The sequence below is a fragment of the Pseudoalteromonas sp. 2CM41L genome (assembly GCF_023161905.1).
In the GTDB taxonomy this organism is placed as follows: domain Bacteria; phylum Pseudomonadota; class Gammaproteobacteria; order Enterobacterales; family Alteromonadaceae; genus Pseudoalteromonas; species Pseudoalteromonas atlantica.
On sequence record NZ_JALNTN010000012.1, the window covers coordinates 1 to 115,343 of the forward strand.

At 41.1% G+C, this 115,343-nt stretch carries 103 protein-coding genes and 2 tRNA genes (1 of these 105 running past the window's edge); 52 read left to right on the forward strand and 53 right to left on the reverse strand.

Translation table 11 applies throughout. From position 1 onward, the window contains the following. Nucleotides 1-185: 185 nt before the first annotated feature. The 4 genes from MTF64_RS13725 to yacG all read left to right on the forward strand — a co-directional run bounded on the left by MTF64_RS13725 (nucleotide 186) and on the right by yacG (nucleotide 3,811). Nucleotides 186-1,088: an A24 family peptidase gene (locus tag MTF64_RS13725; protein ID WP_282447026.1), complete on the forward strand. Its 903-nt coding sequence runs from the start codon at nucleotides 186-188 to the stop codon at nucleotides 1,086-1,088. A gap of 1 nt (nucleotide 1,089) precedes the next feature. After that, the gene (gene coaE, locus MTF64_RS13730) at nucleotides 1,090-1,710 is read left to right on the forward strand and encodes a dephospho-CoA kinase (protein WP_004588604.1); all 621 of its coding nucleotides are present in this window, start codon (nucleotides 1,090-1,092) and stop codon (nucleotides 1,708-1,710) included. A gap of 146 nt (nucleotides 1,711-1,856) precedes the next feature. Then, nucleotides 1,857-3,533 carry a type IV-A pilus assembly ATPase PilB gene (gene pilB / locus MTF64_RS13735; protein WP_248451736.1) on the forward strand — a complete coding sequence of 559 codons (1,677 nt, stop codon included), beginning with the start codon at nucleotides 1,857-1,859 and terminating at the stop codon, nucleotides 3,531-3,533. 47 nt (nucleotides 3,534-3,580) lie between these two features. Beyond that, the gene (gene yacG / locus MTF64_RS13740) at nucleotides 3,581-3,811 is read left to right on the forward strand and encodes a DNA gyrase inhibitor YacG (protein WP_024031401.1); all 231 of its coding nucleotides are present in this window, start codon (nucleotides 3,581-3,583) and stop codon (nucleotides 3,809-3,811) included. A gap of 67 nt (nucleotides 3,812-3,878) precedes the next feature. On the opposite strand, the gene MTF64_RS13745 is transcribed toward yacG, so the two are convergent. Further along, nucleotides 3,879-4,370, reverse strand: a complete 492-nt coding sequence (locus tag MTF64_RS13745; RefSeq protein ID WP_248451737.1) for a Spy/CpxP family protein refolding chaperone — start codon at nucleotides 4,368-4,370, stop codon at nucleotides 3,879-3,881. A 175-nt stretch (nucleotides 4,371-4,545) separates the two neighbouring features. Between MTF64_RS13745 and MTF64_RS13750 the strand changes: the two genes are divergently transcribed. Genes MTF64_RS13750 through MTF64_RS13760 form a run of 3 tightly spaced genes read left to right on the forward strand, consistent with a single transcriptional unit; the run spans nucleotide 4,546 to nucleotide 7,578 of the window. After that, nucleotides 4,546-5,235 carry a response regulator gene (locus tag MTF64_RS13750; protein ID WP_004588608.1) on the forward strand — a complete coding sequence of 230 codons (690 nt, stop codon included), beginning with the start codon at nucleotides 4,546-4,548 and terminating at the stop codon, nucleotides 5,233-5,235. Further along, entirely contained in the window at nucleotides 5,213-6,628 is a 1,416-nt protein-coding gene (locus tag MTF64_RS13755; RefSeq protein WP_248451738.1) for an ATP-binding protein, read from the forward strand. Before MTF64_RS13750 ends, MTF64_RS13755 begins: the two co-directional genes overlap by 23 nt. 2 nt (nucleotides 6,629-6,630) lie before the next feature. Next, complete coding sequence (locus tag MTF64_RS13760; RefSeq protein WP_096740204.1) at nucleotides 6,631-7,578, forward strand: alpha/beta fold hydrolase; 948 nt, start codon at nucleotides 6,631-6,633, stop codon at nucleotides 7,576-7,578. Here MTF64_RS13760 and MTF64_RS13765 read toward each other — a convergent pair. Next, nucleotides 7,538-8,455: a cation diffusion facilitator family transporter gene (locus MTF64_RS13765; protein WP_029773365.1), complete on the reverse strand. Its 918-nt coding sequence runs from the start codon at nucleotides 8,453-8,455 to the stop codon at nucleotides 7,538-7,540. The two genes, MTF64_RS13760 and MTF64_RS13765, sit on opposite strands and share 41 nt — an antisense overlap. A 108-nt stretch (nucleotides 8,456-8,563) precedes the next feature. On the opposite strand from MTF64_RS13765, the gene trmL reads away from it, so the two are divergent. Next, the gene (gene trmL / locus MTF64_RS13770; protein ID WP_004588612.1) at nucleotides 8,564-9,028 is read left to right on the forward strand and encodes a tRNA (uridine(34)/cytosine(34)/5-carboxymethylaminomethyluridine(34)-2'-O)-methyltransferase TrmL; all 465 of its coding nucleotides are present in this window, start codon (nucleotides 8,564-8,566) and stop codon (nucleotides 9,026-9,028) included. Nucleotides 9,029-9,124: 96 nt separating this feature from the next. Here the strand turns inward: trmL and gpsA are convergent, their stop codons facing one another. Genes gpsA through MTF64_RS13790 form a run of 4 tightly spaced genes read right to left on the reverse strand, consistent with a single transcriptional unit; the run spans nucleotide 9,125 to nucleotide 11,376 of the window. Then, nucleotides 9,125-10,132, reverse strand: a complete 1,008-nt coding sequence (gpsA, locus tag MTF64_RS13775; protein WP_024031407.1) for an NAD(P)H-dependent glycerol-3-phosphate dehydrogenase — start codon at nucleotides 10,130-10,132, stop codon at nucleotides 9,125-9,127. Nucleotides 10,133-10,135: 3 nt separating this feature from the next. Then, nucleotides 10,136-10,621 carry a protein-export chaperone SecB gene (secB, locus tag MTF64_RS13780; RefSeq protein ID WP_004588614.1) on the reverse strand — a complete coding sequence of 162 codons (486 nt, stop codon included), beginning with the start codon at nucleotides 10,619-10,621 and terminating at the stop codon, nucleotides 10,136-10,138. Between the two features lie 34 nt (nucleotides 10,622-10,655). Further along, nucleotides 10,656-10,913, reverse strand: coding sequence for a glutaredoxin 3 (gene grxC, locus MTF64_RS13785; RefSeq protein ID WP_004588615.1), 258 nt, complete (start codon nucleotides 10,911-10,913; stop codon nucleotides 10,656-10,658). Between the two features lie 31 nt (nucleotides 10,914-10,944). After that, nucleotides 10,945-11,376 (reverse strand): rhodanese-like domain-containing protein, encoded by a 432-nt coding sequence (locus MTF64_RS13790; protein ID WP_004588616.1) that lies wholly within the window; start codon nucleotides 11,374-11,376, stop codon nucleotides 10,945-10,947. Nucleotides 11,377-11,954: 578 nt separating this feature from the next. Between MTF64_RS13790 and gpmM the strand changes: the two genes are divergently transcribed. From gpmM to MTF64_RS13810, 4 genes are all read left to right on the forward strand, one after another. Continuing rightward, nucleotides 11,955-13,499, forward strand: a complete 1,545-nt coding sequence (gene gpmM / locus MTF64_RS13795; protein ID WP_248451740.1) for a 2,3-bisphosphoglycerate-independent phosphoglycerate mutase — start codon at nucleotides 11,955-11,957, stop codon at nucleotides 13,497-13,499. A gap of 3 nt (nucleotides 13,500-13,502) precedes the next feature. Beyond that, entirely contained in the window at nucleotides 13,503-14,642 is a 1,140-nt protein-coding gene (locus MTF64_RS13800; protein ID WP_248451742.1) for a peptidoglycan DD-metalloendopeptidase family protein, read from the forward strand. Between the two features lie 36 nt (nucleotides 14,643-14,678). Continuing rightward, the gene (locus MTF64_RS13805; protein ID WP_248451743.1) at nucleotides 14,679-15,944 is read left to right on the forward strand and encodes a S41 family peptidase; all 1,266 of its coding nucleotides are present in this window, start codon (nucleotides 14,679-14,681) and stop codon (nucleotides 15,942-15,944) included. Nucleotides 15,945-16,144: 200 nt separating this feature from the next. Continuing rightward, on the forward strand, nucleotides 16,145-16,900 hold the full coding sequence (locus MTF64_RS13810; protein WP_248451744.1) for a divergent polysaccharide deacetylase family protein: 756 nt from the start codon (nucleotides 16,145-16,147) through the stop codon (nucleotides 16,898-16,900). Nucleotides 16,901-16,958: 58 nt separating this feature from the next. Here MTF64_RS13810 and MTF64_RS13815 read toward each other — a convergent pair whose 3' ends face one another. From MTF64_RS13815 to ftsY, 5 genes are all read right to left on the reverse strand, one after another. Continuing rightward, a complete protein-coding gene (locus MTF64_RS13815; RefSeq protein WP_096042353.1) occupies nucleotides 16,959-18,830 on the reverse strand; it encodes a methyl-accepting chemotaxis protein in 1,872 nt (623 codons plus the stop codon). A 341-nt stretch (nucleotides 18,831-19,171) separates the two neighbouring features. After that, nucleotides 19,172-20,035 carry an RNA polymerase sigma factor RpoH gene (gene rpoH, locus MTF64_RS13820; protein ID WP_004588621.1) on the reverse strand — a complete coding sequence of 288 codons (864 nt, stop codon included), beginning with the start codon at nucleotides 20,033-20,035 and terminating at the stop codon, nucleotides 19,172-19,174. A 260-nt stretch (nucleotides 20,036-20,295) separates the two neighbouring features. After that, nucleotides 20,296-21,282: a permease-like cell division protein FtsX gene (gene ftsX, locus MTF64_RS13825; protein WP_248451745.1), complete on the reverse strand. Its 987-nt coding sequence runs from the start codon at nucleotides 21,280-21,282 to the stop codon at nucleotides 20,296-20,298. Beyond that, nucleotides 21,279-21,956, reverse strand: a complete 678-nt coding sequence (ftsE, locus tag MTF64_RS13830; protein WP_004588623.1) for a cell division ATP-binding protein FtsE — start codon at nucleotides 21,954-21,956, stop codon at nucleotides 21,279-21,281. Before ftsE ends, ftsX begins: the two co-directional genes overlap by 4 nt. A 231-nt stretch (nucleotides 21,957-22,187) precedes the next feature. Continuing rightward, on the reverse strand, nucleotides 22,188-24,167 hold the full coding sequence (gene ftsY / locus MTF64_RS13835) for a signal recognition particle-docking protein FtsY (RefSeq protein ID WP_248451746.1): 1,980 nt from the start codon (nucleotides 24,165-24,167) through the stop codon (nucleotides 22,188-22,190). Nucleotides 24,168-24,374: 207 nt separating this feature from the next. On the opposite strand from ftsY, the gene rsmD reads away from it, so the two are divergent. From rsmD to MTF64_RS13905, 14 genes are all read left to right on the forward strand, one after another. Next, a complete protein-coding gene (rsmD, locus tag MTF64_RS13840; protein ID WP_004588625.1) occupies nucleotides 24,375-24,980 on the forward strand; it encodes a 16S rRNA (guanine(966)-N(2))-methyltransferase RsmD in 606 nt (201 codons plus the stop codon). A gap of 145 nt (nucleotides 24,981-25,125) precedes the next feature. Then, entirely contained in the window at nucleotides 25,126-25,341 is a 216-nt protein-coding gene (rpsU, locus tag MTF64_RS13845; RefSeq protein ID WP_002957797.1) for a 30S ribosomal protein S21, read from the forward strand. Between the two features lie 20 nt (nucleotides 25,342-25,361). After that, a complete protein-coding gene (locus MTF64_RS13850) occupies nucleotides 25,362-25,808 on the forward strand; it encodes a GatB/YqeY domain-containing protein (protein WP_004588626.1) in 447 nt (148 codons plus the stop codon). Nucleotides 25,809-26,168: 360 nt separating this feature from the next. Then, entirely contained in the window at nucleotides 26,169-27,920 is a 1,752-nt protein-coding gene (dnaG, locus tag MTF64_RS13855; protein WP_024031414.1) for a DNA primase, read from the forward strand. A 124-nt stretch (nucleotides 27,921-28,044) separates the two neighbouring features. Further along, nucleotides 28,045-29,892 carry an RNA polymerase sigma factor RpoD gene (gene rpoD, locus MTF64_RS13860; protein ID WP_054983281.1) on the forward strand — a complete coding sequence of 616 codons (1,848 nt, stop codon included), beginning with the start codon at nucleotides 28,045-28,047 and terminating at the stop codon, nucleotides 29,890-29,892. Nucleotides 29,893-29,959: 67 nt separating this feature from the next. Further along, on the forward strand, nucleotides 29,960-30,841 hold the full coding sequence (prmA, locus tag MTF64_RS13865; protein WP_248451747.1) for a 50S ribosomal protein L11 methyltransferase: 882 nt from the start codon (nucleotides 29,960-29,962) through the stop codon (nucleotides 30,839-30,841). A 282-nt stretch (nucleotides 30,842-31,123) separates the two neighbouring features. Beyond that, nucleotides 31,124-32,095, forward strand: a complete 972-nt coding sequence (gene dusB / locus MTF64_RS13870; RefSeq protein WP_004588630.1) for a tRNA dihydrouridine synthase DusB — start codon at nucleotides 31,124-31,126, stop codon at nucleotides 32,093-32,095. Between the two features lie 19 nt (nucleotides 32,096-32,114). After that, nucleotides 32,115-32,405: a DNA-binding transcriptional regulator Fis gene (fis, locus tag MTF64_RS13875; RefSeq protein ID WP_002957804.1), complete on the forward strand. Its 291-nt coding sequence runs from the start codon at nucleotides 32,115-32,117 to the stop codon at nucleotides 32,403-32,405. A gap of 325 nt (nucleotides 32,406-32,730) precedes the next feature. After that, nucleotides 32,731-34,317 (forward strand): bifunctional phosphoribosylaminoimidazolecarboxamide formyltransferase/IMP cyclohydrolase, encoded by a 1,587-nt coding sequence (gene purH / locus MTF64_RS13880; protein WP_248451748.1) that lies wholly within the window; start codon nucleotides 32,731-32,733, stop codon nucleotides 34,315-34,317. Between the two features lie 97 nt (nucleotides 34,318-34,414). Then, nucleotides 34,415-35,236, forward strand: coding sequence for a methyltransferase (locus tag MTF64_RS13885; protein WP_248451749.1), 822 nt, complete (start codon nucleotides 34,415-34,417; stop codon nucleotides 35,234-35,236). A gap of 16 nt (nucleotides 35,237-35,252) precedes the next feature. Further along, nucleotides 35,253-36,536: a phosphoribosylamine--glycine ligase gene (gene purD / locus MTF64_RS13890; protein ID WP_248451750.1), complete on the forward strand. Its 1,284-nt coding sequence runs from the start codon at nucleotides 35,253-35,255 to the stop codon at nucleotides 36,534-36,536. Nucleotides 36,537-36,910: 374 nt separating this feature from the next. Continuing rightward, on the forward strand, nucleotides 36,911-39,451 hold the full coding sequence (locus MTF64_RS13895; RefSeq protein ID WP_054983280.1) for an EAL domain-containing protein: 2,541 nt from the start codon (nucleotides 36,911-36,913) through the stop codon (nucleotides 39,449-39,451). A gap of 28 nt (nucleotides 39,452-39,479) precedes the next feature. Then, a complete protein-coding gene (locus tag MTF64_RS13900; RefSeq protein ID WP_055252638.1) occupies nucleotides 39,480-40,289 on the forward strand; it encodes a DUF2797 domain-containing protein in 810 nt (269 codons plus the stop codon). A 2-nt stretch (nucleotides 40,290-40,291) separates the two neighbouring features. Then, on the forward strand, nucleotides 40,292-40,585 hold the full coding sequence (locus MTF64_RS13905; RefSeq protein ID WP_004588636.1) for a hypothetical protein: 294 nt from the start codon (nucleotides 40,292-40,294) through the stop codon (nucleotides 40,583-40,585). Between the two features lie 49 nt (nucleotides 40,586-40,634). Here MTF64_RS13905 and MTF64_RS13910 read toward each other — a convergent pair whose 3' ends face one another. The 6 genes from MTF64_RS13910 to MTF64_RS13935 all read right to left on the reverse strand — a co-directional run bounded on the left by MTF64_RS13910 (nucleotide 40,635) and on the right by MTF64_RS13935 (nucleotide 45,596). Further along, on the reverse strand, nucleotides 40,635-41,552 hold the full coding sequence (locus MTF64_RS13910) for a histone deacetylase family protein (RefSeq protein WP_248451752.1): 918 nt from the start codon (nucleotides 41,550-41,552) through the stop codon (nucleotides 40,635-40,637). A gap of 77 nt (nucleotides 41,553-41,629) precedes the next feature. Further along, nucleotides 41,630-43,171: a serine hydrolase gene (locus MTF64_RS13915; protein ID WP_248451753.1), complete on the reverse strand. Its 1,542-nt coding sequence runs from the start codon at nucleotides 43,169-43,171 to the stop codon at nucleotides 41,630-41,632. A gap of 11 nt (nucleotides 43,172-43,182) precedes the next feature. Next, on the reverse strand, nucleotides 43,183-43,677 hold the full coding sequence (locus MTF64_RS13920; protein ID WP_029772759.1) for a gamma-glutamylcyclotransferase family protein: 495 nt from the start codon (nucleotides 43,675-43,677) through the stop codon (nucleotides 43,183-43,185). A gap of 15 nt (nucleotides 43,678-43,692) precedes the next feature. Then, on the reverse strand, nucleotides 43,693-44,319 hold the full coding sequence (locus MTF64_RS13925) for a LysE family transporter (RefSeq protein ID WP_054983275.1): 627 nt from the start codon (nucleotides 44,317-44,319) through the stop codon (nucleotides 43,693-43,695). An 11-nt stretch (nucleotides 44,320-44,330) separates the two neighbouring features. Then, on the reverse strand, nucleotides 44,331-45,104 hold the full coding sequence (locus MTF64_RS13930) for a hypothetical protein (protein WP_248451754.1): 774 nt from the start codon (nucleotides 45,102-45,104) through the stop codon (nucleotides 44,331-44,333). Nucleotides 45,105-45,113: 9 nt separating this feature from the next. Beyond that, a complete protein-coding gene (locus MTF64_RS13935) occupies nucleotides 45,114-45,596 on the reverse strand; it encodes a CreA family protein (protein WP_004588642.1) in 483 nt (160 codons plus the stop codon). A 168-nt stretch (nucleotides 45,597-45,764) separates the two neighbouring features. On the opposite strand from MTF64_RS13935, the gene MTF64_RS13940 reads away from it, so the two are divergent. Further along, the gene (locus MTF64_RS13940; protein ID WP_004588643.1) at nucleotides 45,765-46,094 is read left to right on the forward strand and encodes a 5-carboxymethyl-2-hydroxymuconate Delta-isomerase; all 330 of its coding nucleotides are present in this window, start codon (nucleotides 45,765-45,767) and stop codon (nucleotides 46,092-46,094) included. Nucleotides 46,095-46,206: 112 nt separating this feature from the next. On the opposite strand, the gene MTF64_RS13945 is transcribed toward MTF64_RS13940, so the two are convergent. After that, nucleotides 46,207-48,087 carry a methyl-accepting chemotaxis protein gene (locus MTF64_RS13945; RefSeq protein WP_055252630.1) on the reverse strand — a complete coding sequence of 627 codons (1,881 nt, stop codon included), beginning with the start codon at nucleotides 48,085-48,087 and terminating at the stop codon, nucleotides 46,207-46,209. Between the two features lie 195 nt (nucleotides 48,088-48,282). Further along, nucleotides 48,283-49,236: a LysR family transcriptional regulator gene (locus MTF64_RS13950; protein WP_064387367.1), complete on the reverse strand. Its 954-nt coding sequence runs from the start codon at nucleotides 49,234-49,236 to the stop codon at nucleotides 48,283-48,285. Nucleotides 49,237-49,380: 144 nt separating this feature from the next. Between MTF64_RS13950 and MTF64_RS13955 the strand changes: the two genes are divergently transcribed. Then, complete coding sequence (locus tag MTF64_RS13955; RefSeq protein ID WP_248451755.1) at nucleotides 49,381-50,202, forward strand: DUF4437 domain-containing protein; 822 nt, start codon at nucleotides 49,381-49,383, stop codon at nucleotides 50,200-50,202. Nucleotides 50,203-50,548: 346 nt separating this feature from the next. Continuing rightward, nucleotides 50,549-50,896, forward strand: a complete 348-nt coding sequence (locus tag MTF64_RS13960) for a hypothetical protein (protein WP_248451756.1) — start codon at nucleotides 50,549-50,551, stop codon at nucleotides 50,894-50,896. Nucleotides 50,897-50,923: 27 nt separating this feature from the next. Here MTF64_RS13960 and MTF64_RS13965 read toward each other — a convergent pair whose 3' ends face one another. The 4 genes from MTF64_RS13965 to MTF64_RS13980 form a co-directional block, all read right to left on the reverse strand. Then, nucleotides 50,924-53,494, reverse strand: coding sequence for an NACHT domain-containing protein (locus tag MTF64_RS13965; protein WP_248451757.1), 2,571 nt, complete (start codon nucleotides 53,492-53,494; stop codon nucleotides 50,924-50,926). 167 nt (nucleotides 53,495-53,661) lie between these two features. Further along, nucleotides 53,662-53,738 (reverse strand) — tRNA-Ile (locus tag MTF64_RS13970). 268 nt (nucleotides 53,739-54,006) lie between these two features. Continuing rightward, a complete protein-coding gene (locus MTF64_RS13975) occupies nucleotides 54,007-54,165 on the reverse strand; it encodes a YqaE/Pmp3 family membrane protein (RefSeq protein WP_004587604.1) in 159 nt (52 codons plus the stop codon). 65 nt (nucleotides 54,166-54,230) lie between these two features. Next, on the reverse strand, nucleotides 54,231-54,797 hold the full coding sequence (locus tag MTF64_RS13980; protein ID WP_004587605.1) for a BON domain-containing protein: 567 nt from the start codon (nucleotides 54,795-54,797) through the stop codon (nucleotides 54,231-54,233). A gap of 317 nt (nucleotides 54,798-55,114) precedes the next feature. Here MTF64_RS13980 and MTF64_RS13985 point away from each other — a divergent pair, with 317 nt between their 5' ends. Continuing rightward, on the forward strand, nucleotides 55,115-55,771 hold the full coding sequence (locus MTF64_RS13985; RefSeq protein WP_248451758.1) for a LiaF domain-containing protein: 657 nt from the start codon (nucleotides 55,115-55,117) through the stop codon (nucleotides 55,769-55,771). A 69-nt stretch (nucleotides 55,772-55,840) separates the two neighbouring features. On the opposite strand, the gene MTF64_RS13990 is transcribed toward MTF64_RS13985, so the two are convergent. Continuing rightward, a complete protein-coding gene (locus MTF64_RS13990) occupies nucleotides 55,841-56,257 on the reverse strand; it encodes a VOC family protein (RefSeq protein ID WP_248451759.1) in 417 nt (138 codons plus the stop codon). Between the two features lie 417 nt (nucleotides 56,258-56,674). On the opposite strand from MTF64_RS13990, the gene suhB reads away from it, so the two are divergent. Continuing rightward, a complete protein-coding gene (gene suhB, locus MTF64_RS13995; RefSeq protein ID WP_024031435.1) occupies nucleotides 56,675-57,478 on the forward strand; it encodes an inositol-1-monophosphatase in 804 nt (267 codons plus the stop codon). Nucleotides 57,479-57,531: 53 nt separating this feature from the next. Here suhB and MTF64_RS14000 read toward each other — a convergent pair whose 3' ends face one another. The 7 genes from MTF64_RS14000 to queA form a co-directional block, all read right to left on the reverse strand. After that, nucleotides 57,532-58,341, reverse strand: a complete 810-nt coding sequence (locus tag MTF64_RS14000; protein WP_248451760.1) for a transporter substrate-binding domain-containing protein — start codon at nucleotides 58,339-58,341, stop codon at nucleotides 57,532-57,534. A 16-nt stretch (nucleotides 58,342-58,357) separates the two neighbouring features. Continuing rightward, complete coding sequence (locus MTF64_RS14005; RefSeq protein WP_054983266.1) at nucleotides 58,358-60,148, reverse strand: bifunctional diguanylate cyclase/phosphodiesterase; 1,791 nt, start codon at nucleotides 60,146-60,148, stop codon at nucleotides 58,358-58,360. A 317-nt stretch (nucleotides 60,149-60,465) separates the two neighbouring features. Then, entirely contained in the window at nucleotides 60,466-61,413 is a 948-nt protein-coding gene (gene secF, locus MTF64_RS14010; RefSeq protein ID WP_004587611.1) for a protein translocase subunit SecF, read from the reverse strand. A 9-nt stretch (nucleotides 61,414-61,422) separates the two neighbouring features. Further along, nucleotides 61,423-63,282, reverse strand: a complete 1,860-nt coding sequence (gene secD / locus MTF64_RS14015; protein WP_004587612.1) for a protein translocase subunit SecD — start codon at nucleotides 63,280-63,282, stop codon at nucleotides 61,423-61,425. Nucleotides 63,283-63,301: 19 nt separating this feature from the next. Further along, nucleotides 63,302-63,637: a preprotein translocase subunit YajC gene (yajC, locus tag MTF64_RS14020; protein ID WP_004587613.1), complete on the reverse strand. Its 336-nt coding sequence runs from the start codon at nucleotides 63,635-63,637 to the stop codon at nucleotides 63,302-63,304. 25 nt (nucleotides 63,638-63,662) lie between these two features. Next, entirely contained in the window at nucleotides 63,663-64,787 is a 1,125-nt protein-coding gene (gene tgt, locus MTF64_RS14025) for a tRNA guanosine(34) transglycosylase Tgt (RefSeq protein ID WP_004587614.1), read from the reverse strand. A 176-nt stretch (nucleotides 64,788-64,963) separates the two neighbouring features. Beyond that, on the reverse strand, nucleotides 64,964-65,995 hold the full coding sequence (gene queA / locus MTF64_RS14030) for a tRNA preQ1(34) S-adenosylmethionine ribosyltransferase-isomerase QueA (protein ID WP_138579513.1): 1,032 nt from the start codon (nucleotides 65,993-65,995) through the stop codon (nucleotides 64,964-64,966). Between the two features lie 201 nt (nucleotides 65,996-66,196). Between queA and MTF64_RS14035 the strand changes: the two genes are divergently transcribed. Next, nucleotides 66,197-68,728 (forward strand): EAL domain-containing protein, encoded by a 2,532-nt coding sequence (locus MTF64_RS14035; protein WP_248451761.1) that lies wholly within the window; start codon nucleotides 66,197-66,199, stop codon nucleotides 68,726-68,728. Nucleotides 68,729-68,915: 187 nt separating this feature from the next. After that, nucleotides 68,916-69,128, forward strand: a complete 213-nt coding sequence (locus MTF64_RS14040) for a hypothetical protein (protein WP_024031438.1) — start codon at nucleotides 68,916-68,918, stop codon at nucleotides 69,126-69,128. A gap of 120 nt (nucleotides 69,129-69,248) precedes the next feature. Here the strand turns inward: MTF64_RS14040 and MTF64_RS14045 are convergent, their stop codons facing one another. The 7 genes from MTF64_RS14045 to MTF64_RS14075 all read right to left on the reverse strand — a co-directional run bounded on the left by MTF64_RS14045 (nucleotide 69,249) and on the right by MTF64_RS14075 (nucleotide 77,889). Further along, nucleotides 69,249-70,169: a hydrogen peroxide-inducible genes activator gene (locus MTF64_RS14045; protein WP_004587618.1), complete on the reverse strand. Its 921-nt coding sequence runs from the start codon at nucleotides 70,167-70,169 to the stop codon at nucleotides 69,249-69,251. Between the two features lie 82 nt (nucleotides 70,170-70,251). Further along, nucleotides 70,252-71,520, reverse strand: a complete 1,269-nt coding sequence (locus tag MTF64_RS14050; RefSeq protein ID WP_024031439.1) for an inorganic phosphate transporter — start codon at nucleotides 71,518-71,520, stop codon at nucleotides 70,252-70,254. A gap of 40 nt (nucleotides 71,521-71,560) precedes the next feature. Next, the gene (locus MTF64_RS14055; protein WP_004587620.1) at nucleotides 71,561-72,238 is read right to left on the reverse strand and encodes a TIGR00153 family protein; all 678 of its coding nucleotides are present in this window, start codon (nucleotides 72,236-72,238) and stop codon (nucleotides 71,561-71,563) included. Nucleotides 72,239-72,388: 150 nt separating this feature from the next. After that, nucleotides 72,389-73,090, reverse strand: a complete 702-nt coding sequence (gene phoU, locus MTF64_RS14060; RefSeq protein WP_004587621.1) for a phosphate signaling complex protein PhoU — start codon at nucleotides 73,088-73,090, stop codon at nucleotides 72,389-72,391. Nucleotides 73,091-73,135: 45 nt separating this feature from the next. Further along, a complete protein-coding gene (gene pstB / locus MTF64_RS14065; RefSeq protein ID WP_004587622.1) occupies nucleotides 73,136-73,963 on the reverse strand; it encodes a phosphate ABC transporter ATP-binding protein PstB in 828 nt (275 codons plus the stop codon). A gap of 26 nt (nucleotides 73,964-73,989) precedes the next feature. Continuing rightward, nucleotides 73,990-75,639 (reverse strand): phosphate ABC transporter permease PstA, encoded by a 1,650-nt coding sequence (gene pstA / locus MTF64_RS14070; RefSeq protein ID WP_004587623.1) that lies wholly within the window; start codon nucleotides 75,637-75,639, stop codon nucleotides 73,990-73,992. A 15-nt stretch (nucleotides 75,640-75,654) separates the two neighbouring features. After that, nucleotides 75,655-77,889, reverse strand: coding sequence for an ABC transporter permease subunit (locus MTF64_RS14075; protein ID WP_248451762.1), 2,235 nt, complete (start codon nucleotides 77,887-77,889; stop codon nucleotides 75,655-75,657). Nucleotides 77,890-78,505: 616 nt separating this feature from the next. Here MTF64_RS14075 and MTF64_RS14080 point away from each other — a divergent pair. From MTF64_RS14080 to ppx, 3 genes are all read left to right on the forward strand, one after another. Then, nucleotides 78,506-79,012 carry an ACT domain-containing protein gene (locus MTF64_RS14080; RefSeq protein ID WP_024031441.1) on the forward strand — a complete coding sequence of 169 codons (507 nt, stop codon included), beginning with the start codon at nucleotides 78,506-78,508 and terminating at the stop codon, nucleotides 79,010-79,012. Between the two features lie 178 nt (nucleotides 79,013-79,190). Next, complete coding sequence (ppk1, locus tag MTF64_RS14085) at nucleotides 79,191-81,278, forward strand: polyphosphate kinase 1 (protein ID WP_248451763.1); 2,088 nt, start codon at nucleotides 79,191-79,193, stop codon at nucleotides 81,276-81,278. Further along, nucleotides 81,271-82,758 carry an exopolyphosphatase gene (gene ppx, locus MTF64_RS14090; RefSeq protein WP_054983259.1) on the forward strand — a complete coding sequence of 496 codons (1,488 nt, stop codon included), beginning with the start codon at nucleotides 81,271-81,273 and terminating at the stop codon, nucleotides 82,756-82,758. Before ppk1 ends, ppx begins: the two co-directional genes overlap by 8 nt. A 190-nt stretch (nucleotides 82,759-82,948) precedes the next feature. On the opposite strand, the gene MTF64_RS14095 is transcribed toward ppx, so the two are convergent. The 7 genes from MTF64_RS14095 to MTF64_RS14125 form a co-directional block, all read right to left on the reverse strand. After that, complete coding sequence (locus MTF64_RS14095; RefSeq protein ID WP_004587628.1) at nucleotides 82,949-83,404, reverse strand: hypothetical protein; 456 nt, start codon at nucleotides 83,402-83,404, stop codon at nucleotides 82,949-82,951. 293 nt (nucleotides 83,405-83,697) lie between these two features. Beyond that, nucleotides 83,698-86,820 carry an efflux RND transporter permease subunit gene (locus MTF64_RS14100; RefSeq protein ID WP_248451764.1) on the reverse strand — a complete coding sequence of 1,041 codons (3,123 nt, stop codon included), beginning with the start codon at nucleotides 86,818-86,820 and terminating at the stop codon, nucleotides 83,698-83,700. Continuing rightward, a complete protein-coding gene (locus MTF64_RS14105) occupies nucleotides 86,817-88,352 on the reverse strand; it encodes an efflux RND transporter periplasmic adaptor subunit (protein WP_248451765.1) in 1,536 nt (511 codons plus the stop codon). The genes MTF64_RS14100 and MTF64_RS14105 overlap by 4 nt, the downstream gene beginning before the upstream one ends. A 4-nt stretch (nucleotides 88,353-88,356) precedes the next feature. Beyond that, nucleotides 88,357-89,679 (reverse strand): TolC family protein, encoded by a 1,323-nt coding sequence (locus MTF64_RS14110; RefSeq protein ID WP_248451766.1) that lies wholly within the window; start codon nucleotides 89,677-89,679, stop codon nucleotides 88,357-88,359. A 262-nt stretch (nucleotides 89,680-89,941) separates the two neighbouring features. After that, nucleotides 89,942-90,307 (reverse strand): hypothetical protein, encoded by a 366-nt coding sequence (locus tag MTF64_RS14115; protein WP_024031447.1) that lies wholly within the window; start codon nucleotides 90,305-90,307, stop codon nucleotides 89,942-89,944. 63 nt (nucleotides 90,308-90,370) lie between these two features. Continuing rightward, complete coding sequence (locus tag MTF64_RS14120; protein WP_064386994.1) at nucleotides 90,371-90,979, reverse strand: paraquat-inducible protein A; 609 nt, start codon at nucleotides 90,977-90,979, stop codon at nucleotides 90,371-90,373. 2 nt (nucleotides 90,980-90,981) lie between these two features. Beyond that, complete coding sequence (locus MTF64_RS14125) at nucleotides 90,982-92,253, reverse strand: EAL domain-containing protein (protein WP_248451767.1); 1,272 nt, start codon at nucleotides 92,251-92,253, stop codon at nucleotides 90,982-90,984. 145 nt (nucleotides 92,254-92,398) lie between these two features. Between MTF64_RS14125 and MTF64_RS14130 the strand changes: the two genes are divergently transcribed. The 3 genes from MTF64_RS14130 (at nucleotide 92,399) to MTF64_RS14140 (ending at nucleotide 94,726) form a co-directional block, all read left to right on the forward strand. Further along, a complete protein-coding gene (locus tag MTF64_RS14130) occupies nucleotides 92,399-93,157 on the forward strand; it encodes a transporter substrate-binding domain-containing protein (RefSeq protein WP_248451768.1) in 759 nt (252 codons plus the stop codon). Between the two features lie 69 nt (nucleotides 93,158-93,226). Then, nucleotides 93,227-93,793, forward strand: a complete 567-nt coding sequence (locus tag MTF64_RS14135; RefSeq protein WP_004587636.1) for an alkylphosphonate utilization protein — start codon at nucleotides 93,227-93,229, stop codon at nucleotides 93,791-93,793. A 117-nt stretch (nucleotides 93,794-93,910) separates the two neighbouring features. Further along, a complete protein-coding gene (locus MTF64_RS14140) occupies nucleotides 93,911-94,726 on the forward strand; it encodes an META domain-containing protein (protein WP_248451769.1) in 816 nt (271 codons plus the stop codon). 43 nt (nucleotides 94,727-94,769) lie between these two features. Here the strand turns inward: MTF64_RS14140 and rlmJ are convergent, their stop codons facing one another. Beyond that, nucleotides 94,770-95,609, reverse strand: a complete 840-nt coding sequence (gene rlmJ / locus MTF64_RS14145) for a 23S rRNA (adenine(2030)-N(6))-methyltransferase RlmJ (protein WP_064386993.1) — start codon at nucleotides 95,607-95,609, stop codon at nucleotides 94,770-94,772. Between the two features lie 238 nt (nucleotides 95,610-95,847). Between rlmJ and zapB the strand changes: the two genes are divergently transcribed. The 8 genes from zapB (at nucleotide 95,848) to MTF64_RS14185 (ending at nucleotide 101,562) form a co-directional block, all read left to right on the forward strand. Continuing rightward, nucleotides 95,848-96,078: a cell division protein ZapB gene (gene zapB, locus MTF64_RS14150; RefSeq protein WP_024031454.1), complete on the forward strand. Its 231-nt coding sequence runs from the start codon at nucleotides 95,848-95,850 to the stop codon at nucleotides 96,076-96,078. After that, entirely contained in the window at nucleotides 96,078-96,380 is a 303-nt protein-coding gene (locus tag MTF64_RS14155) for a cell division protein ZapA (RefSeq protein WP_004587640.1), read from the forward strand. Before zapB ends, MTF64_RS14155 begins: the two co-directional genes overlap by 1 nt. 62 nt (nucleotides 96,381-96,442) lie before the next feature. Next, nucleotides 96,443-97,465 carry an MBL fold metallo-hydrolase gene (locus MTF64_RS14160; RefSeq protein WP_248451770.1) on the forward strand — a complete coding sequence of 341 codons (1,023 nt, stop codon included), beginning with the start codon at nucleotides 96,443-96,445 and terminating at the stop codon, nucleotides 97,463-97,465. A gap of 36 nt (nucleotides 97,466-97,501) precedes the next feature. After that, nucleotides 97,502-98,980, forward strand: coding sequence for a LysM peptidoglycan-binding domain-containing protein (locus tag MTF64_RS14165; RefSeq protein WP_248451771.1), 1,479 nt, complete (start codon nucleotides 97,502-97,504; stop codon nucleotides 98,978-98,980). A 67-nt stretch (nucleotides 98,981-99,047) separates the two neighbouring features. Continuing rightward, nucleotides 99,048-99,536, forward strand: a complete 489-nt coding sequence (locus MTF64_RS14170; protein WP_024031457.1) for a peptidylprolyl isomerase — start codon at nucleotides 99,048-99,050, stop codon at nucleotides 99,534-99,536. 26 nt (nucleotides 99,537-99,562) lie between these two features. Further along, complete coding sequence (locus MTF64_RS14175; RefSeq protein WP_029772595.1) at nucleotides 99,563-100,291, forward strand: SDR family oxidoreductase; 729 nt, start codon at nucleotides 99,563-99,565, stop codon at nucleotides 100,289-100,291. A 10-nt stretch (nucleotides 100,292-100,301) separates the two neighbouring features. Beyond that, nucleotides 100,302-101,144 carry an amidohydrolase family protein gene (locus tag MTF64_RS14180; RefSeq protein ID WP_248451772.1) on the forward strand — a complete coding sequence of 281 codons (843 nt, stop codon included), beginning with the start codon at nucleotides 100,302-100,304 and terminating at the stop codon, nucleotides 101,142-101,144. 46 nt (nucleotides 101,145-101,190) lie between these two features. Then, the gene (locus tag MTF64_RS14185; RefSeq protein WP_248451773.1) at nucleotides 101,191-101,562 is read left to right on the forward strand and encodes a hypothetical protein; all 372 of its coding nucleotides are present in this window, start codon (nucleotides 101,191-101,193) and stop codon (nucleotides 101,560-101,562) included. Between the two features lie 124 nt (nucleotides 101,563-101,686). Here MTF64_RS14185 and MTF64_RS14190 read toward each other — a convergent pair whose 3' ends face one another. The 4 genes from MTF64_RS14190 to MTF64_RS14205 all read right to left on the reverse strand — a co-directional run bounded on the left by MTF64_RS14190 (nucleotide 101,687) and on the right by MTF64_RS14205 (nucleotide 104,845). Next, nucleotides 101,687-102,862 (reverse strand): mandelate racemase/muconate lactonizing enzyme family protein, encoded by a 1,176-nt coding sequence (locus MTF64_RS14190; RefSeq protein WP_248451775.1) that lies wholly within the window; start codon nucleotides 102,860-102,862, stop codon nucleotides 101,687-101,689. Nucleotides 102,863-102,887: 25 nt separating this feature from the next. After that, entirely contained in the window at nucleotides 102,888-103,655 is a 768-nt protein-coding gene (locus MTF64_RS14195; RefSeq protein WP_024031462.1) for a class II aldolase/adducin family protein, read from the reverse strand. A gap of 166 nt (nucleotides 103,656-103,821) precedes the next feature. After that, nucleotides 103,822-104,145: a c-type cytochrome gene (locus tag MTF64_RS14200; RefSeq protein WP_004587649.1), complete on the reverse strand. Its 324-nt coding sequence runs from the start codon at nucleotides 104,143-104,145 to the stop codon at nucleotides 103,822-103,824. Nucleotides 104,146-104,305: 160 nt separating this feature from the next. Further along, nucleotides 104,306-104,845, reverse strand: coding sequence for a DUF2058 domain-containing protein (locus tag MTF64_RS14205; RefSeq protein WP_004587650.1), 540 nt, complete (start codon nucleotides 104,843-104,845; stop codon nucleotides 104,306-104,308). A gap of 199 nt (nucleotides 104,846-105,044) precedes the next feature. Here MTF64_RS14205 and MTF64_RS14210 point away from each other — a divergent pair, with 199 nt between their 5' ends. Then, nucleotides 105,045-106,190, forward strand: a complete 1,146-nt coding sequence (locus MTF64_RS14210; protein WP_248451776.1) for an MFS transporter — start codon at nucleotides 105,045-105,047, stop codon at nucleotides 106,188-106,190. On the opposite strand, the gene MTF64_RS14215 is transcribed toward MTF64_RS14210, so the two are convergent. Continuing rightward, a complete protein-coding gene (locus tag MTF64_RS14215; protein WP_248451777.1) occupies nucleotides 106,157-106,657 on the reverse strand; it encodes a prolyl-tRNA synthetase associated domain-containing protein in 501 nt (166 codons plus the stop codon). The two genes, MTF64_RS14210 and MTF64_RS14215, sit on opposite strands and share 34 nt — an antisense overlap. 1 nt (nucleotide 106,658) lies before the next feature. After that, nucleotides 106,659-107,060, reverse strand: coding sequence for a hypothetical protein (locus tag MTF64_RS14220; protein WP_138611310.1), 402 nt, complete (start codon nucleotides 107,058-107,060; stop codon nucleotides 106,659-106,661). A 164-nt stretch (nucleotides 107,061-107,224) separates the two neighbouring features. Here MTF64_RS14220 and MTF64_RS14225 point away from each other — a divergent pair. The 4 genes from MTF64_RS14225 to MTF64_RS14240 all read left to right on the forward strand — a co-directional run bounded on the left by MTF64_RS14225 (nucleotide 107,225) and on the right by MTF64_RS14240 (nucleotide 114,218). After that, nucleotides 107,225-107,300: transfer RNA gene (locus MTF64_RS14225), tRNA-Ala, on the forward strand. 154 nt (nucleotides 107,301-107,454) lie between these two features. Continuing rightward, on the forward strand, nucleotides 107,455-108,717 hold the full coding sequence (locus tag MTF64_RS14230; RefSeq protein WP_248451778.1) for an extracellular solute-binding protein: 1,263 nt from the start codon (nucleotides 107,455-107,457) through the stop codon (nucleotides 108,715-108,717). Continuing rightward, nucleotides 108,717-111,935, forward strand: a complete 3,219-nt coding sequence (locus tag MTF64_RS14235) for an ATP-binding protein (RefSeq protein WP_248451779.1) — start codon at nucleotides 108,717-108,719, stop codon at nucleotides 111,933-111,935. The genes MTF64_RS14230 and MTF64_RS14235 overlap by 1 nt, the downstream gene beginning before the upstream one ends. Nucleotides 111,936-111,992: 57 nt before the next feature. Further along, nucleotides 111,993-114,218: an EAL domain-containing protein gene (locus tag MTF64_RS14240; RefSeq protein WP_248451781.1), complete on the forward strand. Its 2,226-nt coding sequence runs from the start codon at nucleotides 111,993-111,995 to the stop codon at nucleotides 114,216-114,218. Between the two features lie 45 nt (nucleotides 114,219-114,263). Here the strand turns inward: MTF64_RS14240 and MTF64_RS14245 are convergent, their stop codons facing one another. Continuing rightward, nucleotides 114,264-115,343: the 3' portion of a glutamate-5-semialdehyde dehydrogenase gene (locus MTF64_RS14245; protein WP_064386646.1), read on the reverse strand. It continues 168 nt past the right edge of the window; the window shows 1,080 of its 1,248 coding nt (coding positions 169-1,248); the start codon falls outside the window, past its right edge; its stop codon occupies nucleotides 114,264-114,266.

Genomic DNA, 115,343 nt, shown 5'->3' on the forward strand with positions numbered 1-115,343 from the left:
TGTAAGCTGTAAGCTGTAAGCTGTAAGCTGTAAGCTGTAAGCTGTAAGCTGTAAGCTGTAAGCTGTAAGCTGTAAGCAAAATTTCAAACGCTAATTAATAGCTTGCAAGATAAAATGAATAGTAAAAGCTATTCAACTCAGCGAAATAAAATTGGCCTATAAATGGCCTGAAGTTAGGTATTTTAATGGAAAATCTTTTTCTTGATATAACCACTGCGATGCAAAGTCAGCAGTGGTTTTATTTAACCACGGTTGGCTTAATTAGTTTATGTGTCGGTAGTTTTTTAAATGTAGTTATTTATCGACTTCCGTTAATGATGCAGCGAGAATGGCAAAGTGAATGTAGATTATTATTAGAAGATGAACTAACAAACAAACCTACACAAACCAACACCAATGAGTCATTTAATTTAGTAAAACCTAATTCTACCTGCCCTAAATGCAAAACCGCGATTAAGCCTTGGCAGAATATCCCTATTATTAGTTGGATTATGCTTAAAGGTAAATGCGCTAATTGCAGTAACCCAATATCAGCGCGTTACCCGATAGTTGAAGCCATTACCGCACTATTAAGTTTAGTTATTGCCTACAACTTTGGCGCTACTGAGCACGCCCTTTTATATATTTTTGTAACCTGGATTTTAGTCGCGCTCACCTTTATTGATATTGACCATATGCTACTGCCCGATCAGCTCACTTTGCCTTTAGTATGGCTTGCACTTATAGCCGCTGTAATGGGTTTAACAATAAGCCCAAGCGATGCGATAGTGGGGGCAGCCTGCGGCTATTTAAGCCTGTGGAGTGTATTTTGGTTATTTAAGCTATTAACCGGCAAGGAAGGCATGGGCTATGGCGATTTTAAGTTACTGGCCGTGTTTGGCGCACTGCTTGGCTGGCAGTCACTATTAACCATTATTTTGCTTTCAAGTGTGGTGGGCGCCATTATTGGTATTGCCCTTTTAAGTATCCAAGGTAAAGACAAAGCAACCCCTATCCCATTTGGCCCCTACTTAGCTATCGCGGGTTGGATAACGCTGCTGTGGGGCGCTCAAATTCAAGCTGCATATTTTAATTTAATTGGTTATTAGTATGAATAAGCCAGCAACTAAAATAAACAATTGGGTATTGGGTTTAACAGGCGGTATTGGCTGCGGTAAAACGGCTGTTAGTAATATGTTTGAAGAACTAGGTATTTGCGTTGTTGATGCGGACATTATTGCTCGCCAAGTGGTAGCGCCTAATAGCACAGGGCTAAATGCAATTATTGAACACTTTGGCGAGGGTATTTTACTACCCGATGGCACATTAAACAGAGCAGCGCTGCGCACTAAAATATTTACCAACAATGATGATAAAGAGTGGCTTAACGCACTATTGCACCCGCTTATTCGGGAAAAAATACTCACCGATTTAAATAATGCAAGCAGTGCTTATGTTGTATTGGTTGCACCATTATTGTTTGAAAATAAACTTAACAAATACTGCAACCGTACTTTATTAATTGATGTACCACAGCCTGTGCAGATTGAACGTACTATAAAACGCGACAATATTAGCCTTGAGCAGGTAAATAGCATTATAGCGTCACAAATGCCACGGGAAGAAAAACAACAAAAAGCCGATGATATTCTAAATAATGACCGCGATTTATCACTTGTTCATGCAGAACTTGTTGTTCTTCATAAAAATTACCTACAATATGCAGTATAAAATACAACTAATGCCCCTTAATGCGGTCATAACAACATAAACTCGTAATTTGGTTAGCAAAAAAGGTGTTGATAAGCACAGCGAATTTAATCACCTGCTTTTTTCTGATAAATTGTTAACTATTGAAGGACTAAAATAGGTGCGCAATGAATATTAACTCACCGTTATTGAGAAAATTTATAACGCTTGGCCGCATTGATGCCGATACCGTAAAAGCAAAACAGCAAGAGTTTGCCTCAACCGCTGAGCTTATATCTAAATGTGGAAAAATTGACAGCAACGACTTAGCTGAACAATGTATAGACTTATTTCGCGTACCGTATTTTGATTTAAAAGACTTCGACCCTGCACAAATCCCCGAAGACTTAGTTAAAGAAAAGCTAATACGTAAACACCACATTTTACCGCTGGTTCAAAAAGGCAGAAAAGTATACATTGCCGCCTCAGATCCAACTGACTACGGTGCCTTTGAAAACTTTGAATTTAGCACCGGCTTATCGTGCGAAATAGTCGTGGTTGACTATATTCAGCTAGATAACAAAATTGAGCAACTACTTGATGCTGCAGGCAGCTTAGATTTAAGCGCCGATGAATTTAAAGAGTTTGTCGACCTAGATAGTGAAGGCCCTAAAGAAACCACACCTAAAGATGATGATAAAGACGATGCGCCAATCATTGTTTATATCAATAAAATATTAATGGATGCCATTAAAAAAGGCGCTTCTGATTTACACTTTGAACCTTACGAGCACAAATACCGTATTCGCTTTCGTATTGATGGTATTTTGCATGAAGTTGCCAACCCACCCAATACCTTAGCAAGTAAACTGTCGGCGCGTATCAAAGTAATGTCGAGGCTCGATATTGCTGAAAAACGTAAACCACAAGATGGCCGTATTAAATTAAAAATTACAGAGCGTAAAAGCATCGATTTTCGTGTAAGTACTATGCCTACATTATGGGGCGAAAAAATAGTAATGCGTATTCTTGATTCATCAAGCGCCATGCTAGGTATTGACGTATTAGGTTACGAAGAGGATCAAAAAAAGCTCTACATGGATGCGCTTGGGCAACCGCAAGGCATGATACTAGTTACCGGCCCTACCGGGTCGGGTAAAACCGTATCGCTTTATACCGGTTTAAATATACTTAACCAGCCAGAGCGTAACATTAGTACCGCCGAGGATCCGGTTGAGATAAACCTTGAAGGGGTTAACCAAGTACAAATTAACCCTAAAGCCGAAATGACCTTTGCTAACGCCCTGCGTGCATTTTTACGTCAAGATCCAGATGTAGTGATGGTAGGTGAAATACGTGACCTAGAAACCGCAGAAATTTCAATTAAAGCGGCGCAAACAGGTCACTTAGTGTTATCTACACTACATACCAACTCAGCGCCCGAAACCATAACGCGTTTATTAAATATGGGCGTGCCTGCGTATAACGTGGCAAGCTCTATAAGTTTGATTATTGCCCAGCGCTTAGCTAGGCGTTTATGCCCTAAGTGTAAAACCCCTGAAACACTGCCAGCAGAAGAGTTGGCTCGTCAAGGATTTAGCACAACACAAATTGAAGATATGACACTATACGCACCCAAAGGCTGCGAAAATTGCACCGATGGTTACAAAGGCCGAGTGGGTATTTACGAAGTCATGCAAATTACTCCTGAAATTGCACAAATTATTATGCGCGGTGGCAACTCGCTCGAAATAGCAGAGGTATCGCTACAAGCTGGGTTTAATAACTTGCGATTATCGGGTTTACGAAAAGCCGCCGATGGTTTAACGTCTCTGGCTGAAATTAATCGCGTAACCAATATGTAAAAGTGATAGCCCTAATTAGGGCTAAAACACATTGTAGAGAGTAAAGTATGCCAACAATTGTTAACTGTCCAACCTGTAAAAACAAAGTTGAATGGTCACAGCAAAGCCCACACCGTCCTTTTTGTTCTAAGCGCTGTCAGCTTATTGATTTAGGTGAATGGTCTTTTGAGAACAATAAAATATCAACGCCTATTACCTCGGCTAACCAAATTAGCCAAGATATGATTGAAGATATTGAAGAGATGATGGCTAAAAACGATGACGACTTTTTTAAATAAGCGTTTTTCACCCTCTTAAACGACAAAAGCCAGCATTAAGCTGGCTTTTTAGTGTGTAATCTATAAATTAGTCTCTTTGCTTACGGTGTTTTTTACCCATACGCTTTTGCATTTTTGCAAACTTTTCTTGCTGCTCTGCGTTAAGTACCTGCATTACTTGATGCTGTGTTTTTAGCTTAATTAAGCCAAACTCAGTGCCTTTTTCGTGGCGTGCAGCTAATAGCTCTTTTGCAGCGTTTTCGTCAAATGTTGGTGCGCTAAGTAAAGCATCCATTTTCTCTTTTTGAGCCTTACGCTGTGCTGTACGGGCTTCTTTATCATCGCCGCGCAGTGCTTTCATCTGTGTTTTTTGCGCTTCAAAAATAGCTTCAAGCTTAGTTTGCTGTTCTTGCGTTAAATCAAGCTTGTCGGCACCGCGCTCAGATAATAAAAAACGCGCTTGAGAATGGCCTTGCTTATCGTGCATGCCGCCTTTTGCTAATACGCTACCGGCGCCAAGTGTAGCCGTTGCTAGACCACAAATAAGTACTAATTTTGAAAGTGTATTTACTTTAGTCATAATCATCACCTTAATATTGGATGGATTGAATTTGGTTGTGACTGCTAAGCCAGTAAGTTAACTATACATAACTCAACGCAAAGTAACGCAAAGCAGTGTAAAGGTTGTGTAAAGATTCACTTTTGCACAATTTAAGAAGTAAAATAACCATATAGAAATTGCCTAAGGGTTTGAAATGAAGCTATTAATGATTGATGACGACACAGGTTTGTGCGAACTACTCACTGAATATTTAGCCGCGCAAGGTTTTGACGTACAAAGCGTTCACGATGGCGAGCAAGGTTTAAAGCTTGCTCTATCAAATGACTACGCGCTGATATTGCTTGATGTCATGCTCCCCACCCTTGATGGCTTTGAAGTACTTAAACAACTTAGGCAAACAAAGTTAACACCGGTTATTATGCTTACTGCAAAAGGCGAAGACTTTGATCGCATTTTTGGCTTAGAACTTGGCGCAGACGACTACATACCCAAGCCATTTAATCACCGCGAGTTACTTGCCCGTGTAAAAGCCATTACCCGCCGTATAGAGCACATAAATAGCCTAAACGTTGCAACGCCTAGCAAAATGAATATAAATGGCATTACGGTTAATCTGGCAGCCCGAGAGGCCGCTATTAACGAGCACACCCTCACGCTTACTGGCACAGAGTACGAAGTACTGGTGTTACTAATTAAAAACGCCGGCGAAGTTGTCAGTAAAGAGCAAATAAGTGAAGAAGTATTAGGCAGGCGCTTAGCTTCGTTCGACCGCTCAATTGATATGCACGTTAGCAATATTCGTAAAAAAATAGCTGAGCATATTCAAGGCGAGCGAATAAAAACAATGCGAGGAACAGGTTATGTCTTCATCCAAGGTGAGTAATAAACATTACTTTGCATGGCTAAAGCACCCTCGGCATTATTTATTTTTTAAAATATTTATTTGGTTTTGGCTAACAATAACAGGCACGGTGGCTGCGCTTATATTCTTAAGCAACATTACGGCAATTAATGCAGTAAGCACCGAGCCTTTGCGTGGGCCAATGAAAAAAAACCTAATTTATACTGCCAAAAGTATTGAGCGAAGCGCCACTAAGCACAAGCGCACCCTTGCTGATGTTTTATCGCACCCTAGGCTTTCAAAACGAAAGATTTTATTTTTAGGCGCAGCACAACCCGAAGACGCATTAAGCAATAAAGAGATCCCCGCTGAAATAGATTTAAACTTACTTAGCTTTAGTCAAAACTTGGCGCCACAGGTCATTTTTACCGAAAAATACCAAGCTTTCGGCCCTGTTAATATTAACGTGCCAGAGGGGCAGTTTTACCTCTACGAAATAGACATTAACCACCAACCTCCTTTGCTCATGCGCTTTAAGTTAATGCCAAATTGGATGAAAGTACTCGTAGCTATTTTTGCCTCTTTAATCCTGAGTTTTATTTTTAGCCGCAATTTAATCGCCCCAATTAACAGCCTTAAAAAAGCAGCTATAAAGCTTTCATCTGGCGATTTATCAGCGCGAGTTGCCATACCTGCAAGCAGAAAAGACGAGTTAGGAGTACTTGGGCGCGACTTTAACAGCATGGCTAATCAGCTTGAGCAACTTATTAGTGCCCAAAAGCGCTTACTGGCTGATATATCTCACGAGTTACGCTCCCCGCTTACGCGTTTAAAAATGGCAACGGGGCTTGCACAAATGCAAGCCAACGAGGCAAGCCAGTCGTATTTATTACGTATAGAAAAAGAAGCAAACCAGCTTGATAAAATGATTGCCGATGTGCTGCAAGTGTCGCGTTTAGAAGCGCAAAGCCAAACTCTGTCACTGCAAAAGCAATCGTTAAAAGATATAGTAGAGCACGTATTAAACGATGCGCAGTTTGAAGCCAAGCAAAATACTAAAACACTTACTTTTAGTGGCAATGCCGATGTAATGCTAAGCTGCGATGAATCATTAGTTGCCAGCGCACTCGAAAACCTATTACGTAACGCAATAAAATACGCGCACAGCAACATTAGCTTTAACGTACACTACAACAGCCAAATCTATATAGAGATTTGCGACGATGGCCCTGGCGTTCCAAATGAGCAACTTAGCAAGCTTTGTGAGCCCTTCTTTAGGCAATCTGATGCTCGCGACAGAGTAAGTGGCGGCACAGGGCTTGGCTTAGCTATCGCTAAAAATGCTATTATTGCCCACGGCGGTAGTTTAGCGCTATCTAATAAAGAAAAAGGCGGGCTTTGTGCCAATATCACCCTGCCACTAATTAAAGAGTAAGCATGTTTTACAGTACCGAATCAGCGCTTGAAAGTAACCAAGCACGCATTAATCACTTTTACGAAAATGTACTTAATAAAAACTATTTTAATGCATCTGAAGGTAAACTGTTTTTTGCTTACGCAGTGCCAGAAACAGCTAACACTGCCATAGTAATTAGCTCTGGGCGCATAGAAGGGCTTGAAAAATACAAAGAGCTACTGTGGGAGCTTTATACTAATAACTATGCGGTATTTATAGCCGACCACCAAGGGCAAGGCCGCTCGTATCGACCGTTAAAAAATAAGCACAAGGGGTATGTAAAACGCTTTAGTGATTACAGTGCCGACTTAGATTTATTTAACCAACATATTGTAAATAAGCACTGGCAAGGCAAAAAAATATTATTAGCCCACTCTATGGGCGGCGCTATAGCGTACGATTATTTTGCAAATTACTCGCATACTTTCAGCGGTGCGTTTTTATCTGCGCCCATGTTTGATATTTACACTAAAGGTATTCCTAAACCAGTAGCTAAATTTATAGCCAGCGCCGCCACAAAGCTCGGTTTTGGCTACAGTTATGCGCTAGGGCAAAACGATTACAACCCAGAAGAATTTGCGCTTAATACTTTAACCAGCAGCCAAGTGCGGTACAACCTCTTTAGGCTCACTTATCAACAACAGCCACTTTTACAGTTAGGCGGCGTTACATATGGTTGGTTAAATGCAAGCTTTGCTTTTATGTCTGCCGTGGATACCCACACAATCAACCTCCCTATTTTTATTGCCAGCGCACAAAACGATGAAGTGGTTGATAACAACGCGCAACAAAAGCTCGTAAATAGGCTCCCTAATGCCGAGCTGAAAAGCTTTGCAGGGGCTAAGCACGAGTTATTGTTTGAACGCGACGAAATTAGAAAACCTGTGCTTATGCGCTTGTATCAGTTTTGTTCTTCGTTTGATACTTAGGTACCACCGAAAGCGGATCTAGATGAATTAAAATATCAACCTCAGAGTCAAAGCGCTCGGCAAGCGCCTTTTCTACATCGTCAGCCACATTGTGGGCACGTATTAAACTTAAATGATCATCAAGCTCTAAGTGCATTTGCATAAACTTAATTTTACCGCCTTGGCGAGTGCGGATATCATGTACACCGTGTACATCTTTATGTGCGTTAGCAATATCTAAAATACTTTGTTTTTCATCATCTGGGAGTTCTTTATCCATTAGATGATCGGCACTCTCACACGCAATATCCCAACTGTTATAAAGTAAGTAACCGGCAACGCCTATGGCAAACAGCGGATCTGCGTATAACACCCCATAGTACGAGAGCAAAATAGCAAGTAATACCGCGGCATTTAAAATTAAATCCCCTTTGTAATGCACCGAGTCTGCTTTAATAGCGATGGATTCGGTATGCTTAACCACTTTGATCTGAAAAAACACAATCACTAACGTACAAGCAATAGCAAATATACTCACCCACACACCCAACAGTGAATGACTAAGCACAATTGGGTTAAATAATCGCTCAATACCGTGAAACGCCAATAAGCACCCCGACCCTGCTATAAACGCAGCCTGACCAAGTCCGGCTAGGGCTTCTGCTTTGCCATGGCCAAAACGGTGATCGTCATCTGCTGGGCGCAGTGCATACCCTAGCACTAAAAAGCTCATGGCCGTGGCGGTAATATCCATTAATGAGTCGGTTAATGAGCCAAGCATAGAAGCTGAACCCGATGCCAACCACGCCCAGGTTTTAGCGGCTATCATTAAGCTAACCATAACCATGGTAACTATGCTTGATGTTTTAACCCAAAATTCGTAACTACGGTGATGCACGTTAATATTCACTACTTGCGGTATTCAATGGCGCGAGTATATCATTTTTTTTACCGGTTTCGTGTATACTGCCACTCGTCAAATTATAGATTAATAGAAAGGCGCATTATGCTGGATATCGTTTTATATCAACCTGAAATTCCACCAAATACAGGAAATATCATACGCTTGTGTGCAAACACAGGTTACTCATTGCATTTAATTGAGCCATTAGGTTTTGAGTGGGACGATAAGCGAGTAAAACGTGCCGGGCTAGATTACCACGAGTTTAGTAACGTACAGCGCCATGCCTCGTTTGAAGCCTACCTTGAAAAGTGCCAACCTAAAAAAGTGTATGCATGCACCACTAAAGGCAGCCAGTTTCATCACGAAGCCAGTTATCAAGCAGGTGATTGCTTGGTGTTTGGGCCAGAAACTCGCGGCCTCCCCGATGAGATGATTCAAGCGCTACCTAACGATCAGCGTGTGCGCATTCCTATGCAGCCCAATAGCCGTAGTATGAACCTATCTAACGCAGTGGCGGTATTCGTTTATGAATCTTGGCGCCAGCTAGGCTTTCCTAACGCGCAATAAGCACCTTGTACCAAACAATAAAAAACCGACATAGCGTCGGTTTTTTTATAGCAAAGCAAGTTCATGCTTTTAATAAAGTGAGTATTATATGCTCATTTATTCGGCGCGCTGCTCTCGGCCTAATAATGCCATGGCGGCTTCTTTCATATCTTTATTTTCATAAAGTACTTTATAAATTTGCTCAGTAATAGGCATTTCTACACCGGCGCGTTGTGCTAATAAATACACTTCTTTTGTGTTTCTAAAGCCTTCAACAACTTGCCCGATGGACTCAATAGCAGCATCAACCCCTTCACCTTTACCTAATGCCAAACCAAAGCGACGGTTGCGCGATTGATTGTCGGTACATGTTAAGATTAAATCGCCAAGTCCGGCCATACCCATAAAGGTTTCTTGCTTTGCACCTAAGGCACACCCTAAGCGCGTTAGCTCAGCTAAGCCGCGAGTGATCAGTGCCGTACGTGCATTAGCACCAAAGCCCACCCCATCAGACATACCTGCACCAATGGCTATTACGTTTTTAACCGCGCCACCTAACTGAATGCCAATAAAGTCATCGTTGTTATACACGCGGAACGAGCGCCCACAATGGAGAAGATCTGCAAGTTGTTGCGCAAACTCCGTTGAGGTAGACGACACCGATATAGCAGTAGGTAGCCCCATTGCCATTTCTTTTGCAAAGGTTGGCCCTGATAAAACCGCAAGCGGCATCTCATCACCTAGTTCCTGCAGGGCAACCTCTTGTAACAAGCGACCAGTATTTGGCTCAAGCCCTTTTGTTGCCCACGCAACTTGCGCACCTTCAACCAGCGCAGGTTTAATTTGCTGCAATGTATCTGCAAAGGCATGGCTTGGCACAACCACAAGTACAATGGCACTGCTGGCTACGGCTTGTTGTAAATCGGCTTGTAATAAAAGAGTGTCGGGGAATGGTACATCAGGAAGGTAACGTTGATTTTTCCGCTCAGCTGCAAGCGTGGCAACGTCGTCGCTATTGCGACCCCAAAGTGTCACTTGGTGACCATTTCGGGCTAAGCAAATAGCAAGAGCGGTGCCGTAAGACCCCGCTCCTAATACGGTAACAGCTGAAGTTGCTGTACTCATAAATTATGCGTCTGCTGAAACCTGCTCAGCTTGCGCAGTACGTTGTTGCATGTATTGTGCAAATAACGCATCAAAGTTCACTGGCGCAAGGTTAAGCTGTGGGAAAGTACCACGGTTAACAAGATTAGATACGGCTTCACGCGCGTATGGGAATAACACGTTAGGGCAGTATGCACCTAGCATATGTGCTAGTTGTACTTCTTCAAGCTCACCAACTGTAAAAATACCGGCTTGCTGAATTTCACATAAAAACGCAGTTTCTTCACCAATAGAAGCAGTAACCGTTAGTGCTAAAACCACTTCAAACACACCTTCGTCTAGCTTATTAGAGCGCGTGTCTAGGTCTAGCTTAACTTCTGGCGTCCATTCTTTTTGAAAAATCGCAGGCGAGTTAGGCGTTTCAAACGATACATCTTTAGTGTAAATACGTTGAATAGTAAATTGTGCGCCACCTTCTTGTGCTGCTGCGTTTTGATTTTCTTCGTTCATTGTGCTTCCTACGTGTTAGTTTTTATAATTAAAATTAAGCATTTAGCTTAGCGTCAAGTTTACCTTGCGCTTCAATAGCCATCATGTCGTCGCAGCCACCGATATGTTCATCATTAATAAAAATTTGCGGTACTGTGCTTGCGCCACCTGCTTTAGCAATCATTTCATCGCGAAGCTCTGGTTGAACACCAATATCAATATTTGTGTACTCAACGCCTTTACTGTTTAAAAGTGCAAGAGCACGTTGGCAAAATGGACAGTACGCTTTGGTGTATAAAACAACATTACTCATAATAAATCCTCTATCGGTACTACTAAACTGATTAGCGACCTGTTGTAGTTGGAAGGCTGGCAGATTGCCACGACCCCATACCACCTGATAATACATAAACCGATTCAAAGCCTGCTTTATGCATTGCATTAGCAATACCTTGAGCAGTCATGCCTGTGGCACATACTAGTATAATGGGTTTGCTCTTGTGCTTTTCAAGGCTTGAAAAGTCAGATTGTTTTGCTTTTTCAGGGCTTAAGTGTTCAGCACCCGCAATACGACCTGCGTTAAATTCTTTTTGAGCACGAATATCAACTACTTTGCCATCTTCACGATTAATAAGAAGTGTTAATTGCTGTGGGTTTATTTCTCTAACTGCTGAAAACTTGCTCTTTATCCAGCCGCTTACAATAAGGAATACAAGACCAACCCAAGCTAGGCTTAAAATAGGATGATTTGTAATAAATTCAATATATTGATCCATTCTACTTCCACTATGAAATTATGTTCTAAATCTAGGGCGTGTTGGCCTTTGTGGATTGAAATTTGTTCAATCTAGAGGCGATTAAATCGCGGCGCGAGATTTGTAACCTAGTGGGCTAAGTAAAAACCGAGCAAAGCTTCCGCATCCTGCTCACGCCCCTTACCTACATCCATGTAGGCAACAAAAAGGTAATAGTCCCTAGAAAGAACCCAACGGGCAGCGCATGTTTGGTATTTATGCTACGTTATCGCCTATTTATGGGGAATACCACACTTCATAGACTCTGCCTTACCTAAAAACCAAACATACTGCTGCAAATTCAGCCACCAAAGTGCAACACGCCCTAATATTCTAGGTATTTTGTACTTTAGCCACGCAAGTATACCCAAACCAAGTTAAAATGCGAGTTTGCTGCGCTTTAAAAACACATAAAGCACCCCATATATGAAAGTAAGTAAAAAATTTAATATCTTGTTCTCAGTGCTGATTCTGGCGCTAAAACACGGTATGCTAAAACTAACCAGATAACCTTTCGGCGCACAGTACCCATCAACAGGTGCTAATTTTCAGGAGCTATTATGACAGAGCATAAAAAACCACTGGTATTAATGATTTTAGACGGTTGGGGATACCGCGAAGATGAGCAAAGCAATGCGATTCTTGCAGCCAACACCCCCGTTTTAGACAACCTATGGGCAACCCGTCCACGCACATTAATTTCAGGCTCAGGTTTAGATGTAGGCTTACCTGAAGGGCAAATGGGTAACTCAGAAGTAGGCCATGTAAATTTAGGTGCTGGTCGTGTTGTTTATCAAGATTTTACTCGCATTACCAAAGCAATCAACGATGGCGAATTTGACTCAACTCCTGCACTTGTTGAAAACATCGATAAAGCAGTCGCTGCAGGCAAAGCCGTGCATATTATGGGTTTATTAAGCCCAGGTGGTGTTCACAGCCACGAAGATCATATTGTCGCAAGTATTCAATTAGCCGCTAAACGCGGTGCAAAAGAAGTATATTTTCATGGCTTTTTAGATGGCCGTGATACACCACCACGCAGTGCTAAAGCATCAATAGAGCGTATAGAAGCCTTATTTGCCGAGCTAAATTGTGGCCGCTTAGCGTCTCTTGTGGGCCGTTATTACGCCATGGACAGAGACAACCGTTGGAACCGTGTAGAAAAAGCCTACAATGTAATGACATTAGGTGAAGGCGAATTTAATTATGCTGATGGTGTATCGGCATTAGAAGCCGCCTATGAGCGCGACGAAAACGATGAATTTGTAGCTCCAACCACCATCGCGCCACAAGGCACTGAAGCAGCACAAATTAATGATGGCGACACCATCATCTTTGCTAATTTTAGAGCCGACCGCGCCCGTGAAATCACCCGTGCCTTTGTAGAGCCAGACTTTGACGGATTCGAAAAGAAAAAATCACCACAGTTAAGCGCATTTGTAATGATGACAGAATACTCAGCCGATATTGATGCCCCTGTCGCATTTGGCCCTACGCCACTGGTAAACGTATTAGGTGAATGGCTTGAAAAAAATGGCAAAACGCAGCTACGTATTTCTGAAACAGAAAAATACGCTCATGTTACGTTTTTCTTTAGTGGCGGACGCGAAGATGAATTTGAAGGCGAATCACGCGAATTAATTCCTTCTCCACAGGTTGCCACTTATGACCTTCAGCCAGAAATGAATTCTGAAATGCTAACCGACAAACTTATTGAAGCCATTAAAAGCGGTAAGTTTGATGCTATTATTTGTAATTACCCGAATGGCGATATGGTGGGTCACTCTGGTGTGTTTGAAGCCGCGGTTAAAGCCTGTGAAGCTGTTGATGCATGTATAGGCCGCGTGGTAGAAGCGCTAGATGAGTTTGGTGGTGAAGCGCTTATCACAGCCGATCACGGTAATGCAGAGCAAATGGCAAATACTGCCACGGGCCAAGCTCATACCGCTCACACTAGCGAGCCAGTGCCATTTATTTATGTAGGACGCGATGCAACGCCAAGTGAAGGCAAAGCATTAAGTGATGTAGCACCTACTATGCTACACCTCATGGGCATGGAGCAACCAAGCGAAATGACCGGCACGCCAATCATGACGTTGAAATAACACATGACCAAACCAGTAAATTGGTTTAGTGTTTATACATTTGTATTGGTTTCGTTAGTGGTTGCCCCTGCAACCGCTAACGAAAACCGCACTAAAAAAGACCTATCTGAAGTGCAATCTGCATTAGAGCAAAGCCAAGCAGAGTACAACGCACAGCGAAAAAAAATTGCTGCACTGCAAAAAAACTTAAAAAAACACGAGTTAGAAATAGCTAAAAATGCCAAAGCCCTCAATATGGCTGAGCAATCAGTAAAAGAAGCCGAGCAAAAACAACAAGCACAGCAACAAAAAGCACAGCAATTAAAAGCGCAACACGCGCAATTTCAAGCCATTTTAGCCGCCCAGCTAAAAAGTGCTTACATGGCTGGGGGCGACGACTACCCCAAAATGCTTTTAAACCAACAAGACACAGCTAAATTTGAGCGTACCTTAAGCTATTACAACTATTTAAATAAAGCGCGCATAGAGCAGATTGAAGAGCTTAAAGTACTACAACAACAAATTGCAGAAAACCAAGCTGCACTTGCCAAAACCAAACAAAAATTAGCCGCCTTATTTGAAGAACAAAAAAGACGCCAAAGCGCGCTAGTAAATGCCCAAAGCGAGCGCCAAACTAACCTTAAAAACTTACAAGCACAGCTCAATAGCACTAAAAGCTCGATTAATTACTTAAAAGACAACGAGCAAACATTAATCACCACCATTGAAGAACTTGAGCAAGAGAAGACTCAAAAAATTGAATTGCTCGGCCTTAATAAAAGCAAAGGCAAGCTTAATTGGCCCAGCAAAGGAAAGCTAAAACACACATTTGGTCAGCGCAAACATGGCGGCATAGACTGGAAAGGCGTGTTAATTGGTGCAAAAGAAGGCACTAATGTAAACAGTATTAATAATGGCCAAGTTGTTTTTGCTGATTGGCTTAAAGGCTTTGGCTGGGTTATTGTGGTTGATCATGGTGAGGGCTTTATGAGCCTATACGGCCATGCGCAAACATTATTAAAAGATGTGGGCGACATGGTTCGAGAAGGCGAAACGCTGGCATTAGTAGGTCAAAGCGGCGGACAGTCGAGTTCTGGTCTATACTTTGAAATACGCCACAAAGGACGCGCAGTAAATCCTGTTAAATGGTGCAGACGTATTTAAGTGAATAAAACAGCTGCACCGCATTAGGAGCAGCTGATGACTCAAAAAATACCACAAACACGCTCATTTCCCTCTTCCCGTACGCGCTATTCGTTTTTGTTGTGCGCATTGACCTGTATTGCTATTTTTTGTTTTAGCAATTCATTACTTGCCAGCTCAGTTAAAGATCTTAAAAGTCAGCAAATTTCTGAAATACTCTTCAACATTAAAGCCTATTATGTTGATGACTTATCACTGACAAAAGGTGCACAGGGTGCCTTTAATAATCAGCAAGTAGAAATTTTACTCGACCAGCTAGACCCTTATTCTAAATACCTCAATGAAAATGACTTAGACGCTTTGTTTAATAATACAAATGGCCATTACACTGGCGTGGGCATTGAAGTGAAAGACATTGACAGTGATATTACAATTGTTGGCGTTGTTAAAAACTCCCCAGCCAAAAAGGCCGGTATTTTAGCGGGCGATATTATAGTTAGTGTTAATGATACAAACACGCAAACACGTAGCTTAGAGCAAGTAGCCGCGTTGATAAAAGATACCCGCTTTAACGCGGTTAAACTAACAATAAAACGCGCAGGGCAGCAGCAACCAATTAGCTTTGCGGTAAATCGCAAAGAAATAAACTTAGAAAGCGCCACTAGCCAATTACTCGACTCAGGCACTGGGTATTTAGCCATAAATAATTTTTCTAATCACACCTTACATGAAGTGGCGCTGCAGGTAGCTGCACTTAAAAATGATTATCGCACGCCCCTTAAAGGGTTAGTTATTGATTTACGTGACAACCCAGGTGGTACTTTACAAAGCGCAGTGGCGGTAGCGGATCTATTTTTACAAAGCGGCACTATAGTCACCACTAAAGGGCGCTATTACGACGCTAACCAAGCCTACTACGCTAAACGAGGCGACATACTTAAAGGCTTGCCTATTGTGGTGCTTATTAATGAAAATTCGGCCTCTGCGGCAGAAATACTCGCAGCCGCTTTAAAAGACAATCAGCGCGCTACAGTGGTTGGTAATCAGTCTTATGGCAAAGGATCGGTGCAATCTTTGATCCCACTTGGTGATGGTAATACAGCGCTAAAATTAACAACTGCTAAGTACTTTACACCTGCGGGCGTATCGATTGAAGGCGTAGGCGTTACCCCCGATGTAGCAATTGCGCAAGCAACCCTTCCACAATCAAATAAAGCCGTTATAATAAAAAATGAGCAGAACAAAAATGCACCACAATTTGAACATGAAATACTGGGCGACTTGCAGTTAGTAAAAGCTAAGCAATTACTTAGCATGCAATAGTAAATAATCTGAACCCTAGCTAAGCGATTTAATAACAGAATAAATATTAACACTATTAGATTGTGCTGTTCTTTAGCTATAAGTTTTAAGTAAATTCAAGGCAGTTAGCGCTAAAAATGTCTGCTGAGATAGCTTTATTACCCGGCGCTGAGATTAAAAAATATCCTTAATAAATTAAAAAGATAATAAAAACTATAAACGTGAAAATAATAAAATGGCTGTTGTTGGCTATCTGCTTTGTATCTAGCACTGCTTGGGCAAAGCAAATAGCCATCGTAATTGATGATATTGGCTATCATCAGCGAGATTTAGAGTTTCTTAGCTTACCAGGGCAATTGTCGTATTCAATTTTGCCCCACACACCCTACTCTCAAATTTTTGCCACGCTTGCCAGCCAAGCAAATAAAGAGCTTTTATTGCATGTACCTATGCAAGCCTTAAACGGTAAAGCACTCGGGCCTGGCGGGCTCACCGTAAATATGGATAAAGAACAGCTACAAAAAACTTTAGGCACCGCGTTGGCAAGCTTACCGCAAGTAAAAGGGGTTAATAACCATATGGGGTCGGCACTCACTCAACAAAGCCAAGCCATGAAGTGGACTATGGAAGTACTTAAAAAACGTAATTTATTCTTTTTAGATAGCCGTACTACCGACTTAAGCCAAGCGCAAAATGCGGCAAATTTTATCGGGGTTGAAAATATTGGCCGCCATGTGTTTTTAGACAATATAACCACGCATGAGCAACTGCAGCAAAGGCTGGATGAGCTAAAATATAAAGCGACTAAACATCACTTTGCCATAGCGATTGCCCACCCCTACCCAGAAACCATCGACTTTTTACGCCAAGCGCTACCTGAGCTCACTGAGCAAGGCTTTGAACTGGTACCAATCTCACAGCTGGTAGAACGTAAGTATGTACAAATAGCCCAACAACAAGCCATTTCATTAAACTGATGGAGTAAGCGAGCACCTTACTCCATCAGTTAATTTAACTCAATTATAAGTATGGTATTTATAAAACAAATGTCGCTACCTTGGCATTTAGATCTGTAGCTCTGTCTTTTAATACTTCGGCTTGGCTTAAATGCGCGGTAGCTGAGGTAGTTATTTCATCGGTTACATCTTTAATGGCAACCGTATTTCTAGTAATTTCATTGGTCACTTGCGTTTGCTCTTCTGCTGCAACCGCTATTTGACCCGCCATATCAGAAATCTCATTTACCGCCAAAGTAATTTCTTCTAGTGCGTGTGCGGCAGCATTTACATCATCCACACTATTGTTGGCATAGCCCTTACTGCTGTCCATCAAGCTCACTGCTTTTTTAGTGGTGTTTTGTAAGGTTTCTATAGTGGTATAAATTTCGGCTGTAGAGTTTTGTGTTCTTCTTGATAACACGCGCACTTCATCGGCAACCACTGCAAAACCACGCCCCTGCGATCCCGCACGGGCGGCCTCTATTGCAGCATTAAGTGCTAAGAGATTTGTTTGCTCTGCAATTTCTTGAATGGTAGTTAAAATGCTCGATATAGCCTGAGCATGCAAACTTAATTCACCAATAACTGTGGTAGTTTGGTCTATTTCGCCCGCGAGTGAATTAATCGTGTTTCTGGTTTTATCAACTAACAGCTTACCTTCACGGCTACTTTGTGCCGATTGTTGCGATGCGGTTGCGGTGTTTTCTGCATTAGCGGCAATTTCATGGGTTGCACTCGCCATTTCTGTGACCGCGGTAGCAACCATAGCCACTTCTTGTTGCTGGCGCTGCAACTCACTGACACTGCTTTGGTTGGTGATCAAGCTTTTCTCTGCATCAAAGTCTAAGTCAGTAGCTAATTGACGAATATGACTGATCAGTTCATGTTGGCTGCTAACAAAACGATTAAAACTACCAGCCAGAACCCCAACTTCATCTTGCGTATCAACAGTTATACGCTGGGTTAAATCACCGTTACCATCTGCAATTGTTGATAAAGCTTGCGACACTCGGCTCAAAGGGGCGAGCAATACACCCAATAACCATGAAATAGCCAACACACTCAGTAAAAGTGCTACTGCAACCAGCACTAATTGGGTCAGCAATAAACTAATAAGCGGAGCCTCTAAAGTTTGTTTATCCAATACAAACAGCAACTGCCAATCTGTATTGTTAATGTTTTCACCCCAAACTAGCTTCTCTCGGTCTTCACTCTCAAAGTAAACAGGAGTAAATTCACCGTTTTGACTGTTAGATAAAATTAATTGATGATTTATTTTCGAGTCAATACGCGTAATATCTGCCATTACTTTTCTAGCGTCTTTGTAGGCAACCACAGTGCCATCTTTATGCATCATAATGGCGTACCCATCCGCAGGCAAAGACATTGTATTGACGCTATCGGCCAAGGCCTCAATCGATAAATCCCCCGCAACCACACCGCTTTGCGTGGTTTTAGCAATAGAAACAACCAACAGATTATACGCGGTATCTAAATAAGGTTTGGTAATTACGGTGCTACTTTGAAGCAGTGCTTGTTTATACCATGGACGAGTGCGCGGATCGTAGCCGGTGCGATCAATACTGGGATCAGAGTCAGTCATTTTTCCGCTACTATCTCCAAAGTAAGTTAACTGAAAGCCACCTGAAAATGCTGCTTGCTGTAGTGCGCTGAGCGTGTTGTCCTCAACCTTATTCGCAACCGATTTAATTATCTGCTGACGACTAGCTAGCCAATTTTCAATACTCGTAGCCTGTTGCTTACCAGATTGGCTTACGTTATCAATACTGCTTTTTAGCAGTAACGCTTTTTGAGAGGTATAGCTATTCCAGGACAGCAATACAATAATAACGGCTAGGGCAAGAACGACCGATAGCAAGATTTTTTTCTTTAGTGAATATGAGTTCATATTGAGTGTAAATACTCGCGTTAAATGAAATTGAAAGGCAACAAACCAGCAATTAAATGACTTAATTAAGCTACGATTTGAGCGATAAGTCGCTCAGGTACGCGAATATTTTCATATACCCAAATTAAAAACAAACTAAAATCATCTATTTAAATTAAAACCAAACTTATTCATTAATTTTAAATAGCGTACATTTAATTAAAAGATACATAGATGTGACTAGAGGTAAGCAGAACAAGACAAACGATACTTTCTATTAACCTTTTTAGTTAGCTTTTTTAGTTAAAAAAAAGCCCCGCATATTAATGCAGGGCTTTTTAAGTTTTACATTTTTTGCGCTATTAGCTCATAGCACTTTGCAGCTTTTTCATCGCTGTTTTTTCTAGCTGGCGAACACGCTCAGCAGATACACTGTATTTTTCAGCAAGCTCTTGTAGTGTTGCTTTGTCATCAGACAACCAGCGTGCACTTACAATGTCTTGTGAGCGTTCGTCTAGCGTTTTAAGCGCGCTAAATAAACGAGTATGTGACTGCTCTTGCCATTGTTGCTGCTCAATATCGTCAGCTAAATCAGCTGAGCCGTCTGTTAAATATTGTACTGGTGAATATGTACTTGTGGGTGCGTCGTCGTTATCGTCGCCCGTTAAGTCAAAGCCCATGTCTTGGCCGCTCATGCGCGATTCCATTTCACGAACTTCTTTTTCACTCACACCTAGCTCATTAGCTACAGTGCTTACTTCAGCTTGGTTAAACCAACCTAAACGTTTTTTGTTTTTACGAAGATTAAAAAACAATTTACGTTGCGCTTTAGTGGTCGCAACTTTTACGATGCGCCAGTTTTTAAGCACAAACTCATGAATTTCTGCTTTAATCCAATGAACAGCGAAAGACACTAAACGTACACCCACACTCGGGTCGAAACGCTTAACCGCTTTCATCAGGCCTATATTGCCCTCTTGGATTAAGTCGGCTTGCGGTAAACCATAACCCGAGTAGCTTTTAGCAATATGTGCTACAAAGCGTAAATGCGACATAATGAGTTGCTTTGCAGCACTAAGATCGCCTTCTTCTTGAAGTCGTGTTGCTAGCTCTTTCTCTTGCTCAGCTTTAAGCATAGGAATTGTGCTAACCGCTTGAAGGTAGCCGTCCATACTTGCGCTTTGTTGCCCAACTGTAAGTGCCATTGCGTATAAATCTTTACTCATTTTTCACCTCGGTGATAAACATTTGAAACCATCTTAGCACTCTTTCTCTAAGAGTGCTAACCCCAATTTAAAACTTTTTTTAAGCGTAAATCAAGCGGTTTTTTAGTGTATGTTAAGTCTACTACATGCGACTGAATAAGTGATGAACTAAGGGATTGCAAGAGATTAGCGCAAGCGTAACAGCGCATTTACAACTAATCTCATTTGAGGATAATAATATACAAACATGACATTTTTGAGTCAGCCATTAGCAGCCGTACTTATACTTTATCAGGCTCAATTTCTTTAATATATCGGTTTACCGATAAGTAAGAACCAATAAAGCCTAAGCTGGTTGCTAGTAATACTAATGCGCCAAACTCATTAAGCGTTAAACCAATTAACGAAAAGCTTGTTTGATACACGCCTGCAACGCTGCTTACTGCGCTAGTTAACCACCACATCATTAAGGCAATACAAATAAATGCAAACAAGCCCCCTATAACGCCATACCAAATGCCGGTCCACAAAAACGGAGCGTGTATAAACGTATTGGTAGCACCTACTAACTTCATTACTTGTATTTCTTCTTTTTTATCCATAATCGATAAACGAATCGTATTACCAATAATAAGCGTGACAGAGGTAAGAAGTAATAAAGCAATTGTGATAACGCTTTCTTTTAATAAGTCTAATAATGCATTTAGGCGCTCAAGCCAAGCAATATCAAGCTTACCAAAATCTACTTCGCGCTCGTTCTCAAGCTTTGTAAGCAGCGCTTTAGCCGCATTAGGCTGGCGATGCCGCTTAGTAGGTATCACTAATACAACATCGGGTAGTGGGTTGCTATCTAGGTATTCTAAAGCTTGCCCAAACCCCGACACATCTTTAAATTCTGTTAGTGCTTGCTGCTTAGAAATAAATTCAACACTTTCTACCTCGGCGTAAAGTGCTAAACGCTTTACTAAGGTTTGTGTTTCTTGCTCGCTCATACTTTCTTTTACAAAAAGCGATATTTCACTGGCTTCTTCAAACCCGCTACTGACTTGCTGTACATTTTTTACGACTAAATAAAGCGTTGCAGGCAATGTTAAACTTAGCCCAAGTACAGCAATTGTCATTAATGATGCAAGTGGCGTACGCCACATTTCACCTAAACTGTGCACCCCTTGGCGAAAAATATTAATAATAAAAAAATAACCGCCAGCTATGGCTGATTTTTTTTGTTTATCGTTTGAGTTTTGGCGTCCTTTAAATAACAAGCTCACAGCGTGCCCTCCGCAAGTGGGTCTTCAAGCATACGGCCATCTTTTAAAGTCAGGCTACGGTATTTTAAACGCGACACCAGGCCAAGGTCGTGTGTTGCTATAAGTACTGTCGTACCGTGTTTATTAAAATCTTCAAATAGCCTTAATATTTCCATAGAGAGCTCGGGGTCAAGGTTACCCGTTGGTTCATCAGCTAATAAAATAGGCGGAGAATTTACAATCGCTCTGGCAATACCTACGCGTTGCTGCTCACCACCAGAGAGTGTAGAAGGATGGCATTTAACTTTATCTAACAGCCCTACTTTATCTAGCGCACCATGAACTCGTTTAGCGATTTGTTTATGATGAGTGCCTTCAATAATCAACGGCAGTGCAACGTTATCAAACACAGTGTAACGCTCTAACAATCGATGATTTTGAAAAATAATACCAATATCGCGGCGCGCATAAGGAATTTGCCGAGAATTAACTTTATTTAAATCAACACCATTAATTAGCACGTTGCCTGCAGAGGGGCGCTCCATTAAGCTAATGAGCTTTAATAAGGTACTTTTACCCGCACCACTGTGGCCTGTTAAAAAAGCCAGTTCGCCAGGCTTAATATGAAATGTAACTTTTTCGAGAGCGCGATGCCCACCCGGATAGGTTTTACTTACTTGCTGAAAATTTATCATTTTTTATTATGCCAGTCCCAAATTAGTAAAATGGAATTCCTTAGCTAGGGCCTGTTGACCTTTGAGGATTGAAATTTGCTTTGCCTAGAGCCTATTTAATCGCGGCGCAAGGTTTATAGCCCAGAGGACTAAGTAAAACCTAGCAAAAAAAAGAAATAGCCCAAAGGACAGCGCATGTTTAATCTCAAAAGATAAACAGACCAAAAAAGGGAGCAAGCTCCCTTTTATGTATTAAGCGTCATCCTCATCTTGGCTAAATAAAGCATCAATAAAGTCATCGCTTTTAAATGCGCGTAAATCATCAATACCTTCGCCAACACCAATGTAACGAATAGGAATATTAAACTTATCTGCAACCGCAAATATAACCCCACCTTTAGCAGTACCATCAAGTTTTGAAAGGGTAATACCGGTTAACCCAACACATTGATTAAATAAGTTTACTTGGCTAATTGCATTTTGACCTGTACCCGCATCAATGGTTAGCATAACTTCATGCGGTGCATCAGGGTCAATTTTCTTCATTACGCGGGCTATTTTTTCAAGCTCTTGCATTAAGTTATCTTTATTTTGCAAGCGCCCTGCTGTATCGGCAATTAATACATCTACATTACGCGCTTTAGCGGCTTGAAATGCATCAAACACCACCGAGGCACTATCTGCACCAGTGTGCTGGGCAATAACAGGAATGCTGTTACGCTCGCCCCACACTTGCAGCTGCTCTACGGCTGCTGCACGAAAGGTATCACCTGCGGCCAACATAACCGACTTACCTTCATTTTGAAATTGCTTAGCTAACTTACCAATGGTTGTCGTTTTACCTACGCCGTTTACACCGACCATTAATATAACAAATGGTTTTTTATCAGCATGTATCTCAAGCGGTTGCTCAGCTGTTTTAAGCATTGCGGCCATTTCTTGCTTCATTAAGTCATAAAGCGCATCGCCATCTTTAAGCTGCTTGCGATCAGCTGCATCAGTAAGGCTATCAATCAGCTTCATGGTGGTATCAACACCTAAATCGGCGGTAAGAAGCTGTGTTTCTAAATCTTCAAATAAATCATCGTCTATTTTTTTACCACTAAAAATAGATGCAAAGCCAGAGCCTATATTTACACGGGTTTTTAATAACCCTTTTTTAAGACGTGAAAAAAAGCCTTCTTTTTTAGGCTTTTCGGCAAGTTTAGCTTCTTCTTTTGCAAGCTCTGCCGTAATGCGCTCTTGCTCTAAACGATCAGCTTCGGCCTCTGCTGCAATACGTTCTTGCTCTGCACGTTCAGCTTCTGCCTGTTCTTGTGCAATACGCTCTTGTTCTAAGCGCTCAGCTTCTGCTTGCTCTGCGGCAATTCGCTGTTGCTCTAAACGCTCAGCTTCTGCTTGTTCTGCAGCAATTCGCTGTTGCTCTAAACGCTCAGCTTCTGCTTCTGCAGCAATACGTTCTTGCTCTGCGCGTTCAGCTTCTGCCTGTTCTTGTGCAATACGCTCTTGTTCTAAGCGTTCAGCCTCTGCCTGTTCTGCTGCAATACGCTCTTGCTCTACACGTTCAGCTTCTGCCTGTTCTGCTGCAATACGCTCTTGCTCTACACGTTCAGCTTCTGCCTGTTCTGCGGCAATTCGCTGTTGCTCTGCACGTTCAGCTTCTGCTTGTTCTGTGGCAATTCGCTGTTGCTCTACACGTTCAGCTTCTGCTTTTTCTGCTGCAACACGCTCTTGCTCTAAACGCATTTGCGCTTCTTGCTCTGCTAAACGAGCGGCTTGTGCTTGTTGTTGCGCCTGTGCTTCAGCTTGCTCTTTCGCAAGCAACTCAGCGTTGGCTTTTTCAATTGCTAATTTTTCATCTTGCTCAGCTTGCTCGCGCTCTGTGTCTAAACGTTGTTGCTCAGCTCGCTGTGCAGCCATGCGCTCTTGCTCTAAACGCATTTGCGCTTCTTGCTCAGCTAGACGAGCAGCTTGTGCTTGTTGTTGCGCCTGTGCTTCGGCTTGCTCTTTTGCAAGCAACTCTGCATTAGCCTTTTCAATTGCTAAACGCTCTGCTTGTGCTTTTTCAGCAGCAATACGCGCTTGTTCTTCACGCTCTGCTTCGGCCTTTTCTGCCGCTAAGCGCTCAGCTTCTTGTTGCTGAGCTAATGCCTGTTGTTTATCAGCTTCTGCTTGTTTTTTATCTGACTTACCAAAACCGAGCCAAGACATGAATTTACTTTTTTTTGCCATACTTGCTAATAACCACTTATAAAAATCTGATAAACTAAAATTTGAAATAGCTTGGTGTGGCTCAGCAAAGCGTGCCGGCCAAACAACCGTTCAAAACGTAAGTGCTAAATAGTAACACTTTTAATGCGGTTGAAAAATGAAGCTAAACGTAAACTACGCACAATATTATCTGAGCTAGATCCCTTATACCATTTTTTAGTGACCTAAATGAGAAAAAAAACAACGAAAAATAAAGCAATTAGCAAATCTACTGACGGCTTTATTAGAGTAATCAGCGGGCAATTTCGTGGCCGTAAACTGCCGGTAAAAAATGTAGAAGGGCTACGCCCAACAACAGACCGCATTAAAGAAACCGTGTTTAATTGGTTAATGCAAGATACGCGCGATGCAACAGTACTCGATTGCTTTGCAGGCTCTGGCGGGCTTGGCTTTGAAGCGCTTTCTCGGTTTGCTAAAAGCACCACTTTTATCGAACTAGATGCCTCGGCTGCTAAGCAAATTGAGCAAAATATTAGTACCTTAAAGCTTGAAAATGCACAGGTAAAACACACTAATTCACTCTCATATTTAGAGCAAAAGAATACAAATTCACCATTTAATTTAGTTTTTGTTGACCCACCATTTCGTAAAAACTTAGCGCAAAGTAGCTGTGATTTATTAGAAAATAACCAATGGCTTAGCGAAGACGCGCTCATTTATGTTGAGGTAGAAACCGAGCTAAGCAGCTTTTCACAACCAGATAACTGGCTGTTAATTAAAGAAAAAAAAGCAGGGCAAGTATTCTGTAGGCTATACCAACGCCAGCCAAATTAACACTATTTAAGCCGCTGCATTTCTGTTAATATTATCCTTTACATGTGGTGTTGCTTCGGATTACAATACCGCACCATTTTTGAACCACTTGATCAATGTTTGATCAACTTGAGCAACGCTCATAATTTAGGTAGGTGAATTTTTAATGCCAGTAATTAAAGTAAGAGAGAACGAACCGTTTGACGTAGCACTTCGTCGCTTCAAGCGTTCATGTGAAAAAGCAGGTATCCTTTCAGAAGTTCGTCGTCGCGAGCACTATGAAAAGCCAACAGCTGAGCGTAAGCGTAAAAAAGCTGCAGCGGTTAAGCGTCACATGAAGAAGCTTTCTCGCGATAACGCACGTCGCGTTAAATTATACTAATAGTATTAGGTCTTGTATAAATGAGCCTTTTAATAACGCTAAAAGATGCGCAAAAAGATGCGATGAGAGCGAAAGACAAACAACGTCTTAACCCTATTCGCATGGTGCTTGCCGCAATCAAGCAACGTGAGATTGACGAGCAAATAACACTAGACGACGCAGGTATTACCTCCGTTATAGTGAAGCTTGTTAAACAACGTCGTGATTCTTACACTCAGTACAAAGATGCTGGGCGTGAAGATTTAGCCGAAATTGAAGCCAATGAGATCGCAGCACTAGAAACTTTTTTACCTCAACAATTGAGTGAAGAAGAAATAGTTGCCCTTATTGATGCGGCTATTGCTGATACTAATGCAGCAGGTATGCAAGACATGGGTAAAGTAATGGGCATAATCAAAAGCAAAGCCGAAGGACGTGCCGATATGGGCAAGCTTTCTGGTTTAATTAAGCAACGATTAACAGCCTAATACTCCCACATACACAAAGTATGATTAAAGCAAACCGAGCCTAGTGCTCGGTTTCTTCGTTTAAGTAGACAAACAAAACGCTTTTAAGTAATGCTCGTGCATGTAATTAAGTGATTTATTGTGTAACTACAAAAGCACATCGAGGGCTAGGTAAAATGGGTTATTTAGGGCTATCACTTACTGCGCCTGCACTGCTCTACCTTCAACATTCTAGCTTTGTACGCTGTTAGCGCCAGGTTTAGCACCTAAGAATGATTAAATGGATATAATGTAGCTTTTTAGCTTACCAATACCCCTTTTATAAATGCGCGCATTGTGTTGAAATTACACCTCACCAATTGTTAGGACTACTTATAAAACATGGCTGGAAAGATCCCACGAAATTTTATTGACGATTTACTCGCCAGAACAGATATTGTAGAGCTAATAGACTCTAAAGTTGGTCTTAAAAAAGCAGGTAAAGACTACCAAGCTTGCTGCCCTTTCCATAACGAAAAATCTCCCTCGTTTACTGTTTCTCAAGATAAACAGTTTTACCACTGCTTTGGCTGTGGTGCTAATGGCAACGCTATTTCGTTTGTTATGGAATACGACAAGCTTGAATTTGTTGATGCCATAGAAGAGCTCGCAAGCCTTTTAAATTTAGACGTACCTCGCGAGAAAGGCAGTAGCTCAGCACCTGAGCGCACGGCAGCGCAAAAGCGCTCAGATTACGATTTAATGTTACACACAGCACGCTTTTACCAGCATCAATTAAAGCACCACAGTAACTCTGCTGCGGTGATTGACTATGTAAAAGGGCGTGGTTTAAGTGGCGAAACCGTTAAAAAGTTTATGATTGGTTATGCGCCGAGCGAATGGGAAGCGCTGTGCCAACAACTTGGCCGAACAAAAGAGCAAAAAGAACAGCTGGTCGAGCTTAAGCTCGCCTCCGAAAAAACACCAGGTAGGCAGTTTGATTTTTTCCGCGATCGGTTAATGTTCCCTATTCGTGATAAACGTGGCCGTGTTATTGCCTTTGGCGGGCGTGTAATGCAAGCCGACCAAGGGCCTAAATACCTCAACTCACCAGAGACCCGCATTTTTCATAAAGGCTTTGAGCTATATGGTCTTTATGAGGCAAAACAAGCACATAAAAAGCTTGAGCATGTACTTATTGTAGAAGGTTACATGGATGTAGTTGCACTTGCAGAGCAAGGTATTGAATATGCCGTAGCTGCGCTTGGTACCGCAACAACAAGCGAGCATATGCATACGCTATTTAGAACCACCGACAAAGTTATTTGTTGTTACGATGGCGACAGAGCGGGCCGCGACGCGGCATGGCGAGCACTAGAAAATGCCCTGCCCTACTTAAACGATGGCAAAGCATTACACTTTGTATTTTTGCCTGACGGCGAAGACCCCGATTCACTGGTTCAGCAAGAAGGTAAAACACAGTTTGAGCAACGTTTAAGCCAAGCAGATGATTTTACAAAAGTTTTATTTAATAAGCTTAGCCAAGAAGTAGACCTAACACTCGACTCAGGCAAAGCTAAGCTGTTGAGTGCCGCTTTGCCGTTGATTGAAAAAATTCCGAGTGAATTTTACCAAGAAAATATTTTAGAGCAGTTAGGGCGATTAATTGGCCGTACGCGTGAGCAACTAAATAGCCGCTTAAAAACACCAAAGCAACAACACGCTGTTGAACGAAAATTTAAAATTACCCCAATGCGCCAAGCTATTGGTATTTTAATTCAGCACCCACAGTTAGCTAAAAGTGTGCCCCATTTGCCAGAATTGGCGCAAATGAACATAGCGGGTATTGGTTTGCTACTGCGCTTACAAGAGCGCGCACTGCAAAAAGACAATGCGAACACAGCAGTTTTACTCGAATCATTTAGAGATTCCGAGGATTACGAACCGCTAGTAAAGCTTGCCACATGGCAGCACCAAATTAGTGATGAGCGTTTAGAGACTGTTTTTCAAAATACTTTTAAATTTATTGAAGATCAGTGTTTAAATTATCGACTAGAGACCCTATTAATAAAGGACAAGACACAGGGCTTATCAAGTGATGAAAAACTAGAATGTCATTTACTTATGACAGCGCTAAAAGCGAGTAACAGCTAGTCAGACTTGATTTAAACTGTTATACTGTGCTATTCACTGCGTCACATTATTAAAGTTAGTTAAAAGGCTAACTCTATGATGACGCCTGTTGTATCAACTTATCAGAGTGGAAGAAACAATCTCTATGGATCCAACTCCTCAGTCACAATTAAAACTTCTGATTCAAAAAGGTAAAGAGCAAGGCTACTTAACTTTTGCTGAAGTAAATGATCACCTTCCACAAGACATAATCGACTCAGATCAAGTAGAAGATATCATTAGCATGATTAATGACATGGGTATCAAGGTTAGCGAAAACGCGCCTGATGCTGATGAATTAATGATGCAAGAAACCACGACAGACGAAGACGCAGCAGAAGCTGCTGCTGCAGCCCTTGCAACTGTAGAAAAAGAAATTGGCCGTACAACTGACCCAGTGCGCATGTATATGCGTGAAATGGGTACTGTTGAACTTCTTACACGTGAAGGCGAAATTGTAATCGCTAAGCGTATTGAAGAAGGTATCAACCAGGTACAAATTTCTGTTGCCGAATACCCTGAAGCGATTACTTACCTACTTGAACAGTGGGATAAGTTTGAAGCAGAAGAAATGCGCTTAAGCGACATTATTTCAGGCTTTTTCGACCCTAACGAAGACGAAGCGCAAATCTCAGCAACTCACATTGGCTCTGAATTAAGTGAAGAACAACTTGATGAAGACGATGATGAAGATGACAAAGACAGCGATGACGATGAAGACGAAGAAGAAGTAGATACAGGCCCAGATCCAGAAGAAGCCCGTATTCACTTTGAAAACTTACGTGATTTATACGTTAAAGCTCGCGCTACCTTTGATGAAAAAGGGCGTTCGCACCCAGATTCTCAAGCCGCTATTTTTGAAATTGGCGAGCTTTTCAGAACTTTTAAATTAGTACCAAAACAGTTTGATCGCATGGTTAACAACATGCGTGAAATGATGGATAGAGTGCGTATTCAAGAACGCCTTATCATGAAACAAGCGGTACAAATTGCTAAGCTCCCTAAGAAAACGTTTATTAAGCACTTTGCTAATAACGAAACTGACTCAGCGTGGCTAGACCTAGAAATAAATGCTAACGAAAAACATTCAGCTAAACTTGAAGAAGTGAAGCCTGAAATTATTCGTTGCATCCAAAAGCTATGTGTAATTGAAGAAAGCACAGGCTTAAGCATTGAGCGTATTAAAGACATTAACCGTCGTATGAGCATTGGTGAAGCAAAAGCGCGCCGTGCGAAAAAAGAAATGGTTGAAGCTAACTTACGTCTTGTAATCTCAATTGCTAAAAAATACACAAACCGTGGTTTACAGTTCTTAGATTTAATCCAAGAAGGTAACATTGGCTTGATGAAAGCGGTAGATAAGTTTGAATACCGCCGTGGTTATAAGTTCTCGACTTATGCTACGTGGTGGATTCGCCAAGCGATTACCCGCTCAATTGCTGACCAAGCAAGAACAATCCGTATTCCAGTACATATGATAGAAACGATTAATAAACTTAACCGTATCTCTCGTCAAATGTTACAAGAAATGGGTCGTGAGCCAAATCCTGAAGAATTAGCAGAACGCATGATGATGCCTGAGGATAAAATCCGTAAGGTACTTAAAATTGCTAAAGAGCCAATTTCGATGGAAACACCAATCGGTGATGATGAAGATTCGCACTTAGGTGACTTTATCGAAGATACCACTATTGATTCGCCAATCGACTCGGCAACAATGGAATCTCTTCGTGGCGCAACAAACGACGTGCTAGCAGGCCTTACAGCCCGTGAAGCTAAAGTACTTCGTATGCGCTTTGGTATTGATATGAATACCGACCACACCTTAGAAGAAGTAGGTAAACAGTTTGACGTAACACGTGAGCGTATTCGTCAAATAGAAGCGAAAGCACTGCGTAAATTACGCCACCCTTCTCGCTCTGATTTACTAAAAAGCTTTTTAGACGCTAAATAATTTAGCGCTTCATATAAACTAAAAAGGCCGCTGTAGCGGCCTTTTTTCTATTTAAAGGAAACCAACCATGGCTTGGATCCAAATCCGTATCAATGCCAATGCTGCTACCGCAGATGCAGTGAGTGACTTATTAATGGAAGCAGGCAGCGCCTCTGTTACTTTTATTGACGCTAAAGACACGCCTATTTATGAGCCTAAAATTGGCACCGTTGAGTTTTGGGCCGATACCACTGTAATTGGTCTATTTGAAGCCAATCATGATATGAACGCGGTAATTGCTTTACTTAAGCGTCATGATGAAATTAAAGACACACTGGTATACAAAATTGAGCAACTAGAAGATAAAGACTGGGAACGTGAGTGGATGGATAACTTTCACCCAATCCAGTTCGGCGAAAAACTGTGGATATGCCCAAGCTGGCGCGACATTCCAGACCCAGATGCAGTCAATGTATTGCTCGACCCAGGCCTTGCGTTTGGTACGGGTACACATGCAACAACGGCACTGTGCCTTAAATGGCTAGAAAGCCAAGATTTAAGTGGTAAAACAGTGGTTGATTTTGGTTGTGGCTCGGGAATTTTAGGCATTGCAGCCATTAAACTTGGTGCAGAGCGCATGATTGGTATTGATATTGACCCGCAAGCACTAGAAGCAAGCTTAGATAACGCACAACGTAATGGCGTAGCCGATAAGCTTGAGGTATACCTACCAGAAAACCAACCTGAGTTTCGTGCTGATATTGTAGTAGCTAATATTTTAGCGCAGCCGCTGCGTGAGCTTCACAGTGTAATTTTGGGATTACTTAAACCGGGCGGCAAAATTGCTATGTCGGGTATATTAGAAGAGCAAGCCCAATCGGTTGCCGATATTTACGCACCGTTTATTGAGCTTGACGATATTGCACAAGAGGGTGATTGGACCCGTGTAAGCGGTACAAAAAATAGCTAACCGCATACATTTATAAATTTAGAGTTTTAACTCAAAACTTGCATGTAAAGCCTGTATTTAACAGGCTTTACTATTTTTTTACAGTTAGAAAATTAGCTCGCATAATTTAACAAAATTATTTTTTGTTTAAATTTCAAACAAATCGACCCACTTGTCATGCGGTTATCAAAAGTCAATACGAAAAGGGCAAAAAAAAGTCACTTTTGTTCAATTTATAGCCTTTGATTTTTCCTAAAAAAACCGTAAACTTAGCGCCCCTTGAAAAGAGGCCTATTGAATACAGTGCGTATCGGTTCATACCAACTTGAGAATAATGTAATAGTCGCGCCAATGGCAGGTATTACAGACAGACCATTTAGACAGCTTTGCCGCCGCTTAGGCGCAGGCTTGGCCGTGTCTGAAATGTTATCGTCAAACCCGAAGGTTTGGAAAACTGAAAAATCGATGAACCGTATGGATCACAGCGGTGAGTCGGGTATACGCGCGGTGCAAATTGCAGGAGCTGATCCTGAGCTTATGGCGCAGGCCGCACAATTCAATGTTGCTAACGGTGCACAGATCATAGATATCAATATGGGGTGCCCAGCAAAAAAAGTGAACAAGAAACTCGCAGGCTCTGCATTATTACAGTTTCCTGAACTTGTGGAAGAGATAGTTGATGCAGTGGTTAACGCTGTTGATATCCCTGTCACACTTAAAATCCGTACAGGATGGGATCAGGACAACCGTAATGGTGTAGAGATTGCGAGAATAGCTGAGCGTTATGGCATTGCGTCACTTGCCGTACATGGGCGTACACGCGCATGTATGTACAAAGGTGAAGCAGAATATGCCACGATTAGGGATATAAAACGCTCAGTGTCGATACCTGTGGTTGCTAATGGTGATATTACATCTCCAGAAAAAGCAAAGCAGGTTTTGGACTATACGGGTGCAGATGCCATCATGATTGGCCGAGCCGCCCAAGGTCGCCCTTGGATATTTAGGGAGATAGACCACTATTTGCGAACTGGAGAACACTTACCACCACCTGCTATTTCAGAGGTGCGAAGTATTTTAATGGAGCATTTAGATAACCTCCATGCGTTTTACGGCGAGCCAATGGGAGCGCGAATCGCTCGCAAACATGTATCTTGGTATTTGCAAACCCATGACAGTGACGGTCAGTTTAGGCGAGTATTTAATGCGCTCGACAACCCACAAGCACAGGTTGACGCATTAACGCAATACTTTAAAACACTAGCAGCTAACTAAGAAAGAAAGAGATTAAATAATGTTCGAACAAAACGTGACTTCTCCATTTATCACAAACCCTCATGTTCAGTCACACGAGAAACCGCAGCCATTGCGTGATGCAGTAAAAAAAGCTGTTCACCACTATTTAAAGCAGCTTAACGGTCAAGATGTGCAAGACGTTTACGACCTTGTTCTTTCAGAGCTAGAAGCGCCATTACTTGAAGAAGTAATGACATACACACGTGGTAACCAAACTCGTGCGGCAATTTTACTGGGTATCAACCGTGGTACTTTACGTAAAAAGCTTAAAAAATACGGCATGAACTAATACCAATTATATTGAAAGCGTAAGCATGCTAACGAGCTAAACAAGCCCATAACGGCGTTAAAAATTTCTTATGTAGAATAACTACACTGTAAAATTTTTGCCTTGTTATAGACTTGTTTTTCTATCGTTATAACTGCTTACTAATCCAATACAATTGGTATCATGCAAAAAAAGCACCTTCGGGTGCTTTTTTTATGCGTACAATTTAGTAGAGATGTTGCAAAATGCTCACGCTTATTGGCGCTTTATAAGTCGTTTTTTGAGTAGTAATCAGTTAAAATGCCCGCTTCTAAGCTAGCTCATTAACTGAGGAAATTAAACTACAATGGATACTCATCGTCCTATTCGTCGCGCACTATTAAGTGTGTCTGATAAAACCGGTATTGTTGAATTTGCCCGCGCACTAGAAGCGCAAGGTGTAGATATTTTATCAACTGGCGGTACCTGCAAACTCCTTGCTGATAACGGCATAAAAGTGACTGAAGTATCAGATCACACAGGTCATCCTGAAATCATGGATGGTCGCGTAAAAACCCTTCATCCTAAAATTCACGGCGGTATTTTAGCGCGCCGCGGACAAGATGAAAGCGTAATGGCAGATAATAACATCTCTGCTATCGATATTGTTGTAGTTAACTTATACCCCTTTGCGAATACTGTCGCTCAAGAAAACTGCAGCCTTGAAGATGCTATTGAAAACATTGATATTGGCGGACCTACCATGGTTCGTGCAGCCGCTAAAAACCACAAAGACGTCACCATCGTGGTAAACGCAAACGATTACGAGCGCGTTATTAGCGAAATGCAAAGCAACAATGGCTCAACAACGTACAAAACACGTTTTGATTTAGCCATTGCCGCGTATGAGCACACAGCTCAGTACGATGGCATGATTGCTAACTACTTTGGTAAAATGGTACCTGATTACACTGAAGAAGCCGCTGAAGAGACTAAATTCCCACGCACTATCAATATGCAATTCACTAAAAAGCAAGATATGCGTTACGGTGAAAACTCGCATCAAGATGCTGCTTTTTATGTTGAAAACAACGTAAGCGAAGCGTCTGTTGCAACAGCTACTCAGCTACAAGGTAAAGCCCTGTCGTTTAATAACATTGCAGATACCGACGCCGCACTTGAGTGTGTTAAAGAATTTGATGTACCTGCATGTGTTATTGTTAAACACGCAAACCCATGTGGCGTTTCAATTGGCGAAGATATTCTTAGTGCTTACGACCGCGCCTTTAAAACAGATCCAACCTCAGCGTTTGGTGGCATTATTGCCTTTAACCGCGAGCTTGACGCTGCAACAGCACAAGCCATTGTTGAGCGTCAATTTGTTGAAGTAATTATTGCTCCTAGCGTTTCAAGCGAAGCAGCAAAAATTGTTGAAGCTAAAAAGAACGTACGCTTATTAGCGTGTGGTCAATGGAGTGGCAAAGCAACTGGCCACGATATTAAACGCGTTAACGGCGGTGTTTTAGTACAAGAGCGCGACCTAGGCATGGTTACCCAAGGCGATTTAAAAGTCGTATCTAAGCGCCAACCTTCTGAGCAAGAACTTAAAGATTTACTATTTTGCTGGAAAGTGGCTAAGTTTGTTAAATCAAACGCGATTGTATATGCCCGCGACGGTATGACCATTGGCGTAGGCGCAGGCCAAATGAGCCGTGTTTACTCAGCTAAAATAGCGGGTATTAAAGCCGCTGATGAAAATCTAGAAGTACCTGGCTCTGTAATGGCATCAGATGCGTTTTTCCCATTCCGTGATGGTATAGACGCAGCCGCAGCCGCTGGTATTACTGCGGTTATTCAACCGGGTGGTTCAATGCGCGATGAAGAAGTTATCGCCGCCGCTGACGAAGCTGGCATGGCGATGGTATTTACCGGCATGCGCCACTTCCGCCACTAATCACACAAAGGGTTAAACACAACGTTTAGCCCTTTTTGTTTGCAATCAATTCACGTATTCTGGTTCAACACCTATTTAAAATGTTAAGGAACAAACGATGAAATTTGCACTAAAGTCACTACTTGTTGCCTCGCTTACGCTGACCTCAACAATGGCACTTAGCCATAACCATGAGTCAAGCCTTAGCCATGCTATTCAATCAAGCGAGCGTAGCGCTAAAAATAGCGCCCGCGATGAATACCGTCACCCTGAGCAAACACTGGCATTTTTTGGTTTTAAACCAACAATGACGGTGGTTGAAATTGCCCCTGGTGGTGGTTGGTACAGCGAAATTTTAGCCCCTGCACTTAAAGAGCAAGGCTTATATTACGCAGCGCATTTTCCGAGTGATTCTTCGGTAGGTTACTACCAGCGCTCTTTAGCCGGCTTTAAGAAAAAAATGGCCGAAGATGAGCGTTTTAGCAAAGTAAAAATTTCTGAGTTTGCCCCATTAACGCACACTGATATTGCCCCTGCCGGCACTGCCGACATGGTATTAACCTTTCGCAATGTACATAACTGGTACATGGGTAAAGACACTAAAGGCGCACTCAGTGCATTTAAGTCTTTTTATAAAGCGTTAAAACCAGGTGGCGTATTAGGTGTAGTTGAACACCGCTTAGATGAAAGCCGACCTGATGGGGATCAAAAATCAACCGGCTACATGAAGCAAAGTTACGTGGTCGATTTAGCTAAAAAAGCTGGATTTGAATTAGTTGCAAGCAGTGAGATTAACGCCAATCCAAAAGATACAGCCGATCACCCTAAAGGGGTGTGGACGCTACCACCTAGCTTACGCCTTGGCGAACAAGACGCTGATAAATACAAAGCTATTGGTGAAAGCGACCGTATGACGCTGAAATTTAAAAAACCGCTTTAAATAGGAATATTTCGCCATGAATGTATTAGTCATTGGCAGCGGCGGCCGCGAACACGCACTTGCGTTTAAGGCCGCTCAAAACACGAAAGTAAACACTGTATTTGTAGCACCGGGTAATGCCGGTACTGCACTTGAGCCAAAACTAGAAAACGTTGCAATTAACGTTGAAGACCTAGATGGCCTATTAAGCTTTGCACAACAAAACAATGTAGAACTTACTATTGTTGGCCCTGAAGTACCGCTTGTATTAGGCGTAGTAGATAAGTTCCGTGAACACGGTCTCGCTATTTTTGGTCCAACAGCCGGTGCAGCGCAGCTAGAAGGCTCTAAGTCGTTTACTAAAGACTTTTTAGCTCGCCATGCCATCCCAACCGCTGATTACCAAACGTTTGAACAAATTGACCCTGCCCTTGCTTATTTAAAAGAAAAAGGCGCGCCAATTGTAATAAAAGCAGATGGCCTAGCAGCTGGTAAAGGCGTTATTGTGGCAATGGATGAACGCGAAGCTGAAGATGCTATTCGCGATATGCTTGCCGGTAATGCTTTTGGCGAGGCTGGCAGCCGCGTCGTGATCGAAGAGTTTTTAGAAGGCGAAGAAGCCTCTTTTATTGTTATGGTTGATGGTAAAAACATTTTGCCATTTGCAACAAGCCAAGATCATAAGCGTGCATACAATGACGATGAAGGTCCAAATACTGGCGGCATGGGCGCATACTCTCCGGCACCTGTAGTAACCGACGAAATCCACCAGCGCATTATGAACGAAGTAATCGTTCCTACCGTTGAGGGTATGGCAAGCGAAGGTCATCCTTACACTGGCTTTTTATACGCAGGCTTAATGATAGATGCCCAGGGCACGCCCAAAGTAATTGAGTACAACTGTCGTTTTGGTGACCCTGAAACGCAACCAATGATGCTTCGTCTTAAATCAGACTTAGTTGAACTAGTTGAGGCGGCTAACCGCGAAGAACTTGATAAAACAACCATTGAGTTTGACCCGCGCGCAGCCGTAGGTGTTGTACTTGCCGCTAAAGGCTACCCAGGTGATTACCCTAAAGGTGATGCAATATCAGGCCTTAAAGTTAACTACCCTGCTGATGAAAAAGTATTTCATGCGGGTACTAAGCAAGATGGCGAAAACGTTGTCACCGCAGGTGGACGTGTATTATGTGCAACGGCACTCGGCAATACCGTTACCGAGGCACAGCAACGTGCATACGAGCTTGTAAAACAAATTAGCTGGGAAGGTATGGAGTACCGCACCGATATTGCTTACAGAGCGATTGCCCGAGAGCTGTAGCCTGTAACTAAATTATTGGTTTAACTTAGGGCCTGTTTATCTTTCGAGATTAAATTTGCAGCAGTGTGTTTGGTATTTAGGCAAGGCAGAGCCTATGTAGTGTGGTTATTCCCCATAAATAGGCGATAACGCAGTATAAATACCAAACACGCGCTGCACGAAGGTTCGTCCTAGGGACGATTAACTCTTTGTTGCTCGGTTTTTACTTAGCCCACTAGGTTGCAAACCTCGCGCCACGATTAAATCGTCCCTAGTTAGAACAAATTTTAATCCTGAAGGATAAGCAGGCCCTAAAAATTTAACTAAAAAAGCGCAGTTTATATGCGCTTTTTTAGTGCTACACTAATTAAAAGAGTTATTACAAGTATACAACGTTGGAAACGAAAACTTTACGTTATCATGCCGCGGCCATAGCCATACTGATTTTCATATTTTATATTATTAGCACACTCGCTTCTAACCTGGTTGTGCCGACTCGCTATACCATCGATAAAACCACGCCTGTATATTTAGACTTTGCCTACTACATAGATGAAAGTAAATCTCACACACTCAACGATATTATTTTAAATCCCGAGCTAATCACCCACCAGCCGTTAACCGATATTCAGTGGAGCTTTAAGCAGCAAAACTATTGGCTATTTATAGACCTTGAAAATAAAAGTTTGGATGCTCAAGACATTGTTGCCCATTTCGATAACCCGATGGTTGATCACCTTAGCGTGTATCGGTTAAACAAAAGAAATGAGCTTATAGAAAGCTATAAATTAGGTGATAAAGTAAAGTCCCTCACGCTTTTTCAATATAGCGTACCGCATATACGTTTTGCACTTGAGAGTAAAACAACAGAGCGCTTAGCCATAAAAATAGATACAACGGGGATCAGCAAAACCCCAGTTAATTTGTATCGCCATAAAGAATTTGTTGATTTAGTTCGCTCGCAAACCGGCATTTGGGGCATATTTGCCGGCGTGTTATTAATGGCTGCTCTGTATAATTTAGTGCTTTATTTTGGGATTAAAGACCGCGTTTATTTAGTTTATATAGGCTATATAATTAGTGCGCTGTGTTTAATGGGCATTGTAATGGGCTTTGGCTTTTACTTGTGGCCCCTAGAGTGGCAATTGTACTTACACGAAAAAGTGATTTTTTCAAACTACGCAATGGCCTTTTTTACGCTCGCCTTTTGCACCATGTTTTTGCGCTACCACAAGGACAAATGCTGGCGCTATAAAATGAGTAAAGCGCTACTTATTTTAATATCTTTATTATCAATCACCACTTTATTTATACCCGAGTACATTGCAGCACCCATCTTTTTTTGTGTATTAAGCTTGTTATATATTACGTGTGTTATTTTAATTTATAACAAACTACGCACGGGCTTTAGGTGGGCGAAGTTTTACGTTTTTTCGTGGGTTCCCCTCATTGTTGGCGCGGCAATACAGCCGTTAGAATTAACGGGCTATTTGGATTATAGCTTTGCGATTCGTCACGCGTTTTTAGTGGCTATATTGTGTGAAGTTATTTTAATGGCTATGGCACTTGCCGATAGAGTGCGCTACCAGCGCGAGCGTGCGCTTTATCATGCTACACATACTCAGCAAACTAAATTACTTAACAGTGCCAAATTAAAACAAGCGTTTATGAGCTTACAAGCACAGGGGCGTAATACCACCTTGTGTTTAATTAAAATTCGCCATTTTAACTCGCTCAATACCATTATTACCCCATCGCAGGGCTACACTTTAATAAAGCACGTGGCTAAACAAATAGAGTTAGAGCTTAGCCATGAGCGCGAATTTACCAACCTAGATACAGATTTTAATAACAGCCCCCGCTTAGCCGACTTAGGCAGTGGGGTATTTGCCTGCATATCTACTAAAAACCAAAACCAGGAGTCACTTGAAGGGGCCTTAATTAAAGTTATAAATAGCCTACCCAAACAATACGAAATTCAAGGCTTAAACTTACAACTTACCTATAACATAGGGATTAGTAGCGCAGCCCACAGTGACGACTTTGAATACTGGACGAAACGGGGTTACTTGGCACTTAAAAAAGCTAAAAGTAATAACGATTTAGTAGTAAGCGCTTCTAACGGCAGTAATATATTAATGGATGTGGCATTGGCCGCTAAATTACAAAAAGCAATTAAAAACAACCAACTAGCGTTGTATTATCAGCCTCAAATAGGGCTGAACTTTAATCAAGTATGTGGCGCCGAAGCGCTGCTACGTTGGCCCGATCCGGCTTTTAAAGGCGTATCGATAGAAGAGCTGATCACCCTTGCTGAGCACACAGGTATTATTAACGAGCTTACCTTATGGGTTATTGAGCAAGCCTGTAAAGATATCGTCAAACTAACCGAGCAAGGCTATAACGATCACCCAATTAGCGTAAATTTAAGTGCTAAAAATCTGTCGATTAAAAACCTAGCCGAAAAAGTCGAAAACATTCTTATAAAATACCAAGTTCCGGCGCAGCTTCTTAAGTTTGAATTAACGGAGTCAGCATTAGTTGAAAGCCACGAAGCGCTTATTTCATTGGTTAATGAGCTTTCTGATTTAGGGGTGCGCGTGGTCCTTGATGACTTTGGCACTGGCTATTCATCGCTAAGTTATTTGGTTAATTATCGCTTTACGGAGCTCAAAGTAGATAAATCGTTTGTATTTGACTTAACAAATAACACCGCCAATAAAGTGATTGTGCAAACCGCTATAGATATGGCACATAACCTAGGGCTATCTATAACCATGGAAGGCATAGAGACCCAAGATGTGCACCACTTATTGAAAGAAATGGGCGCCGATAGAGCGCAAGGTTACCTATACGCTAAGCCACTTCCCCTAGATGACTATTTGTATTTCTTAAAAAGCCAATACAGTTTAAAGATGTTAAACTCCACGTTTTAATATCAACATCTTTAGGGGCCAAGTAAAGATGCAAGGCACTTTGCGTAAATTAAAATCGAGCTTAACAGAGCCGGTTCAATATCATCTTCCTGTGGGCGACAACCTAGTCGATCTAAACGCACTCATTGGTAAAGAGTTAACGCTGACGTTTAGCGGTACCATTTTATGCTCAAACTGTGGCAAAAAAACCAAAAAGAGTTACTCGCAAGGCCACTGTTTTGTGTGTATGCGCAAGCTTGCTAGCTGCGATATGTGCATTATGAAACCAGAAACTTGCCATTACGATAAAGGCACTTGCCGCGAGCCGCAATGGGGCGAAGAAAACTGCATGATCCCGCATTATGTGTATTTAGCCAATACCTCAGGGCTTAAAGTAGGTATTACTCGTCATACGCAAATACCGACACGTTGGGTTGATCAAGGCGCCACTCAAGCACTGCCTATTTTTAAAGTGCAAACACGTTTGCAATCAGGCTTAGTTGAGGTGGCATTGGCCGAGTTTATTGCCGATAAAACCAATTGGCGTAACATGCTAAAAGGTCAAAACGAAGCCATTGACCTTAAAGCCGCCGCGGCAGAGCTGATCCCGCAAATTAGCGATAAATTAAACGAGCTAAGCGAGTTATTTGGTGCCACAGCCATAGAGCAACTTGATGAAGACGTGGTTGATTTAAACTTCCCGGTGACAGAGTACCCCACTAAAATTAGCTCGTTTAATTTTGATAAAAACCCAGTAGTAAGCGGCGTGCTGCAAGGTATAAAAGGTCAGTACTTAATTTTTGATACTGGCGTTATTAATGTGCGTAAATTTACCTCATACGAGGTAACCGTAGGGTAAGTATGCTAAACAGCTTTCCACAGTTATTAATTGTTTATAATGAGCTTGAAATAGCGCACGATAAACAAGAACAAGAAGCGTGTTTGCACAGCGTTACGCAAAGTGAGCTTAGTAATGTGCGCGTGTTGAACAAGCAAGGTGAGTACGTTGACCTGCAAGGCGCTGCATGCGCCCCTCTTTCACAGGAGCAGCTAGCGCAACTGGTCACCACTTATTTATTAAATGAAGGGCAATGCTGCCTTGGCAAAATTAAAACCCTTAATACCAAGCAGGCGTTTGATTTACTAGGTTTATAACCCTTTAGTTATACCAATTCGCTTAATTAAGTATTATTGCGGATTGGTATTAGTACTCACTAAGCACTTTTATATGCGCTACAGCACTTCTTCCTAATGCTGATAGCGCATAGCCCCCTTCAAGGTAAGATATAACACCCTTGCAACCACTCTCTTTTGCAACGTCGCATAATTGCTCTGTAAGCCAGCTGTAGTCATCTTCTACAAACTTTAAACTTGCCATGTCATCTTCTAGGTGGGCATCAAACCCTGCACTAATAAATAGCAGCTCTGGTTTAAAGGCTTTTAATTTTGGCAACCATTGGGTATTAAACACTTCTTTTAAATCATCGCCACTACTGGCAATTGGCAAAGGGGAATTAACTATGTGGCTGTTATTTTTTACGGCCGTGTTTGGATAAAATGGGTATTGAAATAACGAACAAAGTAATATGTTTTCATCGTTTATAAATATGTCTTGGGTGCCATTACCATGGTGTACGTCAAAATCAGCAATTGCTATACGTTTAATGCCTTTACTTTGGGCATACTTAACCGCTATAGCTAAATTATTAAATACACAAAACCCAGATGAAGCGTGTGCATTGGCATGATGCCCTGGCGGGCGTACAGCGCAAAACGCCGCATCGAGTTTATCTGCGAGTATTTCATCTACAGCCAACAACCCTGCTCCTACGGCGCGCTCTATCGCTTTAAAGGAATCAGGGCAAAGCCAGGTGTCGCCATCAAGGTTATGTAGCCCCTGCTCAGGGACTAAGCGCTCCACAAGGTTAACTAATGTCTCATCATGGGCTAATAAGTAATGCTCACGCTGCGCTTTAGGCGCTTGTAGATGCGTTAAGCCAATATCTACACCACTTGCCAAAAGTCTATCAGCAATAGCGTCTAGGCGCTCTGGGCACTCAGGATGATCGTCAATCATTTTATGTTTACGGCAATGAGGGTGTGAAATAACTGCAGTACGCATAAACGCTCCTTTAATGTGAGTGCTTAATATAACAAAGCCACCTTACGGTGGCTTTGCGACTTTGGTGTATAGCATCACTACTTAGCTTTTAAATTAAGGTTTCTAAAATCAAAACTAAAGTCTGTTACCGCTGTTGATACCGCACGCATTTTTGCGCTATTTACACGGTTGTTTGCGCCCATATCAAAACGAATAAACGCATCGGCCTCGAGTAGCTTTTCATCCCACTTAACAATAAACGTATTACCCGTGTAATGCTCAAGCGTGCCTTTTAAGCGTTTGGTATGGGTAAAATCAATACGTAGTTTGCCATCGAGTTGCTCAATAATTACATCGCCGTACCAATCGTCATGTAACGTGCCGGTGTAATTTATATTAGGTAACTGTGGCTGGTAATCTGCTGGGGTGTCGGGTTTTGCATTAGCGTAGGCTTTTTGTTTACTCGCAAAATGTTTTTTAGCCAACTCTTCAACCCAGTCTTTATCTTCAAGCTCAAGGGCATCTTCTAGCACTTCGTGGGTTACTGCCGAAAGTGCACTAAATGCTTGCTGATTAGATAAAATAACAATGCCGAGCTTTTTCTCAGGCAATAATGTAACTTGCGACACCATACCTAAAATGCCCCCGCCATGGCCTAGCTTTTTAAAGCCGTGGTAATCTTCAATGCTCCAACCTAGCCCATAGCCTCTAAATTGCTGATGATAGGCCTCATACGCACTTTTAGAAGCCATAGAGGTAATATGCGGGTGCCACATTTGCGCTTGCTGTTTTTCACTAAATAGTTGCTCGCCGCTTGGCATTTTTCCGCCAGCTAACTGCGTTAGTAACCATTGGCTCATATCGTTTACGCTTGATGCAATAGCCCCTGCGCCTCTAAAGTCTTCTAGGTAGTTAACAAAAAAAGGATTGAGCTTGCCATCCATTGGTATGTGGCCAATTGCCCAGTTTTTATTGCTTTTTGGAATACGCGAAAAGCCCGCGCGCGAGTTTTCCATGTGCAAAGGCTGTAATATATTTTTTTCGATGTAATCATTCCAGCTCATACCTGATACACGTGCCACCACTTCGCCTGCGGTTACAAACATTAAGTTGTTATAGGCATACTGGCTGCGAAAGCTGCTGGCTGGTTTTAAATACTGTAGGCCGGCTAAAATATCCTTTATAGATTTATCAGTACTTGGCCAAATCATTAAATCGCCCTGCCCAAGCCCTAAGCCACTGCGATGGCTTAATAAATCACGAACACGCATTTCGCGGGTGACGTAGGAGTCGTACAACCTAAACTCAGGTAAGTGGTCAATTACCCTGTCATCCCAGCTTAACTTACCTTCATCAACCAACTTAGCCAGCGCTGCACTGGTAAACGCTTTTGTGTTTGAGGCAATACCAAAAAGTGTGTCTTTGTTCACTTTTGCATTTGTATTGAGGTTGCTTGTCCCAAACCCTTTAGCAAATACAACTTTATCGTCTTGCACAACCGCTACCGCCATACCCGGCACGTCAAAGCGTGCCATTGAGGTGTTAATAACCTCTTCTAAGTCCGTGGTATTAATTTGTGCCCAACTATTAAAAGTGGCACTGGCAAGCAACGCTAAACTGGCTAATTTGGTGAGTTTCATGATTATCCTTATTATTTTTGGTGCACTGCAAATTCAATATCAGCACGCTCTTTATTTGTATCGGGCTTATGCGGCCGATTAAGTATTGCATCACTGTATTCTTTTGGTACGCCCGCCTCAAGCGCGCCGCGATGAACGTGCTGAATATACCAGTCGTATGGCAGTACATCGTTATCGTGGGTGTTAGCAATATAGCAATGGGCCTCTATTTGCTCACCATCTAACAAAGTGGGCTTAATAGCCACGCAATCGTAGCCTGGGCCCTCTATGGTATCTAAAATTGCTTTTTCGGCTTCATCAAGTTCATACACTACGCCATATACCAAGGCGTTTTTGTCATCACTTTTTTGAATACTGCACTTTCCCGAGCCATCTTTAAATAACATATTAAACGTAAGCTCGTAGCCTTTTAGTACAGCCGTGCCAACTCGCTTTGCTTTTGGTAAACGCGCAAGCAAGCGGTTAGAGGACATATTCGATCCAAACGAAAAATTATAAATAGGCATGACTTCTCCCTAGGGTTAAATTACTACACGAATGGCTAAAGCAATTAAAATAACACCTATACCCCGGTCAAACCAATAGCCGCTTTTTTGAAAAAACGCCCGTACACTGGGTTTTGACAACACTAAAGAAAGCATAGAAAACCACACCCACGTTGCCAGAGCCATATAAACCCCATACACAATTTGCACGCTAGTTGGTGTAGTTACACTAATAACTAAGGTAAATAACGACATAAAAAAGAGAGTGGCTTTAGGATTAAGCGCGTTGGTTAAAAAGCCGCGCCTAAATGCATGCCATACGCTTTCTTGTGGGGTGGTTTTGTTTTCTATGTTGTCTGTTTTATTTACCGGTGGTTTGGCAGCCCTTAATGCTTGTACGCCTAAATAGGCTAAATACGCCCCCGCAACGTACTTTAATGCCATAAATAAATTAGGCGATTGCGTTAAAATTAGCGCAACCCCTAATACGCAATATCCTACGTGTAATAAAATAGCAGCGCCCACACCAGCGCTTGTCCATAAGGCGTTACGCCTGCCCTGCTGTATACTTTGTTTGAGCACCACGGCAAAGTCGGGGCCTGGGCTGGCTACTGCAAAAAAGTGGGCGATGGCAATCAGTAAAAATTCGTCTAAGTAGTTCACAAGTATCCGGTTTAAGTTGGTGCATAGGCAAGCAATAGCGGATTAGCAGAATTATCAACTAATGCTTTGATCTCTTTTTGGGCTTTTTTAAATTGGCTGCGCAAATGTGGCTTTAAATGTTTTTTAGAGTCACGATCGTTTTTAAAATAACTGATCAGCGCGTGCATAAATACAGTATGAGTTTCACTGAGCTTCGCTTCACGATTAGCATAAGGGTTATAGCACGAGCCACACCCGCCTTTAAATTGATACACAGTGTTGCTCATCATTACCCCAAACCCTAAAAAACAGGCCAGCGCATCTGCCGCTTGTGGCAAGTAGTCTTTACCGCCTGGCGGTAACACCCCAACATGATGAATTAATACAGTAGCCAGCGTGCCGGCAAAGCTGGCTACTAAATCTTGCGGCTGATTAATTTGATTAGGGTTAAATGAGACATTAATCGTATGGCTTGGCGGTACAATAAGTTGGCTTTGCTCTCCGCGTAAGTGCTCAGCAAATTCAAAATGCGGAAATACTTGCGGCTGTAACTGTTGTGGCGCAACTAATCGTATTGGCCACGCACTCATACCTGCGTAATCACGTACTCGTACAAATACCTTAGTGGCCATTTCCTCAATACTCGATACCGAATCAGGAAAGTGCGCCACCGTTGGCAATATTATTTGCGTATGCTTGGTAAAAAATGCGGCATCAAAGTGCTCTACCGCCCAAATAAAGGTATCAATTAGCCACTGCTGCTCGGCTTGTTCTAGCAGCGGCTTTGATTTAAATAACGCTAACATAGTGTGCTCTTATTTTTGTTCAAGTGCCCAGTTCCAAGCTTGTGTATTGTATAAAGGCACAGTTGAAAGTGCGTGGTGGTGGCTGCCGCTCGACTCTTTAGTCGAGTACGATAAGTACAGTAATGTGCGGTTTTGTGCATCGTAAATACGGCGCACTTTTAGCGATTTAAATAAAATACTTTTTGATGACTTAAACACCACTTCGCCCGACTTACTGCGATCTATTGCTTGTAACATATCGGCTGTAATTGGCCCAGTTTGACGACACGCAATAGACATATCAGAGGGATCTGAAAAATCTAAGTCGGCCTCAATATGGCTAATATGGCACGTAACCCCTTTTACTAGTGGGTCTTGCTGGGAATTTACCACTACATCTTTAGTAGTAAACAGCCCTAAGCTCACCGATGCAACATCATCTGAGCAGGCACTTAAGGTAACCACTGCACTTAATAGCACAGCTAAACGTTTAAAGCGGTGTGGTAATTTCATATTAATCCTTAATTTTGCTTTATAAGCGAAGGTTCACGTGACTGTTTTTATACTACCATCAAAAATTAATACAACTAAATTTAGGCCATTGAGGGGTTAGCGCACAGTTGAGGCTTTGGTACAATTATACGTACGCCCACGTAGTAACTCATAATAGGAAACGCGTAAATGCCGCACATTATTATTGAACACTCTGAAGATCTTCCTGTATTACCGCAAGTACTTGTTGAAAAAGTGCATAACGCGACTTTTCAAAGTGGTTTGTTTGACTTAGAAACCATTAAAACCCGCGCTATTGCTTATCAGCAATACCAGCTAGGTGAAGGAAAAGAAGGGTTTATTCATATTGCGGCGCATATCATGGCCGGGCGCTCTATTGAACAAAAACAAATGTTAAGCGAGAGCTTGCTTGAGTGCTTAAAAACTTATTGCCGAGATTCTGACAGCTTAAGCGTTAATATTTACGACATTCAACACGAAATTTACCGTAAAAATTAACCCTTTTAAAAACGCGTTGTTATTAACCTAAACTTTGGATAATAAACCTCTTAACCAAAGCTTAGATTAACTAAGTTACAACGCGTTTTTTAGCTTAATGTTGTCACTTTTTTTAAAGCGTAAACTTACCCAGTAAGTCTTTTAATATATTCGACTCTTCATTTAGCCCATTGCATAGCTGCTCTGAGGTTTTCATATTTTGTTTTGTTTGCTCAGCAGAATCAGAAATCATCACCACATTTTGACTAATTTCTGAGGTAGCCAACGTTTGCTCGCGGGTGGCTGTAGCCACGGAGCTATTTAGCTCACTTAGCGTAACAATTTCTTGAGATATACCCGTTAAGGTACTCCCTGTTACTTTTAAACGTTCGGCGTTTTCTAGGGTATTTTTACTGCCAAGCTCTATAGCCGACACCGTACTTGAAGCCTTAGAATTTAACGTGTCTATCATTTCGTTAATTTGCTCGGTCGACTCTGCAGTACGCATAGCAAGGGTTCTTACTTCATCGGCTACAACGGCAAAACCACGACCGTGTTCGCCTGCCCGCGCGGCTTCTATGGCAGCATTGAGCGCCAGTAAGTTAGTTTGCTCCGATATTGCTTTAATAACATCAAGCACCTGCGTAATTGACTTTATCTCTCCTGAAAGCTCAGTTACCGAGGCAACCGAGGTAGCCATGGCGTTTTCTAGCTGCTCCATTTGCTTTATCGTGCTATTTACAAACTCTACTCCTTTATGAGTCGCTTCTTCTGTTGAAGTCGCAATGTCAGAGGCATTACTGGCACTGTTTGAAATGTCTTGTACGGTTACTTCCATTTCGTTAACGGCTGCCGCCACCGTTTGCGTGCTAGATGATTGTACCTCGGCCAAGTTGGCCGCGCCCTGTACTTGTACTAACACATTTTCTGAAATGCTTTTAACATGGTTTGCTGAGTCCGACACTTGCTTAAACATGCCATGTAACTGCTCTAAAAATAAATTAAAGTTAGCGGCAAGTTCTGATATTTCGTTGTTATCGTTAGTAGGCAGCCTTACGGTTAAATCGCCATCTTTTTTAGTTAACGCGCTCACTGCAGCGGTTATGTTTTCAATAGGTTTAAATATTTGCGACACTAAAACTCTGGCCAGAGCAAAGCCAATAATGGCAATGATCACACCAAATAATAAATTGCTATTAATGGCACTATTTATTGGCCCGTATAACTGCTGCTCGGGCACTTCTGCCACTAAATGCCAACCTAATGACTCAATAGGCGTACTCGACACAACATAATCTTCGCCTGCCATTGTTTTACTAATAATGGCGCCATTTTTAATATCGTTAATATTAATTTTTTGACCCATTTTACTTCTGTCACTGTGAAGCATTACCTCACCTTCATCAGAGACCAAATACACCACACCGGCTTCGCCAATACGGTATTCGTTAATTAAGTTGATCATAGAATCGAGCGAGCGCCCTACGCCTGTAATGGCGGTACGCTCACCGTTAATTTGCAGTGCATAGTTAATAAAAACCACCATGCTATTTGTGGTTTTATCTATATCCAATGCTATTTCAAAGGGTCTGTTAGAGGATAAAAACTGATCAAACCATACATCTTCGCTTCTATCTATCTGTCTAGATATGCCAATATCGGTGTAATAGTTGTTGGTATTTTTGGAAATTATATAAGCAATAACTGCGTTGTTATCTTTTTTAATACTGGCTAAATAATTAATATAATCGGCTCTTGCTTGCTCACTCTCACCGTTACTTAGCCACTGTTTAACAAAGCTGTTTTGCGCAATTTCTTTGGCAACAATTATAGGAGTGGCAAGTTCGAGTTCAATTTTGCTTTTTACTTCACTCAGTGCGGTGGGTAAATCAACCTTTGCGAGCTTTTCATCGGTATGATTTTGAATACTATTTGAAAATAAAAATGTAGAAACCGCTAACGGCACAACAATAGCCAAAATAAGACTAATATAAACTTTTTGTTTAAGTAACATACGATACCTGTAAATGGATAAAGGACTTAACTAACACTTGCTTAGAATAAATATAGGATCGGCTGAGCAATAAGCCCAATAATTAGAAAAAATAGAACATAAAAGAAGAGCGTGTATTTTAATTTAATCCACCACAGGAAAGCGAATTAAATTTAAAGGCGCAAGGCTAGCAACACTAACCTCGCGTAAGGTGCACTAGGGTGAATCGGGCCACTCTTGCTCGTTAATTATCCCTTGCGCAATCAGGTTTTTTCTTAATTGGCTAATCGTGTGTTTTAACTCATCACGAATAAGCCTAATGGCAGGCGTTATAAGCTGGCGGCTAGGCAGTACTAACCACATTTCAGTGAGGGGGATTTTGTAATCGGGCATTAACCTTTTTAGCCTGCCAGCTAATAAATCTTCAGCTACATCAATGGCCGATTTTTTGGCAATCCCGGTGCCATCAACACACCAACGCCTAACTATATCACCATCGTTAACGGCGCGGTCGCTGCTCATTTTAACCTTGTATTTTTGGTTATCGTTATACAGCTCCCACCCATCATGCACTACCTCGTAGAGCTTATATAAAAGGGCATTATGATTCAGTAGGTCATCTGGCGTTAACGGCTCACCGTGCTTTTTAATGTACTCAGGCGAGGCGCATAGCACGTGTGCAATGTTACAAATTTTAAAGCCGTATAAATTTAGCTCCTGTGCGGCCTCTTTAGTTAAGGCACGCAGCGCAACATCAATTCCATCACGGTAAAAATCAGCGCGACTGTCGCTTGCTTGTAAGCGCAGCGTCACTTCGCTGTGTTTATCCATAATATTATTTAGCAATACCCGCATAAGGTTGCGCCCCATTTCCGATGACACTGCTATTCGCACTTCACCACTAATAGATTGCTGCTCCTCATGAATAAGCACTTGCCCTTGTTGCAATAAATCGAGAGCCTGCTGACACAGGGGTAAATAGCGTTCCCCTTCGGGCGTGAGGCGAATTTGCCTTGTTGTGCGTACAAATATTTGTGCCCCAAGCGCCTGCTCTATTCGCTTTAACGAGACACTTGCAGCCGATGAGCTCATATCTAATTGATTTGCAGCAGCTGTAATTGATTGCAGCTCAGCCACTTTGAGTAATACTTGTAAATCAGCTATTTTCATCAAACCCTCTTATTGCATAAACCAGCATGCGTAACTATAGCGTTATTATCCACGTTTTTGCGAAAGTGTATTTAACTTATGCCCATTTATTGACTGAATTTTAAGCCGTACTATAGCGCTATACCAACTTAACGGAGCTTTTAAATGAAATTTTTACTAAACGCATCAACTCTTGCACTGGTTGCAACACTTATATCAACGCCAGCCTCTGCAGAGCAAAGCACATCACAAGTTGTTGCTGCAAGCAATATTGACTGGGGTTACTTAAACCCGCTACGTGGTGATAAAAGCCCTGGCGCTGCAGATTTATGGGGAAACCGCACAACCGACACTGCAACAGGCATGTTAGTACGCTTTAAAAAAGGCTTTGAATCTCCGCCGCACATTCACAACATTACCTACCGCGGTATCGTTATTGAAGGGCAAATGCATAATGACGACCCAACAGCCGAAAAAATGTGGATGCCAGCGGGTTCGTTTTGGACACAACCTGCAGGTGAAAACCACACCACTGCAGCCAATGCTGAAACAAACTTAATTTACTTAGAAATCGACTCAGGGCCGTACTTAGTTAAACCAACTAATGCCCAGTTTGATAATGGTGAGCGCCCGTTAAACCTACATGCAGACAACATAGTATGGTTAAACAGCAGCGATTTAAACGACATTAACGCCCAAGGCGTGCAAACCGCCTACCTTTGGGGAAGTACAGCCGATATGAACGGCTCAATGATTAAACTTCCTGCCGGCTTTAAAGGTGAAATAAAAACAGATGCAAGCGAATTTCGTGCTGTTGTTATAGCCGGCGCCATAGAGTACAACTCAAGCGAGCAAGATAAAGCGCAAAACCTAAGCGCAGGCAGCTATGTAGAATCAACCGGTAACTTTACCCACACGATTGAGAACACTAGCGACAAAACAGCCACTATTTACATTCGTACTAACAGTAAGTACCAAGTAAATTAATTGGTTAAAGCCTCTAGCAAGCCATTGCTAGAGGCTACTTATTCACCTATTTAAATCTTTATATGCAAATCCAGCCATCGCCTTTCGATATTAAAATACAAGCATAAAAGAAACACTGGATGTTAAAAAATACGAAAAAGAGATAATCGAAAAGTCTCGCGCCTACACTTCAGCCCAAGCTCACGCAATCAGTGAACATCAAACTAGAAAATATAATTTATCTACACAAATAGCCTATGCCGTAGGATTAAGAGCCCATGAGCTTTTAACAATTGCCAGAGGTAAAGCAGACAAGCGCCCAGCCCTAAACAGCAAATGGCTTGGTCGAGAAGGTTGTATTTATACAGTGAAAGGCAAAGGTGGCCTAATCCGTGATGTATTAATACCTAACGCACTGGCTACACAACTAGAACAAAGGCGCTTAGCACAGCCTATTACCGTTCGTGATAGGGAAATTAACTATTTGCAACGCTACGATCTTGGCGGTGGTCATAAATGGTCATGCTCATTCTCAAAAGCATCTAGCCGCACACTCTTTTTTTCTAATGGCGGTCATGGCCTCAGGCATAGCTACGCACAAGAGAGAATGGCTGAGCTAAGGAGTTTCGGTTTAAGTAGAGCAATAGCTCTCGAAACAGTATCGCAAGAGCTAGGCCATTTCAGGGCTGAAATTACTGAAGTTTATTTAAAGTAATAATTCAACCTACAGAGTAAATTTAACCTAAAGATTTAAACCTAGTTCAAAGCTAATATCGTCATAATTATCGTCTTCAAAATAATTTGGGGCAGATTTAACCTCTTCGTTCAAAGCAATATTCAACTTCCGCATAAGTTTACTTTTTTGACTTTCCTTACCAAATTGGATTATCGTTTTGAGTAACTCCGGCGATTTAGCTGTATATTCATTTTGAATTGCATCTTCAATAATCCAGTCTATACTCTTCGAGTCTTGGCAATAGAGAACAATAACATCGTACCACCAATTAGAAGTGACATATTTGTGCAACACTAAGCCCCTTCTATGGCCAAACTCCTTTGATGATAAAAACTCTTGGAATCGCAAGTGCCCAAAACTAAAATTTCCATCGTTGGTAGGCTGGATAATCTCACAAGGAGAAATCAGTTCATTAACAACTGCTTCGCTTGGCGATAAGTCAAAATTATCTTCATAGCCTTTGCAAATCTTTATTGCTTGTTCACGAGAAAACTTTCGCTCTCCTTTTTTATGTATTTCAAAGGCCAAGTATTGAGCTGTTCTAATTAAATTTTCTGGTTGTATTGTTGAGCGATTAACACCTTTGAATCTATCAAACATACCACTAAGCAATTCAAATCGTTTTTGATAGAGCGAAGCCTCTGTTGTAGGTAGTGGTATATTATTCTCTTTTAGTGTTGCTAAAATCGTCGCCGATAGTGGATTAGTCACCACATCGCCTAGCTTAGGGTTGTTAATTAGATGCTCAATAATTTGAACAGCATCATCGGCTTGGGAAAACCATTTGTTAAAGAACTGCTCTTTTTGATTATTGTTAAACGGACATAAAGATAGAGATAAAAAGCCTAACTCACTAATTTCCTCTACAGTATAACGTGAAGAGGTAATTATTTTTCCTTTTGTAATCCCTTTTGCAAGTGCTGATAACGCCTCTATCACCCAAAAATAGGTAGCAATGGCCTCATCGATGCTATCTAAGATAATAACACATTTGTTATTTTTCAAAGACTCGATGATTTCCTGTGTACTTTTTTGAATACCTACGCTGTGCATATAACGAGCTATTAATTCAAATAAGCAGGGGTCCTCTTCCACTTTTTTATGTTGACATAATTCATTCAAAGATGAATAGAAAACGATGCCGTCGTATCCATTTTCGTAGAGAGTACCGGCATGTACCTGCAAGTTCGTTGTTTTACCTGAACCAGCATCTCCAAGTAACAATACGTTATATTTGGACTCAAGAGCATCAGAAAGCGTAATTTTAGTATTATTAATATATTCAAGCTGTTCAATTTCAAACTCATTAATATACGGTCTTAGGTTTGCTATAAACTCATTGAGACAATTTATTGAGTAAAGATACTCACCTGTTGAGAATCGCTTAGAGTATGCTTCACGCACTTTTGTCGCTACAATGTTAAATGATTTAGCAACTAATCCTAAATCTACTTCGATTGAAATATCTAAATCATCTATTAATTCTCTTATTTGCTTTATTTTTAAATTCAACACATCAATATTGCTGCAGGCTCTTCTAATCTTTAACATCAAAGCCTTATACAACAATTCATCTTCTTGTTCTTTAAAAGCATGCTCCTCAAGAAGAGCTGGATCGCTCTTAATCAGAGTTAGAATAGCGCTCACATCTATCTTTAATGAATTATATTTTGTAAATATTTCGTCAGAACTTAACTCTTTGATCTCTCTTTTATAAGTGCTTATATTTTTACGATGAGCCTTATCTTCACTTTCTAAAGATATCGCTTTTTCAAACTTTTTCTTAGCAAGATTGATTTCATTACAATCTAAAATTGTAATGCCTGATGCTACTTCCATTGACTTAAAGCGTGCACAAAACTTAGAAAAGTACTTGGAAGATACTCTTTCTATCTTTACAGCTTTTTTAGGTTCAATTTTCTTATGTTGATCTAATGCACTACGATTATTTCCAAAGGTAAAGTCTATATCGCAGTAAATATCGCAAACCTTTTTGCCTGTACCCATGTTCAAGGCTTTCATAAGCAAATCATTTGTCAACTTAGGGCTAACATAGCTTTTTAAGATCTGTTTATTTTCAAGTAACGAGTTAAGCAAAAATGGAGCTTTTGCTTTCAACAGCCCTATTAACTTAAACCCATCAATGATCGTTATACCTTCTAATTTAGCTTTTTTAAAAGCTCCTTTATGGGTATCTATGACTTTTTGCTCTAGAAGAAAAGGTGTGACAAATATCACTTTTTTTACATCAACTTCAAGAGATGTCTCAGGGTCAATAATAGGTTCGTCTTTAGCTTGTGAGAGTTGATTAAGCAACTGCTGAAATGATCTAGTTTGGGAATTTGCAGAGGGAGATATTTTTTTTACTTGTACAGCGATAGGCTCTAATTCACCAAGTTCATCCTTCTTATAGATGATTATATCTCTTCCTTTTTCATAGACTCCCCCAGTAAACTCGACACGAGTAGAGTAGACTTCCTTCAATAACGGAACTAGTACTGATTGACTTAATTCATTTTCTTTTAGAGAAGTTAATTTTTTTTCTATGTCTTTATCATTAATATCAAATTGGTTCATACGACACATCCATGTTAGTAACTTTATCGCAGTCTAGCATCTACTTATCTATCGATATACAAAACAACTTAGAAAAAGTATTTATATATTACTATAATGAAAAGTAGCACAGAGGTAGCACAGGGTAATTTCTGTTAGTAGTTATTTACTTGGGAAGCTTTGAAAAGTGGTGGCCCCTCCCAGACTCGAACTGGGGACCTAACGATTATGAGTCGTGTGCTCTAACCAACTGAGCTAAGGGGCCAACTTTGTATAACTACGAGGTAGTTAATTTTTGAAGCGTTTAGCCACTGAGCGACTAAAGCGGGTTGCAGTATAAAAAGTTTTTTAAGGCTTGTCACTAGCAAAAACCTTTATTTTAACAATCAGTAAGCTGACTGCTTAAATAGTAATCTTTTTGCATGCAAATAGGCAGGAAATAACAGAAAATAAACGCAGAAGTATGTAAGCCGCTTTTTTACAATTTTAATAACTATAAAAAAGTGGCCGGCTCACATTGAACACACCACACATTATTTTTTAGCAATAATGTAGATAGCGTGAATTAAACCAGGGAAGTAACCTAGTAAAGTTAGTAAAATATTTAGCCAAAAGTGCATACCTAAACCAACTTGTAAAAATACACCCAGTGGCGGTAATAAAATCGACAGTATTATACGAATGATATCCATGATATAGCTCCTTTAAAAATGACAAGCAAAAAGCCCAGCTAAGCTGGGCTTTTTAGTATAGTGTATTATTCAGCAACAATAGTTAGTTCATCTACTACGTCACGAACATCTTCAGCATTTTTAGCAATTTTTACTGCTAACTGCTTTTCAGCTTCTGTTTCAACAGAACCTTTAAGTTTTACTATACCGTTGTCGGTATCAACGTCGATATCTGTACCGTCAACTTCTGAGTCAAATAAGAAACGTGTAGTAATTACTGTGGTGATTTTAGCGTCAGTTAAGTCGTTATCATCATCATCCATAGTGTCACGATCTTTGTCGTCCATATCCATGTTTTTCACAACAGTTAGGTTGTTTTCTACATCAGATACGCCATCTAGGCTAATTACAAGTTCTTCAGCTAGCTCTTTATCAAGGTCGCTGTTTACTTTACCTGTAAGTACTACCTTGCCATTTTTTACATCAGTGTTAATGTCAAAGTTGTTTAGATTAGTGTTCATAAGAAGCACTGTTTCTGCCTTACCATCAATCCAAGCATCTTTACTTTCATTTTCCCAAGTGCCCGCTTGAGCACCCATAGCTGTAGTACCTAGAACTAAAGCCGCAATCATAGATTTGTTGAATGTTTTCATAATCTTTCTCCTTTTGATTAAAGACACTTTTATGTATGCGAGCTTTAGGCCAACTTTATTAACACTTTAAATTCATGGAGTTAGCTATTTCATTGGGTATAAATAAAAATACCTCCGAGTAAACATTTACAGGCTATTAGGTAAAACTTTCTTAAGTGGTGAAAATAACGATTATATTGCTGTTTTGGTTAATCTATCGTTAATATAATAAATTAAGCGGCGCTATAAAAATAATAAGCCATTGATATATAGGTAGTTAAATTTTGGTACAGCACTTGCTATGTAAAGTGGTAACTCATATAAAAAGGATTATTCCCATGTCTGTAAAAATTGAAGACCGCCCAATAGAGCAAGTTCGCGAACAAGTGATAGACCAACTTATTTATAACTACAGCCATGGCGTTATTTCAGCTGAAGCCTTTGAAAGGCGCTTAGACAGTGCAATGGAAGCAATCGAAAATACTGCGTTACTTAATTTAGTAGAGGATTTAACCCTTACTACAGATACCCAGTACAGTGCTCAAAAGCAAACGCAATTTGCCCCTAACTACAGCGCCCAACAAGCGGATGAAGAAAACTTAACACTGCGAAGCATTTTAGGCTCAAGCGAGCGTAGCGGCCAATGGGTGGTGCCTAAAGATATTTACATTCAAAACTATATGGGGTCGATTGTTTTAGATTTTACTGATGCTATTTTTGCCCACCAACATGTTACCGTGCATGTAAATTGTATTTTTGGCAGCGAAGAAATTTACGTACCAGAGCACGTTAATGTAGTTTCTAAAATGTTTTGTATATTAGGTAGTTTTGAAAACAAAACGGTGTCGCTTAATAAGCGTCAAGGCCCCACAATTAACCTAGAAGGTAAAACAGTTTTAGGTTCGGTGGAGGTAAAAGTTAAACGCACCATTAAAGAAAAATTTGTGAGTTTTGCTAATGATTTAAAGGCCCAGCTTGGGGTGAGTAATAAATAATACGGGTAAAAACACAATGGGTAGAAAAGCCATAGTATGCGCTTTTCTACACCGTTATTTATGCCTATTTTATAAGTCGTTATTACGCTCGCTTGGAATGTCACTCATATACTGCACAAACTCAACCTCGAATCCTGCAGGGTCTAAGTAATATGCGTTTTTTCTAAATGGGTTTTCTGCACCCTCTTTATCAATGCTAAATCCGGCGTGTTTTAAGCGCTGTATAACAGCGTCTAGGTTGTTTGTAACGTAGGCAAAGTGAGCCAGCCCGACTTGGTGCCCTGTCAAATCTCTGTTTTTATGCTCGCCATTATCGCTTATAGCAATGTAATGGTTATCGTCGCCAAAATGTACCCAGCGCTTAGGTTTGCCATACCAGGTGTTATGCCCTTCACTTCTAATTGACCAATAAGGAAAGGCTGCTTGGTAAAATTTAAGCATGGCATTTATATCGTTTACTACTAAATGTACGTGTTCTAATTTCATTATTATTTACCCTAGTTGATTGCTTAAACACAAGATAAAACCTCAAGCTAACTTTAGGTAAAGCACTTTTTTTACTTTTTAGTATTATTGGCGTGTATTGCCCTTGTAAGATTAATTTTTACAACAGTATGTTTGCTAGCAGGACACGGAAGCTTTGCCTACATGGATGTAGGTAAGGGGCGTGAGCAGGACGCGGAAGCTTTGCATCATGGCTGTGATTAAGTTGCCCTTTGGTTGAACAAATTTCAATCCATACACGCCAACATGCCTTAGATGCGAATAAATTTACATGCATTTCAAGGCCGTACAAAAAACGCACAAAAGTATTTAGGGTTTATTGTTTACTTTATGGCAAAAGTCGCTAAAATACGCCGGCTTAAATATATAAACGTTCTTTTACAACCCAAAGGTAATACCATGCATCCAATGTTAAACATTGCGGTTCGCGCTGCGCGCAACGCAGGCAAAATTTTACTTCGCGCAAGTGAAGATTTATCAAAAGTTGAAATTCAACAAAAAGGCACTAACGACTTAGTGACTAACATTGATAAAGAAGCCGAAGCCGTAATTCGTGATACAATTTTAAAATCTTACCCTGATCACTGCATTGTTGGTGAAGAACTAGGTGAGCACAAAGGCAAAGATGCAGATTACCAATGGATTGTTGACCCGCTTGATGGCACAACTAACTTCATCAAGGGTATCCCTCATTTCGCGGTTTCTATCGCACTTAAAGTAAAAGGTCGTTTAGACCAAGCTGTAATTTACGATCCAGTTCGTGGCGAGCTTTTCACTGCATCTCGTGGTCAAGGCGCACAGCTAAACAGCAAGCGTTTACGCGTTACTAAAACCGTAGAATTAGCTGGTTCAATTTTAGCAACAGGCTTCCCTTTCAAACAAAAACACCACTTAGATGCATACACAGACGCGTTTAAAGCATTGTTTACACAAACTGCTGATATTCGTCGTGCAGGTTCTGCAGCGCTAGATATGGCATATGTAGCGGCGGGCCGTGTTGATGGCTTTTTTGAAATTGGTTTAAAACCGTGGGACACAGCAGCAGGCGAGTTACTTGTAAAAGAAGCTGGCGGCATGGTTGTTGATTTTGCAGGTGGCGTTAACTACAACAATAGCGGTAACATTATTTGTGGTGCACCTAAGCTTACTCAAGCAATTATCCGTGAAATTCGCCCAGTATTACCTGAAGCGTTACTTCGCTAATAAAGCGCATGTAACCCTACTATAAAAAAGGAGCCTATGGCTCCTTTTTTGTTTTAAAAGTAAGGGTTATCGAGCTTTAGCTCCGTGGTATAACCTTTTGTAAAAGGGAGAGAGTTTATGTCTTTTGCAAAATACTCATCAAATAACGCATCAAACTCTCCGCTGTTTTGCATGTTTTGCAACCCAAGCTCTATAGCTTGCGCTAAAGCTGGCTTACTACTTACAACAAAATAATAAATACCGGTGGGATAACTAATAAATAAATTAGGCACAATAACTAAGTTACTCTGCGCATTGGCAACAAGCTCAGAATTAACTTCGATAAATGAGCGAGGAAAGTAATCAATTCTGCCACGGCTAGTAAGCGTAAACATAGCTTGATAGTTACTCAGCGGCCTTACATGTAAGCCGTTATAGGCCATTATTTTTGTATCTGGCCAATCATGCCCTTGCACTGCCGAGAGCTCACTTAATTGCGCCAAAGTGGTAATGCCTTTAAATTTCTCGACATTTTTTTTACTGGTTAATAAAACGCGCTTGCCTATAAAGCCTTTAAATAGCGGGACTTTAACGGCTATTGCCCGTGCCTCTCGTTCTGGGCTGCTCATGCTCCAATAAACATCTAACTCTGTTTTATCTAGCTCAATCAGGTCACGCTGTTGCTGTAAGCTCACTGGCTGCATTTTTATGTCTACAGGATAATTAGCCCGCTCTAGGGCTCGTGTTAATAGCTCACTTAGGTATTCTTCACGGGCATTTTGCACACTTTGCTTTTGAGCAACATTAACAATCTCTACCCCTTGCACAAAAAAACTAACCGCAAATAAAGCAAACCCACCAACAACTACTTTAAATGGCAACATAATAATTACCTATTTTTTATACCACCTGTTTATTCTCTGGTGCTAAGCGCACTACGGCAGGCGCAGGCTTTCTGCGCTTACAAATAAACAAATAACTATGGCGATACCGCTTAGCCTCTTTTTTAGCATCTGTTGCAAGTGCTGCAACTTGATGGCTGTTTTTACATTCTTGTAAGTCGGGCTCCACAAGGCCAATTGATAACGTAAGTAAAGGTACAAATTGCTTTTCTCCCTCACGATTTGTAGCCCAGTAGCCTTTGCTCTTAATGTGCTCAGGCGTAAAAAAAGTGCGTGATTGAAGTTCAAACTGCTCAATTATGGTATTACAAATATACACAGCATCTGATTGGTCAAACACAACCATAAAGTCATCACCACCTATATGTCCTACAAAGTTAGCACTGTTTTCGCATGCTTGCACGGTTACATCTGCCAATAATTTAATCACACTATCGCCACTGGCATAGCCGTATAAATCATTAAACTGCTTAAAGTGATTAAGATCTATATAGGCAAGCGAAAACGCACTTTGTGAGCGTAACCTTTGCTCTATTGCCTCATTAATCGCTACATTACCAGGGAGCATGGTGAGTGGGTTAGCATGCTGGGCGTGACGAATTTTTTCTTCTGTTATGTGCTTTAAAATATCACGCAATGGGGCAAGCCCTAGGTAACGTTTATTTCGGGTGATCACAATATGGCGGCGAATATCAAAGTCTTGCTCTGTAATTTGCTGACTCACGGTATCAAGAAGTTGGTTTTCATCCACCACTAAAGGTTGTTTATCCATAAAGTCAGTTACGGGGCACTTGTCGTAAAGTGCATGGCCATAGGGCGCTGCAAACACCTCAGTGAGCTGATCTTTATGTAGTAAGCCAACCGGTTGGCCGGCTTTATTTAAAACCGCTAGGCTCATCACGGCTTTGTCTTTTTCGAATAGCTTGTGGGCGTCTTTACAACGGGTTTCGCTGTCTATTGCTTCTTGTGTAACAGCAAGCCAGCCAATCGCCATTGATTGATCAAACGTATTGCTTGGCTGTTTAAAGTTTAATGCTTGTAATTGCTCTGAGCTGTAATCAAGGCTTGGATTTGAGTTTGGTTTTTCCAGTAAAAAACCTTGTACGTTTGCTATGCCTAAGCTTTCAACATAGGCAAGCTCTTCTACTCTTTCTATGCCTTCGGCTATTACGGCGGTGTTTGTTGCTTTTGCTAGTACCGTAATCGATTTCAAAAACTCTTTTTTAACTTCGCTTTCATCGCAATGATCAATAAAGTAACGGTCGATTTTTACAAAATCGGGGCATAGTTCAGACCACTGTTTTAAGCCCGAGTAACCAGCACCTAAGTCGTCAATGGCAATGGTAAAACCCAGCTCGCGGTAGTGTGCAATTGTTTTTAATAATAAAAAACCATCGTCGACCTTTTCTTGCTCTGTTACCTCAATTACCACTCGGTTTGCTGCTAAACCAAACTGCTCTATTAAGTGCAAGGTTTCACCTTTTGGGTGGCAAGGGTCAAGCAAGGTTTTAGGGCTTACATTTAAAAATAACTTACCGTTTAGATTAAGCTTTACAAAGTTTTCAATTGCTTTTGAGCGGCATAATAGCTCAAGCTCTGAAATTAAAGCGTGCTCACTGGCCGCTTCAAACAGTCGGTTAGGCATTTCCAAAGGGCTGTTTTTAGGCCCTCGACTTAGCGCTTCGTAACCTATAATTGTTTGATTAGCTATATCAAAAATAGGCTGAAATAACGTGGTTATTTCACCGTTACTTAAAATGTACTCTAGTACTTTGCGCTGCATCGTCACTGCAAAACCTGATTGTCGTTTAATAGGGGCATTAAAGTAGCAAGCCTGTATGACAATTTTATGGCATTAGCTGCTATTGACCATTCAGGATTAAATTTGCTCAATTTAGGGGCGGTACAATATAAGCGCTAAGTTTATAGCCTAATATACTGTTAACTATTCATACGTTATTGTAATGCCTTAATTATATAACCGGCTCAAGGCTTTAAGTTCAGCCTAAAAAGCGTGTACGTTTAATCTTAAAGCAACCAAGCTCTATAAAACCGCGCGCAATAAAAAACCGCTCAATTGAGCGGTTTTATTTAGCGTTAACTCTATTACGGCAATGCGTCTAGGTCTGCGCCTTCTTTTTCAATTACCTCTGGTATTAAATCTTCTTTACTTACGCCCATGGTAATAGCTACCGAGCTTGCAACGTAAACTGAAGAATAAGTACCAATGAACACACCAAATAACAGGGCTGTAGCAAAGCCATGAATGGTTTGTCCGCCCCACACAAATAGCGCAATCAATACCAAAATAGTGGTGATTGACGTTACAAGTGTACGGTTAAGTGTTTGCGTTAACGACATGTCGATAATTTCGATAGTGTCGTCGATGCGTACTTTACGGAAGTTTTCACGAATACGGTCAGATACAACAATAGTATCGTTAAGTGAGTAACCAATTACCGCCAATATTGCCGCTAAAATAGTTAAGTCAAACTCTAACCCTAATACAGAAAACAAACCCACTGTTATAATTACATCGTGTAGTAGTGCACCTACCGCGCCCACAGCAAAACGCCACTCAAAGCGAAATGCCACGTAAATCAAAATACAAATAAGCGCAGTTAACATGGCAAGGCCACCCTGCTCTTTTAAGTCTTCCCCTACGCTTGGGCCTACAAACTCAATGCGGCGCATTACTACACTCTCATCAGCTTGCTTTAAGGCAGTAATAACTTGGTTACCAATAACTTCGGCTTTTACTTCACTGCCACGCGGCGCTAAACGAACCAAAATATCTTGGCTAGAACCAAACAGCTGCACTGAAGCATCGGCAAACCCGTTTTCAGCTAATACTGAGCGTACTTTTTTCAAATCTGCAGGTTGCGAAAAACCAACCTCTACAGCGGTACCGCCAGTAAAATCTAAACCAAAGTTTAAACCTTTGATAAAAATTGAGGCAAACGACGCTAAAATTAATAGCGTAGAAAAACCCATAGCCACTTTACGAAGTGACATGAAACGTAGGGTTTTACCACCCAAACTTAAAATTTGCATGTCCGCTCCTTAAATTGAAAGTTTATCAATGCGCTTACCACCAATAAATAAGTTAATTACCGCACGGGTACCAACTATGGCTGTAAACATTGAAGTTAAAATACCAATTGCGAGTGTTACGGCAAAACCTGCAATAGGGCCAGTGCCCACTGCAAATAAAATAACCGCAGCAATTAAAGTGGTAATATTGGCATCAAAAATAGTACTAAAGGCGCTATCGTAACCAAAATGAACGGCTTGTTGAGGGCTGCGGCCATCGGCCAGCTCTTCACGAATACGCTCAAAAATAAGTACGTTAGCATCAACCGCCATACCCACTGTTAATACAATACCGGCAATACCTGGCAGCGTTAATGTGGCTCCTGGAATTAACGACATTACACCTACAATAAGCACTAAGTTAGCTGCTAGTGCAATGTTGGCAACTAAACCAAACCCTTTGTAGTAAATAAGCATAAAGGCAAGTACAAACGCAAAGCCAAGGGCTACAGCTGTCATGCCGGCTTCAATGTTTTCTTGACCTAAGCTTGGGCCTACTGTGCGCTCTTCAACAATTTGAATTGGCGCTACTAATGCACCGGCGCGTAATAGTAAGCTTAAGTTGTGGGCTTCGGCTGGGTTATCAATACCTGTAATACGGAATGAGCGGTCAAGACGAGCTTGAATAGTCGCAACGTTAATAACCTCCTCTACCTTAATAGGTGGAAGTGCTTTACCGTCAGCATCTTTTTTACCCGATGGCTTGTATTCAATAAATACCGTTGCCATGCGCTTACCAATTGCACGCTTGGTAAAGGCATTCATTTTTGCCCCGCCTTTGCTATCTAAGGTAATGCTTACTTGTGGACGCTGGTATTCGTCGTTTCCTGATTGTGCACCAGTGATATGGCTACCTTCAAGAATGACACGTTTTTTAAGTACCACAGGGTAGCCATCACGGCTCATGATCATTTCTGTGCCCGCAGGAATACGTCCTTGAGCAGCAGCACTTGGGTCTGCGTTTTCGTCTACTTCACGAAATTCAAGCGTGGCCGTTGCACCTAAAATTTCTTTAGCGCGTGCTGTATCTTGTACACCTGGTAGTTGCACAATAATACGCTCAGCACCTTGGCGCTGTACGTTAGGCTCTGCAACACCAATTTGGTTAATACGATTACGAATAATGGTTTCGTTTTGCTTAATAGCGTAGTCACGTATTTCTTTAAGCTTTTGCTCACTCATAGTGGCAAAAAATGCGCGATCGTTACTGCTATCATCAATGTATACGTTTAGTGGGTAGCGCGATGCTAAGAAGCGTTCAGCCGCCTCTTTATCTTCTTCGGTACGCATTTCTACACGCATACGTTCAGAGCCCGCTACGCGGCGAACACTACGGTAACGAAGTTTTTCTTCGCGTAGGTCGCTACGAAAATCTTGTTCCATTTGCTCTAGCTGATTATCTACCGCGGTTGCCATGTCGATTTCCATGGTGAAGTGAACACCACCACTTAAATCAAGACCTAGCTTCATAGGGTTACCACCCAATGATTTTAACCATGCAGGTTGCGCAGGTGCCATATTAATAGCAGAGATATAATCGTCGCTAAGAGAATTACGCAGTAAGTCTTGCGCTTTTAGCTGTTCTTCAACATTTTTAAAACGTACTAATACTTGGCCGCCTTCAAGCACGGTAGACTTAGCTGTTACATTATGTTGTTTGAGGGTTGCGTTTACTTTGTCTACTACACTGAGATCGACATCTGCGCCTTTTGCCCCCGAAACCTGAATGGCCGGATCGCGGCCATACAAGTTTGGAGAAGCATATAAAAGGCCAATGGCTACCACAGCTAAAACAAGTAAATACTTCCAAATTGGAAACTTGTTTAACACAGGCATGTCCTTTTTATTTTTATAGTGACTTCATTGTGCCTTTAGGCAATACAGCAGATACTGCCGATTTTTGTACTGTTACTTCAGCTTGCTCATTTAAAGAAATCACAATGAAATCTTTATCTTCAGTAATTTTAACAATTTTACCTACTAAACCGCCTTGGGTAAGTACTTCATCACCTTTAGCCATCGCGCTCATAAGGCTTTTGTGCTCTTTAACACGCTTAGCTTGTGGGCGGTAAATTAAAAAGTAAAAAACTAAACCGAAAATAGCTAACATAATTAGCATTTCCCAGCCACCACTTGCAGCAGGTTGACCAGCAGCGGCGTGTGCGTTTGAAATAAATAAACTCATAATACTTCCTCTATATTTTTAAATTTTAATTTATATCTGCAAGCTCTGGCACGTCTTGGCCACGGCGAGCATAAAAATCACTAACAAATTCTTCTAGTTTACCTTCGCTAATTGCATTGCGTAGGCCTTCCATAACACGCTGATAGTAACGTAAGTTATGGATTGTGTTTAGTCGTGCGCCTAAAATTTCGTTACATTTATCAAGGTGATGCAAATAAGCACGCGAATAATTTTTACAGGTATGGCAATCACACTCAGGATCAAGTGGGCCAGTGTCTGTTTTATGTACTGCGTTGCGAATTTTAATTGTACCTGTGGTAATAAATAAATGACCATTACGTGCATTACGGGTAGGCATTACACAGTCAAACATATCAATACCACGGCGTACAGACTCAACTAAGTCTTCAGGTTTACCTACACCCATTAAGTAGCGCGGTTTGTCTTCTGGCATTTTGTACGCACAATGATCAAGAATATTCATCATTTCGTTTTTAGGCTCACCAACCGATAGGCCGCCTAATGCGTAACCATCAAAGCCAATTTCTTCTAGGCCTTTTTGTGATTGTGCACGTAACTCTGGGTACATACCACCTTGGATAATACCAAATAAGGCTGATGGGTTATCGCCGTGGCCTTCTTTAGAGCGCTTAGCCCAGCGAAGCGATAGCTCCATTGAGTCTTTTGCTTCTTTTTCGGTGGCAGGGTATGGCGTACATTCGTCAAAAATCATGACGATATCTGAGCCTAAATCACGCTGTACTTCCATTGATTTTTCAGGCGACATCATAATTTGGTCACCATTTACCGGCGATTGGAACAACACGCCTTCTTCGGTAATTTTACGCATAGCACCAAGGCTAAATACTTGGAAACCACCAGAGTCGGTTAAAATTGGAAAGTCCCAATTCATAAAGTCGTGTAAATCACCGTGTTGCTTAATGATTTCAGTACCTGGGCGTAGCATTAAATGAAAGGTGTTACCCAAACAAATTTGTGCCCCTGTGGCTTTAACTTCATCTGGGGTCATGCCCTTAACAGTACCGTAAGTACCTACTGGCATAAATGCAGGCGTTTCTATTACACCACGGTCAAAAATCAAGCGGCCGCGGCGCGCTTTCCCGTCGGTGCGGTCTAATTCAAATTTCATATCATCCTCAATGTCGGAAAAACAGTCCAACAAGCTATAATTTAACCGCTCGATTCTACCCTTTTTGCCCCGTTATTACTACTTAGCTGCGCTAAATTCACTGCGTATTAGCGCAGGCAAATAAAAACCCAGCGTGCGAGCTGGGCTTTTAAAAACGGTACCGGATAAAAACGTGCTTATTTACGTGTTAAAAACATCGCATCGCCGTAGCTAAAAAAGCGGTACTTTTGTTCTATAGCCGTGTTGTACGCGCCCATAATGTTATCTTGGCCGCTAAAGGCACTTACTAGCATTATGAGGGTTGATTCTGGCAAGTGAAAGTTAGTCACCATGGCATCAACTACATTAAACTGATAACCCGGAAAAATAAAAATATCGGTATCGCCAAAATAGCTCTCTAATTTACCGCCGTGTACTTTTGCTGCCGACTCCAGCGAGCGTACAGAGGTAGTTCCCACAGCTATAACACGCCCACCGTTAGCTTTTGTATTAGCAACAGCGTGAACCACCTCATCAGGTACTTCAATGTATTCAGAGTGCATTACATGCTCATCTACGCTTTCTACACGCACCGGCTGAAACGTACCTGCGCCAACATGTAGCGTAACAAACGCCATGTTTACGCCTTTTTGTTTTAATGCCGCCATTAGCTTATCGTCAAAATGCAGCCCTGCCGTAGGCGCTGCTACTGCACCGGGCTTTTCGCCATAAACGGTTTGATAACGCTCGCGGTCAGCTTCGGTGTCTGGGCGGTCAATGTAAGGAGGTAAAGGCATGTGGCCAATGTCGTTTAGAATATCTAGTACATTTTGGGTGCGATCAAATTCAAGCTCAAATAACGTATCGTGACGCGCAATCATTGTCGCTTTTGCTTTGCCTTCTAAAATAACTTCGTTACCAGGCTTTAACGACTTACTTGCTCTTACATGGGCAAGTACGCGGTGTTCATCAACTACACGCTCTACAAGTACTTCGACTTTACCGCCAGAGGCTTTTTGGCCAAACATACGAGCAGGAATAACGCGGGTATTATTAAATACTAATAAGTCACCTTCGTTTACTAAATCAAGTAGGTCGCTAAACACTTTGTGTTCAACGTTGCCAGTTGGGCCATCTAGGGTTAGTAAACGGCTGCTGGTTCTGTCTTGTTTAGGAAAACGAGCAATTAATTCATCAGGTAAGTCAAAGCTAAAGTCAGCCACGCGCATAGTCGGTATTCCACATCATTAAAATCGCGCCAAGTGTATATCTATCCTCGGCTAAGCTCAAGATATCTACCACAGTTGAGAGGATTCGCCCTATTTTAGATACATTTGAGTAACTACTTTAAATAATCTTGTTCTTATTGGTAAATATCATTATTCTTACTCACCTTAAATAATGATGTTTCTAATTTCGGGGTTAAAAAAGTGGCAGGTAAGCTGAAGTTGCTCATTCTAAACGCAAGTAGTGAAGAACGCCGCACTATTCGCGCCACTTTAGGACATTTAAAGGTATTTGAATTCATAGAAGTAGCAGATAGCCAAGATGCGCTCACTCTGTTAAAAAAGCAGCCAGTAAACATGATTATTACGGGCTTGAGCGTGGGGAAAATAGATGGCTGGCGTTTTTCTCGCATGATCCGCTCAGGCTTACTTAACACCCCAAAAAACACCCCAATTTTACTTATTCCGCCTATTTACTGTGAGCGTATAGCTGAAACCACCGCTCGTAGTTATGGCATAGATGCCGTACTGCCCTTTGAGCACCAAGATATGCTGCCGCAGGTGCTGGCCAATGTTCTGTCTACGCATTTAGAAAAAAGCAGCCGCCTTAATTTACTCTTGCTTGAACCAATAGCGCAAAAAGCCGATGAAATAGCAGAGCAACTTAAGCTCAATTTTGCCATTACCCATGTCACCTCAAGCCAAAGTGCTTTAAACGCTTTCAACCAACAACAGTTTGCCATTGTACTACTTGATGCAACCGCTTCACATGCGGGCACATCCGATAAGTTAGTCGAAGAAATACTGCAACATAACCCTAAACAAGCCATTGTAACTATTATTGATAATAACGATGCCGACTATGCAGAGCAGCTGCTGCTGTCCGGTGTTACCGACTTTATAAGAGCGCCATACGACCCGTCGTTTTTAAATAAAGTATGTGACCATGCTGCGCGCCGTGAAGACTTTATGGTTAGTTATGCTGAGTTTGCCCAAAAGGTTGAACAGTTAAGTATTAGCGAAGTACGCTACAAAGAGCTTTTTTCGGCGCACCAACGTATTTTGCTGCATTTAAATACGGTGGTTTTAGAGCTCGACCAACAAGGTAAAATTCGCTTTATCAATCCTGCTTGGGAAACACTAAGTGGCTTTGGGGTTAAATCGTCTTTGCAAAAATCATTAATCGATTATTGCTCTGATGAATGCCAAGTAAAACTAAATACGACCATTAACGATATTCTTAATGGCGGCATGCACCAGCAGCAAGTCGAGATTCAACTTAATCATAAAAATGGCAATCAGATTTGGGTGGAATGCCGCTTACAGCTAATAAAAAATAGCCGTAATAATGCCACCATTACTGCCACAATCGACAACATACACGAGCGTAAACAAGCTGAATTAAAGCTGCGCCACTTAGCCCTGCACGATACGCTAACAGGTTTACATAATCGTTATTATTTTGATCAACAACTCAATAAAATATGCCAAACCAAGCACACCTATGGTGGTGTAGAGCACGCACTTATTTACATCGATTTAGATCATTTTAAAATAATTAACGACAGCAAAGGCCACCAACAAGGCGACATTGTACTAAAAGATGTAGCTCAATTATTTGAAGCAAACATTAGCGCTAAACATTTAGTGTGTAGAATAGGCGGTGACGAATTTGCTGTTATTTTAAAAAATACGCAGCTGCTTGACGCTCACCTAATTGCAGAGAGTATTTGTAGCGCGATTGAACAGCACGAGTTTAAATCTGAAGACCAAGTGTATTCAATTAGCTGCTCTATTGGCTTAACGCAAATAACGGCTAAAAATTGCGACCCGAGTGAGTGCCTCAAGCAAGCCGATATTGCCTTATATATTGCTAAAAGTTTAGGCCGTAACCTAGTGCACTGCTACTCAAAAGAAGATGCGCAAAATAACACCTTGCAAACCGGGCTTGAGTGGGGGCATGAGATTCGACAAGCACTTCAGCAAGATAACGTAGAGCTGCACTATCAGCCAATATGGGACTTTAAAGCCAATAAAGTGGCTTATTTTGAAGCGTTACTGCGTTTAAAAGTAGACGATAAACTTATTTTCCCTAATCAATTTATTCCCTCTCTTGAGCTGCTAAACGACACCTTTTTAATGGACCAATGTGTTATTCGCAATGCCATTGCTAGCGTGGCTGAACACCCAGATTTAAGTCAAGTGGCTATTAACCTCTCTGCTCAATCGTTTTTAGATGAGCGCTTATTGCCACATATAGAATCGAGCCTAGAAAAATACCACGTACCGCCTTCGCGTATTATTTTTGAAATCACCGAGTCGGCCTCAGTTAACAATTTAAAAGCTACCCGCAAAATGATAGAAAAGCTAAATAGTTTAGGCTGCCATTTTTCTATTGATGACTTTGGGACAGGCTTTAGCACATTTAACTATTTAAAACAGTTACCTGCACAGCATGTAAAAATAGATGGCTCGTTTGTACGCGACATGATTAACGACCCCATTGACTTAGCACTGGTTAAGGCCATTAACGATATAAGCCGCTCCCTTGATAAGCGCTCTGTGGCAGAATACGTAGAAAGCGAAGAGATATTTTTTGCACTAAAAGAGATTGGTGTTGACTACGGACAAGGCTATTTTATTGCCCGTCCTGTGCCTGTAGAAAAAGTACAATCGACGCTTAAAATTATTTACCAGAAGAAACCTTTTATCCAACAACACACTAGCGCCAGCTAAACATTTTTAAACAGTTTTAAGCATTTTATTACTATCATTATTGCACTTATTGCCTATACTTTACGTACCACTTAGTAAATGTCTTGTTATTTTGATGATTTAACAATAAAAACATGACATTACCTATAAGCATACATGACTAGCAATTACATAGAGGTTAAAGCTTGTCAGGTTTAAGGAGGAAGGTATGGCGCAGTTGATTATTTTACTTCTCGTAATACATTGTGTAATTGCGTATCAGTGCTATCGGTACGCGCAGCTAAAGGGCTACCCAGTAGGCGTATTCGCTACTTTAGGCCTACTCCCGTATTTTAATGTAGTGGTTTGGATTTACTTGCTTTTTCTACCCGAGCTAGAACCCTTTGAAAGCCAAACACATAGCAAACAGCAGCCCTTGTAGGCTGCTGTTTTGTTTAATGCTACGCGAGTGCTTAATAGTGGCCAATAACCACACTGCACAAACCCTGTTTACCTAAAACAACATATTACTGCTGCACTTTAACCTTAAAGGTAAATAAGCTTAACTCTCAAAGTCTAAGCTACATTGGCGAGCCAAAAACACTTCTAGCTGTTGGCTGAATAACTTAAAGTCGCGAATTCTTCCTGTGGTTTTACGCCACAGTATGCCTATATCTCTGTAGGCATCGCCTTGCGATGGGGTTGCTATCATGTTTTTATCTTTAAGAATACCCGCATTAATCGCCATCTGCGGTAAAAATGTAACCCCTAACTGATGCTCTACCATGCTTAATAAGGTATGTAAGCTTGCAGCTTCAAAAGGGTTAATACAGCTTGAGCGGTTTAGATGACACGCACTTAATGCATGCCCCGTCATACAATGCTCTCGCTCTAATAAAAACACACTAGCATCGGGTAGCAAGTTGAAGTCTTCAACGCCTTTAGCAGGGCTGTAATCTTTATGGTGCACTAAACTAAAGTGATCTTTAGCCAATACTTGAGTATGAAACTTCTCCGTTTGGTACGGTAAGGCTAATAAGGCTAAATCAATATGGCCGTGTTCAAGCTTATCTAATAACTTGTCGCTGGTATCTTCAACGAGTACCAACTCTAAATCACAAAAGGTTTGCTTACAAAAGTGATACAAAGGCGCCGCTATGAAGCTGGCGATAGTGGGTATAACCCCTACCACTAACTTACCACTGAGTGGCGTTAAAAAGCTTTTGGTTAGCTCTTTTAAACTAATTGTATCGTTAATAATTTTACGAGAGCGCTCCACGACCTCTTCACCAATACTGGTAAACATAAGGCTGCGATTTTCTCGCTCAATTAGCTGACAACCGAGTGTTTCTTCAAGGTTTTGAATTGCACTGCTTAAAGTAGATTGCCCAATAAAGCACGCACTTGCTGCACGGCCAAAATGCTGGTGCTGATGTACAGCTAATAAATACTGTAGCTGTTTAATACTTGGTAGGTTGGTCATTTTTTCTTTCCACAAATAAAAAGACCCCAACACCTAGGGCGTTGAGATCTTTTCAAGCTAAAAGTCTTTGAGTACTTTTTTGTTAAACCCCAAACGCGGTTCTTAGTACGTAGAAAATAACAATAGCAAGGGCAGCGCCAACTGGCAATGTAATTACCCAAGAAACTACAATGTTTCTGATAACACCCATGTTAAGTGCAGCAATACCACGTGCCATACCTACACCTAATACCGCACCAACTAAGGTTTGTGTAGTAGAAATTGGCATACCTGTACCTGATGCAATAACAACGGTAGACGCAGCAGCTAATTCGGCAGCAAAACCACGGCTAGGCGTTAAGTGAGTAATACCTTCACCTATCGTTTTAATTACCTTTTTACCTAAAATAGCAAGACCGGCAACAATACCAAAACCACCTAGTGGTAAAATCCACCAAGCAATAGCCGCTTTTTTAGCAATTTCACCGTTGCTTTCAACAATGTTCACAACCGCAGCAAGTGGACCAATTGCATTCGCTACATCGTTTGAGCCATGCGCAAACGCCATACAACACGCTGTTAATACCATTAATACCGCAAATACTTTTTCTACGTTATTAAATTGCATTTGTTTATCGGCTTTAGGGTCGATATTTAAACGTGAAATCGCAATTTTACCAATAATAGCCACAATCACTGCAATCGCGATCGCAATTAAATAGCCTTCAGTAGCGCCCAGGTTAATACCTATATGCTTTAAGCCTTTTTTGATTGTTACTAGCGCCATAATAAAGCCCGCTAAACCCATGTACAAAGGTACAAAGCGTTTTGCGTTTTTAAGCGGTGCATCAGTATCAAAAATCAGCTTTTGCGCACTCATAAAGATTAAGTAAGCAATAAAGCCCGAAATAGCAGGTGTAATAATCCAGCTGCCTACAATACCACCTACTTTATTCCATTGAATAGCCTCTGTACCCACTGCAACTAATGCAAAACCAATGATTGCACCAATAATTGAGTGAGTTGTTGAAACAGGCCAACCTAAAAATGAGGCAATTAATAGCCAAGTACCTGCTGCAAAAAGTGCAGAGATCATACCTAAAACCATTAAATCAGGGAGAGCAGCAAAAGGCGCAGCATCAATAATACCTTTACGGATTGTTGATGTAACCTCACCACCTGCTAAGTAAGCACCAGCAAATTCAAAAATCATAGCAATAATAATTGCTTGTTTAATTGTTAACGCTTTTGAACCTACCGAAGTACCCATCGCATTAGCAACGTCGTTCGCGCCAATACCATAAGCCATAAAAAAGCCGACTGCTGCGGCAATTAAAACTAATACCGTGCCGTAAGATGCAATGATATCCATTGTGTAACCTTAATCTTTCGTTTGAACTGATTTTTATAAATTAACGAGCTAGCATCAGCTCAAGACGTGATCCTACGCGCTCTGCAATATCTGCAAGTTCGCCAACCCATTCAATTATTTTGTATAAAAACATAACATCAATTGGGTTTAGCTCGCTTTCTACATCGCGTAGTTGGCGGCGTACTTTAATTTGCATTTCATCCGTGTCTTGTTCTATGGCATCCAATTCTACGAGCATTTTTTCTACTAAAGTCACCTCGCGACCTTTAAAGCCCGTTTCTAACAATTCTTCTAACTCATTAATTGCTTTTGATGCTTGTTTAGTCGCATCAACACAACGTGTTAGATAAGCTAAAAAGTCTGCTTGCATAGCACTAGGAATTGTCATTTCACGGCCAATTACGCGCCCTGCAATGTCTTTAGCCTTATTTGCTATTTTATCTTGTTGAGTTACGAGTTCGAGCAGATCTGTACGCTCTACCGGCATGAATAAACCACGCGGTAATTGTAAGCGTATATCTCTTTTCATATCATCAGCTTCACGCTCTAAATTACGAATAGTTAAGCGAAGCTCTTCTGCTTGCTGCCACTCTTCTTTAAATACGTGATTAAAAAAAGGTATCAAGGCTTTACTTGCTTGATGAACCTTCTTGATGTGTTCTTCCATTGGTTTGATAGGAGATTTTGCAAATACTCCTAAAAACGCGTTTGTAGGCATAACTGACCCTTTAATCAAATTGATATGCTTTGCAGCATGAATTTTACAGTATTAGCCGCGATTGTGAACGCTTTTTATTATTTCATCATGGCTAACAATGCATAAAGCGGCACTAAGCCGCTTTAATAAAAAAGAATGATAGATAAAAACCTACAACGATTTTTCTATATCTTCTTGAGATGTATGACGAATATCTTTGCCGTTAACAAAATAAATAATGTATTCCGCAATATTTTGGCAACGGTCGCCAATACGCTCTAATGAACGTACAGACCATACTAAATCCATAATTTTAGGAATTGAGCGTGGATCTTCCATCATGTAAGTCATAATTTGACGCGTGATTGCTTCATATTCACGGTCAACTTTTGCATCTTCTTTATGTACTTCAAAGGCGCGTTGTACATCCATGCGCGCAAATGCATCAAGTACATCGTGTAGCATTTTTAAAACTTGGCGACCCATGTTTTCAATATTCACTAATAAATCTTGCTGATCTTTAGTAAATGAATCAAGTGCCACTTTAGCAATGCGCTCTGCTTCATCGCCAATGCGCTCTAAATCGGCAATCGTTTTTGCAATGGCTATTACTAAGCGTAAATCGCTCGCTGCAGGCTGACGACGCGCAATGATGCGCGTACATTCATCATCAATGCTAACTTCCATCGCATTTACTTTGTAATCGTTCTGGCGTACTTTTTGTGCCAGTTCAGCATCATTGCGACTTACTGCATCTAATGCACTGCTTAGCTGCTGCTCAACTAGGCCACCCATGTTAAGTACATGGTTACGAACATTTTCTAGCTCTTGGTTAAAGCGCCCAGAAATATGCTTATTTATATTATGTTCCATAATTACCTTCTCTTAAATTCGTTTACAACACTAAAACGTATACGACTAGCCGTAACGGCCTGTAATGTAGTCTTCCGTTTTCTTTTTGCTTGGCGTTGTAAATAAGGTATTTGTGTCTGAGTATTCAATCAACTCGCCCATGTACATAAAGGCCGTTTGATCAGATACACGCGCTGCTTGTTGCATGTTATGTGTCACAATAACAACGGTAAATTTGTTCTTTAAATCGTTAATTAGCTCTTCAATAACCAAAGTAGAAATTGGGTCAAGTGCCGATGTTGGTTCATCAAGTAATAGTACTTCAGGTTCAATCGCAATTGAACGGGCAATAACTAAACGCTGTTGCTGACCACCCGATAGACCAAATGCGCTATCGTGTAATCTGTCTTTTACTTCATCCCATAAAGCCGCACCGCGAAGTGATTGTTCTACCACTTCATCTAGCTTACGCTTTTCTTTAATACCTTGTAAGCGTAGGCCATAAACCACATTTTCATAAATTGATTTAGGAAATGGGTTAGGACGCTGAAACACCATACCCACGTTACGACGTAGCGCGGCTACATCTACACTTTTATCGTAAATGTTTTGGCCGTGAAGTAATATTTCACCTTCAATACGACACACATCAACTAAATCGTTCATGCGGTTAATACAACGCAATAGCGTTGATTTACCACAACCCGACGGGCCGATAAACGCTGTAACTTGGCCTTTCGGAATATTCATATTTACTTTGCTAAGCGCTTGCTTTTCACCATAGTAAAGATCAAGGTCCTTAATCTCTAACGCTTTTTGGTCATCAGTTAAGTTTTCTAAGTCTAACTTCAAGCTTTTGTTAGCTTGGTTTACTTGTGGAGCGACTGTAATCATGTTTGTTACCTATAATTCTTTACTAATTAGTGTTCAAGCGATCTGAATTTTTCACGTAAATGGTTACGTATGCCTATCGCTGTTATGTTGAGGGTAATAATCACCGACACTAATAAGAAGGCCGTTGCGTATACCAGCGGGCGTGCCGCTTCAACATTCGGGCTTTGAAAGCCCACATCATAAATATGAAAGCCTAAGTGCATGAACTTTCTATCTAAGTGAAAATAAGGGAAGTTGCCATCAAGTGGTAACGTAGGGGCCATTTTTACCACACCTACGAGCATTAACGGCGCAACTTCACCGGCCGCTCGAGCAACAGCAAGTATTAAACCTGTCATAATTGCTGGGCTTGCCATAGGAATAATAATACGCCATAAGGTTTCAACTTTGGTTGCACCAAGCGCTAATGAACCATCACGCACTGTACTTGGAATACGCGATAAACCTTCCTCGGTTGATACAATAACAACCGGTAATGTAAGAATAGCTAATGTAAGCGCAGACCACATAACACCCGGCGTCCCAAATACTGGCGTAGGCGCAGCTTCTGGGTAAAACAGTTGGTCAAGGCTACCACCTAACATGTAAACAAAAAAGCCTAAGCCAAATACACCGTAAACAATAGACGGTACACCGGCAAGGTTAATTACCGCAATACGAATCATCTTAGTTACTGCATTTTTAGCTGCGTATTCATGTAAGTAAATTGCAGCTACAACACCAAATGGGGTCACAATAACGGCCATCAGCATAACCATAAATACTGTACCAAATATAGCAGGGAATACGCCGCCTTCGGTGTTTGCTTCACGTGGGTCGTCTGATACAAACTTACCCAGTTGTACAAAGTAATGACCTAACTTTGAGAAAAAGCCCATGTCGTTAGGCAACCAAACATCAAGCACTTGATACAGTGGAATGGTGACTACTTCACCACGCATGTCCTTAACTAAAACTTGGTCACGCTTGGCTTTTTTACGCAGTGCAAATAACTCTTTTTCAAGTACTGCGTATTCGTTACGTAACTCGGCACGTGCTTGAGCAAGCTCAGCAACACGCTCATCGGTTAGTTCGTCATCAAGTAGGTACGCTTTTTCTTGTAAGCGAAGACGCTCTAATTCGTAGTTGATATGACCGATGTCGCCATTTTGTAAATCAAGCGCTTCGTCGTTTAAATCAACCGCACGCTCTACTAGCTCATGTAAGGTTTCGATTTTATCGCCAGTAACCGGCTTTCCATCTTTAATTACACCTTCTATGTAGCCATAAAAGTTACCGTTTTTACTGCGCTCAAATACAGCAAGCGTAGCCGGTGTACTTTGCTCAGTAATATCGGTTTCTAATATCCAACGAAAATCTAAATCTACATATTCGCGGTTACCTGTTTTTATAAGTAAACGCTCAACTTCGTCTTTATTAAAATCTGATACATCAATACCTGTTGCAGCTAAACGCGCTGTAGGCACAAGTTCTCGGTCGTAAACTTCACCAATTATGGTTTGTTTTGAAATAGACCCTTCTAGCTCAAATTGAACTACCTCTGATGGCCAGAAAAAGCTTAATCCCTTCCAAGCTATCATTGCTAATAAACCGAGAACTGAAATTAAGCTGATACTTACCGCACCACCTGTCATCCAAATCCAAGGAGAACCAGACTTAAACCACTGCTTTACCATGTCGTGTCTCTCCACTTACATTGAGCTGTATTTTTCACGCAGTTGCTGACGAACAAACTCAGCCACTGTGTTGAAAATAAAGGTGAATATGAATAGTACAAATGCTGCTAAGAATAATATTCTATAGTGCGAGCTGCCTACTTCTGATTCAGGCATTTCTACCGCAATGTTTGCTGCAAGCGTACGCATACCTTGGAAAATACTCCAATCCATAATTGGCGTATTACCTGTTGCCATTAATACAATCATGGTTTCGCCTACTGCACGACCAAGTCCCATCATCACGGCAGAGAAAATACCTGGGCTTGCTGTAAGTAGTACAACACGTACTAGCGTTTGCCACTGCGTAGCACCAAGTGCTAGTGAGCCATTTGATAAGTGTTTAGGAACACTAAATACGGCATCTTCTGCAATCGAGAATATAGTAGGAATAACGGCAAAGCCCATCGCAATACCAACAACTAATGAATTACGTTGGTCAAACGTCATACCCAGCTCGTTAGTTAGGTACTGACGTACATTTCCATCAAACATCCAAAGCTCTACTGTTTCGCTCATTGCAAACGATACCCAGCCTATAAATAATACAACCGGAATAAGTAAAATAGAGTGCGACCCTTCAGGGATTTTATGGCGAATACTCGCTGGTAACTTAGTCCAACCTAGTGCTGTTGCTAATACACCTAACGGTAATAAAATCAGTAAGCCGACAATAGCAGGTAGGTGCTCTTCTATAAGTGGCGCTAACCACAGGCCTGCTAAAAAGCCTAATATTACAGTCGGGAGGGCTTCCATAATTTCTACCGTTGGCTTTACCACTTTACGCAGCTCGCTCGACATAAAGTAAGCGGTGTAAATAGCGGCAGAAAGCGCAATGGGTACTGCAAATAGCATGGCGTAAAGCGCTGCTTTTAACGTACCAAACGAAATAGGAACCAAAGAAAATTTAGACTCAAAGTCATCACTTGCCGATGTAGATTGCCAAATATAACCAGGCTCAGGGTAACCTTCGTACCACACTTCTTGCCAAAGTGCAGACCAGGTAACCTCTGGGTGCTCATTATGAATTTCTAATACGGTTAGTTGGTTATCGGCTAAAATAAGGGCGGCATTTGAACGCGGAGCTATAGCAAAGTTTTTAATCTCGCCATCACTTACTTTACCTTGCCAAAGTTTTGCCTCACTTGTGGTGTAATACACACCTAGCTCACCATTGCTGCTCGTGGTGAAGAAAGTTCGACGATAAAACTCGGTAAAAATGTTCAGCTTGCTTTGTTTAGTTGTTTCAAACGAGCGAATTTTTTGATACTCACGGCCGCTGTCTGTATTTACTTCAAACCACTGCGATACTTCACCGTTATCGTTTGCAAGCATGAGTGAGTTAGCACCAGCAAGTAGCTGCGAAGACACTAAGTTAGCACTTTCTTCGTTAGCCGAAAGCAGCTGAATTTGCTCTACTTCACTTGGGTAGCGTGTATCGTACACATAAATTTGATTTGCCGAACGTACAAATGTGCGGGTGGTATCTGGCGAAATTAAAAGCTCATCAACACGGCCTTCAATATTAAGCTCAGTGCGCTCAACTACCCATTCTACTTCACCGGTAAACATGTTTTCTTCAGCAACAAAGCTGCTAAATAAAACGCGTTTGTCTTCGGTTAAAGCAACCACGGCTGTTTTATCTTCGTAATGACTAAATGCAAAACGCTTAATGGCAGCACCTTGCTCGTCAACTTCTAATGCCATTTTGCCAAGTGGGTAATCTAAACGTGGCGTTAGCTTTCTTTCGTTGTTAGGAAAAGTAACTAAAAACTTAGGTGCTACCAGCACCACTGAGCCATTTTCTAAACCAAACGCATAATGCCCCTGAAACGGCGCACTGTTTGCAAAGCTTGATGCATCACTAGGTAGCTCGGCGCTTAATGTTTTAAGCTTTTTACCAAAGCTGCCATCTTGCACACTATAAAAATCTACCTTTCCTTGCTGAGAGAGTAAAAAAGCAACCTCAGTTTGCTCCTCAACACCTAAGCCCACAATTTGTTCAGCATTAGCAACGTTAAAACTGTTACGTTTTTCTACTTTTGCTGATTCAAAAATTGGTTGTACTACATAAAGAAGGTAAAAGAATATTAATAACAATGCTATTAATACCATTACTCCGCCTGCGGAAATACCCCACTTTGCAAACCGGTCTTTAAATAGACGGCTTCGATCCGTATTTAAAGTCGGCTTATTCGGATTGGAAGTCATCAAAACACCCTTTAATTCTGTCGTTGTACAAATTATATTTCATCAAGATGACAGTAATGTTACAGATGTAATAAATACCCGCCTAAATGCTTTAAAATCAGTCCTTTTTTCTAATGACAGCGCTTGCTTAATTGTTACTCACTGATATGCCACAACATAAATCGATACAAAAAGGTGAAATATTTAATATAAATGCCCTACATTAGTGCCTATTTAGCTATTTAATAACGCGTTTTACTGCCCTGCTGGAGATGACTAAATTTATGCTTTTATGGCGCATTAGTTGTTAACACTTTTATAGCTAAACGAGGTGCATAGCGCTCAAAGCATTTAGAAACTAAACATTATGGTTTATAAATACAGGGTGAGTTTATACTCTTATGGGAACTAATTTTTGCTTTTATTGGACAAACAATTTAACGCAGACAATACTAAATCTATGTATAACGAAATAAGACCGCAGCGCTAAAGTTAAAAAACTCAACAATAAAGATACAAATAAGTAATAATAAACAATTAGTTTTTTATGGGTTTATATTACCCACTACAATGATAGAAACGTTATAAACACTTAATGCCTATCCATTTACATTTTCAGGCTTAGAGAGAGCTATTTATGAAGCAGTTGGTGATCACCATTTTAGGGCAAGACCGGCCCGGATTAGTAGAAAGTATTTCATCGGTTATCTTGCAAAATAAGGGTAACTGGCTGAGCAGTAATTTAAGCCACTTACTAGGCCACTTTGCCGGTATTATTCAGGTAGAAGTAGCGCAAGAGCACTTTGAAGCATTGCAAAACGCATTAAATGCCTTACCTAAACTCGACGTACGGATTGAAACTGGCAACACAGAAGTAGAGCCAAGTAGCAAAGAGCAAATAAATTTTGTCATTACTGGCAATGACCGCCCGGGCATTGTGCAGGAGCTGGCAAGTGTAATACGCCACAAAGGCGCTAGCATTACTCACTTAAACTCAAGGCAACAAAGTGCGCCAAATTGGGGAGTGCCTATTTTTAGTGCCGTAGCTACAGTCACCTTACCCAGCGGTATGAATAAAGAAGAAGTTATTGATGCACTTGAATCGATTACCAGTGATTTAATTGTAGATATTGAAGAGGCATAGCCCAAACGCCGTTGACATAAAAATGACATGGTAGTCATTTTTATGTCATCTAACTGGCGTATGTTTGAGTAAAAAGGGCTGATTATTACTACTTTTATCGCTTTTTACATTGTAAACCTCATAAGCGCACACACAGCCCCAAATTAAATTTGAAACATATCCTGATAACGGAATAGATATGAATGCCCATATAAAGCCCCCTCAAACAACTGAATATTTTGCAAAAGAATTAAGCTGGCTGTCATTCAACGAGCGTGTACTACAAGAGGCTAAAGATAAAAATAACCCGATTATTGAGCGCATGCGTTTTTTGGGCATTTTCTCTAATAATTTAGATGAATTTTTTAGAGTGCGCGTTGCTGATGTAAAGCGCCGAATTTTATTAAATAAACTCCCCGATGCTAATTTTGAAGAAGACGAAATACTGCTTAGTGAGATACAAAAAAAAGTACTGCAGTTAGGTAAAAAATTTAACCACATACATCAGCAGGTATTAACCGACTTAAACCATCATAACATTCATGTTAGTCGCCCCGATGAGCTCAGTGAGTTTCATTTAAACTGGTTAAAAAATTACTTTCATGATCACGTTCTGCAACATACCTCTCCTATTTTGCTAAACGAGAACAAAGACTTCTCTACCTATATAAACGACACCATGACCTACTTATTTGTAGAAATGAGTGATGAAAAAAGTTATTACGCAATGCTTGAGGTACCCACCGACAGGGTTGATCGCTTTATAATCCTGCCTCCAGAAAAAACCCGCCGTCATAAAACCATTGTAATGCTTGATGATGTCATCACTTACTTTTTAAACGATGTATTTAGTAGCTTTTTTTCTTATAAAAGCATTGCCGGTTATGCGATAAAATTAACTCGCGATGCAGAGTACAACCTAGACGACGAGCTAGAGGCTGGCTTACTTGATAAAATGTCTAAAGGGTTAAAACAACGTATTTATGCTGAGCCAGTAAGATTGGTTTACGATCAAGCCATGCCTGAAAACATGCTAAAAGTGATGAAAAAGCGCCTCGGTGTCACGCATCATGATGCGTTAATTCCTGGGGGGCGTTATCGTAATTTTAGAGACTTTATATCGTTTCCTAATGTAGGGCGCCAATATTTAGAAAACAAACCCCTCCCAGCATTGCAAAGTAGTGCGTTTAATAAACATGCCAGTGTATTTGACGCTATTAGCGAGCAAGATATTTTACTGTATTACCCCTATCATACTTTTAATCATGTGCTTGAATATGTGCGCCAAGCGGCCTTCGACCCTAAGGTTACGCAAATAAAGGTTAATATTTATCGTGTAGCGAGCAAATCTAGGCTGATTTCATCGTTAATTAATGCCGCTCAAAACGGTAAATTAGTAACCGTTATGGTTGAGCTAAAAGCACGTTTTGACGAGCAAAATAATATTGAATGGGCAAAGGTGCTAAGCAGTGCAGGTATTAAAGTAATTTTTGGTATACCCGCACTAAAAGTGCACAGCAAATTATGTGTGGTGCACCGTAAAGAAAAAGGCCAAATAGTAAAATATGCTCATATTGGCACAGGCAATTTCCATGAAAAAACAGCCAAAATTTACACTGATTTTAGCCTATTTACTCGCCACACTGGTATTTGTGAAGAAAGCGACAGCGTATTTAGATTTATAGAAAGCAGTTATAAACCGTTCAAATTTGACTACTTAATGCTTGCACCAATTAATGCCCGTGAAACGCTGCTTAATTTAATCAATAACGAAATTGACCATGTTAAAAACAACAAACCAGGCAAAATAACGGTAAAAATAAATAACCTCGTCGATAAAGAGCTGGTAGACAGGCTTTACCTAGCTGGTCAAATCGGCGTTAAAATTAGAATTATTGTACGTGGCATGTGCTCGCTCATCCCTGGCGTGCCTAAACTTAGCGATAATATTAAGGTAATTAGTATTGTTGATCGCTTTTTAGAGCATCCTCGCGTAATGGTATTTGGTAACAATGGCGATGAAAAAGTATTTATATCTTCAGCTGATTGGATGACACGTAACCTAGATCATCGTGTTGAAGTAGGCGTTCCTATTTTGGATGTTAAGTTAAAACGCCTTATAGTTGATATATTAGAGCTACAATTTAAAGACCGCACCAAAGCACGCATTATTGATAGCGAGCAAAAAAACGCTTATGTAAGAAGGGGTAACCGTAAAAAAATTCGCTCGCAGATAGCAATTTACGATTATCTAAAAAAATGGGAACACACTTATTATAATGAATGATCATCCTTCAATAGCCGCAGTTGATTTAGGCTCCAACAGCTTTCATTTAGTGGTTGCCCGAGAAGTAAACGGCACTTTGCAAATTTTGCACAAAGAAAAACAACGCGTTTATTTAGCCGATGGGCTAGATGATAAATTTCGCTTAAGCCAAGCTGCAATAGACCGCGCCCTCGTGGTACTAAAGCAATTTGCTAAAACCTTACATGAGTTCCCCGCAAGTAATGTAAAGGTAGCTGCCACTTACACTTTTAGGCGCGCTAAAAATATTAACGCCTTTTTAGCCCAAGCTAGCGCTGTGTTTCCTTTTCATATTGATGTAATTGCAGGTCAAGAAGAAGCGCGCCTTATTTATCAGGGCGTTGCGCATTATGTTCATAATGAAGAAAACCGTTTAGTGATCGATATTGGCGGTGGCAGTACCGAGCTTATAATAGGTAAACATTTTAAGCATAAGCTTTTATCTAGCCGTAATATGGGCTGTGTTAGCTTTACAAAGCAGTTTTTTAGCGATGGAAAAATAACGGCCAAACGCTTTAACAAAGCGCAAATAAGAGCCGAGCAAGAGCTTGAAGCCATTTTTTCTAATTATGTAAGCGAAAATTGGCAAACAGTAATTGGCACGTCGGGCACTATAAAGTCAATTTTAGCGATGATAAGCGCCACAAATCCGCAGCAACCTAACATTACTTACGACGATTTACTCTCGTTAAAACAACAGTTTATTAGTGCTAAACATATTGATAACTTAGCTATTGCAGGGCTTACACCCGAGCGCCAACAAAGTATATGTGGTGGTTTAGCAATTTTAATTGCGATATTTACAGAGTTTGCCATTAAAGAGCTGACCTACAGCGATTTTTCGTTGCGCGAAGGGTTGCTGCACGAAATGCAGCAAAAGCTGGCCGATAAAGATATTCGCTCAAACACCATTAATAATTTAAGTGAGCGCTACACCGCTGATAAAGCGCATGCAGCGCGTGTTGCTGATACGGCTATTTGGCTCTATAAACAGTTAAAAAATGTATGGCATTTAGATAATAACGACGATATTGCTTTGTTAACTTGGGCAGCAAAATTACACGAAATTGGTTTATCAATTAACTCATCGGGGATTAACAAACACAGCGCTTATATAGTGGCGAATAGTCAATTACCCGGTTTTACGCAGCAAGAGCAACTTATTTTAAGCTCACTTATACGCTTTTATCGTAAAAAAATTAAACTGACTGAGCTGCCTGAGTTTTTAACTATTTCTCAAAAGCACGTGCTTAAACTGATTGTTATTTTACGCTTGGCCATTTTATTTAATCAAAAGCGCCAAGTGAGCTTAAAGCCGGATATGGAAATAAGCGCAAGCAACCTAGGCTTATTTATTAAGTTTAGTAACAGCTATTTGCAAGAGCATACATTGCTACAAGCAGACCTAGAGCAAGAGCAGCTCTATCTTAAAAAAGCAGGGATTCAGTTTGAGTGCGTTTAATTTTATAAGGCTATTAAAGCCTGTGACATTGTTTGTTCTAAAGTAATGTAATTGCGACACGCGCTTTTTAAAGTGAGCTTGCTACTTTATTTACACCCATGTAAAGCACACATAATAAAGCGCCCTTGGGTAAAGCCAAGGGCGTTTGAAGCTTTACCTATAAAGATAAAACCAGGTTATTTTATCAGGTTTACATATCCATATGGCGGTTTGAGCTTTGCATCATTTGCTTAACGCCTTGCTTTTCAAGCTCTAAAATTTGCTCGAGCTTTTCTTTACCGTTTTCTGTCTCAGCGCGCTCTAATAAGTACTCGTAAAGTTCGATTACTTTTTTGTGCTGCTCAGAGAGGTAGTTTTGAATCACCTTTTCATCAAATTCTTGGTCTTTGCTAATATCGTTAAATGTAATTAACTCGGGGTTGTCTGCAAAGTATTCGTAGCTGTAAGTATCTAAAGTGTTGATCTCTGTAATTGCTTTAAAGCCAACTAAGTCTTCAGCTAACTTTTTTTCATAATCTAAATAATAGTCCACTAGCATCGCGTTACGTTCATCAAGTAACTCCTTAACGCTGTAAAAATTTGCCGCCATTTGTGTGTGAAATAAAACGGTCCAATCGTACACTTCTTTAATTGTTTTAACTTGCATGTGCATTCCTTACTAAGTTGACTGTATAAGGTATAGGTTGCGTAAACCGTGCCAACATAAACTCAATTAAAAACAATGTATTAAAAATAAAAAAACAGCAGCTAGGCGGGTTATTTGGTACAAGTTACAAAATACGGGTAATTTTTATAGGGCAATAAAACAGGTATTGCCCACAGTGTGCTATTAGAGCCTGCTGAAACAGGGGCAGCTATCATACTCACGAGGGTACAAACCGTACACCGCGATTTAACCGCCCCTACATTCAGCAAGTTTTAACTCACAAAGCACAACACCTATTGACTAATATGCTGCTTTTTCCACAGTAAATACACCGCTGGTATAACCAATAACGTAAGTATAATTGCGCTTAGCATCCCACCTACCATCGGCGCAGCTATTCTGCTCATCACTTCGCTACCGGTGCCGGTGCCGTATAAAACGGGTAATAAGCCAGCAATAATGGTAGCCACCGTCATCATTACGGGGCGCACTCTTAGCCCTGAACCTTGCATAATAGCGTGTTGTAGCGCTTGTAAGTTAAATGCAGTTCCAGTTTGCTCGCACTGCTGGCGCTGCTCTGTATAAGCTTGGTTTAAATATACAAGCATTATGACGCCTATTTCTACGGCAACACCGGCCAATGCAATAAACCCTACACCCACTGCCACTGAAAAGTTAAACGCTTCAAAGTACATTAGCCAAATGCCGCCCACCATAGCCAAAGGAAGGGTGGCAATAATAATAAGTACTTCGCTTAGGCATTTAAAATTAAGGTATAGCAGTATTACAATAATCGCGAGTGTAAGCGGGATTACATAAGTAAGCTTTGCTTTTGCGCGTTGCATGTATTCGTACTGCCCTGCCCAAGTAATTGAATAACCAGCGGGTAATTGTAGGTTATCGCCAAGCACTTGCTGAGCTTGTGCTACATAGCTGCCAATATCACTGCCTTTAATATCAATTAAGCTCCACCCATTTAAACGCGCATTTTCGCTTTTAATGCCGGTAGGGCCATCTTCAATAAATACTTTAGCAACATCACCAAGTGCAATATGTTGGCCTGACGGTGTAATAATAGGTAATAATTTTAAATCTTCAGGCGAAGCACGAAAGCTCTGCGGGTAGCGTAAATTTACCGGGTAACGCTGTTGCCCTTCAATTGTTTCAGTCACGTTTGAGCCGCCAATTGCAGTAGCTACAACCTGTTGTATGTCGGCTATATTTAGATTATACCGTGCTGCTTTTTCGCGGTTTATATCCACTTTAATATAACGCCCTGTGGCTACACGCTCTGAATACACTGAGGCTGTGCCAGGCACATCTTTTAACAATTGCTCAATTTGCTGCCCAATATTTTGAATTTCTAACAAGCTTGGGCCCGCAATTTTAATACCTACGGGAGTTTTAATACCGGTGGCAAGCATATCAATTCGCGTTTTTATTGGCATAACCCACGCATTTGTAAGGCCCGGTAATGCAACTAAGCTTTCCAGCTCGGCTTTAATTTTTTGCTTCGTCATGCCCTCTCGCCACTGTGATTTGGGCTTAAACTGAATAAAGGTTTCAATCATTGTCAGCGGTGCGGGGTCGGTTGCGGTATCGGCGCGCCCTATTTTACCAAATACAGTTTTTACTTCAGGCACAGAGGCTATGAGCTTATCTGTTTGCTGTAAAATTTTTCGTGCTTCGCCAATAGAGAGCCCAGGGTAAGTTGTTGGCATATACATTAAGTCGCCTTCATCTAGCAAAGGAATAAACTCACTGCCTATTTTGTTTACCGGATAAAAGCCTATAACCGTCACTATAAATGCAATAAATAGCGTACTTTTTGGAAATTTAAGTACGATGGCTAACAGCGGTTTATACCCTGCAACCAAAGCTCTATTAACAGGATTTTTGTGCTCAGAAATGACCTTACCCCGAATAAAGTAGCCCATTAACACCGGCACTAAGGTTATAGCTAAGCCGGCAGAGGCTGCCATCGCATACGTTTTTGTATAAGCAAGCGGGGCAAACATGCGCCCTTCTTGCGCCTCTAAAATAAATACAGGCATAAAACTTACAGTAATAATGAGCAAACTAAAAAATAACGCAGGGCCTACCTCGGTGGCCGATTTAGTCACTATTTGCCAACGGTTTTGCTTGGTCAGTGGCGTTTTTTCCATGTGTTTATGCATGTTTTCGATCATTACGATAGCACCATCTGTCATAGCGCCAATAGCAATAGCAATCCCGCCTAACGACATAATATTAGCGTTTACACCTTGCCAATACATCACAATAAAAGCCATTAATATACCCATAGGCAAGGTAATAATAGCCACCAGCGATGAGCGCACATGAAATAAAAATACCACGCACACTAAGGCTACAATAATGAGCTCTTCAAACAATTTACTACTTAGGTTATCGACCGCGCTTTTTATTAACGTGGAGCGGTCATAAACCGGAATTATTTCAACCCCTTCGGGTAACCCTTGTTTTAAAGACTCAAGTTTTGCTTTTACCCGAGAAATCGTTTCTTGGGCGTTTTCGCCATAACGCATCACCACAATGCCACCCGCAACCTCGCCTTCGCCATTTAGCTCTGCAATGCCTCTTCGCATTTGAGGACCTAAGCGTACATTTGCTACATCTCGTAATTGTAATGCACTTCCTTGGGCGTTAATTCCTAATGGAATGGCTTCTAAGTCGGCGACACTTTTAATATAACCTGTGCTGGTTACCATGTATTCGGCTTCAGCCATTTCGATTACTGAGGCGCCAGTTTCTTGATTACCTTGGCTAATTGCAGTTTGTATCAAACTAAGAGGAAGGCCATAAGCACGCAACTTAACGGGGTCTACAACCACTTGGTACTGCTTTATCATGCCACCTACAGCGGCTACCTCAGATACACCTTCAACGCTTTGCAGTTCAAATTTTAAAAACCAGTCTTGCAAGCTACGAAGCTGGCTAATATTGAGCTGATTTGTTTTATCGACTAACGCATATAAATAAACCCAACCCACTCCTGTGGCATCGGGCCCAAGTTGTGCCTTTGCACTTGCCGGCAAGCGGCTTTCTACCTGACTTAAATACTCTTGTACGCGGCTTCGGGCCCAGTAAATATCGGTATTTTCATCAAAAATAATATACACATACGAGTCGCCAAAAAACGAAAAACCACGCACTGTTTTAGCGCCAGGCACAGACAGCATTGCCGTGGTGAGCGGGAAGGTAACTTGGTCTTGCACTACTTGGGGTGCTTGGCCTGGGTAGCTGGTTTTAACAATTACCTGTACGTCCGATAAATCCGGAAGCGCATCAACGGGTGTCTGTTTAACACTGTAAATACCCGCGCCAAATACAATAATACTCAGTAACAATACGAGAACACGATTAACGACCGACCAGCGAATAACAGCAGCTATCATAATGACTCCCCATGCATTGAATGATGAGCTGCACCTTTGTCAGTAGGGTGCTCAGCAATTTTGCTTATTACAAATTCGCCCTCAATAATGCTAAACGTAAAATGAACCTGCTGTTCAGGGGAAAGCGCACTAATATCAAGCTCTTTAGCAAGTATAAAGTCCATAGCAGCAGGGCCTCTGTTCCATTTAGCGATAGCCTCTCTGCTAATATTAATAACCCGCTGCGCTGCGTTTATATTATTTATGGTTCCCATTACTGTGGCTGTTTGAACCGCTTCAGCCTTGTCCATTTCCATGTTAGGCATGTCGCTCATGGCGTGAGTGCTTGGCGCGCTCATACGCTTAAAGTCCGAGTCTTTACTCGATTCAGAGTCTATTAAAAACTGCGCAGCAGTCACAACATGGTCTTCTTTGGTAATGCCCGATAGAATAGCCACCTCATGTTGGCTAATTTGCCCTACTTTTACCGCCACCGATTTAAAACGTCCATCGCCTAGAGCAAGTACTACTCGGTTTTGTGCACCTGTACGAATGAGCGCTTGCTTAGGTATAACTAATTGCGGTGAATCACTGTGAGTGTGAATACTTACTTGGGCAAACATATTAGGCTTAAGTAGCCCTGCGGTATTTTCAAAACGCAGCCTTACACGTAAAGTGCGATTTTGAGCATTCAGCGCTGGATAAATGTAATCTACTACGCCCTGCCACTGCTTACCTTGAATGTAATCAAGGGTCATTGTAACGGGGAGCCCTTTGCTCACTAAAGCTGCTTGGCGCTCAAATACTTCTGCCTCTACCCATACTTGATCTAATTTAGCGATGCTCATCATTGAGGTGCCGGGCTTAACATAAAAACCTTCACGTATATTAAGCTCATCAAGCACTCCACTTTGGCGCGCGTAAAATGTAATGTTTTGCATCACTTTTTTATTTTTTTCTAAGCGCTTAATAAAGCCATCAGACACATTTAGCGACTCTAAACGCGCCTTAGCAGCTCGGATCAATACGCTATTATTTTTATTTACTGCGAGTAAAAATTCTTCTTGTGCGTTCACAAGTTGAGGAGAGTAAAGTGTGTAAAGAGGCTCACCGGCACTAACGGGCTCTCCTTGCGCTTTTACAAATAAAGTTTCTATCCACCCTTCTACGCGAGGATGAATATGGGTTAACTGATCTTGATTGTATTGCACATAACCGATTGTTTGAATATCACTTTGCAGTGTTTTAACTTGCACTTTACTGGTTTTAACGCCTAAGTTGTTAACCACTTCAGGTGATATTTTTATAGTACCTGGGCTGTCGTTTTCAGCGTTTGCATATACAGGCACCAGCTCCATCCCCATTGGTGATAGCCCTGGTTCATCGCGCCTATAGTTACTGTCCATTGGCGCAACCCAATACAGCGGCTTCGTTTTTTTATTATCCGCGGTTGTGGCTAAGTGCTCAGTGTCATCAATCAACCAGCGATTAGCAATAAACATTAACGCGGCACCAATAAGCAGCGCTACAAGGTATTTTAAGTTAGTTTTCATTGTTTTATCCTTGTAACTCAGCCATTACTAGCGAGTCTAAACTGGCTGCGTAATAATTTAAGCGAGCAATAATTATGTGTTTGTCTATTTGAATATTAAGGGCATCTATTTTGGCGTTTAGCTCACTAATACGCGCGCGCATAACATCAGAAAAGTCGCCATCGTCACGGGTATACGCGTTTAAAGTAGCCTGAGCTTGTTGCGACATTTGCGGTAATAACGTGTTTTGATAAAGCGTATTGCGCTGCTCAATTCGCTCAAGCTGACTAACCTCTTTAAAGTACTGTCCTTTTAGGTTTTGTAGCGCCACGCGTTTGTCGGTTTTAATGGCCTCTGCATTAGCAATAGCCGCATTAACTTGCTGATCTTGCCTGTTGTCGGTGAATAAAGGTAAGTCAATACTCACCCCCACCGAAAGCAAATCAGCACGCGATTCACCAGCTTGGTTATCAGCGCGGTAGCCATAACCCATATTTACGCCAAGTTGTGGCTTATAACTTTGTTTAGCAAGGCTCACTTGTGTGCGTTTAGCGGCTATACGTTGATCTATAGCCACTATAGAGGGATGCGCCATAAGTAACTTAATGAGCTCATCAAAGTCTAAGCTATTAAATTGGGTAAGCGGGGCTGGCGCTGTAAAAGTTAGGCTTAATGGTTGGCTTAATATGCTCTGTGGTAACCACTGGGCTAACCCTTGTTTAGCGGCATCTAGCTGCTGCGCTAATACAATCAGTTTATCTTCAAGGCGTGTGAGCTCCAATTGTGAGCGAATAATATCTTGCTGACGGGTTTTACCTAAACTACTGGAGTAACTGGCTTCGGTAACTTCAATTAACTGGCTAAACAATGCTTTATCTTGTTCAATTAACGCAATACTTTGCTGCGCTCTGTAGGCATTTAACCACAGCTCCATTACCCTAGCTTTTACTTGCGCTTTTCGCTGGGCCCTAAGCCACGGCTGCTCAAGTGCTTCTTCTTTTATTGCTTGTTGGCTAAGTGCTAGGCTATTACCACGGCTAAAGCTTTGGCTTATACCCACTTTTAACTGCGTCATGTTTTCTTGATCAAACGCAAAGCCATCTACGGGTACACTTTGCAAACCTATGCTTAATACGGGGTCTGGTAGAGTACCTGCAGCAATACTTTGCGCTGTGGCGGCGGCTTGCTTTTGCTCACTGGCGCTCAGCCACGGCTCGTTATTGAGCGCCAGGTTTATGGCATCCGTTAAATTAAGGGTTGATGCTTTTGCTATGGCATCACTATTAAATACAGCACCAAATAAGGTGGCGCTCAGTAATACAGCTTTAAAAATTACAGTGCGGGTCATTGCCTGCTCCATCTAAAATTAAAAATAAAATCTTAAATTAACAAGCAGAACAGGCGCTTTGAGCGAATATAGCTAAATTTCACTCATACCAATGGTGTTAAATTAGTCGTTATTTATAGCGACAGTTAAATAGAGTGATAACAAGGCATAAATATTGGCATGTAGTTGTTCTACATAAGATATTTATAACGCTGTTAACGCTTTATTTGGCACGCTAAATGACTAAATAATCAAGTCGATTGGTATCACACCTATCCTGCGTTTAAGCAAACATAGGAGGGCGATATAAAGTATTACTAGGTGGGGAGGAAATACCGCTATTAAGCTGGGTAACTTTTTCACTCGATAACGAAAAAGCAGTAAATAAGGCCGGGGACGTTAAAATAGAGCTGCTTCCACAGCCATTTATTGGGCAATGACAATCATTTTGAACATCTGCTTCATCACTGCAGCAATCCATTTCCATCATACCTGTATGCAATTTACTCTCGCTCATTACATGCGTGGCATGCTTTGCTGATAGGCTCATATGTGGCATTTCGCACTGCTGATTTACAGACGCAACGGCTTGCCCCACAAACGTGAGTAGCATCACGACAACGAGTAAATTTGAGTAAAAACGCTGCAAAACAAAGCCTATTAAGTAAATTACCCAGTAATAATATTTGAGTTATTGAGCTAACTCAAATAATTAATTTTCTTTTTTAGGTGGTGTAATTAAGCTACTCGCTAAAATAGCAAAAATACAATAAGCACTAAAATACCAAAATCCCTCACCAAAAGTGCTATGCATAATTAGTAAATCGCTACTTTGGCCATGTGCATTGCCTGCCAAATAAGTCACTATTAACGCAATAACAAACACATCCACCATGCTCCACTTGCTCAGTGCGCAAATAACCACAGCTAACTTATTTTTAAATCCGCTGGCCGACAAGCAGCAATACAGTAATTGCAGCAGTAATTTTAAGCTTGGGATCACAATAGAGAACAACCCAACTAACGCCGCTACAAATAAATTATTATTATTAGCTAGCTCGTTTACGGTTCCCCAAATGCTTTGTGTTTTGCTATACGCGTTTATTTCACCCTCTAATTTATCAAGTCCTAACATGCTAGAGAACATCATTAACATACTGCGGGTACGGCCATCGCCTTCCTCAGCCAGCATTTCTATGCCTGCTTTGGCGAGTTGCGATTTATCAATGTTGCCCTCAATCGATAATACAGGTTTGGTAACACCAGGAAATAACAGCCCTAATGCAACCACAATACTTAAAATAGATAACCAATTACGCATATTTATTCTGCAATAGCCTCAATAATTTCGTCACTATACAACAGTGCATCAAGAACATAATTAAAAATATGGCCTATGTGCAAATCACTGTTTATTGCTGGCATTAACACCGCTATTTTATCCATTTCATCTATTTCAAACGCCCTAATAAGCGCAAGGCTTTGCCCTAAAATGCCCTCATTGTTTAATAATGCCTGAGCAATACTTTCATCTAGCGAAAACTCTTTAACAATCGCTTCAAGGTTTGTATCTAAAATTGCATCCATCACAGAAAACAACCCAACCAAGTAGCCCTGACCAACCAGTTCTGCGTGGTTTTGCCCTAGCAATAGCGCAATAAACTGCGCTCTGGTTAAGGCAAGTTTTGTGAGTTCTGAGGGCTTATCGGCGCCTAATTCGCTCAGCGCCAGCACGCGTACCAGTTGCCTTATGCTGTCCTCTCCTAAATACACAACCGCTTGCGAAATAGAGGTAATGGTTAATTTAGTACTGCCCGAGCGTGCGTTCGCTAATTTCAATACACGTGCTGTAATTGCCACATCTCTGGCTACTTGTTTTTGTATTTCATCAAAGCATAAAGATTCTTTTGCCGTAAAACGCAGTAAATCAAACACAATCACCTTACCCGGCTCCACATCTTTGTAAGTGATCATCTCTGGGCGGGCAAAAAAGTAACCCTGAAATAAATCGCAACCCGCTTGTTTTAACGAGTGAAATTGGGCATGGGTTTCTATGCGCTCAACAATAATTTTTGCATGCGGATTAGCGCGTTTAATTTTTTTTATGCGCATATTGGTTTTAATTATTACATCGTCCATTTCAATTTTAATATAATCTACATGCGCAAGTAATGGCGCCCATTTATCGTCGCCATCGTAATCATCTAGGGCAAACTTGTATCCCTCTTGCTTAAGCGCTTTCACGCGCTGAGTTACCTCAGCTATTTTGTTCGTACGCTCAACGATTTCTAACACACAACTTTGTGGTACTAACAATTTAGGAAAATTTTCTAAAATAGTGGCTGAAGAAAGGTTAATAAACGCTAAATGATGCGCTGTAAGTTTGTCTGGCCCTAGCATCATCAGCGTATTAAAAAACAAACGGCTGGTTGCTTGCTCATCAGATGTTCCCACAGGAAATGCATTCTGGGCTGAATCACGATAAAGCAGCTCATAAGCAAACACATTCTGCTGCGCATCAAAAATAGGTTGCCTTGCAACAAACTGTGTTAGTGTTAGCTTTTGCCCGTTCTGTAAAATATTTGTGGGATTCACTTAATAAAAGCCTATCTAATTTGACGTTGTTTATTACAATTAGGTTATACACTGTAATTCAACTGCTATGAAGATTCTAGAATCATTGCAAGCGGAGTTAAATTACATAATACACAAGGTTAAAAGTTTAGCAGAGGTTGCGTATTTGTTTTTTTTAAAGTTGTTTTTATCCTTATTTATTTTGCATCTTGCTACGTTTGCTCATGCCCAGCAAAACCAGCCAGAACTAAATTACAATGTCAGTGCGTCAGGTAGTCACTACCCTTTTTACACCGGCAACCCAGAAAAACCCGGCATTTTGCCAGAAATAATCACCGCTTTAATGGCGCAAGCAAATATTACCGCCAATCACGTTGAGCTTCCCACTAAGCGAATTACCAAATATTTAGAAAACGGCTTTATTGATTTTGATGTAATTTCTTTAAAATGGTTAGCGCAAAGCGAGCGAGATAATCCTTACTATATTTTTTCAGAGCCGCTGATCCCCGCAACCGAAATGATTGTCGCGCTGCCTGATAACGTCGCGCAGTATCAAACTAAGCAAAGTTTATACTCTAAAGAGGTTGGTACAGTACTTGGCTACTACTACCATGATGATGCAAAATTTAACCGCGTCGATTTTCCCTCTGAAAAAGAGCTAATGATTGCATTATCTAAAGCGCGTATTGACGTTGCTATTATGGGTATTCATACCGCAGCGTATTGGTCTAAACAATTAAATATTAATACTGAGTTTGGCGCCCAGCATTCGCATGGTTATTTAAGAGTGCGTTTACTTGCTAAGCACAAAGCGTTACTGCCTAAAATTAACCAAGCACTTGCGCTCTTACATAGTAGTGGTTACATAAAACGCATAGAAGATAAATACATTAACCCAATACCCGCACAAAATTTAAGGGATTAGTATCGCCGCCTACCTTTGCTAGGGTATAATACGGCCAAATGTAAACCTCTTCCTATATAAGAACGCCTTATGAGTATTGAAAAAGCCTTAATCGAGCGCAGTAATAACCAGTGTGAATTATGCAGCGCAACCGAACACTTATCTGTTTACGAAGTGCCTCCTGTTACCGAAACCCATTCAGACAAATGCATTTACACCTGCCAAACCTGTAAAGATCAAATAGAAAACAACAGCGAGCTTACCCCAACACATTGGCACTGTTTAAACGACAGCATGTGGAGCCAAACACCTGCCGTACAAGTAGTGGCTTACAGAATGCTAACGCGCTTAGCTGTTGATAATGGCTGGGCACAAGATGCGCTCGACATGATTTACCTAGAAGAAGACACCCTTGCTTGGGCCAAAAAAGCCCTTGCTGAAGATGACGATATAAAACACGTAGACAGTAACGGCGTAGTGCTACAAGCTGGCGATACGGTTACTTTAATTAAAGACTTAGACGTTAAAGGTAGTAGCTTGACCGCCAAACGCGGCACAGCAGTACGCAATATAGGCTTAACAAATAACCCTGAACATATTGAAGGGCGAGTAGACGGCCAACGTATTGTTATTTTAACAAAGTTTGTAAAAAAATAGCGTTAAAGCATTATATTAAGGCGCATTAGCGCCTTTTTTTGTGGCTAAAAAAATTAAGCCATGATTAAGCTCCTCCCCCCTACACTTACCAGCAATATAGGAATAAGGAGCGCAAGCATGGCAAAGCAGCAATTTAGGTTTCAAAAACGTACATTTACTGGCTTAGGTTTATTAGCCCTAAGTGCACTCACATTAGCGGGCTGTGAAAAACCAGCTAACGAATCACAATCCACAGTACAAGAAAAAAGCGTTATGGGTTTAACCACGCAAGTGAACTATAAAGATCGCAGTATGCCACGCCCTGGCTCACAACTAATTGTAACGCTATCTGATGTGTCAAAAGCAGATGTAAAAGCCGAAATAATTACGCAACAAGTAATTGATATAAATAAAGCACCGCCGTATACCGTGGAGCTAGCTTATGATGACAACAACATTGTTGATAAACACCGCTATAACCTCACCGCTAGAATCATTAATAAAGACAAGGTTCTTTATACCAGTACAATGCAGTACGACCCTTTTAAAAATGCAAACTCTGGGATTCTTCACGAAATTGAGCTTGAAAAAGTCGCCTCACCTAAAAGCGATGTTACCCTTACAAATACATACTGGAAAGCCGTTACAATTAACGCGCAAACAGTCAGTGTAAGAACAAAAGAGCCATTTATACAATTTGATAAAGATAACCGCGTTAACGGCTTTTTAGGGTGTAATAATGTCAGTGGTAGCTATAGCACAGAGCAACATTCAATTTCGTTTAGCCAATTGGCAAGTACAAAGAAAATGTGCTCACAAAGCATGGAGCAAGAAGCGGCTATGTTAAACATGCTCAATAACACGCAAAAGTGGGCTATAGAAGGTGAGTCTTTAGAATTAAAAGATAGCAGTGGCAACACGCTTGCCACCTTTAATGCGGTTTATTTTAATTAAATAAAAGCCCAGCTGGGCTTTTACTTTACATAATGGCAGGCAGTTATTCGTCGACTAACTGCTCGCTTCTATAAAACCCGCTAGGCTCACTTAAAAGCTCAACTAACTCAGGCAATATGCTGTCCATAGTTTGTTTTAATTTCCACGGTGGGTTAATAACAATCATGCCTGATGCCGTCATACCGTGTACGTCAGTATCCGCTTGCGTGCCTAACTCAAATAATTGAATATTACGCATTCCCGAATCAATCAGCCCTTGCTCCATTGTATTGATTCGCTCTCTATCAACAACGGGATACCAAATCATATATGTGCCGGTTGCAAAGCGCTGGTGCGCCTTAACTAGTGTGCTTACAACAGTTTCGTAATCGTCTTTTATCTCATAAGGTGGGTCAATAAGCACACATGCACGGCGCGAAGCTGGCGGAAGTAGCCCTATTAATCCGGCAAAACCGTTTTCGCCACGTACGCGAATAGAGCGCTTACCTTGCATGTTTTGCTCAAGTAACTGCAAATCGCGCGGGTGTAATTCAAAAAACCAGCCTTTGTCTTGACGACGTAAGTAATGCTCAGCAATTTTTGGCGAACCGGGGTAAAACGCCAGTTCATCCCCATCATTAAACGATTTAATTAATGCAATATAATCGTTTAGCGCCTCGTGCTCACTGCTATGTTGCCAAAGCTTAGCAATGCCCTCTTTGTATTCTTGTGTTTTTTGGGCATCAGATGAACTTAACTCAAAAAATCCCGCACCAGAGTGGGTATCAATATAATCGAGGGGTTTATCTTTAATAGTTTGATATTGAAGTACCTGTGCAAGTACTAAATGTTTAAGCACATCGGCAGGGTTACCTGCATGAAAAGAGTGTCTGTAACTAAGCATTGTTAATTTTCGCTATACGCAATTTAATATCGGCAGTGAACCATAAGCTCTGTATTTTGGCAACCTATACACCGCTTTGCGAGCAGTTAAGTGAACCATTTATGAACAAAAAAGCCGCCACCCTGAATTATCACTTAATAAACAATAAAATTGTGCTAAAACCACCGTAAATGCTGGCAAAACAACACACTTTGCTTTACATTTGCATGACATTAATTACAGTTATATGAGCGCCTTTATGAACAACACAACTCTTCAACAACTCGAACAACTGATTGACTCGCTTATCGAGCGCAACAACCAATTACAAACAGATGTTGCTAGCTTAAAAGAGCAAAACGCAAAACTAAGTGACGAAAACGAAATTTTACAACTAGAAGCCCTTGAAAACGAAGAAAAGCAAAAAGATGCCAGCTCTACGTTAACAGGCTTACTTGATAAACTACAAAGCGCACAACAGGCAAGCTAATGTCTGAGCTGCAAAACCAGCGGGTCACAGTTGAGTTGCTAGGTAAAGAGCAGCAGTTTGCATGCCCGGTTGGGCAAGAAGATGCATTAATAGCAGCAGCACAAAATTTAAATGACTTGGTTGAGCAAACAAAGCAACGCTCATCAGTTCGCAACGAACAACAGGCGATACTTTTAGCAGCACTTACACTTAGCCATGAGTTGCTAGAAGCTAAAACGCATGCCAGTGTAGAGCAACAGCAGCAAGATCAACTCATTGATAAACTCAGCCAATGCTTGGCGAGTGACCCAATAAAAAAATAAAAAGCGCCCCGTGCGCTTTTTGTTTATTATGAGGGTAAATAAATGCTGCGCAGAGACACACAATGACATTAAAACCCCTTTTAGTAACTGTAATCCCCGCCCTTTTTATTACCCTTAGCCTATTTTCTCACTCTAGTAAGGCAGCGGTTACTTGGCAGCAAATAAACGAAAATGTACAATTTTTAAAACAACAAGATAAGCTACGTTTTTACGATTCCAACCAAGTGCTCATAGAAGGCGAGCAATGCGCACTCATGGTAGATGCAAGCGGAAACTTTGCAGCCGTTGAAGCACTGGCAAAACAATTAAAAAAACACCTTAAAACCCCGCTCTGTTATTTAATTGCGACTCACTTTCATGACGACCATTTACTCGGCATGGCCGTATTACAAAACGCTTTCCCAAAAGCGCAGCTAATAGCGCATAAACAGGTAGCCGATAATTTTGCCACCTACCAACAGGCTTACGATGATAAGTTAGCAGGCTATGAAAAAAGTATAGAGTTGAGCTATCAGCGCTTAGCCACATTGCCCGAGCAACAGCAAACACAGTGGCGCGAAAAGCTCTCTTTAGCTAAACAACGTTTTTTACGTTGGAAAAACTATCACTTAAAATCACCTAGCACCGTAATCAGCGAGCAACAAAGTATTGATTTAGGTAACTTTGCGGTACAAATAACGCCCGAAAAAGCCCACACAAACGGCGATTTAACACTTAGTACCAATAATGGCACGCTGCTAATAGGCGGCGATATTGTTGACTGGCTACCCTACCCAGGCCACGGCCAGTTACAAAATTGGCAAGCCTTGCTCAAACGCTATATTAATCAGCCTAATTTGCGTACAATACTTCCCGGCCACGGCGGGGCGCTTGAAAAAGCGCAACTTAAGCAGCCTTTATTGTTTTTAACAAATTTAATAACCCATGTGAAAAACAATAAAAAACAAACGCTTGAGCAACTTACTGAGAGTTTCCCTGCGGATGTTTTAACACCATATAAACAAGAAGCGTTAAATACAAAGTCGAGCCAGTTATTTTTACAGGCTGGGCTTAAGCGCGCCCAGTTAATTGAGCACGCGCAGTAGTGTTATAAAATAAAGGATTGTAGATAAGAGATGAAGATGCGTGGATTGCTTGTAAGTTGTGTAATTATTTTTTTGTATGGCTGTAACAGCACACAAACACAACCCGAAACAGACGCACCACAAATTTTTACTCACTTTGAGCCAAGCTACGAAAACCAAATAGAGCTTGAGCCTGTACAGCCAAAACAATTACAGCAAGCCAATACTGCGCCGCCAGTAAAGGCAAAAAAAACAATTGTAAAAAAGCGCCCCGCCAAAGCTAAAAACCTATGGGCGCATATTGCCAACAACCTACATTTTACGGTGTATCAAAATCGCGCCTTAAAAAAGCGTATTAACTGGTATTTAAAACAACCTAACTATTTACCCACGGTAAATAAACGCGCCGCGCCTTATTTGTATCATATCGTAAAAAAAATTGAGCAAAAGCGCCTGCCTATGGAGCTGGCTTTACTGCCCTTTGTAGAAAGTGATTTTAGACCCACCATTGCCTCATCGCAGCAAGCAGTAGGCGTGTGGCAGTTAGTGGCCGCCACAGCGCATCATTTTGGCATTAAATCCGATCAGTGGTATGACGGACGACAAGATGTACTTGCCTCCACCGATGCCGCACTTAAATACCTCAGCTATTTACACAAACGCTTTGATGGCGACTGGCTACACGCCTTAGCGGCTTATAATAGTGGTGAGGGGCGTGTTAAACGAGCCATTGAGCGAAATAAAAAACGCGGTAAAAGTACCGATTACTTTTCTCTAAAGCTGCCAAAAGAAACGGCCGACTACGTACCTAAACTGTTAGCGCTAAGCTACTTAGTTAAACACCCGCAAAAAGGTTTTAAGCGCCCTAAACTGGCTAATAAACCAATAACAACGCAAATGAATGTTGGCCAACAGTTTGATTTTTCGGTCATCGCTAAGCTCTCTGGGGTTGGCTCAAAACAGTTGCACGCGCTTAACCAAGGCTATTTAAAAAATCAAAGCTCACCTAATGGCCCCCACTCATTGCTTTTACCTGTCGGCCAAGAAGCACTGTTAAAAAGTCAGTTTTTTAAGTCTAATTTTGCAGGCGAATACATTGTTAAAAAAAATGATACGCTATACAGCATTGCAAGGCGCTTCAGCATGTCGGTAAACGCGTTAAAGCAGCTCAATGGCAAACAAAATAATATGATAGGCATAGGGGAAAAACTGCTGGTTGGACAGCCTAAAACGCTCCCCAAATCGCTCACTATAGATTATCAAATTAGTCCTTATTTAGAGCCACAAGAAGTCGCGATCCCCACTCTTGAAATAGACTATGAAGTAAAACAAGGCGATAGCTTGTGGAGCATTAGTCAGCTTTACGAAGTGCCACACAGTGATTTAGCTAAATGGAACAACTTAAGTGCCTCAAGCATTTTAAAGCCTGGCACGCAATTAACGCTATTTATTCCCCAGGCAGAAAAACCCAAACAGCCGCAGCAAAAACAAGATTTACTGCAAGATCTACAAAAATCACTTATTCAACCACGCTGAGTTTATAAAGCTCGGTATTTCGCGTAAAATCGGCTTTTAACTTAGTCAAAAACTTAAAGAGACAAGCATGCAAATTAGCAAAAATTCAGCAGTTGAATTTCATTACACATTAAGCGAAGCGGGCGAGCAACTAGAAAGCAGTGTAAACCACGCGCCTCTTAGCTATATTCATGGCAGCGAAGGCATGCTTCCTGGCTTAGAAAAAGCCCTTGAAGGCAAAGCCGCAGGCGATAAGTTTAGCGTAACACTTGAGCCTAGCGAGTCATACGGTGAGCGCGTTGACGATTTAATTCAGCGTATTCCGCTTAAGCACCTACAAGGTGACGTAAAAGTGTGGAAACCAGGTATGACTGCGATGGTGCACTCAAACCAAGGCCAACACCAGGTAACATTAGTTAAAGTAGGCCGCTTTAATGCAGATTGCGATTTAAACCACCCGTTTGCAGGCAAAACGCTAACGTTTGATTTAGAAGTGGTATCGGTTCGTGAAGCAACCAGTGAAGAGATTTCGCATGGCCATGTTCACGCTGAAGGCGGCTGTGGTCACTCTCACTAATCACACACCTTAAATTAGGAGCAAGTATGTCTAAGGTTGCTATTGTTACAGGCGGTACAAAAGGCATTGGGTTAGCGGTTGTAAAACGCTTTATTGAAAATGGCTACACGGTGCACAATTTGGATATTGAGTACAGCGAGCTGGGGGTTTTTCATCAATGCGATGTGAGTAATGTTAGTGCTGTAAAAGCATGTATTACGGCCATTTGTAAACAAAGCTCACGCATAGATGTACTTGTTTCTAACGCTGGTAAACACCTCAGTGCTAGCATTGAGGATACCGATGAGCATACTTTCGATGCATTATTTGCATTGAACGTTAAAGGGGCCTATGCGGCTGTACAAAGTGTACTACCCAGCATGAAAGCGCAAAACAATGGCGCCATTATTTTAATAGCCTCAGATCAGGCAATAATTGGTAAACCTAACTCGTTTGCCTACAACCTGACAAAGCATGCTCTTGCTTCTATGGCAAAAACTACAGCACTTGATTACGCCCAATTTAATATTCGCGCGAATGCGGTATGCCCAGGGACAATAGAAACCCCTCTATTTCATAACGCGATAGATGCTTATTGTAAAAAAAGTGGGGCTAACAAGGCCGATATAGTGGCAGAAGAGGCAAGCCTTCAACCGCTAAACCGCTTAGGACAAGCTGATGAAGTTGCCGCGTTAGTTAGCTTTTTAGCAAGTGATGATGCAAGCTTTATAACCGGTAGCCTACAAAATATTGATGGCGGATATACCACACAATGAGCACATGCCGATGAGCCTGCAAATTATTGACCCCCACGTGCATTTTTTTAACCTTGCCGAGGGGCAATATACTTGGCTGCAAGGCGAAAACCCACCAGCATGGCCAAATTTAGAGTTAATAAAACAACCTATTAGCGAAAAAGAGCTACTAGAGAGCAGCGACTTTACCCTCGCCGGCATAGTACATGTAGAGGCTGGTTTTGATAACAACGCCCCCATTAACGAACTTAATTGGCTAACGGCGCATTTAAAAAAGCTTCCCTTTAAAGCCATTAGTTACGCTCAGTTAGATTGCGCACCTGTGCAATTTGCAAAAGCAATAAACGCCCTTGCCCACCCGCATTTAATAGGCATACGGGATATCACCGAAGGCGCAGATGCACAGCGATTATTAAATCCAGAGTGCTTTAGTAATTTGCAATCCCTTTGCCAGCAAGGGCTGCATTATGAAGCCCAGTTTGAGCTTGAAAATACCGCAATAGCCGCTCAGCTTGCTCGTTACGCAAAGGCGCTGCCTCAGCTAAAAATAATAATAAACCATGGCGGCCTACCTAATAATATTAATAACTGGCGGCAAAGCATTCGCATGTTAAGTGCGCACAATAATATAGCGATTAAGTTTTCGGGTTTTGAGCTTTTAGCGTTGAATTTACAACAGCAACAAGATTGTTTTGAAACTATGTTCTCGTACTTTGGCGAGCAGCGCATTATGTTTGCGAGTAACTTTCCGGTTTGCCAAATTAACGCAAGCTATAATGATGTTTGGCATAGCCATCAAGCCTTGTGTAAAACAAATAAAATATGGCACAACCTTAGCTACGCAAATGCTAAGCATTTTTATAACATACCCTAGATAAGCTATATTAAATTTAACCACTTACGTAAATGCGGCAATGACTATGACATTACATTCGCGATTATCAGCCCTTGGCATCTTAACTATTTTAAGTGGTTGCGCATCTAACACGCAGCCTACTCCTAAGCTGCATCATGCCTTACTTACCGAGCCAAATAGCCAAGCGGTAGAGCGTGTTATAGAGCGCTTAATGCATATAAAAAACGTAACGCTTGCTGACGATATCTTTATTCACACCAGTACCTTTACTCTTAAAAACACAAACCGTAGCGATATAACAGCCAATCAAAAGCTTAACTTTCCCGATCAATTTGAGTTAATGATAAACAATAATCGCTGCTATATACGCCACCTTGATAGTAAAGCCACCGCTGAGATAAAAGGCGTTACGTGTACAATTAATCTTGCCAATTAATCCACTATCTATTCAAATGGTATTGCTCATAGGTATTAGAGAAACACAGCTATAAAAAAGCCGGTAAGTGAGTTATCACTTACCGGCTTTTACTTTAAACAATAGTATTTAAATAAAGCTTAAATTATTTAATTTCTACACGCTGCGAGCGCATAACAATCTCATCATTTAATTCAATGCCTAAGCCTGGCTCTTCTGATACTTTAAAAAAGCCATTTTTTGGTTGTGGATCTTGTAAGCACAGCTCTCGGTTCCACTTTTTAATGGCATATGTATGATGCTCATGAATCAAAAAGTTAGGAATAGCGGTTTCTAAATGTAACGACGCGGCAGTGGCAACTGGCCCGCCACATACATGCGCCTGAATACGCACATCAAAAATATCGGCGTAGTCACATACTTTTTTAGTTTCAGTAAAGCCACCACATAAACCGATATCAGGTTGTAGTACATCAATGCTTTGATCTTCTAAATAAGGGCGCACACCCCAGCGGTTGTATAAACGCTCACCGCCTGCAATTGGCACTGCCACTTTATCTGCTACTTTTGCATGTAAAGAATGATTTAAGTAGTTAACTGGCTCCTCGTAGTACATGCAATCAAACTCTTCGGCTATTTCACCAATTTGTATAGCAGAGGTCGCGCCAGGTAAGCTGTGGCACTCAAAAATAATATCCACTTCGTCACCAACTGCTTCACGTATAGCTTGCATACGAGCACGGTATAGCTTCATTTCGGCGCGAGAAATTATTTTAGTACGGTCGTAATACGTATTGCCGTCTTTATCGTATTGGATAGGGTCAACTTTTACTGCATCATAACCTTCGCCAATCGCTTTTAACGCCGCTTCTGCGTATTCTTGCGGTTGTACTAACGCTTTAAATTCGCTGTCCCAATCAAACTGTAGCTGCGATGCATAAGTACGTAGCTTATCGTTTACTTTGCCGCCCAGTAATTGGTATACCGGTAAACCAAGTGCTTTACCTTTTATATCCCAAAGTGCTGTGTCTATGGCGCTCATTGCTGCATAAACAACAGGGCCGCCACCTAAACCCCAAAAGCTTTCGCGTAACATACGCGACCATAACTTTTCGGTTTGAAACGGGTCGTGCCCAATTAAAAAAGCATCAGCCATTTCTTTTATCATTGCTGCTGCTGCGCTGTGGCCTAAATCGTAAGCTAAACCAGCCTCACCTACACCACTAATACCTTCATCGGTATGAATACGTACAAAAACCGGCGTCCAGGCTGGACGCTCTGGGCAATGAATATCAAATACTTCTACGCGATTTACTTTCATTAAAATTCCTTATTAGCCACGCAGGCTATTGTGCAAAACTGGGATCAAGTCGGTACGCTTTTCGCAGCATGGCAGGCCACGCTAATTGCCCACCTGTGCTGCCGCTATGTACCACATTAGCTTGGTTATAAATATTGTCGATAATTGGCTGCGGCACCGGAATAACCTCTTGTGAGCTGGCTTGTAATGCAAGCTGAATTTCGCAGGCACGTTGCAAGTCATAAAAACGCATAAAGGCATCGCCTACGGTTGGGCCTACGGTTAAGCCACCATGATTTACCAATAGCATATGATTGGTATTGCCTAAATCATCTTGTAATACTTTGCGCTCGTCATCATTTACAGCCAGCCCTTCATAGCCATGGTACGACAGCGAAGGGAGCGAAAACATAGAGTATTGGCTTAGTGGCAATAGGCCATTTTTTTGTGTAGCAACGGCAATGGTTTCTTTTGTATGTAAGTGAATAACACAATGAGCATCTTCACGCACTTCGTGAATTGCGCTATGAATAGTAAAACCTGCCGGGTTGATGCTAAAGGGGGTGTCGTCAATAATATTGCCGTGCAAATCAACCTTTACTAGGTTTGATGCAGTTACTTCGTCAAACGTTAAGCCAAACGCATTTACAAGGTAGTGATCAGTGCCAGGTAAACGTGCCGATAAATGCGTGTATATTAAATCCCCCCAACGAAAATGCTCAACTAATCGGTAGCAAGCAGCTAAATCTACGCGCAATTGCCACTCTTGCTCCGACACTTTATTTTTTAAATCTAGTTGGGGTAAATCAATCATAATCAGCCTTTTAAAATACGTACAACAACACAAGTACGAATAGATGTTTAGAAGTCTAAAGCAGTATTAATTTTATAGCAAACACAAACAAAACAGCCACACAATTGTGTGGCTGTTTACGCTGCGCTTTAATTTAAAACGATAATACGTTTTTAAACGCAGTGCTTTATTTTACCTTTGAAAGGTAGTCAGCAATTGCTTCAAACTCTTCGTCCGTTACCGTTGCAACCATTGCTTTCATTGCGGCAGTCATACCATTGCTACGCGCGCCCGATTTAATATCTTTCATTTGGGCCACTAAATAGTCTTTGTTTTGACCATTAATTTTAGGGTATGCGCCCATAATAGGTGCTTTACCTTCTGCACCGTGACATGTTTGACACATTTTTTGGGTGTAAAGGGCTTCGCCATCAGCAGCGGCGGCGTTAAACGAAAAACTTGCGGCTAAACTAATACCCGCGCCTACTATTAGTGCTTTCATCTTGCTCATTATATTCACTCTTCTTTTTGACGGTTAGAAAATAGTCTATTGATTGTAGTAAACAATCTAGTAAAAAGCATACGTATCAATTTACGTTAGGCGATCAAACAAACATGACTACGTTTTCAGCCATTGTTGTTAACTTTAGCAAACAATACTGAACAGACACTTACCATACTAAATCATCTGGTACTTCAAAGTCTGCATATGGGTCGTCTTCATCTTTTGGTTTGTTTTCAGGTTCAACATGAAAAACAATGTACTTTTCATCAACTTCTGCGACTTTACGCGCCGGCTCATCATCGAGTACGTAAAACTGCCCTTCCAGTACACAAATAGCTAAACGACCACCCGATAACGCTTTTTGGGTTTTCTCGTTTACGTCTATCCCTTTTACTTTGTTATCGTAAGTAAAATTAAAGGTACGCTCACCGCGGATAGAGTCTTGGTTATGGTGCTCAAGTATTTGCTTAACACGAGCAACTTGCTCACGTTGCTTAAGCTCTTCTTGGCGCGACTGGTTAAGTTCTTCAGCCTTTTTTTGCTGCTCTAATTTAGTTTGCTGTATGTGCTTTTGCAGATCGCTTGGGTTACTGGTAGCCCCTTTTTTTTGCTTTTTTTGTTGCTTACGTTTTTCTGACTTAGCAACTTTAGCTTTGTGCGATGTTGTTAACCCTGCTTGCAGCAATTGGTCTTGTAATGAACCCATGGCTTTGTTCCACTAAAAACTTATATTAGGTTTATTTTAATCACCAACGAGTACAAATAACAGTGCTATTAGCATTAATCTAGCAAAGGGCTGAATATACACTTTGATTTAGCGCAATTGTTAATGATTTAACCTATGAAATATAAGCCATTTTTCATATACTTTGGCTAACTTATCAGCTTATGTTTTAAGCCCTACAATGCGTTTTGCTCACTTACTTATTTGCTCGGTGTTTATATTTTTTGTGCTGTACGCACCTCAGCCTTTATTGAGCTTATTTGCTAGCGAATTTAACGTTTCCCCTGCGCTTGCCGGCAGCTTAATGAGCGTCACCATGCTGCCTTTAGCAATTGCACCTTTGGTTTATGGGCTATTTTTAGCCAAGCAAAACCCGCTTATTATTTTACGTATTGCTATGTTTATTTTAGGAGTGAGCTGCATACTGTTTACAGTAGCGCCAAGTTTTGAGCTATTACTTTTGGTGCGTTTTATACAAGGCTTAACCTTACCTGCCGCGCTTACCGCGATGACAAGCTTTATTGGTATACGTTACAGCGCAGATGCCTTACAAAAAAATATGACCTTATACATAGGCAGTACCATAGCTGGCGGCTACTTTGGCCGAGTATTAGCCGCTTTATTTAGTGATGTATGGCATTGGCAAAGTTTTTATTATGTTATTTCGATTGTGCTTATTGGCCTGGCTATAAGTATAAAGCCCACGGGCTTTGTGGTATCTAATCAGTCAGCACTTACGCCGTTAACGTATATTAAGCAGCTAAAAGATGCGGCAGTACTAAAATTGTATGGCGCCGTTTTTTGCATGTTTTTTTGCTTTGCAGCCTTATTAAATTACCTACCGTTTATTTTGCAAAACACCTTTTTAATTACAAACACACGCGATATTGGCTTAGTGTACAGCGGCTACTTAATCGGTGCTTTAGCATCTATTGCAACACCTTGGCTTGCTAAAAAAGTGCCTTCAGCTTGGCATTTACTTGCTGCGATTTTTATCGTGTATAACTTAAGCATTGTATTACTTATAAGCCAGCAACTGAGTGTGTTTTTAATCGCGTTTACGTTATTTTGTGCTGCTATGTTTGTTATACACTCAAGCGCTGCTCCGCTTGTTAACAAGATTAGCAAAGCGCCTGCAAGTGTTACGAATGGCGGGTATGTATCGTTTTATTATAGTGGTGGGGCACTGGGCTCGTTATTGCCAGGTATTGTTTATCAACACTCAGGGCAAACTGCATTTATGCTTTGCTTACTGAGTGTGTGTTTTATTGGTTTAGTCTTAGTCACTTTAGGCTATCGAGAAGGTAAAAACATTACCCGAGGGTGATGCCCTGTATGCTCAAAAAAGGTATTTAAATCATTTTTTGTAAGCAGCCAAGTTTGGGTGTTTTCAAACGGGTGACAATGAAACAGCTTGTTAAACCAAATATCTTGATCAAGCCACAAAGTAACATTGCTTTGTTTATCGTTTGCTAAAGCAAGCATAGACACACACCCGGGCGCCACTTTTAAATAACGTGCTAACCGCTCGCTAGAGGCAAACCCCAACCGAGAAAGCCCCTGTTGCTTAGATAGGGTTTTTAAATCGAGCTGTTTGTCGTGTGCGGTAATTACTAAAAAGTGCTTTTTGCCCTCGTTATCACGCAAAAACAAGTTTTTAAGTCGCGTACCTGGGCGCTCCACCATAAATGCATCAGCATCTAAACTGGTATGTAACGCAGGGTGTTCTATTACATCGTAATTTATACCTAATTGCGCTAACAACTGCGCAAGCTTTGCTTTATCGGCCAACATACTACAAACAACGCCCTCTTAGCTGCACACTTAAGTCACGCCATAGTACTTGTGTAATTTCGTGTTTATTTTCACAATAGTTATTTTCACTGAGGGTTTCGTTTAAAAACCTGACGGCTTCATCCTCAAGCTTAAGTTTTAACACACTAGAGTCTTCGAAGTGTTCTTGTTCTATGTAACGTTTTACATCAGAGCGGCTCGGTCTTTTTTCGCCTCGCCCGCCGTTATTTAAGTTTATGTTACTGCGATGCTCAGCCTTTACCGATACAACATAAGCAAATATTTTGTTACCTTGCTCATCCAGGTTCTCATAAAACTGCTTGTTATTTATTTCATAAGGAGGCGCTTCATTACTGGCACACCCTGCAAGTAGCAAAGCAAGTATACAAATACTTTTTTTCATTGTTTTTGTCGTTTCGCGAGGTATTTTTCTCGAGTCTATCAAAAATAAACGATAACAGTTAAATATTGCTAAAAAATACTTGACCAAATTTATAAAAATATTTAAAGTTCACCCCGCTTGGAACTCAGCAGCCAAGTAATTACAACTATGTAATTTAGGAATGTGGGGCTATAGCTCAGCTGGGAGAGCGCCTGCCTTGCACGCAGGAGGTCAGCAGTTCGATCCTGCTTAGCTCCACCACTTTCCTACTCTTCTATTACTTCCTATTTTTCATCGTCTTATTATTCTTTTATCTTCTACACAATAACTTTTATATTTGCTCATTCCTTGTTTGTTTAGTCTTTGTTGGCTATAAATTATCTCATCTGTAGCAATCATACTTTTGGCTTAAACAATGGATACCCCTAAACGCACCACATTAAAAAAGCTCGCTGTCATCGGTTTAACCGCCGGCGTAGTTACGCATGTACCTTATGTTTTTGCCCGAAAAAAAGTAACCCTAAGAGTCTTAGGAACACATGTCACGCTACAAGAAGCCATTCGTAAACAAGCAATGCTTGATTTAGGCATAAATATAGAATTTTCCCCTGCCGGTAGTGCTGCCGTATTACAAAAAGCCTCCATGGACCCTGGCTCATTTGATTTATACGAGCAATGGTCAAACAGTATTAATGTACTTTGGCGGGCGGGGTCTATTCAGCCTATAGAAAAAAAACGACTAACCTACTTTAATGAAATAAATTCTCTAACCAAAACGGGGAAGCTCACCCCCGATGCAAAATTAGGTGCAGGCGACGCCCCTTATAAATTACTCAATGTACAAGAGGACGGCACACTAAGCGCAAACGAAAGCGATTACATTAGCTTTTTGCCCTATGTACATAATGTTGACTCTTTTGGCTATAACACCGCTAAGATAATACCTGGTATTGCCTACGAAACTGAAAGTTGGGGCTGGTTACTTGATGATGCCCACCGGGGTAAAGTAGGCATTGTAAATGCACCCACAATTGGCTTATTTGACCTTGCCTTGGCAGCACAAAGCAAAGGGTTAATAACATTTAAAGATATTGGTGCGATTACTCGCTCCGAGCTTGACCGTTTATTTAGTATTTTAATTGACTATAAACGCCAAGGGCATTTTGCAGGTTATTGGAACTCGGTGCCAGAGTCTGTTGAATTTATGAAAAGCCAACGCGTGCACATAGAAAGTATGTTTTCCCCCGCTGTGGCCGCGCTCAATAGTCAAAATGTTAACGTGCGATTTGCCGCTCCAAAAGAGGGCTACCGTGGCTGGCATGGGGTAATGTGCTTATCGTCACAGGTTAATAATAACCAAAAAGATGCCGCATACGATTACATGAACTGGTGGCTTTCGGGGTGGGCCGGCGCATTTATTGCTCGCCAAGGGTATTACATTAGTAACCCACAACGCTCAAAAGCAATGCTTTCACCAAGTGAATGGGATTACTGGTACTTAGGCAAGCCCACTACGGTTGACTTACTAAACACCCAAAAACAAGTCGCAGTAAAAGCCGGCGAGCAGCGAAATGGTGGTAGCTATTTAAAACGCTTAAGCAATGTAGCTGTTTGGAATAGCGTTATGCCGACTTACGATTACAGCTTGCAAAAATGGTATGAGTTAATAAGCAGATAATGATAACCCGTTCAATAAAATCAAAAATAATAATTGCCCTATGCGTATTAATTACTTTATTAATTTTGCAAAGTTACCTATTCAATTATTCGCAAAAATCACTTTTTGAGCTGCAAAATGCGCAGCACAAAGCTTTATTACAAAGCGAGTCCGTTACCCGTTTAGAAAACGATGTGATTTCTTTACAAAGCCAAGCCATTGCTTATCTAGATCATGCTAATAGCAATACCATTGAAAAGTTTAATATGCACTTAAATGCTGCAAAAAGGGATTTAGATACGATAAGTACATATTTAAATGAGTATGATGAAAACTATCAAAACAATATAAAGCGCCTTAACGAGTACTTAAATAATTATCAAGATACATTTAATCGCGTAGTCGTTAACAGAACCAAACGAGAGCAGCTGTACATTACACAGTTCAAACAACCTATTGAAGCGCTAAAAGCACAACTTAATGAGCTTAAAAAAAACACGCTAACCAGCAAGCAAAATAAAATAGTGAATACCCTTTTAACTATTAGCAATATAGAACAAGCAACAACCAATTATTTACACAAGCCAAATTATGATGAAGCACAAAATGTGCAAGATAACCTAGCACACTTAAATACCCTACTGGCGAGTATTGAAACCGCTAATGTTAAACTACTTAATAATACTGACGAGCTTGAGCAAGCGTATAGCCAATTAGTTATTTTAACCCGTAGCTATACGTTTTCGATAAATGTAGTTTTAACAGGAATAGAAAACGAGCTGCTTTACCTAGCCGAAAAAATTAGGGATGTAGAGAAGCAAAAGCTCACCCAGACCGAGCAGCAGCTAAGAGACCACGTATTAAAAAGTACCGAAATGGCCAACCTTTTTGCCGCGCTGATCACTGTTATCATAATAGTAATTACCTTTTTTATATTTAACTCTGTCATTAAGCCCATTGCGAAATTAACTAAGCTGTTAAATGATATGAGCAATGAAAAGCAAGTAACACTAAATAGTGATGAGCATCATCAAAATGAAATTAACTCGGTTATTACCGCGGCTAATGCGCTGTATTTAAAAAACAAACAAACAAAAGAGCTACTAGCAGAAACCCAAGCGCTTAATTCTAAAATGGAATTAATGAATAAAGAGCTTACAGTTGCCATCACCCAAGCAAAAAATGCCAACCAAGCGAAAGGTGACTTTGTAGCTAATATGAGCCATGAGCTTCGCACTCCAATGAACGGTATTTTAGGCATGCTGCAGCTATTACAAAGCAGCGCTCTTCCAGCAAAACAAAAACACTATGCAGATAAAGCGTTTTCTAGTGCTCAAAACTTACTGCAAATACTTAATAACGTACTCGACTTTTCAAAGCTTGAGTCTGACAAAGTAAAGCTTGAATCAATCCCTTTTACTTTGCATACCGTTGTTTCTAATGTAAAAAATTTATTTTCGGTAAATGCGAAACAAAAAGGGTTGCGCCTTAATTTTGTATTGCATGTTGATGCAGGGCTTGAGCTGATGGGCGATCCACTGCACTTGAGTCAAATTATTAATAACTGTGTAGGTAATGCCATTAAATTTACAGAGCGCGGTGAAGTAACTGTAACAATTGAGGCCACAACACAAGATGAGCAGCAAATACAGTTACGCTTTGGTATTAAAGACACAGGCATAGGCATGACGCCAGAGCAAACCGCCTCAATTTTTGACTCGTTCTACCAAGGCGATTCCAGCACAACACGTAAATATGGCGGCACCGGATTAGGTTTAACTATTTGTAAGCAACTAACCAAGTTACTAGGCGGCGAAATACAAGTACGCAGCACACCCCACGTCGGGAGTGAGTTTTATTTTACACTACCGTTTAAAATGACGAGCAAAGAAGCGCTTAAAAAGCATGCCTTACTAATTAGTCCCGATACTGAGCAAATAAAATCACTCACTAAGTTATTAAGTAACGCTGATATTACTGCAGAAATTACCCAAGAGCCGCTACGTGCAATTGCAAAAATGTCTCAACCGAGTAACCCTTTTAATATTGTGATCATGACGTTGTCACACAAAGAACTAAAAGATAATTTTATTTTGCAGCAACTGTACTTACAAAAACAAAAAAATAAACACAAACTGCTGCTTATTTTACTCATTAACGATCAAGAGCATCCGCAGGCAGTCCCCGATAGCGATCATATTGATATTATAACAATAGGTAATACTCACACTGATTCTCAGTTAATGCGTTTATTATTGCCCGACTCAACACAGCTTAAAGAAGGAGAGTCTTACCCACAGTTTACCGGTTACACCGCACTTGCAGTAGATGATAACCCTGTAAACCAAGAGATTCTTGAAGCACTATTAACTAAAATGAATATGACTGTTATCTCTGCAAGTAATGGCGAGGAAGCACTCATTAAAGTAGAAGAAAACACGATTGATATTATTTTTATGGATATTCAAATGCCAGTGATGGATGGCCTAGAAGCGACACGTATACTGCGTCAAAGGGGTTATACAACGCCTATTGTTGCTGTAACTGCAGCTGTATTTTCTAATGATAAAAAAGCCGCCATTCGAGCAGGCATGGATGACTATTTAGTCAAGCCGTTATTATTTGGTCTGCTTTGTGACAGCATAGAAAAGCATCTAACAAAAACCCATACGTTAAGTACATTAAACCTCAATGTAGCACGGTCTAATCTTGAAGATAATAATGAACTCATTAATTCAATATTCACTAAGTTTAATACCGATTACAGCCACTTTATGGAGGTAGCTGTAAAGCACTTGAAAAATAATGAGCATAAAACATTAGCTAGAGCGATGCATAACTTAAAAGGCTTAGCCGGCACCCTAGGGTTAGAGCTACTAGAGCAAAGCGCTAAAAAAGCAGAGTTAGAACTGAGCAGTAACGCATGCACCGATCTTAGTGTTTTTAATGAACAATTGACCTTAGCACTTTATGCAGTAAGACAGCTACTGGTAACAAACTCTTATAATCATCAGCCAGAAGCTATGAGCTCTGGGCAAAATCCAGATACATTAATTGATGAAATCTATTCTTTAGCGTTATCTGCCCGTCCTATTCCTAGTAAATTAGTTAGAGAAATTGCGCTTCAAAAATTCGATCATTCCCATCCATTATTCAAGCTAAAAGAGGCAATAGATAACTTTAACTACGCTTTAGTGATTAAACTTATTGATAAATACAGAAATAACTATAAAAACTAGACAATTATGGCAACTATAAACTAACTTTAAGGGGTTATTAAAGAATAAGGATTTAGTGTGCATTCAACCTTTCTCGCTAACAATAATGAAACTGCAGTAACTCAACCGCGAAAGCCTTTGATACTCATTGTTGATGACGAACCTAGCAACCTACATGTATTAGTTGAAGGCTTACTTGCAGACTACGATGTACGCATTTCAACAAGTGGCGAACAAGCGCTTGTGTTTGTTGAATCCACGCGCCCAGATTTAATTTTACTCGATATTATGATGCCAGGCATGGATGGCTATGAAGTATGTCAAAGATTAAAAGCTAAACAAAATACCAAAGGCATTCCCATTATTTTTGTCACCGCACTTACTGAAGAAGAGTCTGAAGAGAAAGGCTTTGCAATGGGTGCCATTGATTATATTCATAAACCCTACAAATTAGCTTTGGTAAGAGCGCGTATACGTACACATATTACTTCGCAAGGCATGCTAGACAGGCTCATTGAAAAAAACTTTGACTTACACGACAAATTACTCGAAATAGAAGCTCTTGCAAAAGAGTTAAGCCAACGCGAGGAAGAGCTAAAGCAGCTGTCATCTAAGCAAAAGTTATTTTACCAGGCACTTACCAGTACCGCCGATGGTGTTGTAATTACTAATAGCGATGGCAAGATTATCGCGGTTAATCCATCATTTTGTAGAATTACCGGCTATTGCGAAGCCGAATCGCTGGAAATGGATTTAAAAGAGATCAAACAAAATAATCACCCAAGTATTAGCTTTGATGAAGTGTGGAAACACGCATATGAAGCTGGCTACTGGAGCGGTGAACTTGTAACACGAAGAAAAAATGGCGAGCTATACCCCGAGCTATTAACGCTTAGTAAGGTAAAGAGCGAGCAAGATACCAATATTCACTACATTGGCGTTTTTAGTGATATTTCAAGCGTAAAAGTAACGCAAGAGCGCATAGATTACCTAACTTGGCATGATGAGCTTACTAAACTGCCTAATCGTAATGGCTTTTTAAAACAGTTAGAGCAACAACTGCAAGAGTGCAGTAGCGATAAAACATGTGCCTATATTTATATTATCGACATTGACAGCTTTCACTCTATTAATGATGGCTTAGGGCTTTTAGCAGGCGATAATATTTTAAAGGAGCTTGCTCAGCGTATTCATGCCAATGTAGATAAAAAAGATATTATTGCACGCTTAGGCAGTGATGAATTTGCTGCTTTATGTAGCGTAGATAAAGGAATTGGGCGTACACGTGCGCAATCAATCGCCGAAAACAAAGCACAAGAGCTTTTAAACGCAGTCAACCGCCCTTTTGACGTTGATGGGCAAGAGGTTAGCTTAACAATTAGTATAGGCACTTATATTTTCCCGCGAGACGATGTATGGGAAAGTGCTATTGAGACAATCAGAAATTGTGAAGCAGCCTGCTATAAAGCCAAAGAAAAAGGCGGAAACAGAGTTACATTTTTTGATACCACATTTGGCGAGCAAGCTAAACGACGTTTTGAAATTGAACAAGACTTAAGAAAAGCCATTCCTCAAAATGAGCTATCTATATTTTTGCAGTCGCAATTTGATAGTAAGCAAACGTTAAAAGGCGCAGAAATACTGCTGCGCTGGAATCACCCTCAAAAAGGCTTTATAAGCCCATGTGAATTTATATCAATAGCTGAAGAATCTGATGTTATTTTTGAGTTAGACTGCTGGGTTACGACTAATGCACTTAATTTACTTACCAAGCTTAAATACAGCCACCCAAGTTTGAATATTTCGGTAAATATAAGCGGTCGCCATTTTCATGAACCGCGATTTTTAAACTTTATAAGCGAGCAAATTAAAAGTGTTGATATTAATCCTCAGCAACTCACCATTGAGATAATAGAGGGGACGTTACTTAATCACATGGAAGCGGCCATTGAAGCCGTACACTACCTTAAAAAGCTGGGCGTACGTGTATCAATAGATGACTTTGGCACGGGCTACTCAAGTTTAACCTACTTAAAACAGTTACCTATTCATGAGCTAAAAATAGATCGCTCATTTGTGCTTGAAGCCCCCACTGATAACAACGATAAATTAATTATTGATATGATTGTCAGCCTTGGCAGGTTGTTTCAATTAGAAGTGGTAGCGGAGGGAGTCGAGAATCAATCGCACTTTGACTTATTACAAGAGTACCCTGAGGTTATCCTACAAGGATACCATCTGCACCGGCCTGAGCCATTAGAAAGCTGGTTAGAAAAACTAAACCATACTTTGCAAAACGCATAAAAAAACGCCGATTAAACAATCGGCGTTTTTTATATGTGAAATATATTACTTCCGTACTTGGCCTTCGCCATTAACTAAATACTTTTCAGTTGTAAGTGACTCAAGACCCATAGGACCATAAGCATGTAGCTTAGTTGTAGCTATACCTATTTCAGCACCTAACCCTAATTGCGAGCCATCTGAGAAACGCGATGATGCATTTACCATTACTACCGATGCATCAACACTGCGTTGGAAAAGCTCAGCCGCAGTATCATTTTTAGTACAAATAACCTCAGTGTGGTTTGAACCAAATTGAGCAATATGCTCCACTGCAGCACTAAAGCTTGGTACTACACGAATAGCAATTTCTAAATCTAAGTATTCTTCACCAAATTCATTATCAGCAAGTACTGTAGCATTATCGAAGTATTTTGCAGCTTGCTCATCTGCATTAATTTTCACACCTTCTTGGCGCAATACAACGGCACATAAATTTAAAAATTCATCAGCAACGTCTTGGTGAACCACTAGCCCTTCAAGCGCATTACATACGCCTGTGCGCTGTGTTTTACCATTTAATAGTAAATTAAGTGCAACCTCTAAGTCGGCATCTTTGTCTACGTATAAATGACACACCCCTTTAAAGTGCTGAATAACAGGAATAGTACTGTTTTCTGTAACAAAGTTAATTAAGCCTTCGCCACCACGTGGGATGATTAAATCAATACTTTCGCGTTGCTGCATTAGCTCCATAAGCAATGCACGGTCTGGATCAGGAATAACTGAGATCAGCGCTTTAGGTAAGTTATGCTTTTCAAGTACACCGTGCATTACACTCGCAATGGCTTGCGAGCTTTTAAGGGCTTCTTTACCGCCGCGTAAAATAACACCATTACCCGATTTAAAACACAATGCGCCTGCATCCGCAGTTACATTAGGACGCGCTTCGTAAATCATACATACAACACCTAATGGCACACGCATTTTACGTATTTTAATGCCATTCGGGCGCTCTGTAATGTCGCGTAGCTGACCGACTGGATCATCTAAACTTACAATAACTTCAATACCCTCTGCCATTGCTTCAATGCGCTCATCGTTAAGCGTTAGGCGGTCGATCATCGAAGCGGCTAAGTTATTATC

Bases quoted from the DNA above. Each gene is read 5' to 3' on its own strand.
- MTF64_RS14220 (WP_138611310.1), bottom strand. From the start codon at position 107,060: ATGAAAAAAAGTATTTGTATACTTGCTTTGCTACTTGCAGGGTGTGCC.
- ftsY (WP_248451746.1), bottom strand. From the start codon at position 24,167: ATGGCAAAAAAAAGTAAATTCATGTCTTGGCTCGGTTTTGGTAAGTCA.
- MTF64_RS14155 (WP_004587640.1), top strand. From the start codon at position 96,078: ATGTCTGAGCTGCAAAACCAGCGGGTCACAGTTGAGTTGCTAGGTAAA.
- coaE (WP_004588604.1), top strand. From the start codon at position 1,090: ATGAATAAGCCAGCAACTAAAATAAACAATTGGGTATTGGGTTTAACA.
- MTF64_RS14080 (WP_024031441.1), top strand. From the start codon at position 78,506: ATGAAGCAGTTGGTGATCACCATTTTAGGGCAAGACCGGCCCGGATTA.
- rpoD (WP_054983281.1), top strand. From the start codon at position 28,045: ATGGATCCAACTCCTCAGTCACAATTAAAACTTCTGATTCAAAAAGGT.
- MTF64_RS14050 (WP_024031439.1), bottom strand. From the start codon at position 71,520: ATGGATATCATTGCATCTTACGGCACGGTATTAGTTTTAATTGCCGCA.
- MTF64_RS14040 (WP_024031438.1), top strand. From the start codon at position 68,916: ATGGCGCAGTTGATTATTTTACTTCTCGTAATACATTGTGTAATTGCG.
- MTF64_RS13955 (WP_248451755.1), top strand. From the start codon at position 49,381: ATGAAATTTTTACTAAACGCATCAACTCTTGCACTGGTTGCAACACTT.
- MTF64_RS14075 (WP_248451762.1), bottom strand. From the start codon at position 77,889: ATGACTTCCAATCCGAATAAGCCGACTTTAAATACGGATCGAAGCCGT.
- yajC (WP_004587613.1), bottom strand. From the start codon at position 63,637: ATGAGTTTATTTATTTCAAACGCACACGCCGCTGCTGGTCAACCTGCT.
- MTF64_RS13760 (WP_096740204.1), top strand. From the start codon at position 6,631: ATGTTTTACAGTACCGAATCAGCGCTTGAAAGTAACCAAGCACGCATT.
- suhB (WP_024031435.1), top strand. From the start codon at position 56,675: ATGCATCCAATGTTAAACATTGCGGTTCGCGCTGCGCGCAACGCAGGC.
- purD (WP_248451750.1), top strand. From the start codon at position 35,253: ATGAATGTATTAGTCATTGGCAGCGGCGGCCGCGAACACGCACTTGCG.
- MTF64_RS14235 (WP_248451779.1), top strand. From the start codon at position 108,717: ATGATAACCCGTTCAATAAAATCAAAAATAATAATTGCCCTATGCGTA.
- fis (WP_002957804.1), top strand. From the start codon at position 32,115: ATGTTCGAACAAAACGTGACTTCTCCATTTATCACAAACCCTCATGTT.
- MTF64_RS14190 (WP_248451775.1), bottom strand. From the start codon at position 102,862: ATGAAAGTAAATCGCGTAGAAGTATTTGATATTCATTGCCCAGAGCGT.
- MTF64_RS14095 (WP_004587628.1), bottom strand. From the start codon at position 83,404: ATGCAAGTTAAAACAATTAAAGAAGTGTACGATTGGACCGTTTTATTT.
- MTF64_RS14135 (WP_004587636.1), top strand. From the start codon at position 93,227: ATGAGTATTGAAAAAGCCTTAATCGAGCGCAGTAATAACCAGTGTGAA.
- secB (WP_004588614.1), bottom strand. From the start codon at position 10,621: ATGAACGAAGAAAATCAAAACGCAGCAGCACAAGAAGGTGGCGCACAA.
- MTF64_RS13920 (WP_029772759.1), bottom strand. From the start codon at position 43,677: ATGCCTATTTATAATTTTTCGTTTGGATCGAATATGTCCTCTAACCGC.
- MTF64_RS13935 (WP_004588642.1), bottom strand. From the start codon at position 45,596: ATGAAATTACCACACCGCTTTAAACGTTTAGCTGTGCTATTAAGTGCA.
- MTF64_RS13755 (WP_248451738.1), top strand. From the start codon at position 5,213: ATGTCTTCATCCAAGGTGAGTAATAAACATTACTTTGCATGGCTAAAG.
- MTF64_RS14185 (WP_248451773.1), top strand. From the start codon at position 101,191: ATGACATTACATTCGCGATTATCAGCCCTTGGCATCTTAACTATTTTA.
- MTF64_RS13975 (WP_004587604.1), bottom strand. From the start codon at position 54,165: ATGGATATCATTCGTATAATACTGTCGATTTTATTACCGCCACTGGGT.
- MTF64_RS14230 (WP_248451778.1), top strand. From the start codon at position 107,455: ATGGATACCCCTAAACGCACCACATTAAAAAAGCTCGCTGTCATCGGT.
- MTF64_RS13900 (WP_055252638.1), top strand. From the start codon at position 39,480: ATGCAAGGCACTTTGCGTAAATTAAAATCGAGCTTAACAGAGCCGGTT.
- trmL (WP_004588612.1), top strand. From the start codon at position 8,564: ATGCTGGATATCGTTTTATATCAACCTGAAATTCCACCAAATACAGGA.
- MTF64_RS14180 (WP_248451772.1), top strand. From the start codon at position 100,302: ATGAGCCTGCAAATTATTGACCCCCACGTGCATTTTTTTAACCTTGCC.
- MTF64_RS13905 (WP_004588636.1), top strand. From the start codon at position 40,292: ATGCTAAACAGCTTTCCACAGTTATTAATTGTTTATAATGAGCTTGAA.
- dnaG (WP_024031414.1), top strand. From the start codon at position 26,169: ATGGCTGGAAAGATCCCACGAAATTTTATTGACGATTTACTCGCCAGA.
- rsmD (WP_004588625.1), top strand. From the start codon at position 24,375: ATGAGAAAAAAAACAACGAAAAATAAAGCAATTAGCAAATCTACTGAC.
- rpoH (WP_004588621.1), bottom strand. From the start codon at position 20,035: ATGAGTAAAGATTTATACGCAATGGCACTTACAGTTGGGCAACAAAGC.
- grxC (WP_004588615.1), bottom strand. From the start codon at position 10,913: ATGAGTAATGTTGTTTTATACACCAAAGCGTACTGTCCATTTTGCCAA.
- MTF64_RS14200 (WP_004587649.1), bottom strand. From the start codon at position 104,145: ATGAGCAAGATGAAAGCACTAATAGTAGGCGCGGGTATTAGTTTAGCC.
- zapB (WP_024031454.1), top strand. From the start codon at position 95,848: ATGAACAACACAACTCTTCAACAACTCGAACAACTGATTGACTCGCTT.
- MTF64_RS13980 (WP_004587605.1), bottom strand. From the start codon at position 54,797: ATGAAAACATTCAACAAATCTATGATTGCGGCTTTAGTTCTAGGTACT.
- MTF64_RS13850 (WP_004588626.1), top strand. From the start codon at position 25,362: ATGAGCCTTTTAATAACGCTAAAAGATGCGCAAAAAGATGCGATGAGA.
- MTF64_RS14120 (WP_064386994.1), bottom strand. From the start codon at position 90,979: ATGCGTAATTGGTTATCTATTTTAAGTATTGTGGTTGCATTAGGGCTG.
- prmA (WP_248451747.1), top strand. From the start codon at position 29,960: ATGGCTTGGATCCAAATCCGTATCAATGCCAATGCTGCTACCGCAGAT.
- queA (WP_138579513.1), bottom strand. From the start codon at position 65,995: ATGCGCGTGGCTGACTTTAGCTTTGACTTACCTGATGAATTAATTGCT.
- MTF64_RS13805 (WP_248451743.1), top strand. From the start codon at position 14,679: ATGACTCAAAAAATACCACAAACACGCTCATTTCCCTCTTCCCGTACG.
- MTF64_RS14175 (WP_029772595.1), top strand. From the start codon at position 99,563: ATGTCTAAGGTTGCTATTGTTACAGGCGGTACAAAAGGCATTGGGTTA.
- MTF64_RS14205 (WP_004587650.1), bottom strand. From the start codon at position 104,845: ATGGGTTCATTACAAGACCAATTGCTGCAAGCAGGGTTAACAACATCG.
- MTF64_RS14170 (WP_024031457.1), top strand. From the start codon at position 99,048: ATGCAAATTAGCAAAAATTCAGCAGTTGAATTTCATTACACATTAAGC.
- yacG (WP_024031401.1), top strand. From the start codon at position 3,581: ATGCCAACAATTGTTAACTGTCCAACCTGTAAAAACAAAGTTGAATGG.
- MTF64_RS13965 (WP_248451757.1), bottom strand. From the start codon at position 53,494: ATGAACCAATTTGATATTAATGATAAAGACATAGAAAAAAAATTAACT.
- MTF64_RS13915 (WP_248451753.1), bottom strand. From the start codon at position 43,171: ATGAAACTCACCAAATTAGCCAGTTTAGCGTTGCTTGCCAGTGCCACT.
- MTF64_RS13940 (WP_004588643.1), top strand. From the start codon at position 45,765: ATGCCGCACATTATTATTGAACACTCTGAAGATCTTCCTGTATTACCG.
- secF (WP_004587611.1), bottom strand. From the start codon at position 61,413: ATGCAAATTTTAAGTTTGGGTGGTAAAACCCTACGTTTCATGTCACTT.
- MTF64_RS13815 (WP_096042353.1), bottom strand. From the start codon at position 18,830: ATGAACTCATATTCACTAAAGAAAAAAATCTTGCTATCGGTCGTTCTT.
- MTF64_RS13985 (WP_248451758.1), top strand. From the start codon at position 55,115: ATGTCTGTAAAAATTGAAGACCGCCCAATAGAGCAAGTTCGCGAACAA.
- rlmJ (WP_064386993.1), bottom strand. From the start codon at position 95,609: ATGCTTAGTTACAGACACTCTTTTCATGCAGGTAACCCTGCCGATGTG.
- MTF64_RS13725 (WP_282447026.1), top strand. From the start codon at position 186: ATGGAAAATCTTTTTCTTGATATAACCACTGCGATGCAAAGTCAGCAG.
- MTF64_RS14055 (WP_004587620.1), bottom strand. From the start codon at position 72,238: ATGCCTACAAACGCGTTTTTAGGAGTATTTGCAAAATCTCCTATCAAA.
- MTF64_RS14105 (WP_248451765.1), bottom strand. From the start codon at position 88,352: ATGAAAACTAACTTAAAATACCTTGTAGCGCTGCTTATTGGTGCCGCG.
- pstB (WP_004587622.1), bottom strand. From the start codon at position 73,963: ATGATTACAGTCGCTCCACAAGTAAACCAAGCTAACAAAAGCTTGAAG.
- gpsA (WP_024031407.1), bottom strand. From the start codon at position 10,132: ATGAGTACAGCAACTTCAGCTGTTACCGTATTAGGAGCGGGGTCTTAC.
- MTF64_RS13945 (WP_055252630.1), bottom strand. From the start codon at position 48,087: ATGTTACTTAAACAAAAAGTTTATATTAGTCTTATTTTGGCTATTGTT.
- MTF64_RS13910 (WP_248451752.1), bottom strand. From the start codon at position 41,552: ATGCGTACTGCAGTTATTTCACACCCTCATTGCCGTAAACATAAAATG.
- pilB (WP_248451736.1), top strand. From the start codon at position 1,857: ATGAATATTAACTCACCGTTATTGAGAAAATTTATAACGCTTGGCCGC.
- MTF64_RS14110 (WP_248451766.1), bottom strand. From the start codon at position 89,679: ATGACCCGCACTGTAATTTTTAAAGCTGTATTACTGAGCGCCACCTTA.
- ppk1 (WP_248451763.1), top strand. From the start codon at position 79,191: ATGAATGCCCATATAAAGCCCCCTCAAACAACTGAATATTTTGCAAAA.
- pstA (WP_004587623.1), bottom strand. From the start codon at position 75,639: ATGGTAAAGCAGTGGTTTAAGTCTGGTTCTCCTTGGATTTGGATGACA.
- MTF64_RS13950 (WP_064387367.1), bottom strand. From the start codon at position 49,236: ATGAAAATAGCTGATTTACAAGTATTACTCAAAGTGGCTGAGCTGCAA.
- MTF64_RS14195 (WP_024031462.1), bottom strand. From the start codon at position 103,655: ATGATTGATTTACCCCAACTAGATTTAAAAAATAAAGTGTCGGAGCAA.
- MTF64_RS13745 (WP_248451737.1), bottom strand. From the start codon at position 4,370: ATGACTAAAGTAAATACACTTTCAAAATTAGTACTTATTTGTGGTCTA.
- ppx (WP_054983259.1), top strand. From the start codon at position 81,271: ATGAATGATCATCCTTCAATAGCCGCAGTTGATTTAGGCTCCAACAGC.
- rpsU (WP_002957797.1), top strand. From the start codon at position 25,126: ATGCCAGTAATTAAAGTAAGAGAGAACGAACCGTTTGACGTAGCACTT.
- gpmM (WP_248451740.1), top strand. From the start codon at position 11,955: ATGACAGAGCATAAAAAACCACTGGTATTAATGATTTTAGACGGTTGG.
- MTF64_RS14160 (WP_248451770.1), top strand. From the start codon at position 96,443: ATGACATTAAAACCCCTTTTAGTAACTGTAATCCCCGCCCTTTTTATT.
- MTF64_RS13990 (WP_248451759.1), bottom strand. From the start codon at position 56,257: ATGAAATTAGAACACGTACATTTAGTAGTAAACGATATAAATGCCATG.
- MTF64_RS14045 (WP_004587618.1), bottom strand. From the start codon at position 70,169: ATGACCAACCTACCAAGTATTAAACAGCTACAGTATTTATTAGCTGTA.
- MTF64_RS14210 (WP_248451776.1), top strand. From the start codon at position 105,045: ATGCGTTTTGCTCACTTACTTATTTGCTCGGTGTTTATATTTTTTGTG.
- MTF64_RS13885 (WP_248451749.1), top strand. From the start codon at position 34,415: ATGAAATTTGCACTAAAGTCACTACTTGTTGCCTCGCTTACGCTGACC.
- ftsE (WP_004588623.1), bottom strand. From the start codon at position 21,956: ATGATAAATTTTCAGCAAGTAAGTAAAACCTATCCGGGTGGGCATCGC.
- MTF64_RS13750 (WP_004588608.1), top strand. From the start codon at position 4,546: ATGAAGCTATTAATGATTGATGACGACACAGGTTTGTGCGAACTACTC.
- purH (WP_248451748.1), top strand. From the start codon at position 32,731: ATGGATACTCATCGTCCTATTCGTCGCGCACTATTAAGTGTGTCTGAT.
- MTF64_RS13790 (WP_004588616.1), bottom strand. From the start codon at position 11,376: ATGGATCAATATATTGAATTTATTACAAATCATCCTATTTTAAGCCTA.
- MTF64_RS14100 (WP_248451764.1), bottom strand. From the start codon at position 86,820: ATGATAGCTGCTGTTATTCGCTGGTCGGTCGTTAATCGTGTTCTCGTA.
- MTF64_RS14165 (WP_248451771.1), top strand. From the start codon at position 97,502: ATGCGTGGATTGCTTGTAAGTTGTGTAATTATTTTTTTGTATGGCTGT.
- tgt (WP_004587614.1), bottom strand. From the start codon at position 64,787: ATGAAATTTGAATTAGACCGCACCGACGGGAAAGCGCGCCGCGGCCGC.
- phoU (WP_004587621.1), bottom strand. From the start codon at position 73,090: ATGGAACATAATATAAATAAGCATATTTCTGGGCGCTTTAACCAAGAG.
- MTF64_RS13800 (WP_248451742.1), top strand. From the start codon at position 13,503: ATGACCAAACCAGTAAATTGGTTTAGTGTTTATACATTTGTATTGGTT.
- MTF64_RS14140 (WP_248451769.1), top strand. From the start codon at position 93,911: ATGGCAAAGCAGCAATTTAGGTTTCAAAAACGTACATTTACTGGCTTA.
- MTF64_RS13930 (WP_248451754.1), bottom strand. From the start codon at position 45,104: ATGTTAGCGTTATTTAAATCAAAGCCGCTGCTAGAACAAGCCGAGCAG.
- MTF64_RS14215 (WP_248451777.1), bottom strand. From the start codon at position 106,657: ATGTTGGCCGATAAAGCAAAGCTTGCGCAGTTGTTAGCGCAATTAGGT.
- MTF64_RS14000 (WP_248451760.1), bottom strand. From the start codon at position 58,341: ATGTTGCCATTTAAAGTAGTTGTTGGTGGGTTTGCTTTATTTGCGGTT.